A 115,343-nucleotide genomic window follows, 5' to 3' on the forward strand; every position below is an offset into this window, starting at 1 on the left:
GGCCGCGCACCCTCCCCGGGTGGCGCCCGCCGTGAACCGGCCGCGCGGGAAGGCGGCCGCGCGTGGGCCGTGCCCGCCCGGCGCCGAACGCGCCAGGCGGTGAACGGTGGATCAGAACCGGTAGGTCGCCTCCAGCTGATAGCGGCGGCCGAACAACTGGTAGCCGCCGTCGTCCTGGTTGGCCAGGCGGTCGGGCCGGTTGTCGGTGTAGGCGCGCAGCGGTTCGTCGGTGAGGTTGCTGGCCTGGAAACGGAAGCCGAGCTGCTTGCTGTACTGCCAGTTCAAGCTCAGATCCACCGTGCCTTCGCTCTGCAGCCTGGCCAGACGCGCGGCATTCCAGCCGTACACCACGGTGTAGGGGCTGTGGTACTTGTAGCCCACGCGCGCTTCGAAGGTACCGTTGCTGTACCACAGGTCGAAGGTGCCGGTCCTGCGCGCCAGCCCGCTCAGCGGCAGCGGGTTGTCCTGCGGCGAGAATTCCTTGAGGTTGGAATCCACCAGCGAGAAGTTCGAGTAGACGCCGAAATTCTCCAGGTGCGGAATGAAGAAGAACGGGGTCTGGAAGGTGAGCTCCACGCCGTTGATGTGGCCGCCGCCGCCATTGAATGGCGCGCTGACCAGGTAATCCAGGCCGTTGATCACTTCGCGATCGGTGCGGTAACCGATGCTCGAATCCACTTCCTTGCGGTATACCGCCAATGCCGCCAGCGCTTCCTTGTGGAAGTACCACTCGTAGGAAACGTCGAGCTGGGTGGCCTTGAACGGGTCCAGTTGCGGATTGCCGCCGCTGCCGGTGAGCTGGCCGACGGTGACGTTGGGGTCGTCCAGGCGGCGGCCGGTACGCAGTTCGTCCAGCGGCGGGCGTGCGATGACCTTGGCTACCGCAAAGCGCAGGATGCGTTGTTCGTCGATCAGGAAGTTGAGCGTGGCGCTGGGCAGTACATCGGTGTACTCCTTGCTGTCGCTGCTGGGCCGGATGGTGCTGCCCACCGAGTCGAAGCCGTCGCTGTCGGTCCTGGTGTTGACCAGACGCACGCCGATATTGCCGGTGACATCGGTACCGAACAGCTGCGAGCTGAACACCGCCTTGGCGAAGGCTTCGCGCACGTCTTCCTTGACGGCCCAATGGTCGAGCATCTGCTCGGTGATCGCGTTCGGGTCGAAGCCGCCGAAGCCGATCCGGGCGATCTCGCGCATGTTGCCGCCGGTGAGCGTGGGCACGCGCAGGCCCGGCATCGTGACCGGATAGATCAGGTCCTGGTACGCCGAGATGGGTTGGTCGAAATTGGACTGATTGCTGACGAAGGCGCGATTCTGCTTTTCCCGGTGGGCCGCGCGCGCGCCGAACTCCAGCGAGGTGAAGGGGCCCGCATCGACCGAGCGGCTGGCGTTGAGCGCCAGCGCGGCGATCTTGTCGCGCAATCCCTGCGGGTTGGTCTGGCCGTTGATGCCGTACTCGGGCGTGTCCGAGCTGGTGCTGATGGTGGGCTTGATGGTGCGGCGGAAGTCGAAGGAGATCGTGTCCGGATTGCTGCCGAAGCGCACCGCCTGCCACTCGTTGTCGCGCTTGGCCTGCGAGAACGACAGGTCGCCGGCCAGCGTCCACACATCGCCGCTCCACTTGGCATTCAGGCCGCCGGCAGCGAGCGTCTTGACCTCGTTGTAATGGCTGACCACATGGTCGACCTGCAGGTTCGAGTTGGCCAGGGTGGCGGCCACCACGTCGCCGCCGACGATGGTGTAGGACGAACCCGGCGCGGTGTACGGATTGGCGCCGCTGGAGAACACGCTGTAGGCCAGGCCGTTGAACCAGTTCTGCAGCTGGTCTTCTTCGATCGCGATGCGCGAATACAGGCCGTCCAGCTTCACATCCAGGTTGCCCGAACGCCATTGCACGGTGCCCATCGCGCCGGTGCGGGTCTGGTCGATCAGCTTGAGCTGGTCGGCGGCGCCCCATGGCGTGGGATCCGGGGTGCCGTCGCCGTTGATGTCGCGCGCGCTGCTGGCATCGGTATAGCCCCAGCTGCCGATCGAGGAGCCGGCATTCTTCTGCTTCTGGTAGGTGGCGCCCAGCGCAACGGCGAGGTTGTCGTTGATCTTGTGCACCCAGCTGGCGCCGAAGCGGCTTCCCCAGGGGCTGTAGCCGGGAACATCCTTGGCATGGTCGTAGAACACCGGGGCGGCGGTGCCGACGAAGCCGGGGCCGTTGTAGTCCAGCGGGCTGATGGTGGAGATGTCCACGGTGGCGGCAAGGCCGCCCGCCACCAGGTCGGCCGATTGGGTCTTGTAGACCTTGACGGTCGACACCACCTCGGTGGGGAACACTTCCCAGCGTACCGCCCGGTTCGGCTCGGAGGAGGCGATCTCGCGGCCGTTCACGGTGCCCATGGTCATGCGCGGCCCGAGGCCGCGCACGGTGGCCAGACTCTCGTTGCCACGGTCGCGGGTACCGTTGACGCCGGGCAGGCGCACCAGCGCTTCGGCCACGGTGACGTTCGGCATCTGCCCCATGTTGTCGGCGGAGATGACTTCCACGACGTGATCGGACATCTGTTTGGCCTGCACCGCCTGATTCAGGCTGGCGCGCTGGCCGATCACGGTGATGTTGTCCAGGGTGACCGGCGCCTGGCCGCTGCTGGCGGCGGTGTCGGTACTGGCGGCCGGCGGTGCAGGGGCCGGCGCCTGCTGCGCCTGGGCGGCGAACGCGGTGGCCAGCACGCAGGCGATGGTGGTGCAGAGGATGTCGCGGACCGGCGTGCGGCGCAGGCGCCGGCTGTCCGGGCGACCGGTATGGTGAACAGGCATCGGATGATCCCTCCCAGGATGATGTGACCGAAGTGTGGTGTGGCGGTGGCCGTCCCGCGGCGCCGGCGTGGGGCTGGCGCTGTCGCGAGGCATGGTGGTTGGTGTGGTACTGCGTTACTCGCGTTGCGTATTCGTTTGTGCGGCGTTTTTGCAATCGGTTGGATCGCGTGACGCCTCCCCTGTCCTGCACGTGTCCGCTTCAGGGTAGAAGCGTGAGTCATTCCATTCCAATGAAGCATTTTGCGGGAGCTATCCCGGCTTGGAATGCTGCAGTGCAGCGCTAGCGTCTGCTTGATCACGGCGGTGCTGTGCGCTCCATCGCGGAGTGTCGGCGATCCGGTCTGGGATAGCGGGCCGACGCCGCTCCTGCTCCGTGTCCGGACGCAGCGGGTGAAGCGATCCGGGTGACTCGGACGTGTTCGGTGCCATGGGGGCAGCAGTCCGGCGGTGGCCGTATGCGGCCGGCGGCCGCTGGAGCAGCCGCCGGAGCGGGCGCGTCAGCGCGGGTTCGGCCCCAGGCGCGTCAGCGCCGGAAACGCGCGCTGCACGCAATCGTCGCGTTCGCAGGTCAGGCAGCCCGGCCCGATCGGCACCGCATCGTCCACCGCCGCCAGATCCCAGCCGCGTGCATACACCAGTTGCTCGGCATGCCGCAGATCGCAGCCCATCGCCAGTGCGAAGGTCTTGCGCGGGCGGCCATAGCCGGGAGGGCCGCTGCTGACCTGGCGCGCCAGCCAGAAATAGCGGCGTCCATCGGGCATGCGCGCGATCTGGGTCAGGATGCGGTCGGGCTGGTTGAAGGCCTCGTACACGATCCACAGCGGGCAGGCGCCGCCCACGTGAGAGAAATGGAAGTCGGTGGCCGAATGCCGTTTGGACACATTGCCGGCGCGGTCCACCCGCATGAAGAAGATCGGCAGCCCGGCCGCACCGCGGCGCTGCAGGGTGCTCAAGCGATGGCAGACCGCCTCGAACCCCACGCCGAAGCGGTCTGCCAGCCACTCGATGTCGTAGCGCGAAGCCTGCGCACTGTGCAGGAACTCGCCGTAGGGCATCACCAGCGCGCCGGCGAAATAGTTCGACAGCCCGATCCGCGACAAGGCGATGCGCTCGGCATCGGCGAAACCGGCGTCGGCGATGCGCGCGTCCAGCAGCGGTGCGCACTCCAGCAGGGCCAGTTGCGCCGCCATCTGGAAGGCCTGCTGCCCGGGGCGCAGATGCGCGGGCAGCCACAGCACGCGCGCCTGCGCATCCACGCTGCGTTTGTCGCCTTGCAGTTCGCTGGCCTCCTGCACCAGCAGGCCGTGCCGGTCGGCCAGGCGTTGGCGCAACCGCAGCGGCAGGCTGTCGCTGGTCGCACCGAGTTCGGCGTGCAGCGCTTCGGCGCGCTCGTCGAGTTCGGGCAGGTAGTTGTGTGCGCGGTTGAAGTAGTCGCGCACCTGCTCGCCGGGCGACAGCGACGGCATCGCCGCATGCTCCACGCCGATCTGCAGTTGCAGCGCGGCATTGCGTTCGAGCACGTGCTGATGCGCGCGATGCAGGTCCAGCAGGGCCTGGGCCACCTGCGGCAGGTTGCCGGTGAGCGCACGCAGCTCGGCTGGCGACAGCGTATGGCCCAGGCTGCGCAGCGATTGGTCCAGCGGCTCGACCAGCGCGGCCGGATGGTCCGGATCCAGTAGCCCGTCCAGATCGCCCAGCGTGGACTTGAGCCGCTGCTGGATGGCCAGGGTCAGCGGACGCTGGTTGCGCTCGATCTGGTTGAGATAGCTCGGCGACAGGCCGAGCCGGCGCGCCAGCTCGGCCTGAGTCAGGCCGTGGCGCTGGCGCAGCCGCTGTAGGCGCAGGCCGAGCTGGTGACGCAGGGAGGGAAGCGAGTGTGGCATTCGCAAAATTCGCAAAATTCTGCTGGAAGCTTAGCGCGATTAAGCAATCCAGGGCTGGGAAAGCCGGTTTTGGGTGCGAACAATGCGAAGCGGTGGGCCGCGATGGTCCGATGTCCCCTGTGAGCGAACCCTGTGATGAGCGAATCCATTCCCCGCGTCTGCCTGTTGATCGATGGCGAACTGATGGTCTCGGCCAGCGACCGCTGGCAGGACGTGGTCAACCCGGCCGACCAGTCGGTGCTGGCGCAGGTGCCCTTCGCCACCGGCGCCGAAGTCGATGCGGCGGTGGCCGCGGCCAGCCGTGCCTTCGTCAGCTGGCGCAAGACCCCGATCGGCACCCGTGCGCGCATCTTCCTCAAGTATCAGCAATTGATCCGCGAACACCTGCCCGAACTGGCCGCGCTGCTCAGCGCCGAGCAGGGCAAGACCCTGGCCGACGCGGAAGGCGATGTGTTCCGCGGGCTGGAGGTGGTGGAACACGCTGCGGCGATCGGCAACCTGCAACTGGGCGAGCTGGCCAACAACGTCGCCACCGGCGTGGATACCTACAGTCTTTTGCAGCCCTTGGGCGTGTGCGCCGGCATCACCCCGTTCAACTTCCCGGCGATGATTCCGCTGTGGATGTTCCCGATGGCGATTGCGACTGGCAACACCTTCGTGCTCAAGCCCTCCGAGCAGGACCCGATGGTGACCATGCGGCTGGTGGAACTGGCGCAGCAAGCCGGAATTCCCAAGGGCGTACTCAACGTCGTGCACGGCGGCGAAGAGGTGGTCAATGCGCTGTGCGATCACCCGGACGTCAAGGCCCTGTCGTTTGTCGGCTCCACCAAGGTGGGCACGCATGTGTACCGGCGCGCGTCGCTGGCCGGCAAGCGGGTGCAATGCATGATGGGCGCCAAGAACCACGCGGTGGTGCTGCCGGACGCGAACCGCGAACAGACCCTCAATGCGATGGTCGGTGCGGCCTTCGGTGCGGCCGGCCAGCGTTGCATGGCCGCCTCCACGCTGGTACTGGTCGGTGAAGCGCGCGAATGGATTCCGGAGCTGGTGGCCAAGGCCAGGAGTCTGAAGATCGGTGCGGGCAATGCGCCAGGCACCGAGGTCGGCCCGTTGATTTCCTGCGCCGCGCGCGAACGCGTGGAAGGGCTGATCGCCTCGGGTGTGGAGCAGGGCGCCACCCTGGAGCTGGACGGGCGCGGCCCACAGGTGCCTGGTTTCGAGCAGGGCAATTTCGTCGGCCCGACGATCTTTTCCGGGGTCAAACCCGGCATGCGCATCTACGACGAGGAAATCTTCGGGCCGGTCCTGGTGATACTCGACGTTGCCACGCTGGATGAGGCGATCGCGCTGGTCAACGCCAATCCCAATGGCAACGGCACCGCGCTGTTCACCCAATCCGGTGCGGCCGCGCGGCGCTTCCAGGAAGACATCGATGTGGGCCAGGTCGGCATCAATGTGCCGATTCCGGTGCCGGTGCCGCTGTTCTCGTTCACCGGCTCGCGCGCGTCCAAGCTCGGCGACCTCGGTCCCTACGGCAAGCAGGTGGTGATGTTCTACACCCAGACCAAGACCGTGACCGCACGCTGGTTCGACGATCAGACGCTGAGTCATGGCGTCAACACCACCATCTCCCTCAAGTGACCCGATCGCCATGAATGCAGCCATCCAGTTACATCCCAACGCAGCCGATCTGAACGACGAGCAGGAAGCGTTTCGTGCCGCGGCGCGCGACTTCGCCGACAAGGAACTGGCTCCGCATGCGGCGCAATGGGACGCGGAAGGCCACTTCCCGCGCGAGGCCATCGCCAAGGCCGCCGAGCTGGGGTTCTGTGGCATGTACACCGACGAAGGCGTCGGCGGCCTGGGCATGCGCCGGCTCGATGCGGCAGTGGTGTTCGAAGAACTCGCTACGGTCGATCCGTCCACCTCGGCCTTCATCAGCATCCACAACATGGCCACCTGGCTGATTGCCAGCTACGGCAGCGAGGCGGTACGCGCGCAGTGGGGCGAGGCGATGACCAGCGGCGCCAGGTTGGGCTCGTACTGCCTGACCGAACCGGGCAGCGGCTCGGACGCAGCGTCGCTGAAGACGCGCGCGCAGCGCGACGGCGACAGCTATGTGCTCAATGGCAGCAAGGCCTTCATTTCCGGTGCGGGCGCCACCGATGTGCTGGTGGTGATGGCGCGTACCGGCGAGGATGGCGCACGCGGCATCAGTGCATTCGTGGTGCCGGCCGATGCGCCGGGCATCAGCTATGGCCGCAAGGAAGAGAAGATGGGCTGGAACAGCCAGCCCACGCGCGGCGTGACCTTCGCCGATGTGCGCATCCCGGCCGGCAACCTGCTCGGCAAGGAGGGCGAAGGCTTTAAACTGGCGATGAAGGCACTGGACGGCGGCCGTATCAATATCGCCGCCTGCTCGCTGGGCGCGGCGCAGGGCGCGCTGGATGCCGCGCGCCGCTACATGGGCGAGCGCCGCCAGTTCGGCAGGAAGCTGGCCGATTTCCAGGCGCTGCAGTTCAAGCTGGCCGACATGGCCACGCAGCTGGTCGCAGCGCGGCAGATGGTGCACACCGCCGCGCGCAAGCTCGATGCCGGCAGCCACGATGCCACCGTGTGGTGCGCGATGGCCAAGCGTTTCGCCACCGACGCCGGCTTCGCGATCTGCGACGAGGCGTTGCAGATCCACGGCGGCTACGGCTATATCCGCGAGTATCCGATCGAGCGATTGCTGCGCGACAGCCGCGTGCATCGCATCCTGGAAGGCACCAACGAGGTGATGCGCATGATCGTGGCGCGCCATCTGCTCAATAGTGAGGAGCAACTGCGATGAGCGATTGGGAAGGACGCGTCCACACCGGCCTGCAGGTCGAGCGCGATGGTCATGTGGCCATCGTCACCCTGAGCAATCCGCCGGCCAATACCTGGACCGTGCACAGCCTGGCCGCCTTGCGCGAGCTGGTGCGCGCACTGGATGCCGACCGCAGCGTCTACGCGCTGGTGATCACCGGCGAAGGCGAGAAGTTCTTCAGTGCCGGCGCCGACCTCAAACAGTTCGCCGATGGCGACAAGGCCAATGCACGCGAGGCCGCGCGTCGCTTCGGCGAGGCATTCGAGGCCTTGAGCGCCTTTCGCGGGGTGTCGATCGCCGCGATCAACGGCTACGCGATGGGCGGCGGCCTGGAATGCGCGCTGGCCTGCGATCTGCGTATTGCCGAGCAGCACGCGCAGCTGGCCTTGCCGGAAGCCAGCGTCGGACTGCTGCCCTGTGCCGGCGGCACCCAGAACCTGCCGCGGCTGGTCGGCGAGGGCTGGGCCAAGCGCATGATCCTGCTTGGCGAGCGGATCGACGCCGCCACCGCGCAGCGCATCGGATTGGTGGAAGAGGTGGTAGGCCAGGGCGAAGCGCGCGCGCTGGCGATCGCCTGGGCGCACCGTGCCGGCAAGCAGAGTCCGATCAGTGTGGCCGCGTGCAAGCGCCTGGTGCAGGCCACCCGCAGCGGCACGCATGCCGCGGCCCTGGTTGCCGAGCGCGAGGCGTTCGTGGACCTGTTCGAGCAGGCCGACCAGGCCGAAGGCGTGGCCGCCTTCCTGGGCAAGCGCGCACCGCAGTGGAGCAGCCGCTGATGGTTGGGGCGGCCACTGCAGCCGACGATGCTGCGCCGGTGCTGTTCGAGCAGCGCGACTGCGCCGATGGGCACCGCATCGGCATCGCCACCTTGAATGCACCCAGAACCCTCAACGGATTGTCGCTGGAAATGACGCGGCTGCTGGACGCACAGCTGCGGGCATGGGCCGACGATGCGCAGGTGGCCTGCGTGGTATTGCGCGGCGCCGGCGACAAGGCCTTGTGCGCCGGTGGCGATCTGCATGGGCTTTACCAAAGCATGCGTGCGCATCGCGACGCGGTGCCCGACGCCGCGCAGCGCCGCGCCAGACCGCAGGACAATGCGCACGCCGCCGCATTCTTCGAAGAAGAGTATCGGCTGGATTACCGCATCCATACCTACCCCAAACCGGTGCTGTGCTGGGGCCACGGCATCGTGATGGGCGGCGGCATCGGCCTGATGTCCGGCGCCAGCCATCGTGTGGTCACCGAGCGCTCGCGTCTGGCCATGCCCGAGATCACGGTCGGCCTGTTCCCGGACGTGGGCGGCAGCTGGCTGCTGCGTCGCGTGCCGCACGGCGCCGGGCTGTTCCTGGCATTGACCGGCGCGCCACTCAACGCCAGCGATGCCATCCATGCCGGGCTGGCCGATGTACAGCTGGAACACGCGCAGTATCCGGCCGTGCTGGACGCATTGAGCGCGCATGCATGGAGCGGCGATGCGCAAGAAGACCGCGCACAGCTGAGCATGTTCCTGCAGGGGATCGCACAGCCGTTGGAACCGGGTCCGCTGCAGCTGCATGCGGCATTGATCGCGCAACTGGTCGCTGGCGACACCGTGGAACAGGTCGTCGCCGCCATCGATGCCTTGCAAAGCGGAGATGCCTGGTTGCAGGCCGCGCGCACCACCCTGGCCGCGGGTGCGCCAGGCTCGGCACGTCTGGCCTGGGAACTGCAACGTCATCCCGGCACGACCTCGCTGGCCGAGACGTTCCGTACCGAATACGTGGTGGCGCTGCACGCTGCCGCGCACGGCGATTTCGCCGAAGGCATCCGCGCCTTGCTGATCGACAAGGACCGTCAGCCGCACTGGCAGCCGGCATCGCTGGCGGAGGCCGACGCGGCGTGGGCAGCAGGGTTCTTCGAGGCTCCCTGGCCTGCGGATCGGCATCCGCTGGCCGAGCTGGGCGCGCGCTAGGCATGGCGACATACGGCACCGCTCGGGTCGGCACGATCCGGGATGCGCGCGTGTGTCCAGGTAGTCACTGCTTGCCGCGACGGGATCCACTTTTCTTCCGATGAATGCTCCAACCTGGAGATCGACACGATGAGCAAGATCGCCTTTATCGGCCTGGGCAACATGGGTGGCCCGATGGCCGCGAACCTGGGCAAGGCCGGACACCAGTTGCGGGTCTTCGATCTGGTGCCCGCCGCGCTGGACGCCGCCGCGGCCGCTGGCGCGCATGCCGCCAGCTCGGCGCACGACACCCTGGCCGATGCCGAGATCGTCATCTCGATGCTGCCGGCCAGCCGCCATGTGGAAGGCCTGTACCTGCGCGATGGCGGCATCCTGGCGCAGATTCCCGCCGGCGCGCTGGTCATCGATTGCAGCACCATCGCGCCAGTGTCGGCGCGCAGGGTGGCCGAGGCCGCAGGTGCGCGTGGGCTGGCGATGCTGGATGCACCGGTCTCCGGCGGCACTGCGGGCGCCGCCGCCGGTACGCTGACCTTCATCGTCGGTGGCGCGGCCGACGCGCTGGAGCGTGCACGCCCGGTGCTGCAGGCGATGGGCAAAAACATCTTCCACGTCGGCGCCAACGGTGCCGGCCAGGTGGCCAAGCTGTGCAACAACATGGCGCTGGGCGTGATCATGGCCGCCACCGGCGAAGCATTGGCGCTGGGCGTGGCGCAGGGTCTGGATCCGGCGGTGCTGTCGCAGATGATGGCGGTCAGCACCGGCCGTAGCTGGGCCACCGAGGTGTGCAATCCGTGGCCGGGCGTACTGCCCAATGCGCCGGCCTCGCGCGGCTACAGCGGCGGCTTCGGCAACGATCTGATGCTCAAGGATCTGGGCTTGGTGGCCGAATCGGCAGTGCAGGCCGGAGTCTCGATTCCGCTGGGTGAGCTGGCGCGCAACCTGTATGCGATGAACAGTCAGGCCGGCAACGGTGCGCTGGATTTTTCCAGCGTGGTCAAGCTCGTGGCCAAGGTGTAGGGCAGGGCACAAAGCGCGTCTGTCTGCAGACAGGCGCTGCGGCCGACGCTGCAACATCGGTGCGGGTACCGCCGACCTGGCGGCGGCAGCCTTGAATCTGCCGGTGCCCCGCCTGCTGCACGCGGATGCGGTACACCCGGCGCGTCGAAGCATGCACGTGGTCGTGGTATGCGAACGGTGGCCGCTGCGCAGGGTTTGGCGCGCACTCGACGTGCCGGGTGATGTGATCTCATTACGCTTGCGTGTAATAGTCTCCGCAGACGCGCGTGCTTAAGGTGCGCGCATTGCACGAGGCCGCACAGCATGGGACACGACCACAATCACGCCCCCAGCGAGATTCGCCACGAAACACCGCTATGGTGGGCGCTAGGCCTGACGGCGACGTTCCTGGTGGCCGAAGTGATCGGTGCGTTCGTCAGCAACAGCCTGGCGCTGCTGTCCGACGCGGCGCACATGGCGACGGATACGCTCGGGTTGATGATCGCGCTGCTCGCGGTGCGGCTGAGCCGGCGCCCCGCGGACGCGCGCCGCACCTACGGCTATGTGCGGCTGGAAGCGCTGGGGGCGCTGGCCAATGGCGCATTGCTGTTCGCGGTCGGCGCTTACATTCTGTGGGAGGCCGCGCAACGCTTCCGCGCACCGCAGGACATCTCCTCCAACGGCATGCTGCTGATCGCCGGGCTGGGCCTGGTGATCAACCTGATCGCGATGAAGCTGTTGCATGCCGGCAGCGGCGAAAGCCTCAACGTCAAGGGCGCCTACCTGGAAGTGTGGAGCGACATGCTCGGCTCGGTGGCGGTGATCATCGGCGCCCTGCTGATCCGCTGGACCGGCTGGCACTGGATCGACCCGGTGCTTGCGGTGCTGATCGGCCTATGGGTGCTGCCGCGTACCTGGGTGCTGCTGCGCGAGGCGATCAATGTGCTGCTCGAGGGCGTCCCCAAGGGCATCGATCTGGCGCAGGTACGGCAGGCACTGGCCGGCTACCCGGGGGTCGACGACGTGCACGACCTGCATGTCTGGGCACTGGCGTCCAGTACGCCTGCTCTCACCGCGCACGTGGTGGTGGGCGAGTCCGTCGACCGCGACCAGCTGCGCGATGCGCTCGCCGCGCTGCTGCACGAACGCTTCGACATCGACCACGTGACCCTGCAGGTGGAAAGCGGCGACTGCGGTAAGCATCCTTGCGGGAGCCCGGCGTCCGTGCAGGCGGCCGCGCATCACGCCCACCACGATCATGGGCACACCGGGCATCGTCACCGGCATTGATGCACCGATGCGTTTCCGGTGTCGGCACCGACCGCCCGGCGGGTGTCGATCCATCCACGCCACCGCGGCTGCGGCAACGCCCCGTGCCAAGCGCCGCCGAGAGCGGCTGACAGAACGACTGCGCTCACCGCCAGACGGGCGCGGCCGGTGCCCGGAATCGGTACACATCGCTCGCACATTGCGCTTCCTCCGCACCGTCCACACTCGCCCAGCGACGACGCGCTCCGTGCTGTTGGCCGCTCTGAACGGGCTGCTCAGAAGCAGCAAGGCCGCCAGTCGGCGGCCTTGCTGCATTCGATCATTCACAAGATTGGATCGGGTCCGGATTCACGCCACCGGCTCGCGCAACACCGCCGAGTCCCAGCCCGGGCGCGGCGCGAAGCGCTCGCCGTAGCGCGCGTGCAGCGCCTGCAGGCGCGCCAGCAGCGCATCGGCGCCGGCACTGCGGATGTACTGGATCGGGCCGCCGCGGAACGGCGCAAAGCCGGTACCGAAGATGACGCCGGCATCGAGCAGATCGGCATCGGCCACCACGCCGTCGTGCAGGCAGGCGACCGCTTCGTTGAGCAGCGGCAGGATCAGGCGGTCCTCCAGATCGGCCGGCACGGCGTAGCCGCTGGGAACCTCGGGCTTGACCGCACGCCCGTTCTCCCACTTGTACAGCCCCTGGCCATCCTTCTTGCCACGTTTGCCCGCTTCCACCGTCGCCAGCGCCGCCGGAATCGGCAGGTGCAGGAACGGCGCCAGCTCCGCGCCGACACCTGCGGACACGTCCAGGCCCACGGTGTCGATCAGTTCGATCGGCCCCATCGGCATGCCGAACTTGACCGCGGTCTTGTCCAGCACCGGGCCGGGAATGCCTTCGGCGTAGGCGGTGGCCGCTTCCAGCAGGTACGGAAACAGCACGCGGTTGACCAGGAAGCCCGGCGTGCCCGCCACCGGCACCGGAAACTTGTCCAGCGCCTTGCAGAAGGCCGCCAGGCGCGCCACGTTGGCCGGATCCAGCCCGTCGTGCTGCACGATTTCCACCAACGGCATCATCGCCACCGGGTTGAAATAGTGCAGGCCGGCGAACTGCGCCGGGCGCAGCAGATGGCCGCGCAGCTCGGTCAGCGGGATCGACGAGGTATTGGTGGTCAGTACGGCGTCCGGCTTGAGCTGCGGCTCGATCGACTGGTACAGCTCGCGCTTGGCCTGCGGGTTCTCGATGATCGCCTCGATCACCAGATCCGCCTGCGCCACGCCTGCACCGGCCAGGTCACCGCGCAGGCGAGCGGCCACCGCCGGGCGCTTGGCCTCGTCCTTGACTCGCTTGGCGAACAGCTCGCCGCCACGCGTCAGTGCGGTGTCGATGAAGCGCTGCTCGCGATCCTGCAAGGTGACCTCGAAGCCCTTGTAAGCGGCCCATGCCGCGATATCGCCGCCCATCACGCCGGCACCGATCACATGCACATGACGGATCGGCGCCGCCGCGCCGCCGCCGGCGTCCTTGCCGCCCAGCGCCTTCAGCCGCTCGGTGAGGAAGAAGATGCGGATCAGGTTGCGCGCGGCCGGGGTGCTGGCGAGCTTGACCACCGCCTTGCGTTCGGCGGCCAGGCGCGCGTGGATGCCGCTGCCTCCCGCGCGTTCCCACACGTTGATCAGGGCATACGGCGCTGGGTAATGCTCCTTGCGCGCCTTGCGTGCGACCTGCTTGCGCATCTGCGGTGCCAGCAGCTTGCGCGCGAGCAGGGTGTTGGTGGCCCAGGCGGTGGCGCGTTGCTTGAGCGGGCGCGCGGTCCCGGCCAGCGCCAGCGCGGCGGCCACGTCCACCAGCACGGCGGGGGCGGCGACCCTGTCCACCAGGCCCATCGCACGTGCGGCCTTGGCCGACACGCTGCGGCCGGTCAGCATCAGGTCCATCGCCGCCGGTGCGCCGATCAGGCGCGGCAAGCGGGCGCTGCCACCCCAGCCGGGAAAGATGCCGAGCTTGGTCTCTGGCAGGCCGATGCGGGTGCTGCCGTCGTCGGAGGCCACCCGGTAGCGGCACGCCAGCGCGATCTCGGTACCGCCGCCCATGCAGAAGCCATGGATGGCGGCGACCGTGGGGCAGGGCAGTTCTGCCAGCTTCTGGAACACCTGCTGGCCGCGGTGGATGGCGTCGTTGACGGTACCCCTGCGGTCGAATTCCTGGAATTCTTTCAGGTCCGCGCCGGCGATGAAGCCATTGGCCTTGCCCGAGCGCAGCACCACGCCCTTGGGCGGATCCAGCGCCAGGCGCTCGACCAGCGCGCCCAGCTCGAGCAGCACGTCCTGCGAAAATGCGTTGACTGCGGCACCCTGGCGATCGAGGCTGAGCACGAGCACGCCGTCCTCGCGCAGGTCGGCCTGCCAGTGGCTGAATCGGAGCCCGTCGAAACCTGGAAGCATGCGTCTGGCCGTCCGGCGATAGTAAGGAAAGGTCGTTATCATCCAGAGGTTGTTTCCTTCACGTCAAATACCCATACCTGTCGACAGGGGCGGCGCGCGCTTCGGCGAGGCGTCGCCAGCGGCGCATCGGCATCGCTACCCTGATGCGTGACGATCGTACGGATCGGTATGAACTTTCCTCTTCAACGGCGGTCTCATTGCCCGACTTCGGTGGGCTGACAGGAGTGCGGCCCAGCATGGCCGAAGTCGATACACCTCAGGAGCTGGATCTGGAACTGGTCCGGCGCGTGCAGCGCGGCGAGAGCGCGGCGTTCGATGTGCTGGTGCGCAAGTACCAGCATCGCATCGTCGCCCTGATCGGGCGCTACATCGCCGACTGGAGCGAATGCCAGGACGTGGCCCAGGACACCTTTGTGCGCGCGTATCGCGCGATCAACAGTTTCCGCGGCGACGCCCAGTTCTATACATGGCTGCACCGCATTGCCGTCAACACTGCCAAGAACCATCTGGTCGCGCACAACCGCCGGCCGCCCACCGACGATATCGAGATCGGCGATGCCGAGCAGTTCGATGGGGCGACGCGGTTGCGCGATACCGACACCCCGGAGCGCGAATTGATGCGACAGGAGCTGGAACAAACGGTGATGCGTGCGGTCCAAGCCCTGCCGGAAGAACTTCGGGCGGCCATCACCCTGCGCGAGGTGGACGGCCTGAGCTACGAGGACATCGCGCGAAAGATGGATTGCCCGATCGGAACGGTGCGTTCGCGCATCTTCCGGGCGCGCGAGGCCATCGACAACGAGCTGCGGCCTCTGCTGGAGACCGAAAGCGCTACCCGTGAGCGACACCGTGTATGAGCCATAACGCCGACATGTCCACCACTGACAAGTTCGAGCTTCACTATCGCCAGCAGCTGTCTGCGTTGGTCGACGGCGAATTGAGTGCCGACGAATCGCGCTTCCTGCTGCGCAGGCTGGCCCACGACGAGGAACTGGCCGGCTGCCAGGAGCGCTGGCAGCTATGCGGCGACGTGCTGCGCGGCGCCGCCAGTGCGCCGGCGCCGCTGGATTTCGCGGCGCGTGTACGCAGCGCGATTGCCGACGAGCCTGCACCGCAGCCACAGCCGGCGCCGCGCGCGGCCGTACGCTGGCGCTGGGGCGGCGGCGCGGCGATCGCTGCCTCGGTCGCGGCGATTGCGATGTTCATGGCGCGCGAACGCCTGCCCGACCCGGCTCCATCGGTGACCGAGGTGCCGGTGTACGCCACCGCTGCACAGATGCCTGCAGCAGCCCAGCCGTCCATCGCGCCGAAGGCGCCTGCAGCGCCCGCTCCCGCCAATCCCGGCGACGGCGGTGCGCTGGTCGCCGCGGTGCCGGCCGCTGCGCTGGCGTCCACGCGCCGCGGCGCCGCGACCCGTAATCAGCAGGCGGCACGCAGTGCGGCAGCGCGACAGCAGCAGGCGCCGGCCGTGATGGTGGCGTCCGCCGCCGCGACGGCGCCGGCGGCCAGCCCGGTGGCGTCGTCCAACCCGTTCACGCACCCGGATACCACCCTGCAGGCGCGACCCTGGCCACGCGCGGCGCTGTCCGGCGCTGCCGACAGCCCGCTCAATGCCAGCTTCAGCCAGAGTCGTCAGGGCCCGGCGTTCTATCCGTTCGAACCAGCGCCGCAGGCGGTCCGGGCTCCAGCACCGAGCCAGCCATCGCCGGCGCAGGGCCCGCAACGCTGATCCGGCGGCCGATCTTCATCCACTCGGCGCCCTCCCTCCCGTTACCTTGTCGGACCCGCGCGGTTGCACGGGTTCCGGTTCCTGTCGCCCTGCCATCGGAGGCAACTCGATGAATCACCGCATCCGTACCCAGATGTTCGGCCTGCTCGCCATGACCCTGCCGCTGGCCGCTTGCGCCCAGCAAACCGCGCCGGCGCCCGCGTCCAAGGCCAGCGCGCCGATCGCCGCCAACCGCAGCACCACCCCGGCGCCGCAGCTGGTGGCGGGCTTGCCGGATTTCACCAACCTCGTCGAGCAGGTGGGCCCGGGCGTGGTCAATATCGAAACCACCATCACCCGCAAGGACGCGATGGCGCGGCAGCAGCGCAGTGGCCCGGGTGGCCGTGGCGGCGGTGCGATGCCCGACGACGAGCAGATGCCGGAGTTCTTCAGGCGCTTCTTTGGCCCGGATTTCCAGATGCCCGGCGGCCCGCGTCAGGGGCCGGGCGGCGGCGATGACGATGGCGGCATCGCCGGCAAGTCGATGGGCTCGGGCTTCATCATTTCTGCCGATGGCTATGTGCTGACCAATCATCACGTGGTCGATGGCGCCAGCGAGGTCACCGTCAAGCTGACCGATCGCCGCGAGTTCAAGGCCAAGGTGGTGGGCAGCGACGAACAGTTCGACGTGGCGCTGCTGAAGATCGAGGCCAAGGGCCTGCCCACCGTGCGCCTGGGCGATTCCAATACGCTCAAGCCGGGCCAATGGGTGGTGGCGATCGGCTCGCCGTTCGGCCTGGATCACTCGGTGACCGCCGGCATCGTCAGCGCCACCGGCCGCAGCAACCCGTATGCCGATCAGCGCTACGTGCCCTTCATCCAGACCGACGTGGCGATCAATCAGGGCAACTCGGGCGGCCCGCTGCTCAACACCCGTGGCGAGGTGGTCGGCATCAATTCGCAGATCTTCTCCGCCTCCGGTGGCTACATGGGGATCAGTTTTGCGATCCCGATCGACCTGGCCTTCAGTGCGGCCGAGCAGATCAAGGCCACCGGCCGGGTCAGCCGCGGCATGCTGGGCGTGGCGGTCGGCCCGATCGATTCGCTCAAGGCGCAAGGCCTGGGCCTGCCGGACACCCGCGGTGCGCTGGTCAACGATATCCCGGCCGGTAGCCCGGCGGCCAAGGCCGGCATCGAGGTGGGCGATGTGATCCGCTCGGTCAACGGCAAGCCGATCGATGTCGCCAGCGATCTGCCGCCGATGATCGGGCTGATGGCGCCGGGTACCAAGGTCGCCCTGGAGGTGCTGCGTGACGGCAAGCCGCGCCAGATCAGCGTGACCCTGGCGCCGTTGCAGGACGGCAGCGACAGCGCCGCGCCGCGCAGTGCTGCCGCCGACGACAAGCCGGAGGCCCCGGCCAGCGTGGCCTTGCTCGGCCTGCAGGTTGCCGACCTGACCGCCGCCGAGCGCGGCCGCCTGGGCCTGGAGGCAGGCGAGGGCGTGCGCATCGCGGCGGTGACCGGCGCGGCGGCGCGCAGCACCCAGCCGCCGCTGTCGCCGGGCCTGGTCATCGCCCGGGTCGGCCGGACCAAGGTCGGCAGTGTCGCCGAACTCAACCGCGCGCTGTCCAGTTACAAGAAGGGCGACGTGGTCATGCTGCTGGTCACCGACGGCAAGGCCACCAGTTATGTGGCCCTGAAGGCCGGCGGGTGAGGGAGGCCGGGATTCGTCATTGGTGATTCGGGATTGGCAAGGGCAGGCTCCCGCTCGCGGGTGCCTGTCTTTGCTCTGCCGTTTCGAATCCCCAATTCCGACTCCCTAATCCCTGCACCAAAGCATGCGATAATGCCGCGTTACCCTGACGACGGCTGCGCCGGCGCCCACCTCAATGTCCTCTGATTCAATGCGGAACATCCGCAATTTTTCCATCATCGCCCATGTCGACCACGGTAAATCCACCCTGGCCGACCGGATCATCCAGCTGTGTGGCGGCCTGCAGGCACGCGAGATGGAGGCCCAGGTGCTGGACTCCAACCCGATCGAGCGCGAACGCGGCATCACCATCAAGGCGCAGTCGGTGTCCCTGCCGTACACGGCCAAGGACGGGCAGACCTACCACCTGAACTTCATCGACACCCCCGGGCATGTGGACTTCTCCTACGAAGTCAGCCGCTCGCTGGCCGCCTGCGAAGGCGCGTTGCTGGTGGTCGATGCCGCGCAGGGCGTGGAAGCGCAGTCGGTGGCCAACTGCTACACCGCAGTGGAGCAGGGCCTGGAAGTGGTGCCGGTACTCAACAAGATCGACCTGCCCACCGCCGATGTCGACCGCGCCAAGGCCGAGATCGAAGCGGTGATCGGCATCGATGCCGAAGACGCGGTCGCGGTCAGCGCCAAGACCGGTCTGAACATCGATCTGGTGCTGGAGGCGATCGTGCATCGCATCCCGCCACCGACCCCGCGCGATACCGACAAGCTGCAGGCGCTGATCATCGATTCCTGGTTCGACAACTACCTGGGCGTGGTCTCGCTGGTGCGGGTGATGCAGGGCGAGATCAAGCCGGGCAGCAAGATCCTGGTGATGTCCACCGGGCGCACCCACCTGGTCGACAAGGTCGGCGTGTTCACCCCCAAGCGCAAGGAACTGGCTGCACTGGGCGCCGGCGAAGTGGGCTGGATCAACGCCTCGATCAAGGACGTGCACGGTGCGCCGGTCGGCGACACGCTGACCCTGGCCGCCGATCCCGCACCGCATGCGCTGCCCGGCTTCCAGGAGATGCAGCCGCGCGTGTTCGCCGGCCTGTTCCCGGTCGATGCCGAGGATTACCCGGACCTGCGCGAAGCCCTGGACAAGCTGCGGTTGAACGATGCGGCGCTGCGCTTCGAGCCGGAAAGTTCCGAGGCGATGGGCTTCGGCTTCCGCTGCGGCTTCCTGGGCATGCTGCACATGGAGATCGTGCAGGAGCGCCTGGAGCGCGAGTACAACCTGGACCTGATCAGCACCGCACCGACCGTGGTGTACGAAGTGCTCAAGACCGATGGCTCGGTCATCAACATGGACAACCCGGCCAAGCTGCCGCAGTTGAACCTGGTGGATGAGATTCGCGAGCCGATCATCCGTGCCAACGTGCTCACTCCCGAGGAGTACATCGGCAACATCATCAAGCTGTGCGAGGAAAAGCGCGGCACCCAGATCGGCATCAACTACCTGGGTAGCCAGGTGCAGATCAGCTACGAGCTGCCGATGGCCGAGGTGGTGCTGGATTTCTTCGACAAGCTCAAGTCGGTCAGCCGTGGCTATGCCTCGCTGGATTACCACTTCGTGCGTTTCGACGCGGGCCCGTTCGTGCGCGTGGACGTGCTGATCAACGGCGACAAGGTCGATGCCTTGTCGCTGATCGTGCACCGCAGTCATGCCGACCGGCGCGGCCGCGAACTGTGCGAAAAGATGAAGGATCTGATCCCGCGGCAGATGTTCGATGTGGCGATCCAGGCCGCGATCGGATCGCAGATCATCTCGCGTTCCACGGTCAAGGCGATGCGCAAGAACGTGCTGGCCAAGTGCTATGGTGGCGACGTCTCGCGCAAGAAGAAGCTGCTGGAGAAGCAGAAGGAAGGCAAGAAGCGCATGAAGCAGGTCGGCCGCGTGGAGATTCCGCAGGAAGCCTTCCTGGCGGTCCTGCAGATGGATAAGTAGCAGGGATTCGGGATTCGTCATTCGGGATTGGTAACGGCTCGTCCGCCTTCCTGCTATTGCGAATCCCCAATCTCCAATCCCGAATCCCGTTCCGAAGGAACATCAATGAAATGGTTTGAAATCGTCCTGGTTGTGCTGACCCTGGGTACCGGCTTCGTCTGGCTGCTGGACAAGCTGTTCCTGGCCAAGCGCCGCGCCGCGCGCGCCGGCCTGCTGGACAGCGAGCCGGCGATCATCGACTACTCGCGCGCCTTCTTCCCGGTACTGGCGGTGGTGCTGATCCTGCGCAGCTTCGTGGCCGAGCCGTACAAGATTCCGTCCAGCTCGATGATGCCCAATCTGCTGATCGGCGATTTCATCCTGGTCAACAAGTTCGCCTACGGCTTCCGTCTGCCGATCACCAATACCAAGTTCATTTCCACCGGCGAGCCCAAGCGCGGCGACGTGGTGGTGTTCAAGCCGCCGCACGCGCCGGACCAGAACTGGATCAAGCGGGTGGTCGGCCTGCCGGGCGACAAGATCGGCTTCCACGGCGATACGCTGTACATCAACGACAAGCCCATGCGCTATACGGTCAAGGGCGAGTACATCGGCAAGGGCAAGGGTTCCGAAATGACCGGCACCACGCTGCTGGTCGAGGACCTGCCGGGCCGCACCCACACCGTGCTGGAGTGGGTGGACCGCAACATGCCGGCCGGCCAGGGCGACTGGACGGTGCCGGCAGACAGCTATTTCGTGATGGGGGACAATCGCGACAACAGCGAGGACAGCCGGTTCTGGACCCAGACGCATTTCCTGCCGGAAGCCAACCTGCGCGGCAAGGCGTTCCTGATCTGGCTCAATTGCGAAGGGTGGTTCTGCAAGGGGAGTTTCGATCCGTCGCGGATCGGGACCGGAATCCAGTAACTGCACGCACGGCGTGCCGGGGGAAGCACAATGAAGCGCAAGCAAAGCGGTATGACGTTGACGTCGTTCGTGGTGGTGCTGGCGGTGGTGGGGTTCGGCCTGTACATCGGGATGAAGCTGTTTCCGATGTACCAGGAGTACTACTCCGTCCGCACGGCGATGAAGGGCCTGGCCAACGAGCCCGGCAGCGCCAACATGGATCCGTCCAAGTTGCAGGATCTGTTCTTTCGCCGGCTGTACATCAACTACTCGGAAAACGTCAAGAAAGAGGACGTGAAGTTCGAGCGCATCGATGGCGGCTGGCGGATGAAGGTCAACTACGAGGTGCGCCGCGAACTGGTCGGCAATCTCGACGTGGTCGGCAAGTTCGATACGTCGCAGGACATGATCGGACGTGGTGTCGAATAGAACCTTCCAGCGTGGCGATCCGATCGGGCATGCGTTCGCCGATCCGGGTCTGCTCGCCCAGGCGCTGCGCCATCGCAGCGCCGGGACGCCGCATAACGAGCGGTTGGAGTTTCTCGGCGACGGCATCGTCAACCTGTTGATCGCCGAGGCGCTGTACCAGCGCTGGCCCAAGGCCGACGAGGGCGCGCTCACCCGCGCGCGCGCCGAACTGGTGCGCGAGGGTGCGCTGGCGGTGATCGGCCGCACGCTCAATCTGGGCGAACGGCTGACGCTGGGTCCGGGCGAACTCAAATCCGGCGGACACCGCCGCGATTCGATCCTGGCCGATGCGGTGGAGGCGATCGTGGCGGCCATCTATCTCGACTGTGGCTTCGAGCGCTGTCGTGCAGTGGTGCTGCCGTGGTTCGAGTCCTCGCTGGCGGCGTTGCCGGTCGGCAAGGCCGAGAAAGATCCCAAGACCCGGCTGCAGGAATGGCTGCAGGCGCGTCAGCTGCCCCTGCCGACCTATGCGCTGATCAGCGAAAGCGGCGACGAACATGCCAAGCAGTTCCATGTCGCCTGCATGCTGGAACAGCCTCTTGCCCGCGCCGAAGGCCAGGGCACGTCGCGCCGTCTTGCCGAGCAGCAGGCCGCGGCCACCGTCATCGCACAACTGGATGTCAACACGTGAGCGAAACCACCCCCCACCGTAGCGGCAGCGTTGCCGTGATCGGCCGGCCGAATGTCGGCAAATCCACCCTGACCAACGCCCTGGTGGGCGCCAAGGTCAGCATCGTCTCCAACCGGCCGCAGACCACGCGCCACCGGTTGCTGGGCATTGCCACCTTTCCGGAAGGGCAGCTGATGCTGGTCGACACACCCGGACTGCATCGCGAGCAGAAGCGCGCGATGAACCGGGTGATGAACCGTGCGGCGCGTGGCTCGCTCGAAGGCGTGGATGCGGCGGTGCTGGTGATCGAGGCCGGGCGTTGGGACGAGGAAGACACGCTGGCCTTCCGCGTGCTCAGCGATGCCGACGTGCCGGTGGTGCTGGTGGTCAACAAGGTCGACCGGCTCAAGGACAAGTCTGCGTTGTTGCCGTTCCTGGCGCAGATCAGCGAGGGACGCACGTTCGCTGCGGTGCATCCGGTCTCGGCGCTCAAGCGCAAGGGCCTGGAGGCGTTGGTGAGCGATCTGCTCAAGCTGATGCCCGAGGCCGAACCCATGTTCGGCGAGGACGAGATCACCGACCGCAGCCAGCGCTTTCTGGCCGGCGAACTGGTGCGCGAGCAGCTGATGCGCCAGCTCGGCGAAGAACTGCCGTATGCGACCACGGTGGAAATCGAACGGTTTGCCGAGGACGGTGCGCTGCTGCGCATCGGTGCGGTGATCTGGGTCGAGCGCGAAGGCCAGAAGGCGATCGTGATCGGCAAGGGCGGCACCCGTCTGAAGGAGATCGGCGGCAAGGCGCGCCTGCAGATGGAGCGGCTGTTCGGTGCCAAGGTGTTCCTGGAAACCTGGGTGCGCGTACGCGAGGGCTGGTCGGACGACGAGGCGGCGCTGAAGGCGTTCGGCTACGAATGAAGCCGGGAGGGCCGGGACCCGGGACCCGGGACCGGGGACTCGGGAAAAGCTGGGTCAGGCAGTTGGTCGGCATACTGCCGGGAAGACGTTTTTTCGCATTTTTCAGATTCGCATGCTGCGCTGACGGCATTGGCGCGGCCCCCGATCGCCGCGCCGCGTTGCAGGTCGACGGCCGATCCTGCGCTTTTCCCGGGTCCCGGGCCCCGGGTCCCCGGTCCCGGCCATTTCCCCCATGTTGATCGAACATGCGCGCGGTTTCGTCCTGCACGTGCGGGCCTGGCGCGAGACCAGTCTGCTGGTGGAGGTATTGACCGAACAGCATGGGCGGGTCGGGGTGCTGGCGCGCGGAGTGCAAGGTCCGCGCAAGCAGGCCTTGCGAGCGGCGCTGCAGCCGCTGCAGTTGATCCAGTTCAGCGCGGTGCAACGCGGCGAACTCGCGCAACTCCGCCAGGCCGAGGCGTTGGACACTGCGCCGCGCCTGTTCGGCGAACGCATGCTGGCCGGCTTTTACATCTGCGAGCTGCTGCTGCGCCTGGCGCCACGCAACGATGCCGTCCCGGAGCTGTATGCGTGCTATGCGCAGGCGCGCGCGCATCTGGCCTCCGAGCTGCCGCTGGCCTGGGGGCTGCGCCGCTTCGAACGCGATGTCCTGGATGGGCTGGGATTCGGTTTCGATCTGCAACACGATGGCGATGGGCAACCGATCGATCCGGCGGCGCGCTACCGGCTCGATCCGCAGGATGGCGCCATGCGGGTATTGAGCGAACGCATGGCGCAGGACCGGCGCGAGACCGTCACCGGCGCGGCCTTGCTCGCCTTGGGCGAGGACCGCATGCCCAGCACCGAGGATCTGCCCGGCCTGCGTCGCAGCATGCGTCGCGTGCTGCTGCATCATTTGAATGGACGCGCGCTGAAATCCTGGGAAATGCTCGAAGATTTGGCGCGGCACCGCTGATCGGCAGCGCCGCTGCGAGGGTGTTGCGCTACCTATGAGTGACCCGAAGTGCACAGGCCCTTCGCTGGCCATCGGCACGTGGCGAAGCGACAACGACTCCCTCTTCAATGCAGTAACGCGGCCACCGCTGCATGGAACTGGGTCTGTGCGGTGCGCGACTGCGGATCGCCGCGCAGCAGGCGCACTGCGCCGGCCAGCCGTGCGGCACCGACGAAACCGCAGCTGGCCTGCAGCCGGTGCAGCTGGTCGCGCAAGGCCTGGTCGTCGCTGATCTTCAAGGCCGACTCCACCGCATCGCGGGTGCCGGGAAGCTCGGCCAGGAACAGCTCGCGCAGGGCCTTGAGGTGGTGCTGCTGCCCATTGAGGGCGCTCAGCGCGGCCGCCTCGTCCCAGTCGCTGGCGGCGATATCCAATACGCCGACCGGTGCGACGCTGTAACGGCCGCGTGCCAGCCCGCGGCGCACCGCCTGCAGCAGGCGCTCGGTGCCCAGCGGCTTGACCAGCATTTCCAGGAACCCGTCGGACTGCAGGGCATGTTGCATGGCCGCGTTACCGTCGGCGGTATGCGCCAGCGCGGGCACGTCCGGATGCAGCAGGCGCAACGCGCGCAGCAGGCCGCCGCCGGTGCCGTCGGGAAGGTTCACATCGATCAGCCATAGGTCGTGGCGGCGTTCGCGGGCACGGTCCAGCGCCGAAGACAGCGAGTCGGCGCAATCCACCACGGCCGGAAGGCTTTCGAGCGCAGCCTGCAGGAAGCCTCGACTGATCGGGTCGTCTTCCACCAACAGCAGGCGTGGATGGGGTTCCTGACGGGTTGCCATGTTCATGCTGCCTCCTTGCCAGCGATGCCGCGTCCTGAGTCGCCGCGCGCCCGCGAAGTTTGCCTGGGTTTGCGAGGCGCGACAATCGGCGCGTCTCCCGGGGAGGCCTGCACCGATCGCATCTGCGACAATACGCACCCTTTTTGCCCGCAGCCTGTCGCCACGTGGCCAGAACCCGCAATCGCCTCGACCGTACTCCTTTCCAGACCGCCATCACCGACCTCAGCCACGACGGCCGCGGCGTGGCCCGTCGCGACGGCGAGGGCGGCAAGGTCACCTTCATCAGCGGCGCCTTGCCGGGTGAGCTGGTGCGTGCCGAGCCCACCGCGCGCAGCCGCCATTTCGACGAAGCCAGGACCGTGGAAGTGCTGGAGGCTTCGCCGCAGCGGGTGGCGCCGCGCTGCCCGCACTTCGGCGTCTGTGCCGGCTGCGTGCTGCAGCACCTGGAGGAATCGCAGCAGATCGTCGCCAAGCAGCGTGTGCTGATGGACAACCTGGAGCGTATCGGGCACGTGGCCCCGCAGACGGTCCTGCCGGCGCTGGTCGGCGACAGTTGGGGCTACCGCCGCAAGGGACGCTTCTCGGTGCGGCGGGTAGAGAAGAAAGACAAGACACTGGTCGGTTTTCGCGAACTGGATCCGCGCTTCGTCGCCGACCTGTCGGTCTGCTACACGGTGATCCCGCAGATCGGCGAGAAGATCCCGCTGCTGGCGGCGCTGATCGAAGGCATGGACGGCAAGCGCGATATCCCGCAGATCGAGTTCATTGCCGGCGACGAGGCGGTGGCGCTGACCATTCGGCACATGCAGCCGCTCAGCGAGCGCGATCGGCAGGCCTGGGTGGAGTTCGCGCAAGCGCACGGCTTTGCGATCTTCCTGCAGCCCGGTGGCGTGGACAGCGTGCATCCGCTGTGGCCGCGCGAGGTGCCGCTGGCGTTCCGCCTGCCGCAGTGGGATGTCGAACTGGCGTTCCGGCCGCTGGACTTCATCCAGGTCAATGCCTCGCTCAACCAGAAGATGATCGCCCATGCGCTGGCACTGCTCGACGCCGGCCTCGAGGATCGCGTGCTCGACCTGTTCTGCGGTCTGGGCAACTTCACCCTGCCGTTGGCACGCACGGTGCGCGAGGTGGTGGGCGTGGAGGGCGATGCCGGGCTGGTGGCGCGCGCCAGGGAGAACGCCCAGCGCAACGGCCTGGACAATGCGCAGTTCCATGCAGCCGACCTGACCCAGGACCAGCGCAGTGCGCCATGGATGAAGCAGGGCTTCGACAAGCTGCTGCTGGACCCGCCGCGCTCCGGCGCGCTGGAAGTCCTGCAGCAGCTGCCGTTGAAGCGCTTCCAGCGCATCGTCTATGTCAGCTGCCACCCGGGCTCGCTGGCACGCGATGCCGGCTATCTGGTCAACGAGCAGGGTTTTACCCTGGTATCGGCAGGGGCAATGGACATGTTCCCGCACACCGCGCATGTGGAAAGCATTGCGGTGTTCGAGAGGCGGTGATTGGGGATTGGGCATTCGGGATTGGCAACGGCCAGTCGTGATGTCCCTGCGCTACCCGCTTTCACCAAGCGCCAGATCGAAGCTTTGCCAATCGTGTGCCGCAGGCGGTGGCAAGCTCCCAGCGCATGTCGCGCTGCTCTAACCAATCCCCCAATCCCGAATCCCGAATGCCATGCCCTTAGAAATCGAACGCAAGTTTCTCGTCACCGGCGACGGGTGGCGCAGTGCCGCGCATGCGGTGATCCCGATGGCACAGGGCTATATCAACGACCAGGCGGCGTTGCGCAGCGGGACGCAGAACGCGTCGGTGCGCGTGCGCGTGCAGGGCGAGAGCGCGTTCTTGAATCTGAAGTCGCGCGAGGTGGGGCATACCCGGCAGGAATTCGACTATCCGATTCCCGTGACCGATGCACGCGCGTTGCTGGACCTGTGCGTCGGCGGGCTGATCGACAAGCGCCGGCATCTGGTTCAGTACCAGGGGCATGTGTGGGAAGTGGACGAATTCCTCGGCGACAATGCCGGCCTGGTGGTGGCCGAGATCGAGCTCGCCCACGCGGAGGAGGCCTTTGCCAGGCCCGACTGGATCGGTGCGGAAGTCACCGACGACACGCGTTACTACAACCTGGCGCTGGCATCGCATCCGTTCAAGCGGTGGCAGGGAGTCGGGACTGGGGATTCGTAGAAGAGCAAGGGTGATGCGTCGGCCCTGGGCGATGCGTTGCAAATCCCCAATCCCCAATCCGCGTGTCGGGGCTTATGCTCTGCGAATCCCCATCCCCATCCCCAATCCCGCTTATGCGCATCGATATCTGGTCCGACGTGGTCTGTCCCTGGTGCTGGATCGGCAAGCGTCGTTTCGAGCAGGCGGTCGCCATGCTCGGCGACAAGGCGCCTGCGCTGGATGTTCACTATCACGCCTTCGAGCTGGATCCGGATGCCGGTGCAGCACCGGTGCCGTTGCGCGATGCCCTGGCACGCAAGTTCGGCGACGCCGCACGCGTGGATCAGATGCTCGCGCAGACCCAGGCCACCGCGCGTGCAGAAGGCCTGCCGTTCGACTTCGGGCGCGGCCAGGTGCAGGTCAGTACGCTGCGTGCGCATCGGCTGCTGTGGCTGGCCACGCACGAAGGCGACGTGGGTGCGGCCATGGAAGCCCTGTTCCATGCCCACTTCGCCGAAGGACGCAATGTGGCGGCGACCGAGACGCTGGTGCGTGCCGGTGAAGCCGGTGGTCTTGCAGCTGCGCGTGTGCAGGCGATGCTGGACTCGGACGAGGGCACGGTGGAGGTGCAGGCGCAGCTGGCGCAGGCCCGCGCACTGGGCATTGGGGCGGTGCCGAGCTTCGTGATCGACGGGCGCAGCCTGATCCAGGGCGCACAGCCAGCGGAGAGTTTCGCCCAGGCGCTGTTGCAGCTGGCGGCTGCCTCGGTGCCGGTGGGCGGCGCCGATGCCTGCGGGCCGGATGGCTGCGCAGTGTGAGCTGCCGGTTGCCGCATGCCGGTGCATGGGGTTGATCCGGTGACGCAACCGCATTGCCCGCAGACGGTGGCGGTGATCGGCGCCGGCCTGGCCGGGTTGGCCTGTGCCGATGCCTTGCAGAAGGCGGGCAAGGCGGTGACGGTCTACGACAGTGCCGATGCGGTTGGCGGGCGCATGCATACCTGCGCCGGGCAGGGCTGGCAGTGCGACGATGGGGCGCAGTACTTCACCGCGCGCGATCCGGACTTTGCGGCCGTGGTGGAGGCCTGGATGGCTGCCGGCCTGGCCGCGCGCTGGTCCGCACGCGTGGCCAGTTGGGATGGAACAACGCTGCGGCCTACGCAAAGCGCCTTGGCGCGGTATGTCGGAGTGCCCGGGATGAGCGCGCCAGCCAGCGCACTCGCTGCCAGCCTGGATGTCCGCATGCGGGCAGGCGTCCAGGCTCTCGAGCGCAGCGGCACGGGATGGGCGGTGAACATCGGCACTGCGACGGCGGCGACGACCCCCGTGGTCGATGCGGTGCTGCTGGCGGTGCCGGCGCCCGTCGCGGCCGCGCTGCTGGCCGATCATGCGCCTGCGCTGGCACAGCTGGCCCGCAGCGCGCAGATGCATCCGGCCTGGGCCGTCGTGCTGAGGTTCGCAACCGCTGTCGACCCGGGCTACGATGCCTTGTTCGTCAATGCCGGCCCGTTGCGCTGGGTGGCGCGCGACTCCAGCAAGCCCGCGCGCACGGGAGCCGAGACCTGGCTGCTGCATGCCACGGCAAGCTGGAGCCAGGCGCATGCCCACGCCACGCCGGCGCAGCTGATCGCCAGCCTGCTGCCCGCGCTGGCTGTGCTGGGCCTGCCGCTTCCGCAGGCCTGCGATGCACGGCGCTGGGGGGCGGCCAGCACCGATCCGCCGCGACAGACCGGTTGTGTCTGGGACGCCGGCCTCGGGCTCGGCCTGTGCGGCGACTGGCTGGCAGGCGGCAAGGTCGAAGGCGCCTGGCAGAGCGGGACGGCGCTTGCGCGTGCGGTCGGCAGCACTGCGCGGGAGGGCGCTGCGTCGTGAGGCGGGACGTGGCCGGTGGAGCGCACACGGCGTTGCGCCCCGGGCCGCATTCGGCGGTGACGACAGGACGCTCGATGGAGCGGGCGCCCGCCAACGCTCGCACACGCATGACCCTCGCACACATGGGCTCACCTGGCAGGCGCAAGCGTGCCTTGCCGCAGATGCGGTTTCGGTCGCCAGGATGACCCAGGCGCCCGCCCATACCTTGCGGCTGATCCTGGGCGATCAGCTCAATCCGCAGCACAGCTGGTTCGCCACGCACGACCCCGGCGTCGTCTACGTGTTGATGGAGGTGCGCGCGGAAACCGACTATGTGCTTCATCATGCGCAGAAGATCCTGGCGATCTTCGCCGCGATGCGCGCGTTCGCGGCAGCGCTGCGACAAAGCGGCCACCGCGTGCGCTATGTGGCGATCGATACTGCCAGCAACCGGCAGTCGATTCCGGCCAACCTGGATGCGCTGATGGCGCATTACCGCGCCCGGCAGCTTCAGTACCAGGCCCCGGACGAATGGCGGCTGGACCAGGCCCTGCAGCAGTGGGGTGCGGGGCAGGCGTTTGTCGTGCGCATGGTCGACAGCGAGCATTTCCTGACCACGCGCGACGAGGTGGCGGGATGCTTCGGTGCGGGCAGCCAGTGGCGCATGGAAGTCTTCTACCGGCAGATGCGCCGACGCCATCGCGTCCTGCTCGATGCCGCCGGCGCGCCGGAAGGGGGGCGCTGGAATTTCGATCACGACAATCGCGCGCCGTGGCCGGGAGAACCGGCCGCGCCCGCGGATTGGCGCATCGCGCACGATCATGGTGCGCTGTGGCGCAGCATCGAAGCTGCCGGCGTGCGCAGCTTCGGTGCGCCCATGGCCGATGCGCTGCCCTGGCCGCTGGATCGCGCCGAGGCGCTGGCGCATCTGCAGGCCTTCATCGAGAACGGCTTGCCGCACTTCGGCCGCTATGAAGATGCGATGAGCACGCGCAGCCCGCGGTTGTTCCATTCGCTGCTGTCGTTCGCGCTCAACCTCAAGATGCTGCACCCGGCCGAAGTGATCGGCCGTGCCGAGCGGGCATGGCGACAAGGGCAGGCACCGTTGGCATCGGTGGAAGGCTTCATCCGGCAGATCCTGGGTTGGCGCGAATACGTGCGTGGCGTGTACTGGTCGCAGATGCCAGGTTACGCCGCGTCCAACCATCTCGATCAGCATCTGCCGCTGCCGCACTGGTTCTGGGACGGGCAGATCGGCATGCGTTGCCTGGCCGATGCGATCGGCAATTCGCTGGCCAATGCGCACGCCCACCATATCCAGCGGCTGATGGTGATCGGCAACTTCGCGCTGCTGGCGGGGCTGGATCCGCAGGCCTTGCACCGCTGGTATCTGGGCGTCTACATCGACGCCTTCGAATGGGTGGAGCTGCCCAACACGGTCGGCATGAGCCAGTTCGCCGATGGCGGCCTGCTCGGCAGCAAGCCCTACATCAGTGGCGCGGCCTACATCGATCGCATGAGCGATTACTGCCGTGGGTGCCGCTATCAGCGCAAGGCGCGGGTCGGTGCACAGGCCTGCCCGTACAACGCGTTGTACTGGGATTTCCTGCAGCGGCAGCGCGCCGTGCTGGGCGCCAACGAACGCCTGGCAATGCCGTATCGGCAGCTCGACGCAATGTCTGCCGACGTGCTGGAAGGGATTCGGGTGCAGGCCGCACACTGGCGGGCGAATCTGGAGCGGCTTTGAGACACCGGGGAGGAGGTCGCCTGCGGTGGGCAGGGGCCGATCGCAGGCACCGCTCCCGTCGCGGCCGGACAACGCCTTCCAGCAGTGGCGCAGTGGGCAACACCGCAGTGGATGTGCCAGGACAGATTGCCGGATGGCCCGGCGCACAGGAGCCACCACACTGGTCTGCGCAACGCCGGCCCGGGCCGGGGCGTGCGGACCCCGGGGTCGACGTGCCGGCGGCACGCGGGTTCGCCAGCCGCGCGCCGTTTCGCCCACGCCAGCCCAGCCTGAATGCGCGATCTGACGCTGCCGCGCGCATCTGCGACAATGCCGCGCTGCGCCATGGTGGCGCCTGGCCCGGGAGTTCCCCAACATGCTTCTGATCGGCGTTGCCGGTACCGACCTCAGCGCACAGGAACGCGACTGGCTGCAGCACGACGCCGTGGCCGGCGTGGTGCTGTTCACCCGCAACTTCGCTTCGCGCACCCAGGTGGCCGAACTGTGCGCCGCCATCCGCGCTGCGGCTCCGCGCCCGGTACTGATCTGTGTGGACCAGGAAGGCGGCCGCGTGCAGCGCTTTCGCGACGGCTTCAGCGCGCTGGCGCCGTTGCAGAGCTTCGGTGCGCAGTACGCGCAGGATCCGCAGGGCGCACTCGCTGCGGCCCGTGCGCATGCGCAGTTGATGGCCGGCGAAGTCCGCGCCAGCGGCGTGGACCTGAGTTTCGCCCCGGTGGTGGATCTGGGCCGCGGCAACCGCGCCATCGGCGATCGCGCCTTCAGCGACGATCCGCAGGTCGTGGCCGCGTTCACCCGTACTTATGTGCAGGCCCTGCATGGCGCCGGCATGGCGGCCACGCTCAAGCATTTCCCCGGCCACGGCACGGTGCTGGAAGATACCCACGTGGATCACGCCAGCGATCCGCGTCCGCTGGAGGTACTGCAGGCCGAAGACCTGGTGCCGTTCGTGGCCGGCATCGAGGCCGGCGCCGATGCGGTGATGATGGCGCATGTGGTCTACCCGCAGGTCGCGCCGGAGCCCGCCGGCTACTCGCCGCGCTGGATCGAGCAGATCCTGCGCGGGCAACTGGGGTTCCGCGGCGTGGTGTTCTCCGACGATATCGGCATGGCCGCCTCGTTCAGTGCCGGTGGCGTGGCAGCGCGGGTGCATGCGCATCTGGATGCCGGCTGCGATGTGGTGCTGGTCTGCCACCCGGAGCTGGTTCCCGAATCGCTGCAGGCCGTGCAGGGCCGCAGCCTCAACACCGCCGCGCTGATCGGTCTGATCGGACGCGGCGCGCTCGGTTGGGACGGCGTCCTGGCCGGCACCGATGCTTCCTTCAACTCTCCTCTTTCCGCCCCTTTCGGAACACTTGCCTGATGTCCACGCTCACCATTTCCCAGGCCCTGGCCCAAGCCGATCTGCTGGTCGATCGTCCGGCCATCGACGCCGCCGTCGCCACCATCGCCGATGCGATCGCGCGCGACTATGCCGGCGAAGTGCCGGTGTATCTCACCATCATGCACGGCGCGCTGCCGTTCTCCGGGCAACTCGCGCTGGAGCTGGGCACGCGTGGTCAGGATCTGCAGTTCGATTACCTGCATGCGACCCGTTACCGCGGCGAAACCGTCGGCGGCGAGCTGGTGTGGAAGCACCGCCCGGCCACCGCGTTGTTCGGTCGCCGGGTGATCCTGGTGGACGACATCCTCGACGAGGGGTACACCCTGCAGGGTGTGCGCCAGTGGTGCCTGGAGCAGGGGGCGACCGATGTGCGCGTGGCGGTATTGACCGTCAAGCGCCACGACCGCTGCGTGCCCGGCGTGACCGCCGATTACGTGGGCGTGGAAGTGGACGACCGCTACGTGTTCGGTTTCGGTATGGACGTCAACGAGCAGTTGCGCGGTATTCCCGCCATCTATGCGATGAAGCAGTAACTCCATCCGGCCGCAGCCGCGGCTGCGCATGCCGGCTGCGCTGGGGACGCGACAGCGCGCGGGTGAGCTCCGCAGCCGCGCGCACCTGCGCCCTGCAGGAATGCATTGCATCCTGGCGCCGGTAGCCGCGTCTGTGTCATTCGTCGCTGGCCTGGCGCAGCGCGCAACCCGCCGCGCGTTGCGCGCATCCACATCCGTTCGTCACAGAGGTTGCCCATGTCTTCCCATTCCATCGCCCTGGCCGTCATCGGCGGCACCGGTGTCTACAAGCTCGCACAGCTCGACAAGGTGCAGACGCACGAGATCGAGACGCCCTACGGTGCGCCCTCGGGGCCGATCCGTGTCGGCATGTTGCTCGGCCATCGCGTCGCCTTCCTGGCGCGGCATGGCGAGGGGCATTCGCTGCCGCCGCACAAGGTCAATTACCGCGCAAACGTCGCTGCGCTGCAGCAAATCGGCGCGTCGCGTGTGCTGGCGCTCAATACCGTCGGCGGCATCACCGAGTCGTTCGGACCACGCGTGCTGGCATGCCCGGACCAGCTGATCGACTACACCTGGGGCCGCATCTCCACGTTCTGCGAAGAGCCGGGCAGCGAGGTGCAGCATGTGGATTTCGGCCACCCGTATTCGCCGATGTTCCGCAGCAAGGTGATCGCCGCAGCCAAAGTGACCGGCGTCACGCTGGTGGCCGGCGGATGCTATGGCGCAACCCAGGGGCCGCGCCTGGAAACGATTGCAGAGATCGCCCGCATGCGCCGAGACGGCTGCGATCTGGTCGGCATGACCGGCATGCCGGAGGCCGGCCTGGCACGCGAAAAAGGCCTGGAATACGCCTGTCTGGCGATCGTGGCCAACTGGGCGGCAGGCTGCGGCGATGCGCAGGAGATCACCATGGCCGAGGTCCTGGCCAACGTCGAGGCGGCCTCGTCGGGCCTGCCGGAACTGATCGGCGAACTTGCGCGCGGGTGATTGTCATCGAGGCATAAGCTTTGCATACTCGGCGGCGTACGCATCGCCGTACATCACCCATTAATTATTGCAAAGGTCTCGCATCACCATGCCGAACGGTACCGTCAAGTGGTTCAACGACGCCAAGGGATTTGGCTTCATCTCACCGGAGGACGGCAGCGCCGATGTCTTCGCGCACTTCTCCGCGATCAACTCCAAGGGCTTCCGCAGCCTGCAGGAAGGCCAGGCCGTCACGTATGACGTGACCCAGGGCCCCAAGGGTGCCCAGGCTTCGAACATTACGCCGGTCGAGTAATCTGACTTGATTGTGCGGTTGAAGAACCCCGCTACGGCGGGGTTTTTTTTGCGCCGGCCCCTGCGGGCATGGCGAGGGCAGAACAGGGTCGGGGAAGATGCAACGGGCATTGCGGATTGCGGTGGTGGGCTACGGAACGGCCGGTCAGGCCCTGGCGGTCCTGCTGAGCGCCGATGGGCACCAGTTGGATGTCTTCGAACGCGCGGCAGCACCGGGACCGGTGGGCGCCGGGTTTCTGCTGCAGCCCAGCGGCCTGCAGGTGCTTTGGAAGATGGGCTTGTTGTCGCAGGCCCTGGCGCACGGCGCGCCGGTGCGACGCCTGTACGGCGAAACGCCCTGCGGGCGCGCGGTGATGGACATGCGTTACCGCGATCTGGATCCGCGCCTGATGGGTGTGGGCATGCAGCGTGGAGCCTTGTTTGCGTTGCTGCGCGATGCGTGGCCCGACGGTACGCAACTGCAGACCGATACCCGCATCACCGCGATCGACCATGACGGCAGGCGGGTGCAGGACCAGCGTGGGCAGTGGCACGGCCCCTACGATCTGATCGTTGCCGCCGATGGCTCGGCTTCGGCGTTGCGCGCGCAGGTGCAGGGCACGCGGCTGGATCGGGTGTATCCGTGGGGCGCATTGTGGTGCCTGTTGCCACGCGATGACTGGCCGTTCGTGGACGAGCTGCGTCAGCGCTACATCGGCGCACGCAAGATGATCGGGCTGTTGCCGGTCGGCACGCGGCCGGGCGACGACACGCCGCGCCTGAGTTTCTTCTGGAGTCTGCCGTGCAGCGATTTCGCTGCATTGGAACAACGCGGTATCGCGGCCTGGCGCGAGGAAGTGGCGCAGATGTGGCCCGATGCCATCGCCCGCCTGGAGACGGTGCAATTGCACACCGCGCTGGCCCGCGCCAGCTACCGCGATTCGGTGATGACGCGCTGGTACCGTGGCCGCCTGGTGCTGGCCGGCGATGCTGCGCACTCCATGAGTCCACAGCTGGGTCAGGGTGTGAACATGGCGCTGCTGGATGCGCTGGCGCTGCGCGATGCGTTGCGCGCGGGCGCCGACCTGGACGACGCCCTGCTGCGCTACCAGCACGAGCGCCAGGCGCATGTGGCGATCTATCACCGCTGGAGCCGATGGCTGACGCCGTTGTTCCAGTCCGAGCGCGATCTGTGGGCGCATGGCCGCGATCTGTTGCTACGACCGCTGGGCCGGGTGCCGGGCGGGCGCGGGCATATGCTGCGCGTGCTCAGCGGTACCCAGCATGGCTGGTTCGGCAAATTGGCGTTGGCGCCGGAGTTCGTGGAGGCGCTGTCGCAGCCCTGCGCGCAGCCGATCGGCCAAGGCGTCGAGGCAGCGGTGCGCTAGCTGTGTACGCCCACCCATTGCATCTGCCAGCGCACGGCCCACTCGCGCGCGTACGCGCCACGCGCCGCACAAGCGGGTGCAGTGGGTCGTTGTGCAACCCGACCGCACCCAGCTGCCACCGATGCTGCCGCCCGACCCGGACGCCTCCTCCGTAAGGCCCCGGCGCGCTACGTGCACCCCGCCGCGCCAGTGCACCGTCAGCTACACCCATTACCCCGGCGCCCACGACCACCGGCGACCAGCACGTGCCGCACATTCGCCTCAGCGGCCTAGGGCTGGAACAACTGGGCTTTGCCATCGGCATCAGCGCATCACCGCCAGCGCGGGCCAGTTGGTGATGAAGGTGTTGCCGCTGGCGGAGATGCCTGCAAAACAACTTGGGGCGCATCGATGAGCGCCGCCCGCCGCATTCAGATGAATGTTGTTTGCCGCTAGCAGATCTTGCACACGCAGAACCCCGCGAGGTGATTGCTGCCGCCGCCCGATGCGGGGGGCATCGACGTGTTAAATTTCAGCGACGCTCTTAGCGCAGGATCAGAGAGATGGCCCTTCACCCTGGGAAATCCCATGGACGGCAAGTTAACCAGGGACGTGTTGCCTTTCCTCAGGCAACGTCGTTACCAATTGCACTGCTGGCACTCTGCAGCTTTCATGCGGGATGTGCTCCCAGCACTCCACGCGATCAGTCAGCCGTAGCGGCTGCAAAGCCCTCCGTTGAAACCAGGAGCAAAGACGTGACGGAACGCCTCAAGCAAGATGTCGATCGGTTGATCGCTACTGACTTCCAGGATGTCGCAGCACTTAACGCTCAGCTTCAAACGCAGTTCGGCCCCGGCGAGTCGCAAGACGCGATGGTGGTGCGGCGAGGTGAGGGTGGTGCGCTTGCCGGTACCGCCTTGAAGCGCATTGAGCTTCGCAGCACTCGGGATGCGCCCTCGCATGCGACGCTCGTGCTCGACTTTTCGTCGCCTGGCCCGAAGTTCGAGGGTATGCCTTCGCCAGATGCGTCTCTCTATCCACCGCGCCCAGATGCTGCCGGTTCCAGCGCTTATTGGTCGATGCAGACGGAAACGGCAACTGTCATCTTTGGGCTGAGCGAAGATCAGTCCAGCCTGAGCTACGTCACAATCAGCAAGAAGTAGGTTGCTGAGGTGGGTCACCAGCAACGGAGTGCATGATGGAACGTGTCGACGAGTCGAAGTATCCACAGCCGCAGCAACCGGTGTCAGGAGCCGCTTCCGGGAAGCCTTCGTCTCCGCTATCGGATCCTTCGGTCACGCCTTTCTTGCAGAGGTCTCCAACACTTCAGGCAGGCCTTGCGCAGTTGAATCGGGACAACATTGCTGTGGTATGGGGGGCTGCTGGTGCGGGCACCTATCTCGTTCCTCGCACGCAAGTGGTGATTGACGAAAATGCAGTCGGAAACGGTGCGCGCATCGCTCGGTCGCTTTCGCATGAAATTGGGCATCATCGATTTTCCGAGCAATCCGATCAGTCCTCCAAGATTGGTTACGTTACGAGCATGCTCCGTGGCGAAGCTGCAGCAACGCTTAGCAATGCACTCATTCGGCGTGAGATTCTGAATCACAAGGGACCGGACATCGGAATTTCTGGAAGCGGCACCAGGCCACAGCAGTACGAAGCAATTGCCGATCAGCAAATGGCAGGCCACATCACACGCGATGCCGCATTGAACCAGATTGCCCAGGTCTTCAAGACGGAACAACCTTCGGTTGGACCGAGTAAGACGTACGAACAATATTACGGCGACTACTACGATAAACATATTGCACCGCTACAACGCAAGCAGGGTCGACCGGAACCGGAAACCATCAGCGACATCACTTCTCCTGATGTGAAGCAGAGTGCAGTCGGCCATGATTCGCCCTTGCCACCACAGAAAACGCCGTTGTTGCCCTCGCAGCCAGGCCACCCAGACCACGCCATGTACCAGCAGATCAAGGGCGGCGTGCAGAAGCTCGATACCGAACATGGCAGGCAGTGGGACGCATCAAGTGAGCGCATGACCGCCAGCTTGCTTGCGCTGGCAAAAGAGGAAGGGATGTCGCGGGTGGACCATGTCGTCCTCAATAATCCCACGTCCAAGCTGGCCGGCGGCGAAAGGGTCTTTGTCGTGCAGGGCGCTTTGAATGACCCAGCTCACCAGCGTGCCCATATGCCAACCGTGGACGCCGTGCAGACACCAGAGATCCAGTCGTTCGATCGTTTGCAGATGATCAAGCAGACCCAGGCCCAGGCACGCGAACAGCAGCAGGCGCTGGAGCAGTCGCAGCAAGCCGTTACGCAGGCGGCTCCGTCGATGACGCGCTGAGGGGCAACGCAGCATGGCAAGGCTTGGCCTTCCCGAGCGAGACTGCCGACGACGAGGGGCCGGCGGCACGCGTGACCTGCACAGTCGGCGATCGGTCGATCGTGCAACGGTGTAGCCGCCACGGTGTCGGTTCAACGCACCGGCAGGGCCACCGCATCGCCTTCCACGCAGGCGACCAGGCGTTCGCCCTCGATCAGGGTCGGTACCACGCCTGCGGTGAAGTGCGAAAACGCCGGAAGGATGGTGACGCGTTCGCGCAACCAGAACGCCGGCCAGCGCCGCGCCAGCCCGGGCAGTGCCGCCAGCGGATGCAGATGCCCGCACAGCACATGGCCGGTGGGATGCGGCATCGGATCGTGGCGGAGCACGAACGGCCCATCCTGCACCTGCTCGCCGGCCGCTTCGATGTGCAGGTCCGCGCCGGCCAGGGCGCGGTCGTGATTGCCGCGGATCGCGATCACACGCAGGGCGCAGTGCCGCTCGCGCCATGCGCTCCAGCGCCGATGCCAGGCCGCACGCGGTGCCGGGCCATGCAGCAGGTCGCCCAGGATCCACAGCGCCTGGACAGCGCGTTGATCGAGCAATGCATCCAGGCGCTCCAGATCGTGTGCAGTGCCACCCGCGGGCAGCCCGATCCCGGCGCGGCGGAAGACGTCGGCCTTGCCCAGATGCAGGTCGGCGATCAGCAACGCGCGCTGCGCCGGCCGGTACAACGCGCGCTCGCCGAGCAGTTCCACCGTTTCGCCGCCCAGCTGCAACTGCACGCTATCGCCCATGCCTGCGCTCCAGTTGTTCGGCGGCACGCAGCACGCGTGACTTCCAGTCCTCGGTACTCAGCTGGCCACGGACGCGTTCGGCCCACAGCGGAAACGACAACGGGGTGAGGCTGCGCGGCGCGCGCAGGCACAATGCGCGGCGCGCGCAATCCTCCAGCGCGTGCGCCAGGCGCGCCAGTTCCAGCTGGCCTTCGAACACTTCGCGCTCGGCCTGGGCGAGCAGCAGATGCCCCGGATCGAAGCGCTGCAGCACGTCGTAGAGCAATCCGCTGGAGGCCTGCAGCTGGCGCAGGCTGCGCGGCGCACGCCCGGGCAACGATGGCGAGAGCAGGCCGGCGACGCGTGCGATCTCGCGGAACTGCCGGCGTGCGAGCTCGCCCAGGTTGAGGCTGTCGCGCAGATCGTCGAACAGGCCGGCCGGCGACAGCAGCGTTTGCAGCAGGCCGGCATTGATCGCCACGTCCTGTGCCGGCGAGAGCACGAAGCCGTAATCGTTGGCCGCGAAGCTGAAGGTATTGCGCTGGCGGCGGCCCCAGCGCGCGGCCAGCAGCGCTGCCAGGCCCTCGTTGACCTGGCGGCCGGCGAATGGATATACGAACACGTGCCTGCCATCGCGCGCCTTGATGCTTTCCACCAGCAGGTGATGCGGGCCGGGCAAGGCCGATAGCGTGGCCTGCAGCTGCAGGAGCGGCGCCAGCGCCCGCATCTCCGGCGCATCGCCAGGGTCGGCGAACAGCGCTTCCACCTCGCGTCCCAGCGCCGACGACAGCGGCATGCGCCCGCCCATCCATTTGGGCACCACGCCGCTGCCGCCTTTGGCCACGCGCACGTAGGCGGTCATGTCTTCCAGGCGTACCAGCTCCAGCAGGCGGCCAGCGAACTGGAAACGGTCGCCGCGTCGCAGCCGGCCGACGAACTGTTCTTCCACCGCGCCCAGCCGGCCGCCGCGCAGGAACTGCACACGCACGCTGCCATCGCTGGTGATCGTGCCGATCGACAGCCGGTGGCGCAGTGCGACGCGGCGGTCGGTGACGCGGTAGACGCCGGTGTCGTCGCGCACCACCTTGTGGAAATCCGGGTAATGCGCCAGCGCGCTGCCGCCTTGCACGATGAAGTCGAGCACCGCGTTCCAGGTGAGGCTGTCCAGCGCCGCGAAGGCATCGGTGCCGCGCACCTCGGCGAACAGCGCATCGGCATCGAAGCCTCCGCCGAGCGCGAGGGTGACGCAATGCTGCGCCAGCACGTCCAGCGACAGGTGCGGCGGCGGGCGCGCTTCGATATGGCCGTGGTCGATCGCGCGGCGCGCGGCGGCGTATTCCACCAGCTCCAGGGCGTGCGAGGGCACGCACACCACATGGCCGGATTCGCCGGGACGATGACGCGCGCGGCCGGCACGTTGCAGCAACCGCGCAATGCCCTTGGGGCTGCCGACCTGCAACACCTGATCCACCGCCGGAAAATCCACGCCCAGATCCAGGCTGGAGGTGGCCACCACGCAGCGCAGGCTGCCCTCGCGCAGGCCCTGCTCGGCGGCCGCACGCAAGCCGGGGTCCAGCGAGCCATGGTGCAGCGCCAGCGTGGCCGGATCTTCCGGCCACACCGCGCTCAGGGCCTGGTGCCACAATTCCGCCTGTGCGCGCGTATTGGTAAAGACCAGGCTGGTGTTCTGTTGCAGTATCTTCTGCAGCACGCGCGCCAGTTGCGCCAGGCCCAGATGGCCAGCCCACGGGAAACGCTCGCCGCTGTCGGGCAGCAGCGTTTCCAGCGTCATGGCGCGCGGCCTGACGCCGGACACCAGCGCGGCCTGCGGCAGGTGCGGCAGCAGCACATCGCGGGCCTGCGTCAGGTTGCCCAGGGTGGCAGACAGGCCCCAGATGCGAAGTGCCGGCGCCCAGCCGCGCAGGCGCGCCAGGCACAGTTGCAGCAGTACCCCGCGCTTGTTGCCCAACAGCTCGTGCCACTCGTCGACGATCACGCAGCGCAGCGTCGACAGCTGGGGCGCGGTGTCCGGGTACGACAGCAGCAGCGCCAGCGATTCGGGTGTGGTGACCAGGACATCCAGCTTGCCGCTGCGTGCCAGCCGCTTGTCGCGCGCGCTGGCATCGCCGGTGCGCAGGCCCACCTGCCACTCCAGTCCCAGCGCGTCCACCGGCTCGCGCAACGCACGCGCGGTATCGGCTGCCAAGGCGCGCAGCGGCGTGATCCACAGCACCTGCAGATTGCGTTGTTGCTGCCGGCGTGCGCTGGCAGCGGGCCTGACGGCTGTGCTGGAAGGCTTGCGTCCGCGCACGGCCAATGCCTCCAGCAGCGGACCTCCGAAGGCCGCCAGCGTCTTGCCGCTGCCGGTCGGCGTATGCAGCAGCCCGGATTCGCCATCGAGATAGCGTTTCCACACCTCGCGTTGAAAAGGCAACGGCGTCCAGCCGCGTTGCGCGAACCAGGCGCGCCACTGCTGCAGGGGCGTGCCGCGCATCTGCTGCGTCGCCGTCACCGCGCCAGGGCCTGCAGGCTGCTCAGATGGTCGGCCTCGGACATCGGCTTGTCCTGCCGCCAGCGCAGGATGCGCGGAAAACGTACGGCGATGCCCGACTTGTGCCGCGCGCTGCGGTTGACCGCTTCAAAGCCCAGCTCGAACACATGGTGCGCCGTGACCGCGCGCACTGGCCCGAAGCGCTCGGTGGTGTGGGCGCGGATCCAGCGATCCAGCTGCAGGATCTCGGCATCGTCCAATCCCGAATAGGCCTTGGCGACCGGCACCAGCTGGCCTTCGTGCCAGAGCCCGAAGGTGTAGTCGGTGTACAAGGTGCTGCGGCGGCCGTGGCCGGCCTGCGCGTACAGCAACACCGCATCGATGGTGAGCGGGTCGATCTTCCATTTCCACCAGTCGCCGCGGCGGCGGCCGGCCTGGTAGACCGAGTCGGCGCGTTTGAGCATCAGCCCTTCCACACCGCGTTCGCGGGCCTGCACGCGCAGCTGCGCGGCCACCTGCCAATCGCCGGCCTGCACCAACGGCGAGGCGACGATGCGCGGATCGGCCAGCGCGGCAAGCACGCGCTCGAGCAGGGCGCGTCGTTCGTGCAGGGGGCGCTGGCGCAGATCCACGCCATCGAGCTCCAGCAGATCGTAGGCGACCACGCGCGCCGGCGCGGCGGCCAGGGTCTTGGGCCCGGGCTTGAGTCGCTGGATGCGCGTCTGCAGGGCAGTGAAGGCCATCGGCACGACGTGCTCCGCTTGCCAGGCCAGCAGCTCGCCATCGATGACGATTCCATCCGGCAACTGCGCTGCGGCCTGTTCGATTTCCGGGAAGCGTCCGTCCAGGCGTTCCTCGCCGCGCGACCACAGGGCCACCTCGCCGGCGCGCCGGATCAGCTGCAGGCGGATGCCATCCCATTTCCATTCCAGCAGCCAGCCGTCGATGGGGCCCAGCGTGTCCACCTCGGCCTCGAGCGGCGAGGCGAGGAAGAACGGATAGGGTTGCTGCCGATCGCCGGGCAGCTCCTCATTGGTCAGCAGATCGGCCAGGTAGGTGGGATGCGGCCGCCAGCTGCCCAGCATGCGTTGGGCGATGCGGGCGATATCCACGCCAGACAGTTCGGCCAGGGCCTGCTGCACCAGCCGCTGCGACACGCCCACCCGCAGCGCGCCGGTGAGCAGCTTGTTGAACACCAGGCGCTCGTCGAAGGCCAGGCTGCGCCAGGCCTGCACGATGCACGCCTTGCGCAGCTCCACATCCTGGTTGGCGATCGGCAGCAGCCGTTGTTCGATCCATTCGGCCAGCGGCAGATCGGAGGCCTCGCTCACCGGGTCGTCCAGCAGCAAGGCCAGCGTCTCGGCCAGATCGCCGACATGATCGTAACTGTCGGCCACCAACCAATCGGCGATGCCGGCGGTGTCGGTGATCCACTCGCGCAGCTCGCTGCTGCTGGCGATGCGCATGCGACTGCCGGCCACCTTGCCACCGGCCAACAGGTAGAGCGCCCAGGCCGCATCCAGCGGCGCGGCCTCGCGGAAATAGGCGACCAGCGCGGCGCGCTTGTCGAGCGTGCCGGTGCTGCGGTCCAGGGTGCGGTACAGCGCAGCGAACCGTTTCACGGCACTGCCTTTGCCGGCATGCGTTTATCCGCCGCGCGCAATTCCAATGCGCGCCGTGTGAATGCCGTGAGCGGGCGCGGGCGACGCAGCGGGCGCGGTGGGCCAACCACAGCGGCCGGCGCGCTGCGATGCACGCGAAACGCCAATGCGTGCCGGCGGAACGCGAGCGCCCCGCTCAGGCGCAGGCGCGTGCGCGCGCGGCCAACGCGACGTGCGGGCAGCGGGTTCATTCCTCGGCTCCGAAATCGGTGCGGAAGGCTTCGGCTGCGACACCACGCTCGCGCAGGTGCTGGATCAGTGCATCGGTGTTGCCATGGGTGGCGATGACGCGCCGTGCGCCAGTGTCGTCGATGGTACGCAACAGGTCCGGCCAGTCGGCGTGGTCGGACACCACGAAGCCGCGATCGTAGTTGCGCCTGCGGCGGTTGCCGCGAATGCGCATCCAGCCGGAAGCGAATCCCTGCTGCGCGTGCCGGAAGCGACGGATCCAGGTACTGCCGGCGGCCGAAGGCGGTGCCAGCACCAGCTGGCCGGCATAGTCGGCGCCGCGCGCATGCTCGCTGACCGGCTGGGTGTCCAGCATCGGGATGCCGGCCTGTCGATACACCTCTACTCCGGTGGCGATCGCGCCATGCAGCAGCGCGGGCTGCGTGTCCCAGGCGCGCAGCTCGGCCAGCACGCGCTGCGCCTTGCCCAGGGCATAGCAATACAGGATGGCGGCCTCGCCGCGCTCGGCGCATTCGCGGCGCCAGGCAACGATGTCGGCGGCCACCGCCGCAGTCTCCGGCCAGCGATACACCGGCAGGCCGAAGGTCGCCTCGGTGATGAAGGTGTCGCACGGCACCACCTCGAATGGCTTGCAGGTGGGGTCGAGCTGGCGCTTGTAGTCGCCCGATGCCACCCAGACCTCGCCATCCACCTCGATACGGACCTGCGCCGAACCGAGCACGTGTCCGGCCGGATGCAGCGACACGCGCGCATTGCCCAGCGCGAAGGCTTCGCCATCGGCGTGCGTGTGATAGACCTGCGCGCCAAGTCGCCATTGCAGGATCGGCAGGCTTTCGTGCGTGCAGTGGTATTCCCCCATGCCGCCGCGCGCGTGATCGCCGTGACCATGGGTGATCACCGCGCGCGGCACCGGCCGCCAGGGATCGATATGGAAGTCGCCCTGCGGGCAATACAGCCCTTCGGGTCCCAGCACCACCAGATCGCCGCGTGTGTCGTTGCCGTTGCGCATGGCTCAACTCTGGCCAAGCCGGTGTGCAGATCCTGAGAATAGGAACGACGCGCGCCCGCTGTCTGCGAATCCGCAGGGCAGGGCGGAGCATGCAGCAGCGTTACGGGCCGGTGGGATTGCGAGGCGCTGGATCACGTCCCTGTGGCGTCGGCTGTCCGTGTCCGCATCGGTCCGCGCATGCGACGCTGCATGCTGGCACTTCTTCGGTGTCGGACCCTGGCCGCTGAAGCCGCGCGGCCGCGTTCAAGGCATGCGTTGCGATGGCGTGCCACGAACGCACCGACATACGCGCCGGTGAGAATGGTCGCCGGCAGATCGAAGCAGGCTGTGCGATGCAACCGGGCGCGGTCGTTGTGGTGCGCCTGCGCTGCCGAAGCGACCGGCGGCAGTGTCGAGCGGCAGACGCTTGTGTATCTATCGAACACCGAACACCGAACGGCGATAGGCAGGTTGCAGGCAGCGGCTGCGATCCTGTTGCAGGCGTCAGCGGCATGGCGCCTGGGACGTCGGACGCGTGCACGGCGCGCAGAACGCAGCGGCGTGCACCTGGGCCACGCGGCCGCCGCAGGCTCGCGGGCGTTACCGAATCAGCGACGGCAACGTTGCTGCGTGGCAGGCGGCGTCCGTGCGATCAATGCCGTGTGCGCCGCCCCGGTGCACGTACCGCCGTCGCCTCGACCGCCAGGGTGAAGCCGCGTTCCTCCCCGCCCAGCATCGCGCCGACGTCGACGACCTGGCGACGGATCTCCTCGCCCTTGCCGTTGCGCACGATCACCACCACCGTGTATTCCCACGGAGCGTCCGTGGCGGGATGGCGAATGGTGCCGTCCACCTTGAGTGGCACGATCGGTGCCGGCTGCGCGTGTTGCGCAGCCGCCGAGTCGAAACGCAGATGGTGCTTGCAGGCCGGGCAGACGCTGGCACTTTCCAGGATGGTGGCCTTGCAATGCGGGCAGCTGCGCGTGGCGCCGGGCGTGCCCGGGCGGGGTGCACTCATGTGGCGTCGCTGTCGCCGCCACCGTCGCCATCACGACTGCCATTGCCGCTGCCGTTGGTCTTGCCGCCGGCGGGTTTGGCCGCGTCCTCGCCCCAGCCGAAGTCGGCCTGGCCGCGCATGCGCGCGCCCGAGGCCACGGTGAGACTGCCGGCCTTGACGTCGCCGACCAGCACCCCGGAGGTCTGCAACTCCACCTGCGCCGCCGATTCGATATTGCCTTCCAGCTCGCCGGCGATGATGACCTTGCTGGCGCGCACGCCGCCGTTGAGCTTGGCACCGCGTTCGATGGTCAGATCGCCCTTGACGTTGACATCGCCCTTGAAGCGACCGGCCAGGCGCACATGACCGGCGCCTTCGATCTTGCCTTCGATGCTGATGTCGGCGGCGATCAGCGACTCCTTGGCCTCGCCCGGGCGCGGTGACGGGGCGGTCGTGGGCACCGGGCCGGGAGCGGCGGTCGCCGGCACCGGCGGGGCGGGGCTGGCGTCTGCGGTGAACAGCCGTCCATCTGCGGCCGGAATCTCGGGGGCTGCAGGAGTGCCGTCTTTCTTGTTGGGACCTTGATCGCGCCACATCGACATCGGATTGCCTCGCTTCGGGGGTCGAAGCCGACTATCGCCGCGTCAATCGATCTTTTTTGTGACGGCTCGCGCAATCCGGAGCCGACGGTGTGCCGGCTCAGTCCAGCGCAGGCGCAGCGGCGCCATGGCGCTCCACCCGGTTGCGGCCGCCGCGCTTGGCCGCGTACAGCGCAGCGTCGGCCTTCTGGATCAGGCTGGATCCGAGTTCGCCATCGACGGGGAAGCTGGCCACGCCGATGGAGGCGGTCACCCGGGGCAACGCGCGCTGGCCGTCGCTGACCGCCAGCGCCGCGACATGCCCACGGATCTGCTCGGCCACGCGCATGGCTTCCTCGCCATCGGTCTCGGGCAGGATCACGGTGAATTCCTCGCCGCCGTAGCGGCAGGCCACATCCTCGGCGCGCAGCCGGGTCAGCAGCAGCTCGCCGACCGCGGCCAGCAGCAGATCGCCGCCGGCATGCCCCTGGCTGTCGTTGAACTGCTTGAAGTGGTCGACATCCAGCATCAGCACCGACAACGGCAACCCACGGCGCGCGCAGCGGGCCAACTCGTGGCTCAGCGACTCTTCCAGGTAGCGGCGGTTGTACAGACCGGTGAGCGCGTCGCGGATCGACTGCCGGCGCAGCGACTCGCGCAGGCGCAGATTGCTCAATGCCAGGGACAGCTGCTCGGCGGCGGCTTCGGCGATTTCCAGCCGCGGCATCGGTCCGGGGCCTGGCGTTGACAGGAATAGAAAGCCGAGCTGGGTACCTTGCGCAGACATCGGCAGGCATGCCGTCGCGACTGGCATCGCGGTATCCGGCGCCTCGATATGCGCACACGGTGCATCGCGGCGCAGATCGTCGACGGTGTGCGGCTGGCCGCGGCGCAGTGCCCAGCATTGTTCCGGCAGCAGATGCGGCGCGCTCTGCACCAGGGGCTCGCCCCAGTGGCTGATCGCTTCGGCGCGATCCTGCGAGGCGCGCAGCAGATACACGCTTCCTGCGATGCCCGGCAGCAGGCTGGCCAGGGTACGGCTGGTCACGTCCAGGGCCTCTTCGGCACTGACGCAACTCTGCAACAGGCCGGTGTAGCGGCTGAGCAGATTGAGATCGGCGGTACTGCGCTGCAATGCCGCCACGCTGTCGCCGAGCTCGCGGTTGGCCTGGGCGGCCAGCCGCTCGGCCTGGGCGCGGTGCCGCAACTCGCGCATCAACAGCGCGTTGACTGCACCGACGACCAACAGCCCGAACGGAATGCCGGCCAGGGCCAGTACCAACAGCAGCGTTGCGCTCTGTCGGCTGCTCTCGGCGCGCTGGGCCAGCAATTCCTGTTCGCGCTGCACCATCGTCAGCGCCTGTTCGCGGATGGCACTGGTGGTGCGGAAGGCGGTCTGCCGGATGTTCGCGCGGGCCGGCTCCAGGCCGCTCTGCGCATACACGTCCAGCACCCGCTGGATCTGCTGCAGCCGGGTCTGCACCAGTGTCTGCAGCCGATCCAGGTGCTGCTCCTGCGCAGGATTGTCGACGATCAGCCGGCGCAGATTGTCGAGCAGGATCGGCAGGCGCTCGACGCTGGTCTGGTAGTCCAGCAGATAGGCCTCGTTGCCGGTCAGCAGGAAACCGCGCTGCGCGGATTCGGCATCCAGCAGGCGCGCCTGGATCTCGTCGACCCTGCCGATCACTTCATGCGTATGGGAGACCAGCGCGGCATCGGCGAGCGAGCGGCGTGCGCCGACGAAGATGCCGATGCCGATGGCCACGAAGATCAGCGCGGAGAAGATCAGCGCCAGTCGATTGCGGCGATGCGATGCGAAGGAGGAGGCCATGCGCAATGCTAGCGTGCCGGCCTGGACAACACGAGGGCCGGCCCGGACCCAGACGTGCGCGCCGGCACGAATCGGCCGGCGCGCGGGTGCCACGGTGAAGACCGAGCGTGGACGTCAGTGCTCCGGATGCTCGGCGTCGTGCTGATCGGCGTTGCGTTCGGCCTTGTCGGCCATCTCGCGCGTCTTGTCGGCGGTGGCATCGGCGGCATTGGCGGTGGCGCGGCTGGCGTCGGCAGCCAGCTCGCGTGCGGCCACGCGTGCATCGGCGGTGGCTTCCTTCGCCTGCACGGCGGCGCGGTCGGCGGCCTGTTCGGTTGCGGCAGCGGCGTGCTTGGCGGCAGAGGCGGCGTCGCGGCGCGCCTGCTCGGCGTCCGGGCCCTGGCAGGCGGCCAGGGCGAGGGTGGCGATGGCGCTCAACGACAGCATGCGGATCGTCTTCATGGTGGTCCTGTTCCTGTTCCGGTGTTGGAAGGCCGAGCTTAGGCAGGCGCCGATGCAGCCTGCGTCAAGGCGCAGCTCGCCAGGGCCGGGTGGCGCGGCAGACGGAACGGTGATGGATTGGCGGGCAGCGCCGGGGCGCGTGGTTGGGCCGGACAACGCGCTCGAGAAAACGCAGGCAAAGAAAAAGCCGCTGGAAACCAGCGGCTTTCTCCGAACGCGCTTACAGCGAAGAAGTGATTACTTCTTGGCTTCTTCAGCGGTGTCCTTGGCAGCTTCGGCGGTGTCTTCTGCGGTCTTGGCAGCGTCGGCAGCCTGCTCAGCAGCAGCGTCGGTCGCGGCGCCGGAAGCGGCCTGGGCAGCGTCGGCAGCGGTGTCGGCCGAAGCAGCGGCGGTGGTGGCAGCAGCCTGAGCGGCGTCAGCCGACTGCGAGCCCGAGGCAGCAGCCTGGTCGGCAGCGGTCTGAGCTTCGGCAGCAGCTTCGTTGGCCGAAGCAGCAGCGTCCTGAGCCTGTTCCGGCTTCGAGCAAGCGGTCAGGGCCAGGCCCAGAGCCATTGCGATCAGCAGCTTGTTGATGGTCATTGTTTCAATCCTCGTCGTTAGATTAGGCAACGCGCTATTGCGCGCCCCCGACATGATGACGGCCACAAGACGGGTGTCAAGCGCACGCGCATTCATTTTTGCAAAATCGCCGTTAAATCCTGTCAAATCAATTCGATAGCGATGGCGGTCGCTTCGCCGCCACCGATGCAGAGCGTGGCGATCCCGCGCTTGCCTCCGCGGGTGCGCAACGCGTTCACCAATGTCACCACCAGCCGCGCGCCGGATGCGCCGATCGGATGACCCAGTGCGCAGGCCCCGCCATGCACGTTGACCTTGTCGTGCGCGATGCCCAGTTCCTTGATCGGCGTCATTGCCACCACCGCAAAGGCTTCGTTGATTTCGAACAGATCCACCTCGTCCAGTTGCCAGCCGGTCTTGCCGAGCAAGGACTCGATGGCCGATACCGGCGCGGTGGTGAACCACTCCGGCGCCTGCGAGTGGGTGACGTGGCCGGCGATGCGCGCCAGTGGCGTCACGCCGCGGCGTTGGGCATCGTCGGCGCTCATCAGCACGGTGATCGCCGCGCCATCGGAAATGCTCGACGAACTGGCCGCGGTGACCGTGCCGTCCTTCTTGAACGCTGGTTTCAATGCCGGGATCTTGGCCACATCGGACTTGCCGGGCTGTTCGTCGCGATCGACGACGACATCGCCCTTGCGCGTGGTCACGGTGAACGGAACGATCTCATCGGCGAACGCGCCGCTGTCCTGTGCGGCCTGCGCGCGTTGCACCGAGGCGATTGCAAAAGCGTCCTGATCGGCGCGGCTGAAGCCGAACTTTTCGGCGGTGGCTTCGCCGAACACGCCCATGGCCTGGCCGTCGTAGGGATTGGTCAGGCCATCCCAGGCCATGTGATCGACCGCCTGGAAATTGCCGTAGCGATTGCCAGTGCGCGAGTTGGGCAGCAGATGCGGCGCATTGCTCATCGACTCCATGCCGCCGGCGACCACGATGCTGGCCGAACCGGCCTTGATCAGGTCGTGCCCCAGCATGATGGCCTTCATGCCCGAGCCGCAGACCTTGTTGATGGTGGTGGCGCCGGTGGAGGTGGGAATGCCGGCCGCGATCGCGGCCTGACGCGCCGGCGCCTGGCCGAGATTGGCTGGCAGCACGCAGCCGACGATCACCTCGGACACATCGGCCGGCGCGACTCCCGACTGCGCCAGCGCGCCTTCGATGGCGGCGGCGGCCAGCGTCGGTGCGGGCACACCGTTGAATTGACCGAGGAACGAGCCGATGGCAGTACGTTTGGCAGCAACGATGACGATGTCGGACATGAGTGGATACCGTTTAAAGTGAAACGATTATCTGCCGCAGCGCCGCTTCGCGCCAGCAAGGCGCAGCGCACGGAAAGCAATCAGCGTTGCAGTATAAAGTGCACGTTCGGGCCCGACGCCGGGCCCCAGCCATGGAATGGGTTCGGGGGAGAACTTCAATGAACAAGAGAGACGTCGCCAGGTCCGTCCTGGCCTCGGCGTTGGCTGTGGCGTTGAGCGCGTGTGGCGGTGGCGGCGGTGGCGGCGGTGTGCGTCCGACCACGCCGACTGCGCCGCCGCCGAGCTCGCCACCGCCTTCGCCACCGCCAACCTCGCCGCCACCGACGTCACCGACGTCACCGACTCCGCCGCCGGTGGTCGCACCGACGCCGGAGCCGGCCATGGATGCGCATCTGGCACTGACCAATGCGCGCGCGGCGCAGGCGCTGGGCTTCAGTGGCAGCGGCTATCGCATCGGCGTCGTCGACAGCGGCATCAATGCCGACCATCCGGCCTTGCAGGGACGCATCGGCGCCAGCTTCATCTATTTGGACCCGCGCGAAAACGACGTGGCGCGGGGCGATGTGGTTGGGCACGGCACCATCGTGGCCCAGCTGGCCGCCGGACGTGCCGTGGGCCAGTGGCCCGGTGGCATCGCACCAGGTGCGGGGCTGGTGTCTGCGCGCATCATTCGCGACAGAGCGCCGGTCGACGACGGCAGCGGCGAAGGCAACGAGATCGATGGCCCCACCGGCCTGAGTGCGGTGCACGACGATCTGATTCGGTCGGGCGTGCGGATCATGAACAATTCCTGGGGCGGCCTGTACTGGAACGATCCCGCCGTCACCAACCAGGTCGCACAGGAATACCGTGCGTTCGTCGGTGCCAACAATGGCCTGGTGGTATTCGCCTCGGGCAACGAAGCGCGGGCGCAGCCATCGGATACCGCCGCGCTGCCTAGCCAGCCCGGCCCTGGCGGGAGCCTGCCAGCGGCAGATCTGGAGCGCGGCTGGCTGGTCGTTGGTGCGCTCGATACTGCCAATCCCACCCGGTTGGCGTCGTATTCCAATGCGTGTGGCGTGGCGATGCGGTATTGCCTGGTCGCACCGGGCACCTCGCTGTTTCTTGCGCCCGACGCCACCGCCAGCGACGTTCGTTATTTCTACGGAAGCGGTACCTCGTTCGCTGCGCCGCTGGTCTCCGGGGCTGCGGCATTGGTCTGGCAGGCGTTTCCGTATTTCAGCAACGACCTGGTGCGGCAGGCCTTGCTCGGAACGGCCACCGATCTGGGGACCGCGGGCGTCGACCCTGTGTTCGGCTATGGATTGCTCGACGTGGGCCGGGCGGTACGCGGACCGGCGCGGCTGGACTGGGGTACGGTGGATGTCGGGTTCGACGGCCTGCGTTCGACCTGGGCCAATGCCATCGGCGGCGATGGCGGCCTGATCAAGCGCGGAACCGGCACCCTGGTCTTGAGCAACACCGCCAATACCTTCACCGGCGACACGCAGGTGCTGGGCGGCACCTTGCAGACAGCCAGTCTGCAAAGTGCGCGGGTGGGTATCGCCAATGGCGCACGCCTGATCGGAAGTGGCCAGATCGGCGGACGCATCGACAATGCGGGCACGCTGCAGGTCGGCGGTGCTGCGTTGACGGTCAACGGCAACTATATCCAGGCGGCCAATGGGCGTCTGGCGCTGACGGTGGGCGATCGCCTGAACATCGCCGGCAGCGCATCGATCGCCGGCGATCTGCAATTGCTCGGTCGCCGCGACTACGTCGTCAACAACACCACCTACCCGGTGCTGCAGGCCGCCGGCGGTCTGCAAGGCACGTTCTCCACCACCAGCGGCGGGCCGGCGGTGACCTTCCTCGATGCCACCCTGAGCTACGATGCCACGACGGCATTCGTGTCGCTGCAACGCATGGATGTGGCGGCAGTGGCTGCGTCGCTCGGTGCGATCGGCACCGCATCGATGGACTCCGCCATCCGCGTGGAGCAGGCGTTTCAGCAGGTGGATGCGCAGCAATTGCAGGGCGGCGGCGGCATCGGCAGCGGCTTCATGCGTGCTGCGGCGGCATTGCAGCATGCGCCATCGGCCCAGGCGGCCGCCGACGCGTTGCGTACCCTGTCCGGGCGCGCGCATGCAGAATCGGCCGCGCTGAGCTTCGACACCATCGATCTGGGGCGGCGCGCGCTGGCCACGCATATCGACGCACTGTCGCAGCAACCGCGCCTGATCGGAGCCTGGCAACAAGCGCTGGGCGGGCCGGGCACGGGGGATGCGAGCACGCGGGGTTTCGCCAGCTCCGGTTGGATGATGGGCAACGATCTGCGCCTGGCATCGGGTGCCGTCGCTGGTTTCGCGTTCGGCGAAATGCGTTCCAACAGCGTGGGCGATCTCGACGGCGCGCGCGGACGCGATCGGCAGGTGCAGGCGCAGCTGTATTGGGGAACCATGCAGGAGGCGGTGTATGCGCTCGGCCAACTGGGCGTGGGCAACGTCGACCGGCGGATCGAGCGCAGCCTGCTGCTGGGTGCCGATCGCAGCAGCGCCTTCAGCGATTACAGCGCCGGCTATCTGAGCGGCAACCTGGAGGCCGGCTATCGCTGGGGCGACAGGACCGCATTGCTGACGCCGTACCTGGGGCTGGATTACGTCCGCCTGCGCAGCGAAGGTTTCCGCGAACGCGGCGGCGAAGGCTTCGGCCTGCGTGCCGATGCCAATACGTCTGCGCGTACCCAACTGTTGGCCGGCCTGCGATGGGCCTATCGCTGGCGTGGCCTGCAGCTGAGCGGGCATGCCGAGTGGCAGCAGGCGTTGAGCAGCCAGGGCCTGACCCTGGACGCCAGTTTCACCGGCGTGGACGCCTGGGCGCCGCTGCGCGGCATGCAGCCGGCGCGGTCGGGCGGGGTGCTCGGCCTGGCGGCGGCTACGCCGTTGGGCCAGCACAGCCAACTGCACTTCGGTTACGACCAGCGCGCAGGTGCGCGCGGCGACGAACGCGCTGTCAGTCTGAAGTACAGCGCCGATTTCTGATTGGCGTACAGCGCGCCCGGGCACACCGCCTGGGCGGCGCGGTCACCGCTGGGCCAGCGCCTGCGCACACCAGCGGAGCAAAGCGCGCTGGCGCGCGACGACAGGGCGGCTGCGGTGCGTCTCCAGGCGCGCTGGTTGCGGCAGACGGCAGGCGTGCAGTGGCGGCCTCACTCTCCGCGCAGCTTGTGCAGGAAGCGCGGCGCGGTGCGGCCCAACGGAAGTTTGAGTTTGCTGATCGCCTCGATGCGGGCTTCGGCGATCTGGTCGGCGGCTTGTTGCGGCGGGACGTCCTGCTGCGCGGACAGGTCGAAGACCCTTTCCAGATTGTGATAGATGCTGCGGATCAGCCGCATGGCGCGTTCGCGGTTATAGCCGTCGATTTCCAGCGACACGTTCATGACACCGCCGGCATTGACCACGTAGTCGGGCGCACACAGGATGCCGCGCCGATGCAGTTCCTCGCCGATGGCTGCGCTGGCGAGCTGATTGTTGGCGGTGCCGCAGATGATCCGTGCCTTGAGCTGCGGCAGCGTCTGTTCGTTGATGGCACCTTCCAGCGCGCAGGGAGCGAAGACATCGGCCTGCACCTGATGGATCTCGTCCACGCGCACCGCTTCGGCGCCGTATTCGGCCACGGCGCGATCCACCAGCGCCGGATTCAGATCCGCCACGTAGAGTTTTGCGCCGCGTTCCTTGAGCAGTTTCACCAGCTCCATGCCGATATGGCCCAGGCCCTGGATCGCGATGCTGGACTTGCCCACCTCTTCGTGACCGAGCTTGCGATTGAGCGAGGCCATCAGCGCCTGCAGCGCGCCGTAGGCAGTGAATGGCGCAGGATCGCCGGAGCCGCGATGCACCTGGTGCACACCAGTGACGTATTCGCTCTCCAGGTAGATCTGTTCCATGTCGCTGACGTCGGTGCCGACATCCTCGGAGGTGATATAGCGCCCGCCCAAGGTGTCGACGAAGCGGCCGAAGGCGCGAAACAGCGCCTCGCTCTTGTCGGTCTTGGGGTCGCCGATGATCACCGCCTTGCCGCCGCCGACATTCAGGCCGGCCAGTGCGTTCTTGTAGGTCATGGTGCGGCTGAGCCGCAGCGCATCGCCCAGCGCCGCCTCGCTGTTTGGATAGGGTCGCATGCGCACGCCACCCAATGCCGGCCCCAGACGGGTACTGTGCAAGGCGATGATGGCCTTGAGGCCGGCATCGCGGTTGTGACAGAAGATCACCTGCTCGTGGCCGGTGGTATCGAGGGTTTCGAAAAGCATCGAAGGCTCCGCGGGGCTGCATGATGTGCCTCCCCTGTGGCCGGGCCGTGACCGCCGCAGTGGGAAACAAAAAACGCGACGTCTGCAGATCCTGTCCGTGCACGTCGCGCCGCAACATTTTAAACCACGTCTGCAGGGGCTGGTGCATGAATCTGTTCACCCATGTGCGCCGTCGCGGAGCCAGCGCTCGTGCCTGCCTTTCCCGGCCTGCATGCGGCGGCACCCACCGGCTTGCGCGGAAGGCAGGTACAGGCGCGGTGCGCTTGGCTGACGTGGGCGTCGCTGATGTGTTGTGCCGCCTGACCCATGGTCGCGTCCTGGGCAGGCGCCGCGCCGTCGGCATCCCCGCCGGGGTGGCCGATGCGAGGGGATGTGCCGCGTGAGGAAGTTGCCGGGATGCGCTGGGGGCAGGAGGGTCCGTGCGCAAATGCCGCCACCGATCGGCCCGATGCTCAGCTGTGCGTCTCCAGCGCCAGCTGGGTCAGGTACAGACGCAGATCGAACTCGAGCTGGTGATAGTCCGGCGCCATGTGGTTGCACAACTGGTAGAAGGCCTTGTTGTGGTCTGCCTCCTTCAGGTGCGCCAACTCGTGTGCCACGATCATCTGCAGGAACGGCTCGGGCGCATCGCGGAAGACCGAGGCGATGCGGATCTCGCGGCTGGCCTTGAGCCGGCCGCCATGGGCGCGCGAAATGGCGGTATGCGTGCCGAGCGCATGCTTCACCACCTGCAGGTGGTTGTCGTAGATCGCCTTGTGCAACGTCGGCGAGGAGCGCATGTAGCGCTCCTTCATCGCCTTGACGTAATCGTACAGATGACGATCGGTGCGTACCGCGTGGCGATCCGGGTAGCGACGCGCCAGCGCCGCGGCCAGCTTGTCCTGGGCGATCAGTTCGCGCACCTGGTCGAGGACGGTAGGCGGGTAGCCGACGAGATAGCGAAGCGTGTCCATGGCCAACGCATATGGGAGAACCGCCATGATCGCCGATGCAGGCGCCGCTGGCCAATGTGGTCGATACAGCGGCGCTGCACGCCTGCTGCGCACATGCGGCCAGCACGTTGCGGAACGCAAGGAATTGCGGGGCATGTGCGACTGCACGGGACAGCTGCCGCGCCGCGTGGAGGCTGCAGCGGCATCTGCGCTGGATTGCCGAAGCCACGGGTTTTTTGCCAAGCACTGCATCCGCGCCCAAGGCCTGCAGACATGTGGCAACGTGTGTCAGCCGTATTCACGAATGCGGCACGTCCGGCTCGCTAGCGTGCGGCACTGTGTTGCGGCGCTGTCGCAGTCACGCCATCAAGCAACGGCACGCTGCCGGACGAGGAGACGACAACATGATCAAGTGGGCCATCATTTTCGCCATCATCGGGCTGATCGCCGGTGCGCTGGGATTCGGCGGCATGGCGGGCGCCGCGATGGGGATCGCCAAATTCCTGTTCTGGGCCGGCATCATCATTGCCATCGTGCTGTTCGTGCTGGGTATGACGATCGCCAGGAAAGTGACCTGATCAGCACGCTGCGACGAGCCGCCTGCTGCACGCAGCTGCGGCAGCAGTGAGAAGAGCGGCCGCTGGCCGCTCTTCTTGTTTCCAGATCGCCTCGTAGGTCGGCAGCTGCGGCGGGTTTCGCCGCGACGCAGCCAGCCAGTAGCGCTCAGACGCCTGTATCGTCGCCCGTGGTGTGCAGGGCGATGTTGAGCTGGTCGATGGTCACGATCCAGTCGGCGTCGTCGATGCGCTCTTCACGCAGTAGCTGGGCCTGCGCAGGCGTCCAGAACGGGGCTTCCTCCAGTCGCATGTCGCCAGGTAGCGGGGAATGCGTTGCGATGAAGCCACGGATGCTGGCTTCGTCCGATGGCAGGCCCAACTGGGCGAACAGGTCGGAAAACGGGTGAACGGGTTGTTCCATAACGGGGTCCTCGGGTCGGAGCGACTGAATGCTAAAGCACGCAGTTTGAGTGCGCCGTGCACGCGTGGCTTGGATTTTCCTGCGACGATGACCATCTTGACGATCTGGCCAACACAGGTGAGCGATCATGGCGACCGGATGGGCGGGAGACGGAGCAGTACAGGACCAGATCGATGCCACCGTGGAGGACGCGATCCAGCGTGCGCGAAGCCAGCTGCATCGCGGGCCCAGCCTGACCCACTGCGAGGAATGCGATGCGCCGATTCCGGAAGGTCGGCGCAAGGCAGTGCCAGGCGTGCATCTATGTGTGGAGTGCCAGCAGGCGCATGACCTGGAGCAGGGCGCGCAGAGCGGTTACAAGCGGCGCGGCAGCAAGGACAGCCAGCTGCGCTGAGCGCTGCAGGCAGCGCCGAGGTGCGTTCGGCTTACTGGGCGTTGAAACCGCTGGTTTCGCGCCAGCGCCGGGTGGTGCGCTGGAAGAACAGGCTGTTGGGAACCTGCAGGACGCTGCCCGCATGGTCGCCGCTCTCTTCCAATGTGGTGTAGATGACGTTGATATCGATCACGCGGCCCTTCAGGCCCGGCTTGTCGCCACCTTCCAGCAATTCGATGTGGTCGTACAGCCGGAACGGACGCGTGGTGACGATCAGGAACGTGCAGAAGATATTGGACAACACGCTCCACGCGGCGAAGAACGCCACCGCGCCGACGGCGGCGAAGCCGGTGAACGCCGTCCACAAGGTGCTGGCCGATACGCCCAGGATGCGCAATACCAGCAGCAAGGCGGTGACCGAGATGATCAGGCTGCCGACGCGGCGAATGCCGATCATCATTTCCGCGGGGATGTTGTAGCGGGCGCACAGGCGCCGTAGCAGTTGCCGGAGCAACAACCGGACCAGCCCCGCCAGGGCAAGAATCAGGACGATCTTGATCGTGGGCACCGCAATGGCCAACCACTGCGGATTCCAGTGTGGCAACAGGCTACGGATCATTGCGGGCAAAGCGTCGGACGCGGACATCACAGCAGGCAGGAAAAGAGCGAGGACTGCATTGTAACGGCGCTCTCTGGCAGCAATGGGTGCATGGGATGAATGGCCGGCTCCATCGAACGGCCGGACGCTGCATCGCCAGCACGGTGAACTGCCTTGCCTTGCCAATCAGGAGCGGCTGACATGTCGATCAGGAGCGGCTGAGGGAACCCGGCGAGCGATCGTCGGGTCGATATGGATTGCGCGCGGGAGCCGGAGAGTCTGGAGGGGTACATGGATACAGCGCGAAACCGACCGCCTTGTGCGATGGCGAGTCGGTGGAACGCTTCGGCGCGCACGGCATGCGTCCTACTTCGTAGCAGCTGGCAGACCGGGCAAGGCGAGCACGGCTGCAGCGGCCGGCAGCGACGTGCACGGCAGGCGCGCGCCTGTCGTGCACGCGGCCGATCTCAGGCGTTCTTGTCGCCGTCGTTGCGGGCGGGGCCGAAATTGGTGGTGAGCACCTCGATCCGGCCGCCGGTCTTGCGGAATGCGGCAATGTCGGCGGCGATGCGCTCGCGACTGAGCGGCTGCGACTTGCCTTCGCTGCGAGCGATGCTGGGCTGGGATTTCTGCTTGGTCGCGGGACGTGCCATGTGGCCTCCTGTAGCGGGGAATGCGATCACACCGCGTGCGGCAAGGGTGGCGCGCGCGGAAGCGGTGTCGAGAGATGCGACTGCGTCTGGTACGCCGATCGCGAGTGGCACGGCGGGCGTGCCTTGCCGGCAGGACGGCGATGCGTCGGGCGGCAATCGTCATTATAGGCGCGCGGCCTTGATTGGGTGTTAACGCGGCGCTGCGGGTCCTGTATCGCACGCAGCCCAGGCCAGGCCCTGGACCACGCCGAAGGACGGATCGCCCTGTACCAGGCGTGCCTGCGGAAATGCAGCGGCCACGGTGTCGCGCAGATAGCCTGCGCGCGACATGCCGCCGGTCAGAAACACGGTGGCCGGTGGGGTGGCCATTTCGGCGCGAACCTGCGCCAGCAGATCCTCCAGCTCGCGCAGATAGCCGGAAGCGGACGCGACCAGCGCATTCGCCTGTACATCGACTTGCAAGTCGCGTTCGATGAAGGTCAGGGCGGTTAGATGGCGCTCGCGTTCGCTCAAGGCGATCTTGCAGGCTTCCACGTCACGATACAGGCGCGCGGTGTTGCCTGTGTCCTGCAGCGCCTGCAGGCGGGTGTCGAACGGTGCCGGTACGTCCTGGTACTTGTGCAGGCGGAATTCGCGCTGCCGGGTCATGTCCTGCACCATCGCTGCTTCCACGTAATGATGGGCCGGCACCCGCGTGATGCCGCGGCCAAACAACGGCATGTAGGCAGCCAGGCTGAGCGCCAGGTCGATATCGGTGCCTCCGCGCGCAATGCCCCAGGCACGGTGTACCTGCGGGGGCGCGTCCCCGCCGACGCTGGCGTGGGCGATGTCGGTGGTACCGCCGCCGATATCCACCACCACGGTGTCGTGGCGGGTGTCGTGGCTGACGTGGTAATGCATGGCGGCGGCCGCCGGCTCTTCGAGAAATTCCACGGAGTCGAAGCCGGCGGCGATGGCGGCGGTCTGCAGGATGTCCAGCGCCTGTGCGTTGCCGGCGTCGCCGATCGAACTGCGGAACTGCACCGGACGCCCGAGCACCGCACTGCGGATGTTGACATCGAACTGGCGCGAGGCGGTGAGCCGGATATGCTCCAGTACGTGGGTGGCGATTCCGGTGATGGTCTGGCGCGCGCGCGGATGCAGGTTGTAGCCCAGCATCGACTTGGGACTTTGCACCAGACTGCCTTCGCCCTCCAGAAAGTATGCATCCAGCGCTTCGTCGCCATATACCGCGTTCTGCAGCAATGCGGCCGAGCTGCGCGGTTCGCGCACCTGCTCTTCCATCCACTGGCGACGCACGATGCGCAGCGCATCGCGGCGCAGGCTGTCGAGGTTGGCGGTGCGCCCGGCTGCGGTGGCGTCGCGGCGCGCCGAGTCGATCAGTCGCTGGACTTCGTACTCCAGCGCCGGAGTGAGGCTGAAGTTCTCCGGATCGCGCATGGTGTCCGGAAAATACACCGTGGTGCGGAATTGCAGCGCCTGGCCGAAGCGCACCGGCTGCAGCTGTCCATCGACGATCGCCGCAGCGGCGGAGTTGCTGGTACCGAAGTCGATGCCGAGTTTCATGCAGACAGCCTGTGAGCGGGCCGCGCACTTTACTACGGCTGCCGCGTCCGCTGCCTGGGCGGACGCGGCAGCGCTGGATTACGCCGCGATGTCGTCCACGTGGCCCTGATTCAATTCCTCGGTGGTGGCCTGGCGCACCTGCACCACCTCGACCGCGAAATGCAGCGTCTGCCCGGCCAGTGGGTGATTGCCGTCCACGGTGACCTGAGCAGGACCGACCTCGGTCACGGTGACCAGGACCGGGCCCTGCTGGGTGCGGGCTTCGAACTGGACGCCCGGCACGACCTCGACATCGGTCGGAAACGCTTCGCGCGGCACCTGCTGGATCAGGTGCTCGTGCCGCGGGCCATAGCCGTGTTCGGGCGCGATGTCGGCGGTGAGGGTATCGCCTGCCTGTTTGCCGTCCAGCGCGTGTTCCAGGCCAGGCACGATATTGCCGGCACCATGCAGATAGCTCAGCGGCGTGTCCGGCGTGGAACGGTCGAGAACCTGGCCGCTATCGTCGGACAAGGTGTAGTGAATGGTCGCAACGCGACCCTGGCTGATTTCCATTGGAAACCTCCATGACGGGTGATCGAGGGAGTGCATCGGCTGATTCACGATGCGAAGAGATGCCGCACACGCACCGTAGGCAATCGCGCGGGATCATGCAACCGCAGCCGCACCGGCAGTTGGGCGTGGGATCAGCTTGGTGGTGCAGGGCCGCGTACACGGCCTGCAGGTGATCGGTCGGCGCCGCGCTTTCGCCCCGGCGTTGCGCCGCATGCGTGATCGCATGTCCAGCGTCCCCGCCTGCCCGCAATGCGGACAGGACAACACCTATGCCGACGGCGCGTTGTCGATCTGTGCGCTGTGCGGTTTCGAATGGAGCGCGGACGCCGCCGCCGCGCTTGCGGTGGTGGTGCGCGACAGCAACGGCAACGCGCTGCAGGCCGGCGACACGGTCACGGTGATCAAGGACCTCAAGGTCAAGGGATCATCGATTCCGCTCAAGCAAGGCACGCTGATCCGCAATATCCGCCTGGTCGAAGACGACGCCGAGCATATCGAAGGCAATTCGGAAAAGATCAAGGGTTTGGTACTCAAGACCTGCTTCCTGCGCAAGGCCTGACGGCTGCAGCAGGCCTGGGAGGCGTGCGTCGCTCCCCGGGGGCGCCTGCGTTTGGAGCGGCGTGCCCGCGTTATCCGTCTGCATCCGCCGAGCGCGGATCGAGCATGGTCGGCGGCGGCGTCGTTGCGGGGGAATTTGGCCAGATGCGTGAAGATGCCCCTTCGGCGGTGAGGGTCACGGCAACCCTGTGCGGCGCCGGAGTCAGTCGCGTGGATAGACCGCCGCCACCACGCAGCTCTGGCGCATGCGCGAGAGCCTGCCGCCGCGTGTGGTCGTCAGGTCGCCGTCTTGTCCTGCGCCAGCGCTCGCGCCGGCAATGCCGATTTCGTCGAGGATGTCGAGCTTGTCGCCAGGATTGCCGCAGATGGCATTCAAGCCCATGCCGGAAACGAAGCGGATCGGCGGTGCGCCACTGAGTTCCCTGCAGCTGTCCAGCAACTCGACGCGATAGTGCCGGTGCGAACCGGGATGGCGCGGCGAGACCTCCACCACCAGGCCCTGGGCGTCTTCCGACCAGGCGCGCAGCATGCCGGGATGGAAGCAGTAGTTCGCCGAGCCGGTGAAGCTGCGCCGTCGCGCCTCGCGCACGTTGACGCCTTGCAGCGTCGGTATGGCGTCGTGGCTGTGCCGACGGGCGAGCTCGGCATAGCTGCGCGCGTCGAGCGGGGTGACCCGGGCGATCGCGCAATGTTGCTGCCCCACGCGCACATACGCTTGCGCTGCGTCGCAGACCCAGCCGTGCGGTGCCAACAGCTGGGCCCTGTCAGTTGTTGCATGCAGCAGACACTCCTGCGCCAGCTGCAAGCGAAACCGGCGGCCTGCGTGTTCGGCGACGGCCAGCGTGCGCGGGTCGGCCTGGTGCAATTCAGCCACCTGGCGCGCGTCCAGGCAGTGCGCGTCCGGAGCGGCAGGACGGGAAGTGTCCGGCGCCGCGTGGACCCCCGTGCACGCGAGCCATGCCGCGCCGAACAGAACCGCAGGAAACAGACGCATCGGGCACATCCATGGCGATGGGTTGGAAACCATCATGTGCCGACCTCGCTGCGCTGGCAATCGCCGGCCACGCCGCCCGATCTGCCTGGCGTGCGCCAGGCGGCAGGCAGATGCCAATGCAGGGTGGCGGTGCGGCTGGCGCTGTCTGGTGACCGCCTGCATACGCTGACCGGGAATGCGCCGTTAGCGCGGGATAAACCCTTGGCGCCACCGTCATACAGCAGGGTCTGGTCCACCTTGCCCAGTGGCGCGTTTCCCGCGCAGGCGGCGCCAGCTCCGAATCGGCATGGAGTAGCCCCTGTGGGTGGGCATGGGCGGGCGAGGGCGACGCCACATCGGAGGACTGCTGGCGGACTGGAGCGGTGACGGCGGTCTACGGATAGGACACTGCGTCGCCAGGTGGGCGATCGGCGCAGAAAGCGTGACTGGATCGGCGATCACGCGGGAGCTGCCGGCGGCAGCGGTCTTTCATGCGTTGTTGCATTGCACAATAATGTCCGGCTGTCATTCTGGAGTCGGCCATGTCCGATACCGACCGTTCCACGCCGCGCGTTTCGCGGCGCGATTACACGCTGATCCTGCTCGCGCTGGCGATGGGCGGCTTTGCGATCGGCATTAGCGAGTTTTCCACCATGGGCCTGATGGGCCAGATCGCGCAGGGCCTGCAGATCAGCGAACCGCAGGTGGGCCATGTCATCAGCGCCTATGCGCTGGGCGTGGTGGTGGGCGCGCCGTTGCTGGCGATCCTGGGCGCGCGCTGGCCGCGGCGCACCTTGCTGTTGTTGCTGATGGTGTTCTACGCACTGGGAAACCTCGCCAGTGCGCTGGCGCCGAGTTACCACGCGATGCTGGTGTGCCGTTTCATCGCCGGCCTGCCGCATGGCGCGTATTTCGGCGTGGCTTCCCTGGTGGCTGCCTCGATCAGCCCGCCCGATCGGCGAGCCACTGCGGTGGGACGGGTGCTGCTGGGCTTGAGCGTGGCGCTGCTGGTGGGCAACCCGCTGGCGACCTGGTTGGGGCAGATCGTCAGCTGGCGCTGGGCGTTTGCGTCGGTCTGTGTCATCGCGCTGGGGACGGTGGCAGCGGTGGCGGTGTTGTTGCCGCCCGCGCCGGACGAGCCGCGTCAACAGCCGTTACGCGAGCTGCGCGCGTTCAACCGCCCGCAGGTATGGCTGGCGCTGGCGATCGGTGCGGTGGGTTTCTCCGGCATGTTCTGCGTTTTCAGCTATCTCGCGCCGACGCTCACCTCGGTGACCGGTCTGGCGTCGGCACATATCCCGCTGGCGATGGCCGCGTTCGGCGTCGGTGGTGTGCTCGGCAGCATCCTGGGCGGTTGGCTATTCGATCGCCTGCAGTTTCGTGCCGTGCCGGTGTTGTTGGTGTGGTCGATACTGGTGATGCTGAGCTTTCCGCTGGCGGCGCGGTCGGGTGGGTGGGTGTTCCTGTCGATCGTGGCGGTGGGCACGATGGGCGCGCTTGCGCCGGCCTTGCAGACGCGGCTGATGGATGTGGCCGCCGATGCGCAGACCTTGGCCGCCGCATCCAACCACGCGGCGTTCAATACCGCCAATGCGCTGGGCCCGTGGCTGGGCGGCATGGCGATCACTGCCGGGTGGGGCTGGACGTCCACCGGCTATGTCGGCGCGGCCACCGCGCTCGGTGGCCTGCTGGTCTACGCGCTGGCGCTATGGCAGCAGCATCGCCAGGGTCCGGCGCCGATCACGCGTTGAGTGACCCTGCGCGATAGCGCTGCCAATGCGCAGGCGACGCGCTGAGCGCAATCTTGCCGATGTGGCGATTGCGGTGCGATCGTCGCAATGATCCGGTGAGCACGGCTAGTGGGACGATGATCGATGGGCGGCGCATTCGTACGCTGCACCGAACCCGATGCGGTGTCTGTTCTGCTGCAAGCGATGCGCCCCGGGCCGATCACTGCCCGGAGTCGGGGCAGTGGATTGTCTCCTCCAGGCGCTGCGTCCACGACAGGCTCACCCCTCGACGTGGACACTGCTGGCCTCTTCGCAAGCGGGCCGAACAGCGCAATGAGCGACTTCACGCCACCCCCCTGGAAACGCCCGGCTCCCAAGCGCAAAAGCTCGCCGCTGAGTGAGGCGCAAAAGGCCGCCGCGCGACAGCGCGCCGAAGCGGCGGGCCGTCCCTATCCGAACCTGATCGACAACATGTGGGCCAGCCGGCAGCCAAAAGGCTCTTGATCGGCGCTTGGCATCGATGAATCCCGATTCATCGGCTGCATGGCCGCGTGAGGGCAACGCGCCCGATGCTCACATGCCGATTATGAGCGCAGCGCCAGCATGAGCCCGTACACGACGCCAAGCTACTGCAGCCGCACCGGCGGTTGTCTTTCTCCCAGAACGTCTGCGCTGCGACAGCGCAGGCCCTCAACAAGGAGCAACACATGAGCATCCAGAGCAAGACCGAGCACAGCCTCAACGACTTGATCGCCATCTCCCGCGATGGCAAGGATTTCTACGAGGAAGCAGCATCCAAGGTGGGCGATGCGGAGCTGGCAACGCTGTTTCGCCGCATCGCCGGCGTCAAAAGCGACATCGTGAGCAATCTCAGCAGCGTGGTCGCCTCGGTGGGCGGAACCCCGGAGAAGCACGGCACCATGGTCGGGAGCATGCAGCAGTTCTACGGCAAGGTCCGTGCGACGCTGGGCGACACCAAATACGGTTATGTGGCCGAGCTCGAAGAGTCGGAGGATCGCCTGCTGAAGGCGTTCGACGAAACCATTGCGGACAAGGACACGCCAGCCGCCGCGCGCGACGCCGCGCTGCGCTTGTTGCCCGAAGTGCGCGCATGCCACGACGTCATGCGCAACCGCAAGCATGCGATGAAGAATGCGGCCTGATGTTGCCGCAACACTGAAGCGCATCGGTCGCGGTGCAGCTCCAGGATAAATCGATACAGGCGGGAAACGGGCGGCGGCAGTCGCCCGTTTCTTTTTGTACGAGCGAATTTTTTGCAAGAACAAGCGCCGTTGCCGGCATCGAACCGGCTGCATCGGAAACGACGCCTGTGCGCAACCTCGTCGCAGCGCGATGTCTATCCACGTCACGTGGTGCCGGTCGACATGTTCGTCGCGCAGCGCGTCTGCTAGTATCCGCCGCCCCTGTTCTCCCCCGTCCGTGTCGGCGGCTGTGGAATGCCCTCATGAAGCAGCCATTCCTGTACCTGTCGTCGGCCGATGCGCAGCTGTCGCTGGGCCTGGGCGAGGAGAAACCCACCGAGCGCCTGTTTTTCGCGGTGATGGCAGACGTGGAGACCGCCGAGCGGGCAACGTCCATCGCGCAGGGCCTACTGCAGGCAGGTCAGGTCGATGGCAAGCCGTTGAACCGCGAGCGCTTGCATGTGACCTTGCATCATCTGGGCGACTACGCTGGCGGATTGCCGCCATCGCTGGTGAGCCGTGCCAGCCAGGCGGCCGGGCGCGTGGCGATGGAGGCGTTCGCCGTGGAGTTCGATCGTGTCGGTACGTTCGGTGGGCGGCGTTCGCAGTTGCCCTGCGTGCTGCGCGGCGAAGAACGGGTGCGCGGGCTCTACGAGCTGCAGGGCGCGCTGGGGCGGCAGCTCGCACACGCCGGCATCGCCGGCGATGGCCAATACACGCCGCACATGACGTTGCTCTACTGCAGCCAGGCGCTGCCACAGCGGCGCTGCGATGCCCTCGCCTGGACCGTGCGCGAGTTTGCGCTGGTGCGCAGCTTCCTGGGGCAGTCGCGTTACCAGATCGAAGGGCGCTGGCAGCTGCGGTGATTGGCCGAGGCCATGTGCAGCGGCGCGGGGACGCGCTAGCCTGTGCGCATGGATGCGAGCACGCCCCTGCCACTGCATGTCGACGCGCTGGCCGCGCTGGAGCAGGCCTACGCGACGCCCGCGCGTGCCTACCATCACTTCGGCCATGTGCGGGCGGTGCTGCAGCATTACGCCGAGGTCGCTGCAGGACCGGGCTGGCGTCAACCGGTCGAAATCTGGCTGGCGGTGCTGTTCCACGACGCCATCTACCGGGCCGGGCGTAGCGACAACGAAGCGCAATCGGCGCTGTGGGCACTGGAGTGCATTCCGCGCTGGTGGCCGCAGGCCGGCGTCGATCTGCAACGCGTGCAGGCATTGATCCTGCTCACCGCGCGTCACGGGCAACTGCAGCCGCAGGAGGTGGACGAGGATGCAGCGCTGTTCCTGGACTGCGACATGGCGATCCTGGCGGCGCCGGCGGATGTCTTCGACGCCTACGATGGCGCCATTGCCGAGGAGTATCGCGGGCATGTGCCGGGCGTGCTGTTCCGGCATCACCGACGGCGGTTCCTGGCCGGGCTGCTGGAGCGTCCGCGGATCTTCCTGAGCAGCTACTTTCATGCGCGCTGCGACGCTGCGGCACGCGCCAACCTGCGTCGGCGGCTCGGTCGCTGACGGCAGTCGGGGGCAGCGCTGGCCGTCGGCCGCAGATGCGCTCAGGCCTGGTGGGCCCGCACGCTACACTGTCGACATGCCCGACAACGCCGCTTCCGCCGCCGATCCGCGCCCGCAACCACCGCAGGCACCCGCGCCCAACGAATGTTGTGACAGCGGCTGCCCGCTGTGCGTGCACGACCTGTACGCCGAAGAACTGCTGCGCTACCGGCAGGCGTTGGCGGTCTGGGAAGCGCGTCGGCAGACGCGGGCGGAATGAGCCGGGCGCGGCGCTTCGCGGCGACCGGCAGAACGATTATCTTTGGACCACCTTTCCCGATGATGCGACATGCGACGATCTGAAATGTGGAGCGCGCTCTGCGGAGCGGCGATGTTGGCGTTGGCGGGAGCGGCGGCGGCCCAGTCCTCCGAGCCGGTGACGCACGGCCGTTTCGAACAGGTGCCGGTGCTGATGCCCAAGGGCGAACCGCAGCGCGTGGTGATCTGGCTGGCCGGCACCGGCAACGCAGGCAAGCGGCAAGCGCAGGCCGAGGCCTTGCGCGCCGATGGCGCGATGGTGGCGATGGTGGATACCGCGCACCTGTATGCGGTCCTGCGCAAGGCCGGCGGCACCTGCACGTTCTCCGTCGGCGACGTGGAGAACTTCTCGCGCTACGTGCAGGCCTTCTACCACATTCCCACCTACCGCCTGCCGTTGCTGGTGGGCGACGGGGAGGGTGCCGCGCTGGCGTACGCCATCGGTGCCCAGGCCAAGCCGCATGTGTTGGCAGGCGTGCTCACCGATGGCTTGTGCCCGGCAGCGGTGAACGATCAGGCGATCTGTCAGCCCGGTGTGCGGCAAGGCAGCAACGCGCTGGTGCCGGCGCCGCTGCAGATTCCCTGGGTGCTGGCCGGCAGCCAGGACAAGCGCTGCCCGGCAGCTGCAGAGGCCGCGTTTCTCGCGCAGGTACCGCAGGCGCGCACCTTCAGGCGCACCGCCGGTGGCGACCTGCTGCCGGGCTTGCGCGCCGCGGCCCGCTCGCTGGGCGAGCAGAAGGGCGTGGTCTTGCCGCCGCCGCCCGGTGGCCTGGCCGACCTGCCGGTGGTCGAAGCGCCGGCCAAGCCCGATGGCGACGCCGACGACGACACGTTCGTGATCTTCGTCTCCGGCGACGGCGGGTGGGCCGGTCTGGACGAGGAAGTGGCTGACGCGCTGGCCGCGCAAGGCATTCCGGTCGTTGGCCTGGACTCGCTGCGTTACTTCTGGACCGAGCGCACCCCGCAAGGCTTTGCCAACGACCTGGACCGCATCGCGCGCGTCTACGCGCAACGCTGGCAACGCAGGCGCGTGGTGCTGATCGGCTTTTCGCAGGGCGCCGATGTGTTGCCGGCGGCGATCAACCAGCTGCCCGCATCCACCAAGCAGAACATCCGCATGACCGCGCTGTTGTCGGTCGGCAAGCTGGCGGACTACGAGTTCCACGTCAGCAACTGGCTGGGTTCGGATGACGAAGGCTTGCCGATCGCGCCGGAAGTGCAGCGTCTGCCGGCTGGCACCACGGTCTGCATCTACGGCCAGGACGACGACGACGCACTGTGCCCGAGCCTGCCGGCGCAGGCCGCCAAGCGCGTGGCGCTGCCGGGCGATCACCACTTCAAGGGCGACTACGCCACGCTGGCCCGGGTGATCATGCAGCAGTTGCACGCGGTCTCGCCGCCCTGAGGGCGGCACCACGTCCGGTACGCGGCGCGCAAACGCGCCGCGCCCGCCGCTCTTAGTCCTGGCGCCCGGGATCCACCGAGATCAGGCGGGTCACGTCCAGCAGCGCAGCCGGCAGGTGCATGCCGCCGGGCGCAACCAGATAACGCGGGCGCCAGATCGGGGCGAATTTCGACTTGAAGCGGCGCAGCCCGCTGAAGCCATAAAAGCGCTCGCCATGCCGCGCCACCAGACTGGCGAAGCGGTTCCAGCGGCCGGCGAGGCGATGCTCGGCCAGCCCCGACAGCGGCGCCATGCCGAGCGAAAAGCGCTTGTAGCCATTGGCCTGTCCCCACAGGAACAGCTCGATGAACAGGAAGTCCATGGTGCCCTTGGGCGCCTGTGCGCTATGCCGCATCAGGTCCACCGACAGCTCGCCGCCGGCCGGCGCCCACCACACGTTGGCGAACGCCACGATCCGCCCTTCGGCCTCGGCGACCGCCACCGGGAAGCGGCGCAGATAGTCCGCATCGAAGCTGCCGAGCGAGAAGCCTTTCTCCTCGCCGGACTTTTCCTCCAGCCATTGCTCCGATACCTCGGCCAGATGCGGCAGCACCGCGTCCACCTGATCCGGCTGCAGCATGCGGAAGCTCAGCCCGCTGCGCTTGCCGCGGTTCCAGGCCTGGCGCAGGTCGGCGCGGTCGCGGCCCTCCAAGGTGAATCCTTCCAGCGGCACGATCGCCTCTTCGCCGAGCTTGACCAGGGTCAGGCCCATGTCGAGGTAGGTCTGCCAGTATTTCTCGCCAACCTGATAGAAGACCGGACGCAGGCCCATGTGATCGGCCTCTTCGCGGAACCGCCAGATCAGCGCGCGCGCCACCTCGGGCGGGCCGACCGGGTCGCCCATCGAGATCAGCGAGCCGCCATAGCGTTGCATCATCACGAAACCGCTGCCCTGCGCGTCGAGCAGGAAGGCCTTGTCGCCGGTCAGCGCCAGGCAGGCCTGGGTGTCGGTGCTGGTTTCCAGGATCGGTGCCAGCGTCTGCAGGAATTGCGCATCGGCGGCCGGCATCGGACGCCGCCCGCCGCGCAGCAAGCGCGCCATGCCGAAGATGATCACGCCCACGCACAGGATCAACGCCGCGCGCAGCGCCCGCGGCGCGTTGGCGGAGGTGGCGAATTCCCACCACAGGTCGTTGCTGTATTCGACGTGGCTGTAGACGAAGAACAGCAGCCAGAACGTGGCCACCAGCACCAGGCCGAGATTGCTCAGCCAGCGCCACGACCAGGCTTCGTCCAGCAGTGCACCCTGGCGGTAGAACTCGCGGCGCGCGGCCCACAGCGCCACCGCCGCCAGCGCCGCCGACAGCGACACCGAGATATGGCTGCCGCGCAGCAACGACAGCGGCGGCAGCAGCACGCACACGCCCAGCGCCAGTACCCAGGCCGCATGGCTGCGACGCTGCAGCCCCTGACCGATCAGCAGCAGCATCATGCCGCCCAGGCTGACCAGCAGGTGGGAGGTCTCGATCAGCGGCAGCGGTGCCACGTCCTGACGTGCGCGTGGCGTGGGCAGGGTGCCATCGATCACCAGCGCCGCGCCGACCGCGAACACCGCCAACGCCAGGATCTGCGGCAGCCAAGGGCGCAGCGCCTTCCACACCGTGAGCGCAGTGCTGGCGCTGGCACGCACCGGCGCGCCGAGCCCGGAGGCCGCGGCCATGGCCACGGAGATCAGCAGCGGCACGATGTAATAGGTGACCCGGTAGGCCAGCGCCGCCGCCAGCACCGCCGCGGGCGTGACATGCGGCAACAGTTTGAGCAGGCTCCATTCGAACACGCCCAGGCCCGCAGGCACGGTGGAGACCAGCCCGGCGACCACCGCCACCAGCCAGATGCCGATGAAGCCGAAGTAGCCGGTACCCGGATCCGGCGGCAGCAGGACGTAGAACGCCGCCGCGGCCAGGCCCAGCTCCACCACGCTGAGTGCGCTCACGCCCAAGACGGTGCGGCGGTCGGGCAGCCAGAAGCGGTGGCGGCCGATGCCGAATTCGCGGCCCTGTCCGCCCACCAACGCCAGCATGGCCAGGTAACCGGCCAGCAGCGCGATGCCGGCCACACGAATGCCCCCGGCGGCGATCGGCAATGCGCGCGCGGCCGCTTCCGGTTCCAGCAGCAATGCCAGGCCGAGCAGGACCCAGGCGCCGAAGACGAAGCCCAGCGTGCTCATCAGCACCACCTGGCCGATCTCGGCCAGGGTGAGCCCGACGCTGCCGTAGCCACGCAGGCGGACTGCGCCGCCGGTGAGCGCGGCAAAGCCCAGGGTCTGGCCGACCGCATGCGCCATGAAGGCGGTGATGCCCACGCGCGCCGGATGCAGCCGCTTGCCGGTGCGCTTGAGTCCCACCCAGTCGAAGCCCACCAGGCACACGTAGCTGCTCAGTCCCAGCAGCAGCGTGAGCGCGATCTGCCCCGCGCCCAGGGCCCGGAACGCCTGGCGGATCTGCCGATATCCATGGTCGGTGAACTGTCCGGACAGCGCGTGCAGCGCCATTGCCAGGATCGCCAAGCTGATCAGCACGGGTAGCGCGCGTCGCCAGCCACTGGCGGGCGCTTCGGAAGGCATCGAGGTATCCGTCATGAGGGTAACGGGTGCTGTTGAAAGGGAAGAGGGGCCGATGCACGATACGTGCCGCGCCGGCCCGGGATCAGCGAGGGCGAGCGGATGGACGATGCATGCAGGGTGATTGGGTGAGTGCGGAAACCAGGTGAACGCATGCATCGGTTGTGCCGACACCCCGTCGGCACATCACGGCCGCGCGCATCATAGGGCAAAGGCGTGTACAGGTGCCGCATCGTTGACGCGTGCGGCACTCACCGTTGGAAGGCAGACAGGTCGATGACACGCAATCCCCATTCGCAGGTGCCGGTCGTACCGTGCATCCAGGTCGCTACGCCACGCTGGAGCCGGCGGGCCGGTGCGATCGCCGCCGCTGCCGGCATGGTCTTCGTCGGGTTGGTGTTGATGCTGCAGTGGTACCGCAGCGATCTGGGCTGGATCCACGCGCAACTGAGCGCGTATCTGCACGGCCCTTATGGCCTGCTGCTGCGCACCGCCTACTGCCTGCTCGCGGTGGCCATGGCGTGGCTGGCGCTGGGCCTGTACGCGGCGCTGGTGCCGGCGGCCCGCAGCCGTGCCGTGCTCGGCCTGTTCTGGAGCTCGGCGCTGGGCCTGTGCGCAGTGGCGATCGGCGACAGCTGGATGCCGGAGCTGGCGCCGAACGCCGCGGCCATGGTGCATGTGCTGGCGGCCGATGCCACCTTCCTGTGCGTGATCGCGGCGATCTTGCTGCAGTCGTGGTACTTCCGATCCGATCGCGCATGGCGACAACACTTCGCAGCAACGTTCGGCTTGGGGTGGGCGGCGTTCGCAGCGCTGCTGTTCCATGTCAGCGTGCCGGCGGCACCGCCGGGCATCAGCCAGAAGACGGCCATCGTGCTGATCGTGATCTGGATGGTGCGGGTAGGGATGCGCCTGGCGCGCCTGGAGGCTGCAGGCCCGACGCATTCGCGCAACAATGGTCCGGTCAATCAACCGTAGGAAATGCCGAAATGCTGCAGCGATTCGATGCCGGCCCGCGTATGTCGGAAATGACCGTCCATGGCGGTGTGTGCTACCTGGCCGGGCAGATTGCCGAAGACACCAGCCAGGACATCACCGGCCAGACCCGGCAGGTCCTGGGCGAGATCGACAAGCTCCTGGCCCTGGCAGCCAGCGACAAGACCAAGATCCTGCGCGCGGAGATCTACCTGGCCGACATCGCCGATTTCGACGGCATGAATGCCGCCTGGGACGAATGGGTGCCGCATGGTTTCACCCCGGCGCGCGCCACGGTCGAAGCCAAGCTGGCGCGGCCGGAATGGAAGGTGGAGATCGTGATCACCGCAGCCGCAGGCTGATCGTCTGCAGCGGAGCAATCCGCAACGCTGCGATGTCCTTCGTCCGTGCCGGCCGGTGGCAGAGGATCGGCCGGCAGGCGGTGGCGAATCTGCCGCATTCCTGCTGCGGGTCGTTGCGTCACGGGCCCAGGTGCCCGCGCCCGCATCGCGCGATCAGCGCTTGACGAAGCGGTAGTGCGCTACCCCCCATTCGCGGCCCTGGTCGTAGCCGAACAGCTCTGCGCAGGCCAGCCAGAACATGCGCCAGCGCTGCCACCAGCGCTGCGCATCGTCGCCATAGGTCTGCTGCAACAGCGGCATGATCTGGGCGCGGTGGCGGTCCTGGTTGTCCAGCCAGGCATTGGCGGTCTTTTCGTAGTGCTGGCCCGACAGCAGCCAGCGCTGCTCGATGACCACGTCCTGCTGGAAGTGCAGCAAGGTGTCGGCGGCCGGCATCAGCCCACCGGTAAAGAAGTGCCGACCCATCCAGTTGTCTTCGCCGGCCACTTCGAAGGGGTAGGCCAGATCGCGATGGCAGAAGATGTGCACGAACACCTTGCCGCCCGGCGCCAGCCAGTTGCCCACCCGCGCGAGCAGCTCGCGGTAGTTGCGCATGTGCTCGAACATCTCCACCGAGACCACGCGGTCGAAGCTGGCCGCCGGCAGCGTCAGCGCGTTGACGTCGGCGGTGATCACCTGCACGTTGGTCAGCCCACGCAAACGGCATTGCTCCAGGATGTGCGCCCGCTGTGGGCGTGAGTTGGACACCGCGGTGATGCTGGCAGTGGGGTAGCGCTCGGCCATCCACAAGGTCAGCGAACCCCAGCCGCAGCCCAGCTCCAGGATGCGCTGGCCATCGGCAAGCTCGGCGCGCTGCCCGTACAGCGCCAGCATGCGTTCTTCGGCGGCGTCCAGGTCCGGCGTGCCCGCGTCCCAGTAGCAGCTGCTGTACTTCAACCGCTTGCCCAGGCAGAGGGTGAAGAACTGCGGCGGCAATTCGTAGTGCTGGCGGTTGGCGGCATCGGTTTCGATCGCGATCGCGCTGGCACGCAGGCTGTCGATGAAGGCGCGCTGTCGCGCGCCGTTGGCATCGGCGTCGTGACCACGCTCATCGCGCAGGCGCTGGACGCACAGGCGGCGGATGCCGTAACGAAGCACGGCATCGGGCAGCGCGCCGGATTCGGCCAGGCGGGTGGCGAAGGCTTCTTCGGGCAGCGAGGAGGGCGGGGCGGTGACGGTGGACATGCGACTCTCCAGGCAGCTCAGGACGAAGGGGGAAGCGGGAAGAACGCGCTGGTGGTGCGTTGGTACTGCGCGTAGTCCTCCCCGCGCGAGCGCAGGGCCTGCTGCTCGGTATAGGGAATGCCGGTGAAGCGATACAGGAACACGAACATCACGACCGGCCCGAGCGCGCACAGCGCCACCGGCCACGGCCCGGCGCCGACGGCCAACGCCAGATAGGCGAACCAGTGCACGAACTCGAAGAAATAATTGGGATGACGCGAATATCGCCACAGACCCTTGCGACAGGTCTTGCCGCGATTGGCCGGGTCGGCCTTGTGCGCAGACAGTTGCCGGTCTGCCAGCGCCTCGCCACCGACGGCGACCAGCCACACCACGATCGCCAGGCTGGTCCACGGGCTCCATTCCGGATTGGGATTGCTGGCAGCTGCCAGGAACGGCACCGCGAACAGCACCACCACCACCGCCTGGGCCAGGAAAAAGCCGAGAAACTTGCTCTGGCTACCATTCCAATGCTCGCGCAGTGCGCGATAGCGGCCGTCCTCGTGCGGGTCGCCGAACACGCGCACGCCCAGATGCCAGGCCAGGCGCGCACCCCACACGCCGCCCAGCACCGCGACCAGCACCCGCGGCAACACCGCGCCATCGGACACCCACGCGCAATACGGCGCAGCCACTGCCAGGCAAGCCGCCCACAGCACATCGACCGGGCCGGCGTTGCCGCTACGGCGTTGCCACAGCCAGCCGATCACCATCACCACGCTTGCGAACACGCCCACATGCAGCAGCGGCCAGGCAGTCATTGCAGTTCTCCGGTGATGTGTTCGGGCAATGGTGGTCCCAGACGGCGTGCATACAGCGACAACACGCCGCAGGCCGCTCCCCAGCCGATGCCCACAGCGAGCACGGCGTGCAGAGAGGGCGATTGAAATTCCACTGCGCGCCAACCGCGTTGCGCCAGCCAGTAGGAAAGCGGCCCGAAGATGGCGCCGAGCAGCACCGCCAGCCATGGCCGCTGCATCACCGCGGCCAGCGAATGATTGAGGGTGAGCGCAAAGCCCAGCCACAACGCGAGGATCCAGGGCGGCGCCAGCAGGCTGCCCGGCCACGGCGCTGCATAACGCACCCAGTTGCCTGCGGCGAGCGTGGTGTCCAGCAGCAATCCCAGCGACAAACCCGCGACCATCAGCTGCACATCGCCCGGCGCGCGCCGCGACGGCCAGAGCTGGTACAGCGCGAACGCCGCCAGCACCGACAGCGTGGGCCAGATGCGTGCATGCACAGCGCTGCTGACGGCGACCAGCCACAGCACCTGCAGGCCGAGATAGTTGCCCAGCTGCTTCATGCGTTGGCAAGGCCGGGCACGAACTGCGGCGGGCGTGCGCCCGGCTTGCTCAGCCACAGATGCACGTCGCCGATCGAGCGCTCCAGAAAGCCCGCCTCGCAATAGGCCAGGTAGAACTCCCACATGCGGATGAAGCGCTCGTCGTAGCCCAGTGCGCGTACCTGCGGCAGCTGCGCCATGAAGCGCTGCCGCCATGCGCGCAGGGTCAAGGCATAGCTCGGGCCGATGTCTTCCAGGTGGAACAGGCGCAGATCGCTGGCATTGGCGATCGCGCCGGTCATCGCGGCCACCGAGGGGATGAAGCTGCCGGGAAAGATATGCCGCTTGATGAAGTCCACCGAGTGCAGCGCCTGCGTATAGCGGTGGTCTTCGATGGTGATGGCCTGGATCAGCGCTTCGCCATCGTCGGTGAGCAGGCTGCCGACCTTGGCGAAGTAGGTATCCAGATACTGGTGGCCGATCGCTTCGATCATCTCGATCGACACCACGCGGTCGAAGCGACCCTGCAGATCGCGGTAGTCGCACAGCAACAATGTGACCCGATCGCTCAGCCCGGCAGCGGCGATGCGCTGCGAGGCCAGCTCGAACTGCTCGCGCGAGATGGTGGTGGTGGTGACGCGGCAGCCGTGTTCGCGGGCGGCATGCAGGGCGAAGCCACCCCAGCCGGTGCCGATCTCCAGCACGTGGTGCTGCGGGCCCAGGCGCAGTTTCTGGCAGATGCGTTCGAGCTTGCGCGTGGCCGCGCGCTCCAGCGCCGCTTCGCCCTGCGCTTCTTCGCCATCGACGAAGATCGCCGAGGAATACATCAGGTTCTCGTCCAGGAACAGTTCGAACAGCGGGTTGCCCAGATCGTAATGCGCGGCGATGTTGCGCCGGCTGCCGCTGCGGGTGTTGCGGGCCAGCGCATGCAGGCCGCGCATGGCCCAGCCGCCGAGGCGCGCGGTGCCGGTTTCCATCGCGTCCAGGCGGTCGCGGTTGCGCAGCAGCACGCGCATCAGCCCGACCAGATCGTCGCACTGCCATTGCCCGTCCATGTACGACTCGCCGGCCCCCACGCTGCCGTTGAGCGCGGCCTGGCGATAGAAGCCCGGGTCGGTCACGCGCAGCTGCACCTGCAGCGCCTGCGCGCCGGCGGCCGTGCCCAGCGTGGTGATGCCGTCGGCGTCGTGCAGCAGCAGTTGCCCATCGCGCAGCTCGCCGAGCGTGGCCAGCAGGCGTTTGCGCAACAGTCGATCCATCCAGGACGCCGTGCGTGAGGGAGCGGTGTCGGGCAGGGACGTGGCATTCATCGGCGATCTCGCACAGGCGGGTGGGGATGGTCGTGGACCGGGTTGCCGCGCAGCCACAGGCGCAACGCCTGCCAGTGGATGGCGATCACGACCTGCACGGTCATCAGGGGGTAGGCGAGCAAGGTCCGCGCCAGCGTGCGTGCGCACAGCGGCTGGCGTTGCAGCACCAGGGTGGCATCGAAGCGGCGTGCGCCGCCGGTCTCGACAGCGGCATCGTGCGGCGCATCCAGCACGTCCATATGTACGCGCAGTTGCGCGGCCGGCACGCTGAAGCGCCAATCGTACTGCTGCTGCATGCCCATGAACGGCGACACGTGGAAGCGCTTGTCGAAGCGCCATGCATGCACGTCGCGGTGGCTGCGCGCCTGCGCCACCGGCAGCACGTAGGCATGGCGTTGCTGCCACGGCGTGTTGGTGATTTCCGCCACGATCCAGCGCAATCCGTCATGGCGGTCGAAGCAGTAATAGAAGCTCACCGGGTTGAACACATGGCCGAAGTAGCGCAGATGCGTCAACAGGCGGATCGCGCCATCGGGGCGCTCGCCGGTGTGCGCCTGCACGCAATCGCGCACGGCCTGATCCAGTGGAATGGTCGGGTCGCCCAGGTAATCGCTGCGGCGGAACTGCGCCAGGTTGGCGCGCCCCACCGACCACAGCCAGCGGCCTGCGAACACCCGATCCAGCTCGGACAGGTCCAGGTACAGCAGGAACAGCCGGTAACGGAACTGCAGCGGCTTGGGCGCGAATCGCCGGTGCCGCACCCAGCCGGTGTAGAGCGCACTGCGCAATCCGTAGGCCGCGCTGCCGGCGCCGCTGTCCTCGCCGGGGGGCAGCGGCACGGCATCGGTGCTGGCTTCGCGCAGCAACTGCATCACCAGTCCACTCCCAATGCATGCGCCACGTCCACGCCGCTGCGCAGCCCGTCTTCGTGGAAGCCAAAGCCCCAGGCCGCGCCGGCGAACCAGGTGTGCTGCCTGCCCTGGATCTCGGCCTTGCGGCCCTGCGCACTGAGCGCAGCGGCATTCTGCACCGGGTGCCGGTAGCGCATGCGCCGCAGCACCTTGGCCGGGTCGATGTCGTGATCGCGATTGAGGCTGACGATGAACGGCTGCGGCGAAGCGATCGACTGCAATGCGTTCATCCAGTAACTCACCGTGCACGGCGCCTGCGGGTCGGCCGGCACATGCGCATTCCAGGCTGCCCATGCGCGCCGATCGCGCGGCAGCACGCGCGCGTCGGTATGCAATACGGTGTCGTTGTCCTGGTAGGTGATGCCACCCAGGATCTGTCGTTCGGCCTCGGTCGCATCGCCGAGCAATGCCAGCGCATCGTCGGCGTGGCAGGCCAGCACCACCTCGTCGAACTGCTCCTGCCCGCACAGCGAGTTGACCACCACGCCATCGGGGGTTCGGTGGATGTCATGCACCGGCGTGGACAGGCGCTCGAACACCTGCCAGCGCCGCTGCAGCGCACGCACGTAGCTGTTGGAGCCGCCGCGTACCACCTGCCACTGCGGCCGTCCGCTGAGTTGCAGCATGTGATGGTTGGCCATGAAGCCGATCAGCTGGCCCATCGGAAACTGGAGAATGGTCTGCGAGGGCGAGGACCACAGTGCCGAGGCCATCGGCACCAGATGCTGGTCGCGGAATGCGTCCGAATAGCCATGCCGCTGCAGGTACGCGCCCAGGGTGCTGAAACGCTCGTCGCTGTGCAGCACCGCCGGTGCCTGCCGATAGAAGCGGCGCAAATCGGCCAGCATGCCCCAGAAGCGTGGACTGAGCAGGTTGCGGCGTTGGCAGAACAACCCGTTCAAGCTGCCTGCGTTGTATTCGAGCCCGCTGCGCGCGTCGTGCACGGAAAAGCTCATCGTGGTCGGCTGCGCGGCCACGTCGAGTTCGGCGAACATGCGCGTGAGCAGCGGATAGTGCTGCGGATTGAACACGATGAAGCCGCTGTCCACTGCGTAGTGCTGGCCGTCGAGCTGGATCTGGTGCGTGTGCGTGTGGCCGCCGAGGTAATCGGCGGCCTCGAACACGGTGACCTCGTAGCGGCGCGATAGCAGCCACGCGGCACCGAGGCCGGCAATGCCGGCACCGACCACTGCAATTCTGCGTTTGCTCATCGTGCCACCCGCCGGCCACGTTTGATCAGCGACGCCGGCATCGGCTTGAGGTCCCACACCAGCCCCACCCACGACATCGCGGTAAGCCCGTACCAGGTCAGGTCGTACTCCCACCAACGCAGGCCCTGGCGCGCCGAGCCGGGAAAGAAGTGGTGATTGTTGTGCCAGCCTTCGCCAAAGGTGAGCAGCGCCAGCAGCCAGTTGTTGCGGCTGTCGTCGCGGGTATCGAAGCGCCGGCTGCCGAAACGGTGCGCCAGCGAATTGATGGTGAAGGTGGCATGGAACAGCGCGACGGTGGAGATCGCAAATCCCCACACCAGCAATTGCGCGCCACTGGTCTTCAGGGCGGGTGCCGCATCGGCCAGCCAGTCGCCCAGCAGATACAGGCCAACGGCCAGCAGCATCGGCATCACGATGTCGAACCGGTCCAGGAAGCGCAGTTCGGCGAAGCGGCGCAGATCGGGGATGACCTCCCAGTCGGTGCGGAAGTTGCGCGGGGTGAGGAACCAGCCGGTATGGCTCCACCAGAAGCCGTGCCGGGCCGGCGAATGCGGATCGCGGCCGGTATCGGTGTGCCGGTGATGATTACGATGGTGCGCGGCCCACCACAGCGGCCCACGCTGCACGCAGGTGGCGCCGATGGCGGCGAACACGAACTGCAGCACGCGCGAGGTCTTGAACGCACGGTGCGAGAAGTACCGGTGGTAGAAACCGGTGAGTGCGAACATGCGTAGCGCGTACAGTGCCAGCGCCATCCCCACTGCAAACCACGACGCGCCGACCCAGAACACCGCCAGGCAGGCCAGGTGCAGCGCGACATAGGGCAGGGCGCGCAGCCAGTCGATACGGTCGGCGCTTGCCTCGTCCAAGGGAATGTCGGCCTGCGTATCCACCCAGCGACGCAGGCTGCCGATCCGCGAATGGATCCGGCTGCGGCGATCCGCTGGTGAGGACTGGGGCGGTGGCGCGGCAACGCGAGGGTCGAGTCCAGTACTCGGCACGCAGCAATCTCCAGGGGGCATCATGTCGGTCTACGGAAACCGCCGGCCGATGGATGCACCAGCCTGCTTGATCGTCACATGCGTGTAGACAGCGCGCCCGTTATGCGGACCGCGCGTGCAGCTGCCTACACGGATGTGCGCGCAGTATCGCTGGCAAGCATGAGGTTGCTTGTGAAAATGCGGCCTGCCTGGAAATGGCGGGCCGTGCCGCCAGCGTTGGTGCCTGTCGGCAACGTGGCGCCGGTGGCAGTTGCGGTTGCAGCCAGCATCGCCCGCTGCCGCCGACGCGCGGCCCGCCGCCAGTGCGCGGGCCGCGCCGGATCAGGGCGCCATTGCCAGTGTGCTGATGCCGCCCTTGGCCACCACAGTGCCGGTGGCCACGCCGCCTGGCGCACCACCGGGTGGCTCCAGCGTCACCGCCAGGATCGCCTCGTTGCTCAGCATCGGCATCAACCGATCGGGGATCTGCGCACGATGCGCACGTTGATCGTCGAAGATGCCCATCGAATGCGCCTTGCCGTCGGGCGTGATCAGCCACAGCTCGGGCACCTTGTCGGCGGTGGCGGTGCGGTCCAGCGGCGTCACCGTGATGGTGTGCTGGTCGGCATCCATCAGCGCCACGTAGCCGGGACGCCCGTCTTCGGTGGCCAGCGTCGATGTCATCGCAATGCCGGTAGCCGGTGGCGTGGTCGGCGCAGGCGGGGTGGCCGGCGTCTGCACGACCGGCGTCTGGCGCGGTTGCTCGGGAGTGGGCGCGGTGCGCAGATTCAGCAGCGCCAGCACGCAGACCGCCGCAGTGGCCAGGCCCGCAGCGGTGGTCCAGCGCCACAGGCGCACGTTGTTCCACAGCGGCCTGGCCGGCGTGCCGGTGACCGCAGGCGTTGCCACCGGCACTGCACGCAGCGGCGTATCGAAGCCCAAGGTCTGGCGCACGCGCACCCAGATCTGATCCGGTGGTGTCACTGCGGCGATGTCTTCCAGCAGCGGAGCCAGATGCTCCTGCCATTGCAATACCGCCTGTGCAAATGCGGCATCGGTGGCGATCCGCTGCTCGATCGCCAGGCGCTCGTCGGCGCTCAGCAGCCCCAGCACGTACTCGCCCGCCAACACGTCGCGCGGTGGTTCCTGGTCGATGGGAAAGGGCGTACTCATCGTTCCAGACATGCCTTGAGTTTGGCCAGGCCACGGCGGATCCAGCTCTTGACCGTGCCGATGGGTGTGTCGGTGCGCGCGGCCAGTTCTTCGTAGGTGATGCCTTCGAAGAACGCAGTGCGGATCAACTCGCTACGCGGTGGTTCCAGTTCGGCCAGGCAGTGGTCGATGCGCCGGCGGGTGCTGGCGCGCTCGGTGCGCTCCAGCGGCGAGACATCGCCATCGCGCAGCTCGCCAGCATCGTCCAACGCTACGTTGCGGCGCTGCGGTGCGTTGGCGCGCAGATGGTCGATGGCCTTGTTGCGCGCGATCATCGCCAGCCAGGTCAGTCCGCGCGCACGGCTGGGGTCGAACTGGCCGGCCTTGTGCCAGATCAGCGTGAACACGTCCTGCAGCACTTCCTCGGCCTCGGCGCGCTGCGGAATCAGACGCAGACACACCCCGAACAGCTTGGGCGAGGTCTGCCGATACAGCGCTTCGAAGGCATGCCGGTCGCCGCCCGCAGTTGCGGTCAGCAGGCGTCCGGTTTCATCGTCGTCGTGGCCGGGAATGGCACTCATGCGGTCGGGCGGTGGGAGAGGTGAGCGCGATGCTACCGGACTGGGCCGACGCTGTCCTTCACTTGCGCCACCACAGCAGCGCGGCGGCGAGCAACAACACGATCTCCACCCCTGCCAGCGCCACCGTGGGTGTGGAAACCGGCCACAACTTCGCCAGCGACACGCTGCGGAACAGCACGATGGGCACATAGAACGCCAGTGCGACCAGCAGGCCGGTACGCGGTTGATCGACCCAGGCGAAGTAGCCGAACAGGAACGCCATGCCCAACTGCAGGCCGCCATAGATGACCAGGTATTCGGATTGGCCGGCCGGCGAGAGCTGTGTATAGCCCACCGCGTTCGCGGTCTTGACCGGGGAGAGCGTGCACCATACCGCCAGGGCGAGATAGAGCACTGCGTTGATCCAGAGGTAGGTCTTTGCCATGCGGGTAGTCCTGTGCGCGGGATGGATGCCCGGGCCGTTGTACGCAACGGCGCGTGGCCGGGCGTGAAGATGGCGCATGCCGACATCACGCAGCAGCGCAACTGCGGGTCAACGGTTGCTCACGCGCCTGCTGCAGCTCGGCGTCGGTGCCGGCACGCGGCGCCGTATCCGGAAACACGATGCGCACGCGCGGGTAGCGCCCCTGCGCATCGCGCAGATTGCCCACGCCACGGAATTCCAGCAGGCGCTTGCCGGCGATGGAGTAACGCACTTCCAGCGACGGCACGGCTGCGCCATACCAGGTGTCCAGCGCGATGCGGAAGCGCCGCTGGCCTGCAACATCGTCGATGCGTTCCACGCGAAAGGCCAGTTGCCGCTGCAGGCTGGGCAGCACGAAGTCCACCCGTCGTGGCGCGGTGGCCAAGGCATCCCAGTGCGCGCGCAGGTAGGCATCGAAGCCGGCATCGATGACACGTTCGTCTTCGCCCGCCGGCAGTGGGGTGCGGCGTTCGGGCTTGCCGGGCGGTTGCTGGAACATCTCGCGCACCTCACCGCGCCGCCGCACGCCTTCGCGGTAGCCGTCGCGTGCATCGCTTAAACTGAAGTCGGGCGCGCTGCCGCCACCATCGACCTGCTTGCGCGCGAATGCCTGTCCGTTGGGACAGCGGTATAGCACCAGCCGTCCACCGTCGTCGAGCAGCCAGTGCGATTCGCGATAGCGCAGGGCGCCGCTGTCGGCGTCGAAGGCATCGGCGTCGATGCGTGTCACCGCCGCCGCGCCTGACGGCAGGCTGCCGAGCACCACCAGCAACAACGGCGGAATCGGTCGGCAGCGGACGGCAATCGCGTTCAGGGCGGCGGCAAGCAGGCGCATCGGCGGGTCCTCGACGGGAGTGCCTATGCATACGGACGCTACCGTCGCATGGATGCGCCACCAGGCGTCGGGACGTTCCCGACGGCGCTGAGGTGTCACCGGATGCCGGAGATCACTGTCGCTGGAATGATCGGCGATGCGTCCGGCCCAGCGCCGACGTCAGCCGAGCCGATGCAGCTCGATGCAATCGACCGGGCAGGCCGGCAGGCACAGCTCGCAGCCGGTACACAGTGGCGCGATCACCGTGTGCATGTGCTTGGCGCCGCCGACGATGGCATCCACCGGACAGGCTTGGATGCATTTGGTGCAGCCGATGCAGTCGGCCTCCACGATCCAGGCCACCTGCGGTGGGAGATGCGTGCCGCGACTGCGGTCGTAGGGGCGTGCGGGCACGCCGAGCACATGCGCCAGTGCGCGGGCGCCGGCATCGCCGCCGGGCGGGCAGTGGTCGACGTCGGCCAAGCCGTCCGCCATCGCCTGTGCGTAGGGGCGGCAGCCGTCATAACCGCACTGGCCGCACTGGGTCTGCGGCAGCAGGCGATCGAGGCGTTCGACCAGATCGGGCGTGGGCACGTGCATTGCGGTCTCAATGCACCAGATGGCCGCGATACCAGCGCTGCTGCGCCAGCGCCAGCATCGGCCTGTCTTCGCGGCTGTCGCCATAGGCGTGCACGCAGGCGTACTGCGCCAGGTCGTAATGCGCGCGGACATGCGCGGCTTTGCGCGGCCCGCAATCGCCATCGGCATAGCGGCCGGTCAGCATGCCGCCGATGTGGTCGAGCCGGTTGCAGATCAGCGACAGCCCATGCTGCAGGCACCAGGGCTGCAGATACAGGTCCAGCGAGGCCGACACCAATAAGACTTCGTGTCCCTGCGCCTGGTGCCAGTCGATGCGTTGCATCATCTCTGCACGCAGCACGCCCGGCAGGGTGGTGCGCGCGTAATCAATGCCATGCGCTGCCATCTCGTCCAGCGAGCGACCGGTGAACACGATGCGCGTCACCCGCGCGCGCAGCGCCGCAGCCGAGACCATGCCCAACCGATAGCCCAGCACCCACGGACCCACCTGCCACCTTGCCGCCGCCAGCTGCGCCGGCGTCGCCACCTTGCGCAGGAAGCGCGCATAGGTGTCGCAGGTGGTGATGGTGTGGTCGAAGTCGAACAGGGCCAGGTGCATGAGGGGCGGGGATTGGGGATTGGGGATTGGCTGGAGGCGCAGTGTCTTCCCTTCTCCCTGCGGGAGAAGATGCCCCGCAGGGGCGGATGAGGGTACGGGCGGAGCCACGTGCAGTTCGTAAAGACATCCGGGCTTCGCTCCGTACCCTCACCCCAACCCCTTTCCCAATGGGAGAGGGGCTCTGAAATCTTTCCTTCTCCCTGCGGGAGAAGGTGCCCCGCAGGGGCGGATGAGGGGGGCGCGCCAGGCACTCGAGTCAGGTCTCCCTCAACAATGCGTTCTGGCTTTTACGAATCCCGAATCCCGACTCCCCAATCCCGCTTCACCGCACAGGCATGCCCGGCTGCGCACCGGCATCGGCATCCAGCAGTGCCAGCGCACCGCCGTCGAAGCCGGCCGACAGGATCATGCCTTCGCTGATGCCGAAGCGCATCTTGCGCGGGGCCAGGTTGGCGATGAACACCACGCTGCGGCCCACTAATGTCTCCGGTTCGCCGTAGCTGCCACGGATGCCCGAGAAGATCTGTCGCTTGCCCAGCTCGCCGGCATCGAGCTCGAAGCGCAGCAGCTTGTCCGAGCCTTCCACGAATTCGCACACCAGCACCTTGCCGATGCGCAGGTCGAGCTTGGCGAAATCGTCGATGGCGATGTAGTCGGGACCCGGGACCGGGGACCCGGTTCCCGGGACAGCGGGAGCGGGAGCGGGTTTGGCGGCGTCGGGTGCGGGGGCGAGGGTGTCCTTGGAAGCGTCGGTCATGGCGTCGATCAGTTTGGGGTCGATACGGGTGAACAGGGCGGTGTAGGGCTGGATGGTGTGCGCGGTCAGTGGACGGCTCACGTCTTCCCAACTGGTCACCGGTGCCGACAGGAAGGCTTCGGCCTCGGCGCAGGTGCGCGGCAGGATCGGCTTGAGCGCGGCCACCAGGATGCGGAACAGGTTCAGGCCCTGCGTGCATACCGACTGCAGCAGCGCATCGGCGCCGTCCTGCTTGGCGATCACCCACGGCTTGGTGTCGTCGATGTACTTGTTGGCTTCGTCGGCCAGGGCCATGGTCTGGCGGATCGCGCTGGCCGCGTCGTTGCGTTCGTAGGCCTCGCGGATCGGCGCCAGTGCGGCGACGAAGCGGTCGTACTGCGCCGGGTCGGGCAGTGCCTCGGCGAGCCTGCCGTCGAAGCGCTTGCCGATGAAGCCGGCGCAGCGGCTGGCCAGGTTGACGAACTTGCCGACCAGGTCCGCATTCACCCGCGCGACGAAATCGCCCAGGTTCAGATCCAGATCGTCCACGCCGCCGGAGGACTTGGCCGCGAAGTAGTAACGCAGTGCTTCCGGCTCCAGGCCCACGTCCAGGAAGGTCCGCGCCATCACGAAGGTGCCGCGCGACTTGGACATCTTGGCGCCGTCCACGGTCAGATAACCGTTGACGTGCAGGCGTGTCGGCGCGCGGTGGCCGGTGCCGTGCAGCACCGCGGGCCAGAACAGGCCGTGGAAATTGACGATGTCCTTGCCGATGAAGTGATGCAGCTCGGTCTGGGTGCCGGCGACCAGATGCGCTTGGAAGTCTTCGCCCATCTGCGCGCACAGGGTCTTGAAGCTGCACAGGTAGCCGATCGGCGCATCCAGCCACACGTAGAAGTACTTGCCCGGCTGGCCGGGGATCTGGAAACCGAAATACGGCGCATCGCGCGAGATGTCCCAGGCGCGCAGGCCGCCCTCGGCGTCCAGCCATTCCTTGAGCTTGGCCTTGACGCCCGGCAGTGCCACATCGCCGGCCAGCCAGTCGCGCAGGAAACCATCGAAATGGCCCACTTCGAAGAAGAAATGCTCCGAGTCGCGCAGCTCCGGCGTGGCACCGGAAATCACCGACCGGGGGTCCTTCAGTTCGGTGGGCGCATAGGTCGCACCGCAGACTTCGCAGTTGTCGCCGTACTGGTCGGCGCTGCCGCAGTTGGGGCAGATGCCCTTGATGTAGCGATCGGGCAGGAACATGCCCTTGGCCGGGTCGTAGAACTGCGCCACCGAGCGCCGGCTGATGTGTCCAGCGGCCTCGAGCCTGGCGTAGAAGGCCTCGGTGAGCTCGCGATTGACCGGCGAATTGGTCGAATCGTAATGATCGAAGGTCACCCCGAAGGCGGCGAAATCGCGCTCGTGACTGGCCTGGATGCTGGCGATGAAGGCTTCCGGAGTGACCCCGGCCTTTTCGGCGGCCAGCATGATCGGTGTGCCGTGGGTGTCGTCGGCGCAGACGAACCAGGTCTTGTCGCCGCGCAGGCGGCGCGCGCGCACCCAGATGTCGGCCTGGATATAGCCGACCAGGTGGCCCAGATGCAGTGGGCCGTTGGCATAGGGCAGGGCGGTGGTGACGAGTGCGGTGCGGGTCATGGCGGGCGTGATGCGGGGGACGGCCGATTATCGCATGCCCGTGCACGCTGCCATGCGCGCAGCGTCTGAATCGTCGTTGCCATCGAGCACGGCGACCGGAGCCAGACGGATCCGGTCGCCGGCCGAGGGCTAGAAACGGTAGTTCAAGGTCAGCATGTAGCGGCGGCCCAGCCCGTCGAACAGGGACGGAAATGCGACCAGCTTGTCGGTCACGTTCAGCGCAGCCAGATTGATGCTGGCGTGCGCATCGAACGCATAGCCGATGTTGGCGTCGTAGCTGGTGTAGCTGGGGATGCTCAGGAAGTCGCGGGTCTCGACGGTATTCAACAGGTCGTACACCGCGCCGCTGACGTAGTTGGCACTCAGGCCGAGGTCCCAGTGATTGCTCCTGTATCGCGCATTCCACTGGAACTGCCGTTTGGATGCACCGAGCTCGCCCACCGATTCGTCCGGCGGCACGCCCGGGGCGGCCGCGCTTTCCAGCGTCTTGGGGAAGTAGCCGTAGAAGCCCAGGTCCAGCACGCCGCTGCCCCATTGCATGGCCGCCAGATCGAATCGATACGTTACCTCGGCGGTCCAGCCGCGGAAGTTGGTGTACGGGCCATTGGTATAGCTGGTGCGGATCCCGTTGGCGACACCGGTCTGCGGATTGCGCGAGATCAGGCTGCAGAAGCTGTTGGCATTGGGTACATCGTTGGCGTTGAACGTGTCGCTGTCGAAGCAGCCGGAGGCGATGTCGTCTGCGCTCAGGGTCGTCACGGAGTTGGTGATCTGGATGTCGTACCAGTCTGCGGCAACGCGCAGGCCCTTGATCCACTCCGGTTGCAGCACGATGCCCGCCGTCCACGATTCGGCCTGCTCGTTCTGCAGGCGCGCGTTGCCGCTGACCGAGCCGAGCTGGCTGCTGGGCGCCTCTTCGAAGGAGGCCGGGTCGACGTTGCCGTAAGCGGCGAAGAATGCCTGGCAATTGCGCGCACGCACGGCCGGGCGCGGTCCACTGCCGATCTGTGCGGCGCTGCAGGGCTCGGGAATGAAGTAGAACGCCGGCTGCTGGCTGGTGTAGAGCTCGGCGATGGAGGGCGCGCGGAACGAGCGGGTCTTGTTGCCGCGCAGTTGCATGCCGGCGATGGGCTCGTACTGCAGGCCGTAGGTATACGCGCTGAACCAGCCGTTGACAGTGTTTTCCACCCGACGCAGCTTGCCGGTCAGATCCAGGCGGTGCAGCCCTGGAATATCTGCATCGGTCTTGACCAGCGGCGCGAGGATTTCGCCAAAGTATTCGTTGGTGGTGAACTGGCCGGATGCAGGGGCGATGGGAACCGAGCGCCCGCGGCCCAGGCGTTCGAACTCGCTCGGCGTGAAGCTGCCTTCCTCCCTGCGCCGCTCGTAGCCGGCGTTGAAGCGCAGTTCGCCGCCGGGCAGATCCATCAGCGCACCGGTGATGTTGGCGTTGAAGACCGTCTGCTTCATCTGCGCCTGGGCATGGGTGGGCGTGGTGACATAGCTGCGTGCAGCCGGGGAGGCCACCCCTTCGCCGAACAGATTCAACGGGACACAGGCCGGATCGGCCGTGGTGCCGGCAGCGGTGCTGTCGCAAACGATCTGCCCGGCGCTGTTGCGGGTGACGTTGAGCGCGTTGATGAAGTTCTGCTGGATCAGGCCAAAGTTGTAATAGTCGAAATTGCCTTCGCCGTGGTTGACGCTCGCTTCCCAGGTGAAATTGCGCCCGGCTGCATCGAAGGCGCCTTGCAGGCCGAACACCGCGCGCCACAGGTTGGTATCGGTGCCGGAGTTGTTCATGGCCAGATCGCGCGAGGACCGCGAGAGCAGAAAGTCTTCCGTGCCCAGGCTGCGCAATACCTGCCGATTCTGCTCGGACAGGAACGGGTTGTTGATATTGAAGTTCAAGGCGCCACTCTGGTCGCCGCTGCCATCTACCGAGCCGATGCCGAAGCCGGCGGCGTTGTAGACGTTCTGGTCCACCAGTTCGCGCGCAGTAGCGCTGTAGAACGAGGCTTCGAAGAAGCCGGTCAGCTGATCGGTGAAGTCGTAATTGCCGAGCGCGAACACCGACTTGCGGTCCAGGTCGGAAATGATCTGGCTGGTTTCGGTCAGGTCCACGCCATCGCCCCCGGAGGCGTCGCTGGTCCCGAAGTTGGTCCCGGGGTTGTAGCTCACCAGATTGCCGTTGCGATCGAATTGGACGAACTGATCCTCGTTGCCGCCGAAGCCACGCAACTGCCCGCTGGCATCGCGTGTGGTGTCGCCATCGGCGGGAAACAGCAGGCCGCCCCAGGTCATGTCGGCGATGCGACGGTTACGGATCAGCACGCGGCCAGGAATGCCGTCGTTGGGCCCGGTGTTGAAGCCGACTTGCGGATTGACCCGTCCATCGTTGGCCGGGGTCCGGCCTGGTTGGAAGGCGGCGATCGCGCGCGCCGACGGATTGGGACGGACCGAATAGCTCTGGCGCAGGAATCGACGTGCCGTGCCGAGTACGCCCTGGCTGTTGTCGGCGTCCAGGGCGATGGTCACGTTGCCGCGACCATCGCCGAAATTGCTGCCGAGCAATGCGGAGTAATTGAACCGTTCGTTGTCGCCGCGGTCGGTCAGGCCATAGCCCATGCGCACCTCGGCTCCCTCGAAATTCTTTACCAGGATGATGTTGCTGACCCCGGAGATCGCGTCCGATCCGTAGGTCGGGGCGCCGCCGACGCCGATGGTTTCGACCTGATCGATCAGGATCGTGGGGATGACATTGAGATCGACCTGGGTGCCGCCGCCTGCCGGGCCGAACACCGTCGGCGGGTTGGAGGTGACGAAGCGACGGCCATCGACCAGGGTCAGCTGACGATTGGAGCCCAGTCCGAAGCGGCCCAGGAAGTTGACGCCCGCGCCGAAGCCCGCCTGGTCGCCGCGGGAAGATGCGCCGGCATCGAAACCCGGTTGCTGGAAAAGCGCATCGGCAACATTGGTGAAACCGAAGCCCTGGATGTATTCGCGGCCGACCACGTTGGCAGGTTCGAGCGTATCGAAGCCGGCGCGCGCGATCCGCGAGCCCGTCACCTTGACCGAATCCAATTGTTTTGCATTCGCTGCGGATGTGGCTGGGGCAGAGGCGGCGACGTCCTGGGGCGCGTTGGTCTGCGACTGCGCTGCGGCATTGGAGGCGGTCAGCACCGCCATCAGGGCAAGACTCAGGGAACTGGCACGGGGCCGGGTGCGAAACGACATGGGTGGTGTCTCCGGGATGGCGCGGCGCTGGATGACAAGGCGATGACTGGTAGATGAACCGAACACTGCAGTTCACCATCCGTTAACTTCTCTCACCGTTGGGTTCGCTTTGCAACGGACTTCGATCGCCTGATTCGCGCAGGGCGACAACAGTTCACATGGGCGCAGCATTCTGCGAATGCCGAATGCCGAATGCCGAATGCCGAATGCCGGGCACGCTGCGATAAGCCCGCAGCCGTCCGGCCATGGCATCGCGGTGGCGCAGCGTGTCTTGCCGATCGAATCGGCCAGCAAACCGCATGATGGCGTTGCCACCCTGATCGGGGCGGTGGCCTGGCTGGCAGACCTGGCCGGAGTGACAGTGACCCGATGGCGTATCACCGATGGGGCGCGGGTTCGCAGGTCGAGCCGTCGACGGCTGCCAACACGGGGAGTGCGGTACGGTCGACCCGCTCGACAATGCTGGCGCGACCATGGACCGCGGAACGCCGCAGCGATCGGTCACGCTGGAGAATGCATGGGCCAAGAGCGCTCCCATGCCGGGAGCGCTCGGCGGACGGCGGCGCCTTGCGCACCACCGCCGTGTTGCGTGGCGTCGGCGTTACTCGCGCACCCAGGTCTGCGTGCGGCCGAGTGCTTCGATGCCGACATAGCCGCGCATCTGCAGTTTCTTACCGCCTTCGGTCAAGGTGATCTTGGCTTTGTAGGTCTTGCCCTTGGCAGGATCCAGTACCGAGCCGCCGCCCCACACGGCGGTGCCGTCGGGCTTGAGGCCCCACAGGATGGTCATGCCCTTGATCGGCTTGTTCTTGCGCTCGCCATCGCATTTGTCGCACAGCGGGTTCGGGCCCTTGGCCGATTGCAGGATTTCCACCACCTTGCCGCTGAGGGTGCCGTTGGCAGCCTGTTCGATCTGCACCACCGACTTGGGCTTGCCGGTCTCGTCATCGATGGTCTTCCAGCGGCCTACCGGCGAATCGGAGGCTTGGGCCAGCAGCGAGGCGGCGGCCAGCGGCAGGGCCACGATCAGGGTCTTGAAGGTCTTGCGCATGTTTCCCCTCCCAGGGATTGCTAGGGCCGCCGTCGGCGGCCTGCCCGCGAATGTATACCGCGGGGTATGGTGGCGGAAAGATGTCGCGCGGGAGGCGTTCATGCGGCACGCGTGCGCAAGCCGGCACACCGCCGTGCCACGGCGGCGCCGGGCGGCATGAGCAGCCGCAGCGCGCGGCAAGCGGCGAGCCGGCACTGCCGGGCAGAGCCTGGCTTGCCACGCCGTCGGGCGACACCACGCTGAGCGGCAAGTCGAGGCGCGGCGCCGGGCAGGCCATCGGCGCCCGTCATCACCCCGCTGCCGCAAGCCTGCGCTGCGTGAGGGCCGTCTCGACACCCGGCCCCCTGCTCCCGCCGGTCGGCGATGGGTATCGATGCCGTCCGCGTTGCCCGGCACACCGCTGCCGCGAACGCGGTGTCCCGATTGCCGCTGGCTTCAGCCCGTAGGCTCGACGCCGTTCATTTCGCTACCAGGCTCACCCGTTTGCGATTGTCGTCGGGCACCCGGTCGATCAGCTTGTTGTCTGGGTCGAAGCCGACTTCGAACGGCAGGCGATCGACGGTGAAGGTAAAGCTGGGGGCGCTGCTGGTGACATGCTGGCGTTGCAGCGCCAGCGTCGGAGGATCGGCATGTTCGCCGTCGGGCAGGCCGTAGACCGCCACCTCGATCCAGTCGTCCATCGCCACCGGCTTTTCCTTGCCACGCCCATCGGCCTGCAACTTGGTGGCCTGCGCCTGCACGGTCACATCGAAGCGTCCATCCGGGCGCTTGCGGGCCTGCGCGCTCAGCACCCGGTTGTCGTAGAAGATGATCCGTTCGAACAGATCGGTGATCATTGCCTGCTGATCCGGGCGTGCCTCGGCACGAATGGCCTCAAGCAGCTCGGCGGAGGTGGTGTATGGCGGCTGCTGGAACGCCTTGGCCTGCAGAAAGCGCTGCAAGGCGCGATTGAGCGCTGCTTCGCCGATCTCCTCGCGCAGGCGATAGAACACCAGCGAGCCCTTGCGATAGTGGATGTACTGCTGATTCTCGACCCGGTACAACGGCAGTTCGTCGATGGTTTCGCCACCGCGTCCTTCCAGATAGCGGTCCAGTTCGTACTTGAGGAAGCGGCGCATATGCGCGCGCCCGTACTCGCGCTCCATCACCATCAGCGCCGAGTACTGCGCCAGCGACTCGGACAGCATCGTGGCGCCTTGCACATTTGCACCGATGACCTGATGCGCCCACCACTGGTGCGCCACTTCATGCGCGGTGACGTAGAACACGTAGTCGATCGCGTCCTTGTCGCGCAGGTCGGCGATGAAACCGATCGATTCGGAGTAGGGGATGGTGTTGGCGAACGACTGTGCGAACCGCGAATAGCCGGGGAACTCGATGATGCGTACCTGGTGGTGCTGGTATGGGGTGAAATTGGCCTCGTAATAGGCCAGTGACTTCTGCACGCCCTCGATCATGCGTTGTACGTTGTACGGGTGCTTGGGGTCGTAATAGATTTCGATCGGAATCTTCTTGTAGTAGGCCTTGCGCACCTGCCAGCGTGCCGACAGGTAGGCATAGAAGTTGAGCATCGGGCGATCCATCACGTAGCGGAAGCAGCGCCTGCCCTGTTGGCGGTACTCCTTCTGCAGATAGCCAGGGGCCAGTGCGATCTGGTCTGGCGCGGTGCAGACGGTGCTGGCGAAGTCAAGCCAGTCGGCGTCGTTGCTGATGTAGGTGTTGGCGCGTGCGGCCTGGTCTTCCAGTTTGGGCATGCGCGTGGGCTCGCCCAGCCCGCGCTTGCGGCGGTCGTTGCGGTCGGTGAGCTCGGTTTGGGTGTTGTAGCCGAACCAGGGCAACATCTGGCTATTGAAGAAGCTGCCGTTGGCAACCAGTTCGGTCTGCGCCTGCGAGGCCGTCAGGCCGTGCGGATGCAGATCGACGCGGAAGCGAAACACGTGTTGCTCGCCCGGCTGCAGCGGACGTTGCAAACGGTAGATGCGGTAGCCGGCCGGGACGTCATGGGTGAGCAGGGTCTGCCCGCCAAGATCCACGTGCACCAGGCTGCGGTCGCCATCGCGACCCTGCATGCCGATATGGATCTGCCCGATGGGCACGGCATGGGTATTGCGCACGGTCCAGGTGGCGTCGATGACCGCCGACTGCGTTTCCGGATGCAGGTCGACACGGTTGTCCACGGCGATGATGCGCGGCTGCGGCAGGTCCTTGTACTTGCGGTAGTCGCGCTCGTAGCGTGCCTGCAGATCCAGCTGCTGTTCCGGCGACAGGAAGGTGTTGTAGATGTTGGTGTTCCAGTACAGCCAGCCACCGATCGCGGCGAAGGCCAGCATGCTGGCTGCCAACGCCGCCCCGGTCGGGCCGCGCAGTCGCTGCAGCGCCAGGCGCGTGCGTTGACGCAGGCGGTGGCCGACCCCGCGCGGCCAGAACGCCGAGGACAGCAGTAACAGGGCCAGCAGGAATACGCCCCAGTAGCCCTGGAACCACAATTGCCCGGGCAGGAAGTGGCCGAAGCCGTTCATGTCCGAATACGGCGCGTTGGGCCAGCCACCGAAGGTGTAGAGGTTCTGGGTGTAATCCAGCATCGACAGCACCGACTGTGCGATCAGTACCAGCACCAGCAAGGCGTAGCCGACGAACTTGTTGTTGCTCAGCACCTGCAGCACCAATGCCATGCCGCCCATCAGCACGTACAGCACCGACCCCAGCGCCAGCGTCTTGAGGTAGAGCAGCGGCTCGATGCTGGTGTAGCCGCGGCCGAGCTGCAACATGATCGCGGTCAGCCCACCAGCGAGCTGGAAGCTGACGATCACGACCAGCAATGCAACGAACTTGCCGAGCAGCGGCACCCAGTTGGGGATCGGCATGGCATCGGTGATGCCGTCGATACGATTGCTGCGCTCCTTCCATACCAGCTCGCCGGCATAGAACAGCACCACGATGATCAGCAGGAAGCTGTAGCTGTTCTGCAAGGCTTCCAGCATGACCGAGGTCACCGGCAGTATCGCAGTGCCGAACATGCGCTGGTTGAACAATGCGGTGGGAATGAAATTTGCCAGGCCCAGGGCCAGCAATACCAGGAATGGCGCACTGCGTATCACGCCCAGCGTATCGAAGCGGACCTGCTGCAGCAGTTGCTTCCATGCCGTGCCTGCGTCGAAGCGCGGCGTCACTGTCAGGCGATGCACCGCAGCAGCGCGGGTGTTCGCTGGCGCGGCAACTGGCGTCTGCGGTGCTGCGCCACGGCGCCGGCGCGTACCGCTGCGCTCGGTGCGGAACAGAGCGAACACGGCGGCGAACAACAGCGCGCTCATGCCCAGCCACAGGGCCCGGTTGGCAAGCAGATAGCCCTCCAACGGCGGCAGTCCCTGATTGCGTTGTTCCACCGACCAGTAACGCAGCGTCTGCGACAGGGCGCGGATACCCAGCGGATCGGCCAGGGTGGCGACCCACACATTGTCCAGATCGGCCAGCAGCGCGCGGCTCACGCCGTAGAGCACGAAGAACACGATCACGCCGATGTAGACCCACAGGATGCTGCGTGTGGTCACCGCCAGCACCGCCAGCAAGGCGGTGGTGAACAGCAGGTTGGGCAGCACCAGCACCAGCAACGACCAGAGATAGGGCAGCACGGCCACCGGCCCGAGACGGGCCTGATCGATCCAGGGCATGAATTGCGCAACGAACATGCCCGCCGCGATCACCACATACATGATCATGCCGGCGATCAGCGCCGCCCCCAGGCGGCCGATCAAATAATCGCGGCGCCGCACCGGGGTGGAAAACACCAGTTCGGCGGTACCGAGGTCGAAATCGCGCAGCAGCGCATTGCTGACGAACAAGGTCGTCACCAGCAGACCGAGCAAGGTGAACAGGCCCAGCAGGGTGGCGATCACGGTGGGCGCGTTGCGCAGCACATTGCCGATGCCGCCACCGATCTGCACCGCATCGCTGGCCAGCGCAGCGAAGGCAAGCAGCGCATACAGCACGGCAAGCAACCACAGGAAGGGCGAGCGCAGTTGTTCGCGCAGCTCGAAGCGCAGAAACGCCATGATCATCGCCGCGCTCCGTCAGGCAGCCAGCGCTTGCTTGCGCAGGCGCTGGAAATAGACATCCTCAAGATCGGGAGCGACCTGTTCGAAGCCCGGTTCCGGGCAATCGGCGCTGAACACATGGATGACCGGATGGCCGGCGATCAAGCGCGTCGACAGCACGGTGAAGCGTGCCTCGTAGTCGGGCAGGCTGGGCTTGCTGACCTGCTTGCGCCAGACCTGCTGATCGAGCATGGCGATCGCATCGGCGGGCCGGCCGCTCAGCAGCACCTGGCCCTTGTTCATGATGGCCATCGATGGGCACAGGTCGGTGACGTCCTCGACGATGTGGGTGGACAGGATCACCACCACGTTCTCGCCGATTTCGGCCAGCAGGTTCAAGAATCGATTGCGTTCTTCCGGGTCCAGCCCGGCCGTGGGTTCGTCGACGATGACCAGTTGCGGGTCGCCCAGCAGTGCCTGCGCGATGCCGAAGCGCTGGCGCATGCCGCCGGAATACGTGCCGAGCTTGCGCTTGCGCGCGTCCCACAGATTGACCTGTTGCAGCAACCGTTCGACCACCTCCTTGCGCTGGCCGCGGCTGGTCAGCCCCTTGAGCACGGCGAAGTGGTCGAGCATGTCCAGCGCGCTGACCTTCGGGTAGACCCCGAAATCCTGCGGCAGATACCCCAGCCGGCGGCGCAGGCCATCCTTGTCCTTCAACACGTCCAGACTGCTGCCATCGGCGCTACGCAACGTGACGCTACCCGCGTCGGCTTCCTGCAGCGTCGCCAGTGTGCGCATCAACGAAGATTTGCCGGCACCGTTTGGCCCCAGCAACCCGAACATGCCGCGCGGAATGTCGAGCGTGACACCTTGCAGCGCATGCACGCCATTGGCGTAGGTCTTGGACAACGCACGAATCTGCAGCATCGACGGTTCCTGTGTCCCTGGGGTATCGGAATCTTCTGCGTGCATGCCAGGTCGCTGCATCCGCCGGAAGTCATGCCGCCAAGACGTGCAGGCGTAGCCGATGTGACTGCCTTTGATCGCCGAAAGCGGGATTCAAGAGGTCTCGTACAGCTCCAGCGGCAGATCGTCCGGATCGGCGAAGAAGGTGAAACGTCGCCCGGTGTACTCATCGATGCGAATGTCCTCGGTCACTACGCCATGCGCGTTGAGATGCGCCACGACACGGTCGAGGTCCGCCACGCGAAAGGCCAGGTGGCGCAGTCCCTGCGCTTCCGGGCGACTGGGACGGGTGGGGGCATTGGGGAATGAGAACAGTTCGATCTGGCCGCCATCGGGCAACGCCAGATCCAGCTTCCAGGAATCGCGTGCCTGGCGGTAATGCTCATCGAGCACGCGCAAGCCCAGAATCTGGCAGTAGAACTGTTTGGAGCGCGCATAGTCGCCGGCGATGATCGCCACGTGGTGAATTCCGGCGAGCATCATGCCGCGCTCCACGTCAGGGCTGTCGGCAAGCGGGTCGATGTCCACGTGTTCGAGCACGTGTTGCGCGCAGGGCGCGTGCGCGCCTTGCATGGCGCGGCAGGATCGACGGCGCCCGCGCACATTGCACGGTGTGGAGCGGGCAAGCGCCCAGGCAAGCACCAGGTGGCGAGACTGCGCGGGGATGTGTGCAGAGCGGTACGGCGATGGCGTGGCATGGGAAGGGCCAGTAGAAACCGATCGGCAGCATAACCGCCGGCCAGTGAGCGGCAGGCCCTGCGTCACAGCTCCACCGCGCATGGCTGTGCTCGCCCGCGCGCGCATGGCACGATGCGGGGAACGCCGACCAGATTCATTCATGCCCGAGCCGTCCTCCACCACCGCCATGCAGTTCCAGCGCAGCATGCAGGTGCGCCATCTGGTGATGCTGTCGCTGGGTGGGGTGATCGGCACCGGGCTGTTCTTCAATTCCGGTTACATCATCGCCAGCACCGGCGCGCTGGGCACGGTGATCGCGTACAGCATCGGTGCACTGGTGGTGTACCTGGTGATGCAATGCCTGGGCGAACTGGCCGTGGCGATGCCGCAGACCGGCGCCTTCCATGTGTATGCCGCGCGCTATCTGGGGCCGGCCACCGGTTACGTGGTGGCGTGGCTGTACTGGCTGAGCTGGACCGTGGCGCTGGGCTCCAGCCTCACGGCCGCGGCGTTCTGCATGCAGTACTGGTTTCCGCACAGCCCGGCATGGTCATGGTGCCTGCTGTTCTGCGCGCTGATCTTCGGCTTGAACACGGTGTCGGCGCGCTGGTTCGCCGAAGGCGAATTCTGGTTTGCGCTGATCAAGGTGATCACCCTGCTGGTCTTCATCGTGCTGGGCGGTGCAGCGGTGGTGGGCGTGCTGCCGCTGGCCGATGGCACGCCACCGCCAGGCCTGCGCCATCTGCGTAGTGATGGCTGGTTCGCGCAGGGCACCCTGCCGATCCTGATGACGATGGTGGCGGTCAACTTCGCGTTCTCCGGGACCGAGTTGATCGGCGTGGCTGCCGGCGAAACCGCGCAGCCTGCGCGTGCGATTCCGTTGGCGATCCGGACGACCCTGGTGCGGCTGGTGGTGCTGTTCGTCGGCACGGTGCTGGTGCTGGCGGCGTTGCTGCCGGCCGGGCAGGCGGCGGTGGACACCAGTCCCTTCGTACGCGGCTTCGAGCTGTTGGGTATTCCGTATGCGGCCGACGTGTTGAACGCGGTGATCCTGACCGCGATCCTGTCGGCCGCCAATTCCGGGCTGTATGCCGCTTCGCGCATGCTGTGGTCGCTGGCCAACGAAGGTACCTTGCCGGCGGGCCTGGCGCGGCTGACCCGCCGCGGCATTCCACTACATGCGGTGGCGTTCAGCATGCTGGGTGGTCTGCTTGCGCTGCTGACCGCCGTCTATGCGGCCGACACCGTGTTCGTTGCGATCTCGGCGGTCTCGGGGTTTGCGGTGGTGGTGGTATGGCTGAGCATTTGCGCTGCGCATTACCGTTTTCGCCGCCAGCTGCTTGACGACGGTATCGCCGTGGAAACGCTGGCCTATCGGGCGCCGTGGTATCCGTGGACGCCGATTCTGGGATTGACGCTGTGCCTGCTGGCCTGCATCGGGCTGGCGTTCGATCCGCAGCAGCGCATTGCACTGTACTGCGGGATTCCCTTCGTGGCGCTGTGTTACGGCGCCTACGCACTGACCCAGTGGCTGGCAGCCCGGAGACTGCACGCATGACGATTGCTTCCCGCCGGCCGCGTGCCAACGCGCCCTTCAGCCAGGCCTTGCAGCACGACGGGGTTGTCTTGCTGGATGGCGCCCTGGCCACCGAACTGGAGCAACGCGGCTGCGATCTCAACGATGCGCTGTGGTCGGCACGGGTGCTGATGGAGCAGCCGGAGCTGATCTACCAGGTGCACCGCGACTACTTCGCCGCCGGTGCGCAATGCGCGATCACCGCCAGCTATCAGGCGACCCCGCTGGGGTTCGCCGCGCGCGGACTGGATCTGGCGCAGTCGCAGGCACTGGTCGCGCGCAGCGTGCAGCTGGCCGTGCAGGCACGCGCCGATCACCTGCAGCTGCAGCCGGATGCTGCGCCGTTGTGGGTGGCAGGCTCGGTGGGTCCGTATGGCGCGTATCTGGCCGACGGCTCGGAGTATCGCGGTGACTACGTGGTGCCGCTGGAGCAGATGATGGACTTCCACCGTCCGCGCATCGCCGCGTTGGCGGCGGCCGGGGTGGATGTACTGGCCTGCGAGACCTTGCCATCGGCCGGTGAGATCACCGCCTTGCGCTTGCTGCTGGAAGAATTTCCGCAACTGCATGCGTGGTTCTCGTTCACCCTGCGCGATGCGGTGCATCTGAGCGATGGCACTCCGCTGGCACAGGTGGTGCCAGCGCTGGATGCCTGTGCCCAGGTGATCGCAGTTGGCATCAACTGCATTGCGCTGGATCAAGTGACCGCTGCATTGCACAGCCTGTCGGCGCTGACCGCATTACCGCTGGTGGTGTACCCCAACTCCGGCGAGCACTACGACGCGGCCGACAAGCGCTGGCACGCCGGCCATGGGGCTGTGCTCACCCTGGCCGACCAGCACGCGCAATGGCGGGCGGCCGGCGCGCGCCTGATCGGTGGTTGCTGCCGCACCAGCCCGCGCGATATCGCCGCGCTGGCGGCGGCGTGTGCGCAAGGCTGATCCAGTGTGCGGCGCATGCAGTCCCGCAGGTGCGCGCATCCGGATGCAGCGTGGATGCGGGGCGGGGGCATTGCGTCGAACCGATGGCGCGCGGGTCGACCGGCCGGCGTGTGGATGCCTCAGAAGCACTCGTCCAGACACAGGTGGAACGTGAGCCTGTCGCTGTCCATTGCGGTTCCGTACGCCGGCAGCAGCGCCTGCTGGAGGTCTTCGCCGAACTCCGACAGGCCGTTCCAGAGGATCGCCAGGTCCTGGTACGGATCGGCGATTCCGGCACGGCCCACGTCGATGATGCCGGTCACCTGGCCCTGCGCATCGAGCAGGATGTTGTCCAGCGAGTAGTCGCCATGAGTGACCACACGCTCCATCCGCAGCGGCAGCAGCGCGTGCATCGCGTCCCAGACGTCCTCGGGCGTCCAGCCGGCGCGGGCGTCGTCGAAATCGTCCGCGTCGATCAGTCCGGCATCGAGGCGTTGGCGGGCCTGGGCAAGCCGCAGCGTGTGATCGGCGTTGAACGGGCAGTGTTGCACCGGCAGCGCATGCCAGCGGCGCAGCGCCGTCGCCAGCGATTGCACGATGGCGAGGCCGCGTCCAGGCGCCTCCTGCAGCCATTCGTTCGCTGTCCGGCCCGGCATCGCGCGTGTCAGCAGCCAGCTGTGGCCTGCCGCGCACTCGAAGTGCTCGACGCTTGGCACCGGCGGCAGCTCGCCCGCCAAACTGGACAACCACTCCAGGCGGGCCATCTCCTCGGTCAGCGCATGCGCGGTCGCGCCACTTGCCTGCTTGAGGAACACCTCCGGCCCGGTGGGGAGTCGCACGCGAAATACCTCCGCTCCCGCCTCTCCAACCAGATTGCGCTGCCATTGGCCATCCTGCAGGCGTGCAGCAAGGCTGGGCGAAAGAAACGGCGCTTGCGCTGCGATCTCGCGCGGCAATGCGTGGTCGCTGTGGTCGTCGTGCGGCTGCATCGTTACTGCCCCCAATGGAGCGGGTAGTGTAGCGGCCGGCGCAGCGGGCAACGGCTGCACCGGCCTGCCGTGCGCGCTCCCTGGTCGGACGCGCGCCTTGGGCCGAGCCGGCTCAGCCCTTCTGCGCTGCGATCCAGCGCTGGATCTTGTCCTGCAGGATTTCCAGCGGCACCGAGCCGTCCTTGAGCACTTCGGTGTGGAAGGCGCGCACGTCGAAGCGCGGCCCCAGCTCGCGCTGGGCCTGTTCGCGCAACTGCGCGATCTTCATCTCGCCCACCTTGTAGGCCAGCGCCTGGCCGGGGATGGCCATGTAGCGGTCGACTTCGGCCTCGGCATCGGTGCGGCTCATCGCCGAGTTGTCCAGCATGTAGTCGATGGCCTGGTTGCGGGTCCAACCCTTGCTGTGCAAGCCGGTATCGGCCACCAGCCGGATCGAGCGCCACAGCGCGTTCTGCAGGTAGCCGTAGTAGTTGTACGGGTCCTGATACAGCCCCAGCTCGCGGCCCAGCGATTCGGCGTACAGGCCCCAGCCTTCGATGTAGGCCGTCTCGCCGCCCAGGCGGCGGAACTTGGGCAGGTCGGTCAGTTGCTGCTGCAGCCCGAGCTGGTAGTGATGGCCGGGGATGGCTTCGTGCAGGTACAGGCTCTCCGCTTCCCAGGTCCGGCGCGAGGGCAGGTCGGAGGTATTGACGTAGAAGATGCCCGGTGTGCTGCCCGCGCTGCCATTCGCGCTGGGGCGCATGTACGAACCGCTGGCCGCCGACTGCGCGCGTTGCGGTTCCACCGCACGCACTTCCAGCTCGGGAATGCCCTGCAGCGCGAACAGGCGCGGCACCGCGGCCTGCACGCGTCCCTGCAGGCCGCGGTAATAGCCCAGCAGCTCGGTGTCGCTGCGGAAGCTGAAACGCTTGTCGGTCTGCATGAACTTGTAGAACTTGGGCAGGTTGCCGCGGAACTTCACCTGCCTGGTCAGCGTCTGGATCTCGCCCTGCAGGCGCGCCACCTCGTCCAGCCCGATCTGGTGGATCTGCTCGGGGGACAGCTCGGAGGTGGTGCTCTGGCGCACGTCATAGGCGTACCAGGCCGCGCCGTTGGGCAGCGCGGCCAGGCCGTCGGTATCGCGGCAGGCCGGCAGGTACTCGGTGGCGATGAAGCCGCGCAGCGCGCGATAGGCGGGCAGGATGCGCACTTCGATCAGCCGCTTGTACTCGGCGGTGAGGCGCTGCTTGTCGGCCTCGGGCATATCCGCCGGCAGGTTGCGGATCGGTCCCCAGAACAGGCTGTCCTCGGCGGTGCGCGCAATGATCGCATCCAGTTGCGGCAGCACCTTCTGCATCAGCACCTTGGGCTGCACCACGCCGGCCTGCATGCCGGCGCGCATATTGGCGATGGCCTGGTCGAACAGGTCGGGAATGCCGAGCGCACGCCGCGACCAGTTGTCGTAGTCCTTGACCGTCTTGAACGGTTGCGCGCCGGTGCCCGAGCCGAGCACCACCGCGATGCTGGCGATGTTGTAGAACTGGTTGATCGGCAGCATCCAGCTGGGGAACTGCTCGGCCGCCAGCGCGCTGCGCGCATCGCGCACGAAGATCTGGTAGCTGAGCAGGTCCTGGCCGCTCAGTCCGTCGGGGCCCAGCGCTTCGGCCTTGCCCAGCCACAGGACGGTGAAGTCGTGCGACTGCTGGCGGAACGCCGGCGACAGGAAATTGGGCAACTGGTCGTTGTAACGGCTCTCGCCCTGGAAGGTGGCCTGCAACGGGTTGAGCTTGAGCGAGGCGTCCCAGTACTGGTCGTAGAGCAGGTTGAGTTGCTGCGCCTTGCTCAGCACCACCGGTGCGGCCACGGCGCGCGGCCTGGCCTTGGCGGCTCTGCTGCCCTTGGCCGGCTTGGCGCTCCTGGCCGGCTTGGCAGTCTTCTTGGCCTTGCTCGCCTTCGCGCGCGTCTGCGTGGTCTGTGCCTTGGCGGTCTTCTTCTTGGCGGCATCGGCGGGCGGCGCCACCGACAGGCTCAGCACGGTGGCGAGGACCAGCGACAACAGGCGGGAAAAGCTCGGGGGCATTACCGGCTCCGGAAACAAGCGAGCGGGGAGCTTGCCCGATCCGCACCGCGACGGCCACCCATGGCGGGCATACCGCCCATACGCAATTCATGCATGGCACGGTCCTGGACCCGCCCGGCCATGCCCGGTGCGCTGCGCTGACCGAACCGGGCCTTGCGGCGCCTGGCTCTGCGGGTGACAGGGGCGCCGCGGCCAGGCTCAATCGGCGGCGGCTTCCTCGCGCAACTGCTCGGCACGCGCGGCGCCCAGATACAGGCCGATGCCGCGCCGCGCCAGATACAGCAGCGGGATCAGCGCCACCGCGAAGCCCATCTTGTAGACATAGTTGAGCGTGCTCACCGCCAGGAACTGGTCCATCGACCAATGCTGCGGGCCGAGCACGAAGGCGATGTAGATCACCACGAAGCTGTCCACCAGCTGGGAAACCGCGGTGGAACCGGTGGCGCGCAGCCACACGTGCTTTTCGCCGGTGACGCGGCGGATGCGGTGGAACACCGACACATCGATCAGCTGGCCGACCAGGAATGCCACCAGCGAGCCACCGATGGTCCACAAACCCTGCCCGAACACCGCCGCGAACGCCGCCTGGTAGTCCGGCACGCCCTGGCTCTGCGCTGCGGTGATCCACCAGCCAGCCGGTGCCAGTGCGATCGCAGCGAAGGCGAACACGAAGCCATAACCGATCAGCGCCACCGCCACCCACGAGATGAAACGCACCCCGCGGCTGCCGAAGAACTCGTTGATGGTGTCGGTCATGATGAACACCACCGGCCACAACAAGGTGCCGGCGGTGAAGCTCAGCGAGCCGGTCTGGCCGAACAGGTTCCAGTTCAGCGGCGCGATGCCCAGGGTGTCTTCCAGCGCGAAGATCTTGACCCCGATGAACTCGGCCAGCGCGGCGTTGACGCAGAAGAACGCAGCCAGCGCGATGAACAGGCGCACCGCGCGATCGTCCAGGGTCCGCGTGTGCGCCATGGTCTCAGCGATCCGCTGTGCGGGTGAAGGGCACCGATTCGGGTGCCACTGCGCCACCGGAGATGATGAAGCTCATCGCCTGGTCCACGCTCCAGTCGGTGGGCGTGAGCAGCTCCACCGGCACGATTTCCAGATAGCCGGAGGTGGGGTTGGGCGTGGTGGGCACATACACTGCCGCCAGCTCGCGGCCGGTGCCCTGTTCCTTGATCACGCGGGTGACCAGGCCCACCGATTTCATGTCGCGATGCGGGAAGTCGATCAGCACCACGCGCTGGGTGCTGCCGGGCTGCGTCTGCAGGATGTCCAGCAGCTTGCGCGCGCTGTCGTAGACCACGCTGGCCAGCGGAATGCGCCGCATGACCGCCTCGAACCAGCGCAGCAAGCGCTGGCCGATCACGCGCCGGCTCAGGATGCCGACGAACAGGATCACCGCCACCGTTGCGATCAGGGCGATGGTGTTCTGCACCCAGAGCGCCTTGATCCAGCCCAGGTAGTCCGGAAACGACGCGGCGATGCGCTCGGACAGGGGCACCACCCAGGGGCTGCTGATGCCCGAGAGCAGCGCGAAGACGAACTTCACCACCACCCAGGTCAGCCAGACCGGTAGCAAGGTGAGCAACCCGGTCAGGAAGACGCGTTGCAGGGAAGGGCGTGCGTGCGGAGTGGGGGATTCGGACATCGGCATAGTGTAGGCATTCGGCCGCGTCCGGTGGAGGTGGGGCGGGGATTGGAGATTGGGCATTCGGGATTGGTCAAAGCGCTTCGCTGTGCGTCGACCGCCACAACCCGGTCATTGGTTCAAACGCTTCCCTTCTCCCCCTGAAAGAAGATGGCGCGTAGCGCCGGATGAGGGCACCGCCGCCGCTGGTGTGCGGGACGATCGTTCTTGCAACGAATCTGCCGGGGAACAAGGTGGGAAGCAGTCGTCAGCGTCTGACGTCCTTGGACGGAAGAGACGCGGGTTCGCCGCCCCATCGGCCGCCCCTGCTTTGCCCGCTGAAACAGCGCGACATCGATAAGATGTGCGGCTTCCCAGGGAAGAACGTGAACATGCTCGCCAAGTTCCTCAAGACCGCCTTGCTCGGTGTCTGCATTCTGCTCGCGGTATTGGTGGCGCTGTATGCCGTTTCCCAACGCTGGCCGATCCCCGACGCAGAGCGGCAGGCGCTGGCGCAACTGCGTCAGCCGCTGCAGCCGTTGCGTGGGCCCAACATGTTCGCGGCGCTGTGGTCGTTGTCCTATGCGGTTCCGGAAGCGCAGCGCGAGACCGTGCTGGCCCAGGACATGGAACGTCTGAATCGACTGCCGAGGCAGGCGCCGTTTCGCAGCGCCGCCGCGGACTATCCGCGCCTGCCTGGCTGGCCAGCCACCGCGCCAGCCCTGTGCCGTGCCGGCGCCGGCGGATGTCTGCAGCGCGTGCGCGAACAACCGCAGGCCTATGCCGATGCGCTGGCCGCACAGGCGCCGATGTTGGCCAGGATGCGGACGTTGGCGCACTACACCGACTACCGCAACCCGCTCCCGCCGCACGCCGAGACGCTGTTGCCGGAGCTGCCGCGGATAACGCTGGCGATGACGGCCAGCGCATTGGCCTTCGCACAGGGGCATACCACCCAGGCCTTGAGCGATGTCTGCACCGATGCGCGGGTTGCCCGCGTCCTGCTGCGTAGCGGCGACAACCTGGCGATCACGTTGATTGGCGCTGCGATGCTGCGTGGCGATGCGCAGCTGTTCGCCGACATGCTGGCCGAGCTGCCTGCGCAGCTGCCGTTGCCAGCGCACTGTGCCGCGGCGTTCGCACCCGCAGGGATGGAGGAGCGTTCGCTCTGCAATGCGTTGCACGGCGAATCGCGGAGGGTGTTTTCGATGCTGCAGGACGCGTCCGTCCAGCAGGGCGATGGCGACTGGCTGGATCGCATCTCGCCACAGCTGCTGGATCGCGAGCGCACCCAGGCGCTGCTGGCGCCGACCTTTGCCTGGGCCTGCAGCGCGCCGGTGCAGGCATTGCTGGCGCAGGATCAGGCGCTGCCGCCCGGCATGGTGGCAACGCCCGACACGGCCACGGTGGCCTGCGTGGCCAATGCCATCGGCTGCCTGCTGGCCAACGTGGCGCGTCCGGACCATGCCAATCACCAGCACACGCTGCAGTACACCGCTGCGGCGGTACGGACGGTGACGGCCCTGCTGTGGCTGCGCGATCGTCCGGCCGATGCAAGGCCGCTTGCGCAGCGACTCGCCGACCTGCCGCCAGCGCTACGCGGAACCACGCGCCCGCTGCAGGCCCAGGACGACGGCAAGCATCTGACCATCGTTCAGTACGCCCGACGCAACGACGGCGCCGGAGAGTATCGCTGGCCAGTACCTGCCAGCCGGCGTGCCGCCGAGCGCGCGACCACTTCGACCCAGTCGCGTCGCGATGGGCGCAGTCTTCCGATGACGAGGGAGCGGGCAGCCACGGCCCAGTCCGCCAAACGTGGTCCTGGAGATTGAGGGCCGAATCGGTGCGGTCGCCACTGCAGCAGACGGTGTGCGGCCCGCGCTCCTGGCATCGACTGTCGTACAGACGGTGAAAAGCAACATGCCGCGCCCCGGACAGGGCGCGGCATGCGCATGCATCGCTGCTGCAGGTGAACGGCTGCACCGGCAAAACGCGTCGGTGCGCACGCGCACCGATCCGCCGCAGGCACTCAGAAGCGGAAGTTCAACCAGCCCATCACGAAGGTCGAATCGCCGTAACCGGCCTTGGTCAGCGCCGGGCCGGCCATCAGGTGTTCGGCGCGGAAGGTCACCGACCAGTTCGGGTCGATGTTCCAGGTGGCGTTGATGCGCGGCATGGTGCCGATGCGCCGTTCGCCGGTGTTCTGGGTCCGTGCATAGGCACGCGCCTGGTTGTTGTAGATCGCGTCGCTGGTGGTCTGGCGCCACAGGGTTTCCCATTCCAGATTGACGGTGATCTTGGAGGTGGGCGAGAAGGTGAACGTCGGCGCGGCGGTGACCAGATTGACCGGGCCGAAGAACGTGGCCCAGCTGAAGTAGATCGTGTTGCCGTACAGGAAATTGTTGTTGCGGAGCGTGCCGGTGCCGGACGTGCCGCCGCCGCCGGACGCGATTTCGCTATGGAAGCCCAGACGCGGCTTCCAGCCCGCATCGCTCAGGGTCCAGGCGTTGGAGGTGCTGGCCATATAGGCGCGCAGGTCACGCCCGCCGAAGCTGCCACGCTGCACGGCCACGAACGAATCGGTGCGCAGCTTGCCCACGTTGCCCCACAGGCGCAGGCCGTAGTAGTTGCGGTGTTCCTCGGCGGTCTGTCGGCCCCAGACCTGGTTGTCGTTGCGGAACTGGTAGAAGAACGGCTCCAGGTACATCGGCTTGGCGGTGGGCAACCGATAGCCGCCCACCACGCCGCGGAAATGCCGCGAACGGTCGATGCGGTCGTCGCCCAGGCCTTCGGTCCCGTCCAGGTTGAAGTTGAAGTCGAACACGTCCACGCGGGTCTTCTCGCCGATCGCCCAGGCGCGCGCACCGTTGAAGGTGACGAAGATGTCGGTGTTGTCGCGCAGTGCCATCAAGGTGGTGGGGCCGTCGACAAACACCTGGCGGCCAACCCGCAGGCCGGTGTCGGCGCCGCCGATGTTGCCCTTCACGTCGAAGAAGACCTGCTGCAGGATGGCGTTGTTTTCCTGCGTACCGGTCTTGGTGCCTTCGTTGCGCCCGTCCAGGCTGCCGTGCGCCAGTTCGGTGTAGAGGCGGAAGTGCTCGCCCACGTGCCAGTCCGCGCCGAAGAACGCGCGGAACAGGTATTGCTGCTGCGAGTGGCTGCCGGGAATCAGGCCAGGATTGGTGATCGTATTGCTGCGCACGCGCAGCTCGTTGCTGAGCGAAACGTAGACATCGCCGTCCTCGCTGAGCGGAATGTATTTGAGCGGATCGAACGGACTCTTGCGCTTGGAGCGATCCTTCAGATACGACCAGTCCTCGGCCCAGCGCACCTGCCACATGTTGCCGCCCTGCTTGGAACCCCAGCCCTGGGCTTCGAGCGGGTAGCCCTTGGCCGTCGCCGGTGCCGTCGTGTCCGGGCGCTTGGCCGGCTCGGCGACCGCCTGTTCGGCGTTGGCAGGCGCAGGAGCGACCTGGGCCATGCCGAGTCCCGGCAGCGCCAGTCCGATCGCCAGGCACAGACGCCGGGTGGCGCCAAAGGAAGTGTCAGCCATGGCCGGCCGCGCCAAGCGTGTCAGTTGCATCGTATCGCCCTATCGAAAAGTGAAACCCACCTGGCCAGAGGTATCGGCACAGGGGACATCGACTGTAGATGAGCGCTGCCGGAATGGCTGTAACCCAAAGGTTTTAAGCTCATTCCCTGACACTGGGTCACGGGCGCTACTGACACGACGGGCAGGGAACATCGCCGGAGCGCTCTGCCACGCCCATAAACAACCATCCCCGGCCATTCCTGCCGGGGATGGTTGTCTGCCTGGATCAGGCGCGCTTGCCGCGCTTGCGGATCGGCGTGACGATGGCCGGGTCGCGGCTGCCGACCGGATCGGCATCGTAGCGGGCGATGAATTCGCGCACCTGCGGGTACACCACTTCGCGCCAGCGGCGGCCGCTGAAGATGCCGTAGTGGCCGGCGCCTTCCACCACCAGGTGGCGGCGGTGCGCGGCATCGATGCCGGTGCACAGGTCGTGGACGGCCTCGGTCTGGCCCAGGCCGGCGATGTCGTCCAGCTCGCCTTCGATGCTGAGCAGGGCGGTGTTGCGGATCGCCGAGGGTTTGACCAACTGGCCATCCACGGTCCACTTGCCCTGCGGCAACAGGAACTCCTGGAACACCACGCGAATCGTGTCCAGGTAGTACTCGGCCGGCATGTCGAGCACGGCGTTGTATTCGTCGTAGAACTGCCGGTGTGCCTGTGCGTCCTGCAGGTCGCCCTTGACCAGATCGGTATAGAAATCCCAATGCGACATCACGTGCCGGTTGGGATTCATCGACAGGAAGCCGGCGTGCTGCAGAAAGCCTGGATACACCTGGCGGCCATGGCCCGGGTAGGGGAATGGCACGGTGTGGATCAGGTTGTTCTGGAACCACTCGATGCCGTTTTCGGTCGCCAGGTTGTTGACCTGGGTCGGGCTGCGCCGCGCATCGATCGGGCCGCCCATCATCACCAACGAACGCGGCGTGGGTTCGTCGTTGGACGCCATCAGCGACACCGCCGCCAGCACCGGCACGGTGGGCTGGCACACGCTCACCACATGCAGGCGTTCGGCGCCGATATGACGGATGAAGTCCTGGATGTAGCTGATGTAATCCTCGAGTCGGAACGCGCCGGCTTCCAGCGGCACCATGCGTGCGTCCACCCAGTCGGTCACGTACACCTTGTGGTTGCGCAACAGGGTGCGCACGGTATCGCGCAGCAGGGTGGCGTGATGGCCGGACAGCGGCGCCACCACCAGAACGGCGGGCTGCTGCTTCATCGTGCCGATCAGCTCGACATGGTCGCTGAAACGCTTGAAGCGCAGCAGGCGGCAGAACGGCTTGCTCAGCACTTCACGTTCGATGATGGGCAGCGAATGGCCGTCCACTTCGACATCGTCCAGCGCCCAGGCAGGCTTTTCGTATTCCTTGCCCAGACGATGGAACAGCTCGTTGCTGGCGGCCATGCGCTCGGCCCCCGGAAGCGAAGCCCACAGGCTGTCGGGATCGGAGAACATCTTGGCGTTGGCCTGGGCCTGATGCACCCAGGGGGCAAGCAGATTGCGGGTCAGCTCATGCAGTTGATAAAGCATTCCACCCATCCGTGCGGTTTTGCTGCCGCGCAGCATACCGGTTTTGGCGCATTTGCACCTTAATGGGGCTGCTGGCGGTTGAGGTTGTCAGGGCAGAGGAAACGGGGCGAAGGCCGCGCCTCCGGTGCTCAGCCGTGCTCCAGGGCCGAGGCCTCGCTTGCCAGCGCCGGCGACAGCCAGCAATGCGACCCCAGCGCGGCAAAGCCGACGCTACCGAAGCGCTTGCGATACCAGCGCGCCGGGCGGGGCTGGAAACCGTCGTGGTCGCCTTCGAACGCGTCCTCCTGCGCAAAGGTTTCCAGGAACGCGACACCTGCACACAATTCGGCCAGCCCTGGCAGTCCCTGGTTGAGTTCGCGCGTGGGCACGTAATGCAGCACGTCCGAGCAGATCAGCAGGTCCACCGGCGCACAGGGGCGTAGCCAGGCGAAGTCGCCGAAACGGGCCGGATGGATCTGGCGGCTGCGGCCGTAGCGCTGCACGGCGTAGGCGCTGCTGTCGAAGCCCAGGTAGCTGAGCTTGGGGCGCAACGCCAACAGCGGCGCTCGCCATGCGCCTTCGCCGCAGCCGACGTCGAGCACGCTGCGGATCGGCCGCTCCAGGTAGTACTCGGCTTGGGCCACGGCCAATGCGACCTTGCGTCGCAGGCGCGCCGGGTCGGCCAGGCCGGCCTTGCCGTACCAGCGGGCGAAATAGGCGGCGTCGTACTGTTTGTCGTTGTGCATGTGCATGCCCGATGCGCTTTCGTAGCGGCGGATAGGTGAAAATGCGGGCCATCCTACGCGAGCCAGCGGAGCCAGCGCATGACCTTGTATCTGTGGATCAAGACCTTCCACCTGTTGTTCGTCATCGCCTGGATGGCTGCGGTGTTTTATCTACCCCGCATCCTGGTCAATATCGCCGAAGCCGGCAGCGACACCGCCGTGCGCGCGCGCCTGGTGCTGATGGGCCGGCGGTTGTACAGGTTCGGCCACAGCATGCTCGGTCTGGCGCTGCTGCTGGGTGCGGTGCTGTGGCAGGGCTACCGCGTGATTCCCGATTTCCCGACGATGGTGGCCGGCGGCTGGTTGCATGCCAAGCTGTTCGCGGTGGCCTTGATCCTTGCGCACTACATCGTGGCCGGGCGCTGGTTGAAGGGCGTGGACCAACGCCGCGCGCTGCCCGGCGGCCGCGCGCTGCGGCTGTTCAACGAGGTGCCGGTGCTGCTGCTGGTGGGCGTGATCTGGCTGGTGCTGGCCAAGCCGTTCTGAGTGCAGGTCCAGGACGCATGCGGCAGCTCGTCACCGAAGCGGCGTGCGTAGCAGCGCGATCCGGTCGTCAACCGCGCGTCGTGACGGAGTGCGCCGATGAAAAGTGCGGCCGCCGCCGTGCCTGCAACGGCAATGATCGAAGCAGCACATCGACATGCGCGAGGGCCCGCCGTCGATGGTACGCCGAAGGGGCGCAGCACCGGGGCGGAGCGGCTTCATTCGCACTTGCGTGCCTGGTCCAGATACAACTCCAGATAGCGTTTCTGGTGCGCTGAAAATCCCTTCCTGCCGTACAGCGCGTAAATTCTGCCGAAGACTGCGCAGGCGCGTGCGTCATCTCCGAGCTGGAGCATCGCTTCGCCTTCGGTCATCAGCACGAGATGGTCGGTGCGTTCCGGGTCGTCGTACATCCGCGCCATCACCTCGATCCACTTGCGCACGTTGTCCGCATCGTGCAGGTCGGCGTAGTCCTTCACGAAGCTCGCCGACAGGCTTTGCGGGTAGTAGTCCCAGCTTTCCTTGGGCTCGGGAATCAGCGCCCAGGCCTGCAGGCCGAGGGCGAGCGATTCGGCCAGGGTGCCGCTGCGAAACGCCTGCGCCGACAACGCCAGCAAGTGATCGATCTCGGCTTTCAGGCCTGGCTCGATGTCGGGCTTTCTGGGCATGGTGGTCGCCTCGATCGCGGAGGGGCTATCCAAGGTGGGGCGCGCGTGGCGGTGCCTGGCGCGAGGTGATGCCTGAGCCAGCGTGCGATTACGCGCCCGTGTCCAGTTCGCGCAGGCCCTTGCGTGCCAGATCGACCCAGGCGCGTTGCTCGCGTTGGTAATGCTTGGGCGAGGCAGCGGCATGCCGCAGCACCTGTTCGTACACCGCCCTGGCCTGATCGCCACGGCCCATGCGGTGCAGCAGCTGTGCATAACGCACACGTGCTTCTTCGCCCGGGTAGCCCTGCGCCAACGTCTCATACTCGTGCAGGGCGGCATCGGTATCGCCGCAGTCTTCGACCGCACGCGCGTATAGCAGGTGACCGTCGTGCGAGCGGAAGCCGGGGTTGGCCGCAATCAGGGCATCCAGGGTCTGCCGTGCCTGCTGCGCCTGCCCGAGTCCGAACTGCGCCCGGGCCAGGCCGAGCATCAGGTGGGGATCGTCGCGATACAGCCCGCGCAAGGCGCCCTGGTAATGCTCGGCCGCCTGCGCGTAGTCGCCGCGAGCAAGCAGGCTCTCGGCGAGCTGGCGGCGATTCTCCGGGGTGTCGGCCACGTCCAGCCGGCGCGAGGCATCGCGCTGTTCGCGCTGCGGATCCAGGGTGTTGCGCACGCGCTTGAGGCTGCGGCGTGCGCCGGGGTCGTTGCGCAGATCGGGGATCACCGCCACGAACACGTAGACCAGCACCGCCAGCAGCGAAAACGCCAGCAGCAGAAAGATCCAGTACAGCGGGCGGCCGCTGCGCACCACATGGACGCAGCAGGCGGCTTGCAGCAACAGCGAGATCAGCAGGAGTGGGGTCATGCGAAGGAATCCTTTCCGAGGCCGCGCAGATGGCGCGGCCGGTCATCGTGCACGCGGATCAGTGCCCTTCGTAGGCGCCATAACTGCGCAGGCGCTCGTAGCGCTGCTGCAGCAGCGTTTCCATCGGGATCTTTTCCAGCGCGTCCAGTTCGTTGAGCAAGACCGCCTTCAGGCGCTTGCCCATCTGCGCCGGGTTGCGATGTGCGCCACCAGTGGGTTCGCGGATCACCTTGTCGACCAGCCCCAGGCCCTTGAGCCGCTTGGCGGTCAGGCCGAGCTGTTCGGCCGCATCCTTGGCCTTGGCCGCGTCCTTCCACAGGATGGACGCGCAGCCTTCCGGCGAAATCACCGAATAGGTGCCGTATTCCAGCATCAGGGTGCGGTCGCCGACGCCGATGGCCAGCGCGCCGCCGGAGCCGCCTTCGCCGATCACGGTGCAGATCACCGGAATCTTCAGCTCGGCCATTTCCAGCAGGTTGCGCGCGATCGCCTCGGACTGGCCGCGTTCTTCGGCGCCGATGCCCGGGTAGGCACCGGGGGTGTCGATGAAGGTCAGCAGCGGCAGGCGGAAACGCTCGGCCAGCTTCATCAGGCGCAGCGCCTTGCGGTAACCCTCCGGGCGCGGCATGCCGAAGTTGCGTGCCACCTTGGTCTTGGTGTCACGGCCCTTCTGGTGGCCGATGATGACCACCGGGCGCCCGTCGATGCGGCCCAGGCCACCGACGATCGCCTTGTCGTCGGCATAGGCGCGGTCGCCGGCCAGCTCCTGGAATTCGTCGCAGATGGTGCCGATGTAGTCCAGCGTGTACGGGCGCTGCGGGTGCCGCGCCAGCTGCGACACCTGCCAGGCCGACAGGTCGCGGAAGATCTGCGCGGTGCGCACGCGCAGCTTGTCGCGCAGCGCTCGCACCTCGGTGTCCACGTTGACCGCAGGTCCGGTACTGGCCTTGCGCAGTTCCTGGATCTTGGCTTCCAGATCGGCGATGGGTTGCTCGAAGTCGAGGTAGTTGGGATTCATGCAGTGGCGTCGTCAACGTAAGGCGGGGAGTGTAGCTGAAGCGCTGCCTTCGGCCCGTACGGGGGCGTTGGGATGGAGCCGGGACTTGAAAGCCGGGAGTCGGGACCCGGGACCCGGGACCCGGGACCCGGCAAGGCAAAGGCAAAGGCAAAGGCAAAGATGCAAGACAGAAGCAGAATCTGAGCGTGGAGGGTTTGGGACCGCGTAAGCTCTTGCGGGTCCCGGGTCCCGGGTCCCGGGTCCCGGCTTCTGGGTCCCGGCCTCACTGCGCCCACGGTGGGCTGTACTTGACCTTCACCGTGCGCACCGCCGGGTCGGCGCGCAGGCTGTCCATGAGGTGCTGGTCGATGCGTACCGAGTGGTTGCCGTTGAGGTCGAGCATGCCGGCCACGCCGCCGCTGGGCGCGCGTAGCAGCAGGTCCAGGCGCAGGGGGGTCTTGCCGGGACGGTGCTTGGCCAGCAAGGCGTCGATACGCGTGAAGGCCTGTTTCTCGCGCAGGTCCAGGCGCAGCGACAGCCGCTGGGCGTGGTCGGCGCAGATCTGCTCGTAGTCCCAGCACTGGCGGATGCGCAGGCTGTAGCCGCCGTTGAATTCGTCCTCGCGCAGGCCGCCCTTGACGATCAGGATGCGGTCGCGGGTGAGCAGGTGGCCGAACTCGGCCATCGCATCGGAAAACGCGCTGCATTCCACCCGCCCGCGGCCGTCTTCCAGTTGCACGAACACCTGGCTGTCGCCCTTGCGGCGCACGCCGACCACCTGGCCGGCCAGGATGGCGCTGACCTCCGGGCGCCAGGCGCGTTTTTCGCCATCGCCGCCGCCTCCACCGCCGCCACGTTGTTGCGAGGCCAGGATCTTTTCCAGCGCACCCAGGTCGCAACCGACCAGCTCGCGCACGTCGTCGCGATGCGGGTCGAACGGATGCCCGCTGAGATAGAAGCCCAGCGTCTCGCGTTCGCCGCTCAGCAGCTGGCCCAGCGGCCATTCCTTGCTCTCGGGCAGGTCCAGTCGCATCGCCGGTGCGCCCGGATCCGGACCGCCGAACAGCGAGTTCTGGCCAGAAGCGCGCTCGCGCGCCATCTGCTCGGTGGCCTTCATCACCTCGGGCAGTTGCAGCATCAGCGAGGCGCGGTTCTTGCCCAGGCCATCCATCGCACCGGCATTGATCATCGCCTCCAGCGTGCGCCGGTTGAGCTTTGCGGTGCCCACGCGCGTGCAGAAATCCAGCAGCGTGGTGTACGGGCCGCCGCGCTGGCGTTCTTCGACGATCGCCTCGCAGGCGCCCTGGCCGACGCCCTTGATCGCGCCCAGGCCATATTGAATGGTGTCCGGGCTGGCCGCCTCGAACATATAGGCCGACTCGTTGACGCGCGGCGGCCTGACGCTGAGGCCGAGGTTGCGCACCTCATCCAGGAAGCCCACCACCTTATCGGTGTTGTCCATGTCCGAAGACAGCGTGGCGGCCATGAATTCGGCCGGGTAATGCCGTTTCAACCAGGCCGTCTGGTAGCTGACCAGCGCGTACGCGGCGGCGTGCGACTTGTTGAAGCCGTAGCCGGCGAACTTCTCCATCAGGTCGAAGATTTCGTCGGCCTTGGCCGCGCCGACGCCGCCCTTGGCCGCGCCCTCGCGGAAGATCTCGCGGTGCTTGGCCATTTCGGCCGGCACCTTCTTGCCCATCGCGCGACGCAGCAGGTCGGCGCCGCCCAGCGAGTAATCGCCGACGATCTGCGCCATCTGCATCACCTGCTCCTGATACACCATGATGCCGTAGGTGTCTTTCAGGATGACTTCGGTGCGCGGGTCGGGGTAGACGATCTCCTGCTGGCCGTGCTTACGCGCGTTGAAGTCCGGGATCAGGTCCATCGGGCCCGGGCGGTACAGCGACACCAGCGCGATCAGGTCTTCGAAGCGATCCGGGCGCGCGTCCTTGAGCAGGCGGCGCATGCCCGAGGATTCGAACTGGAACACCGCGCCGGTGGCGCCGGAGGCGAACACGCCCTTGTAGGTCGGTGCGTCGTCGAGCGGGATGGCGGTGATGTCCACCGGATCGATGCCGGCGCGCGCATGGCGCACGTTGATCGCCTTGACCGCCCAATCGATGATGGTCAGCGTGCGCAGGCCGAGGAAGTCGAACTTCACCAGGCCCACTGCTTCGACGTCGTCCTTGTCGAACTGGGTGACCGGATTCTTGCCGCGGCCGTCCTCGTCGTGTTCGGCGAACAGCGGGCAGAACTCGGAAAGCGGATCGGGCGCGATCACCACGCCACCGGCGTGCTTGCCGGCGTTGCGGGTGAGGTCTTCGAGCTGGCGCGCCAGATCCATCAGGTCGCGCACGTCGTCTTCGACCTGGTAGCGCTGGATCAGATCCGGCGAGGCCATCTCCGAATCCTTGCCTTCGCCCATCGCGTCCTTGAGCGTGATGCCCAGGATGTTGGGGATCAGCTTGGCGACGCTATCCACCAGACCGTACGAGAAGCCCAGCACGCGGCCGGCATCGCGCACCACCGCCTTGGCGGCCATGGTGCCGTAGGTGATGATCTGGCTGACCCGCTCGCGGCCGTACTTGCGCGCCACGTAGTCGATGACTTCGTCGCGCCGGTCCATGCAGAAGTCGATGTCGAAGTCGGGCATCGACACGCGCTCTGGATTCAGGAAGCGCTCGAACAGCAGGTTGTACGGCAGCGGGTCCAGGTCGGTGATCTGCAGCGCCCAGGCCACCAGCGAGCCGGCACCGGAACCGCGGCCCGGGCCGATCGGGATGCCCTGGTTCTTGCCCCACTGGATGAAGTCGGCCACGATCAGGAAGTAGCCGGGAAAGCCCATCTTGATGATGGTGTCCAGCTCGAATTCGAGCCGGTCCACGTAGTCCTGGCGGGTCTTGCCCGGGGCGATCGGGTTCTTTTCAAGGCGTGCGGCCAGACCCTGCCGCGACTGGCTGCGGATCCAGGTGTCCAGGGTCTCGTCTTCCGGCACCGGGTAGGCGGGCAGGAAGTAGGTGCCCAGGCGCATCTCGATATTGCAACGCTGCGCCAGCGCGTGGGTATTGTCGATCGCGTCGGGGATGTCGGCGAACAGTGCCGCCATCTCCTCGCTGGATTTCATGTACTGCTGATCGCTGTACTCACGCGGGCGCTTGGGGTCGTCCAGCACGCGGCCGGAGGAAATGCACACGCGTGCCTCGTGCGCATTGAAGTCGCTGGCATACAGGAAGCGCACGTCGTTGCTGGCCACCACCGGCAGCCCGCGCACGCCGGCGGCATGCAGGGCGAACTGGTTGAAGCGTTCTTCGCCCTCGCGCCCGGTGCGTGTCAGCTCCAGATGCAGGCCATCGCCGAATACGCGCTGCCAGTCGGCCAGTTGCTGCTCGGCCAGGTCGGCACGACCTTCGGCGAACAGGCGCCCAGCCAGGCTGTCGCGGCCGGCCAGGGCGAACAGGTTGGCGTGGCCGGCCTGCAGCCATTCGGGATGGATCGCCACGCCCCCTTCGGGGCGATGGCCTTCCATCCAGGCGCGCGTGAGCAGCCGCGACAGGCTCAGGTAGCCCTCACGGTCGCGGCACAGCAGGGTCATGCGCCAGGGCGTCATGTCCGGCGTGGCGATCATCACGTCGGCGCCGGCAATCGGCTTGATGCCGACGCCTTCGGCGGCTTTGTAGAACTTGACCAGCGCAAACAGGTTGTTGAGGTCGGTGACCGCCAGCGCAGGCATGTCGAGTTCGACCGCGCGGCTCAGCAGATTGGCCTGTTTGGCCTTCTTCGGGTCGGCCTGATCCGGTTTCTCGGGCACACGGATGGTCGAATCCGCCAGCGAGAACTCGGTGTGGACGTGCAGATGGACGAAGCGGGAAGTGGACATGCGGAACCAGAACGATGCCCGGGCAGGGTAGCGGCGGGGGCGGGACGGAACAAGGCTTGACAGGTGGGCGGCGGGACCCGGGACCCGGGACCGGGGACCCGGAAAAGCAAAAGCTTGAGGAGCCGGGATCCGGGACCGGGGAACCGGAAAAGCAAAAGCGGGAATACGTGGCGGGACGCCACCCGCTGTTGCTGCTGCTGTGCTGTTGCTCTTCCGGGTCCCGAGTCCCGAGTCCCGATTCCCGGGTCCCGGGTCCCGGGTCCCGACCTCTAAAGCGGCGCCACCAGCTGCCCCACTTGCAGCTGTTCCGGGTCCCGGGTCCCGGGTCCCGACCTCTAAAGCGGCGCCACCAGCTGCCCCACTTGCAGATGTTCCGGGTCCCGGGTCCCGGGTCCCGGGTCCCGGCCTTCCCGGCTCTCCCGGCTTTCCAACGCCAACCGCACGGGCGCAAAACTGCGCCGGTGTTGCGGGCATGGCCCGTGGATCTGCAGCGCGGCCAGGTGTACCGGGGTGCTGTAGCCCTTGTGCTGATCGAAGCGATATTCCGGGTGCCGCGTATGCAGTTCGTGCATCAGCCGGTCGCGCGTCACCTTTGCCACGATCGAGGCGGCCATGATGGCGCGGTCCAGCGCGTCGCCACCGATCAATGCCTCGGCCGGGCAGGGCAGGCCCTTGGGCACGCGGTTGCCGTCGATGCGTGCGAAGCCGGCCACGTGTGCCACCCCTTCCACTGCGCGGCGCATCCCGAGCATGGTGGCCTGGTAGATATTGATGCGGTCGATCTCTTCGCTGTCGATCAGCACCACCGACCAGGCCAGTGCGCGGTCGACGATGCGTGCATATAGCTGCTCGCGCCGCTCGGCCGTGAGCTGCTTGGAGTCGTCCAGCCCGTTGATGCGGGGCTTGCGCGGGTCGAACACCACCGCCGCCACCGCCACCGGCCCGGCCAGCGGGCCACGGCCGGCTTCGTCGACGCCAGCGTAGAGCCGGGACCCGGGACCCGGGACCGGGGACCCGGGGAACAGCGTCAGCGCTGCCTCTACCGCTTTCATAGGGGACTTTCTGCCTCCCGGGTCCCGGGTCCCGGGTCCCGGGTCCCGACCAGCTCTGCGACCGCATCCGCTGCCCGTGCCGACGCATCGCGGCGCAACTCGGCATGCAGGGCCAGGTAGCGCGGCTGCAGGGCGGCGACTTTCTCCGGGTGCTTGAACCAGTCCAGCAGGGCCACGCACAGCCGTTCGGGGATGCAGTCGTCCTGCATCAGTTCCGGGGCGAGGTCGTCGTTGGCCAGGATGTTGGGCAGCGCATAGCGGTTGACCTTGAGCAGGCCCAGCGTCTTGACGATGCGATAGGTCAGCGGCGCGACCTTGTAGCCCACCACCATCGGGCGTTTGACCAGCATCGCTTCCAGCGTGGCGGTGCCCGACGCCAGCAGCACCACGTCGGCGGCCAGCATCGCGGTGCGCGCCTGACCGTCGAGCAGGTGCGAGCGCATCACCGGCAACGACGAGCGCGACAGCTGCTCGGCCAGCAGCTGCTTGCAGCCCGGGTTGGCGGCCGGCACCAGCACATGCAGGTTCGGCAGGTGTTCGGAGACCAGCCAGGCGGCCTGGAAGAAGGTATCGCCGAGGCGGCTGATTTCGCCATGCCGGC

99 protein-coding genes and 2 pseudogenes (1 of these 101 running past the window's edge) are annotated in these 115,343 nt (G+C 67.0%); 45 read left to right on the plus strand and 56 right to left on the minus strand.

The window, feature by feature from the left end; all coding sequences use genetic code 11:
• Positions 1-111: 111 nt before the first annotated feature.
• Both LL962_RS06560 and LL962_RS06565 read right to left on the minus strand, forming a co-directional pair.
• Positions 112-2,805: a TonB-dependent receptor gene (locus tag LL962_RS06560; RefSeq protein ID WP_228316361.1), complete on the minus strand. Its 2,694-nt coding sequence runs from the start codon at positions 2,803-2,805 to the stop codon at positions 112-114.
• 497 nt (positions 2,806-3,302) lie between these two features.
• Entirely contained in the window at positions 3,303-4,688 is a 1,386-nt protein-coding gene (locus tag LL962_RS06565) for a helix-turn-helix domain-containing protein (RefSeq protein WP_228316362.1), read from the minus strand.
• A gap of 135 nt (positions 4,689-4,823) precedes the next feature.
• Here LL962_RS06565 and LL962_RS06570 point away from each other — a divergent pair, with 135 nt between their 5' ends.
• The 6 genes from LL962_RS06570 (at position 4,824) to LL962_RS06595 (ending at position 11,779) form a co-directional block, all read left to right on the plus strand.
• On the plus strand, positions 4,824-6,329 hold the full coding sequence (locus LL962_RS06570; protein ID WP_228316363.1) for a CoA-acylating methylmalonate-semialdehyde dehydrogenase: 1,506 nt from the start codon (positions 4,824-4,826) through the stop codon (positions 6,327-6,329).
• 10 nt (positions 6,330-6,339) lie between these two features.
• Positions 6,340-7,521 (plus strand): acyl-CoA dehydrogenase family protein, encoded by a 1,182-nt coding sequence (locus tag LL962_RS06575; protein WP_228316364.1) that lies wholly within the window; start codon positions 6,340-6,342, stop codon positions 7,519-7,521.
• Positions 7,518-8,315 carry an enoyl-CoA hydratase gene (locus LL962_RS06580; RefSeq protein ID WP_228316365.1) on the plus strand — a complete coding sequence of 266 codons (798 nt, stop codon included), beginning with the start codon at positions 7,518-7,520 and terminating at the stop codon, positions 8,313-8,315. Before LL962_RS06575 ends, LL962_RS06580 begins: the two co-directional genes overlap by 4 nt.
• Complete coding sequence (locus LL962_RS06585; protein ID WP_228316366.1) at positions 8,300-9,493, plus strand: enoyl-CoA hydratase/isomerase family protein; 1,194 nt, start codon at positions 8,300-8,302, stop codon at positions 9,491-9,493. Before LL962_RS06580 ends, LL962_RS06585 begins: the two co-directional genes overlap by 16 nt.
• 114 nt (positions 9,494-9,607) lie before the next feature.
• Complete coding sequence (gene mmsB / locus LL962_RS06590; RefSeq protein ID WP_228316462.1) at positions 9,608-10,510, plus strand: 3-hydroxyisobutyrate dehydrogenase; 903 nt, start codon at positions 9,608-9,610, stop codon at positions 10,508-10,510.
• A 303-nt stretch (positions 10,511-10,813) separates the two neighbouring features.
• A complete protein-coding gene (locus tag LL962_RS06595) occupies positions 10,814-11,779 on the plus strand; it encodes a cation diffusion facilitator family transporter (RefSeq protein WP_228316367.1) in 966 nt (321 codons plus the stop codon).
• 327 nt (positions 11,780-12,106) lie between these two features.
• Here LL962_RS06595 and LL962_RS06600 read toward each other — a convergent pair whose 3' ends face one another.
• Positions 12,107-14,188: a 3-hydroxyacyl-CoA dehydrogenase NAD-binding domain-containing protein gene (locus LL962_RS06600; protein ID WP_228316368.1), complete on the minus strand. Its 2,082-nt coding sequence runs from the start codon at positions 14,186-14,188 to the stop codon at positions 12,107-12,109.
• A 236-nt stretch (positions 14,189-14,424) separates the two neighbouring features.
• On the opposite strand from LL962_RS06600, the gene rpoE reads away from it, so the two are divergent.
• The 9 genes from rpoE to recO all read left to right on the plus strand — a co-directional run bounded on the left by rpoE (position 14,425) and on the right by recO (position 23,423).
• Positions 14,425-15,045: an RNA polymerase sigma factor RpoE gene (gene rpoE, locus LL962_RS06605; protein WP_104584193.1), complete on the plus strand. Its 621-nt coding sequence runs from the start codon at positions 14,425-14,427 to the stop codon at positions 15,043-15,045.
• Positions 15,042-15,917, plus strand: coding sequence for a sigma-E factor negative regulatory protein (locus LL962_RS06610; protein WP_228316369.1), 876 nt, complete (start codon positions 15,042-15,044; stop codon positions 15,915-15,917). The genes rpoE and LL962_RS06610 overlap by 4 nt, the downstream gene beginning before the upstream one ends.
• Before the next feature lie 109 nt (positions 15,918-16,026).
• Positions 16,027-17,610, plus strand: a complete 1,584-nt coding sequence (locus LL962_RS06615) for a DegQ family serine endoprotease (protein ID WP_104584189.1) — start codon at positions 16,027-16,029, stop codon at positions 17,608-17,610.
• Between the two features lie 190 nt (positions 17,611-17,800).
• A complete protein-coding gene (lepA, locus tag LL962_RS06620; protein ID WP_167395157.1) occupies positions 17,801-19,591 on the plus strand; it encodes a translation elongation factor 4 in 1,791 nt (596 codons plus the stop codon).
• A 105-nt stretch (positions 19,592-19,696) separates the two neighbouring features.
• Positions 19,697-20,497, plus strand: coding sequence for a signal peptidase I (lepB, locus tag LL962_RS06625; protein WP_104584185.1), 801 nt, complete (start codon positions 19,697-19,699; stop codon positions 20,495-20,497).
• Positions 20,498-20,905 carry a DUF4845 domain-containing protein gene (locus LL962_RS06630; protein ID WP_228316463.1) on the plus strand — a complete coding sequence of 136 codons (408 nt, stop codon included), beginning with the start codon at positions 20,498-20,500 and terminating at the stop codon, positions 20,903-20,905.
• Positions 20,895-21,575 (plus strand): ribonuclease III, encoded by a 681-nt coding sequence (rnc, locus tag LL962_RS06635; RefSeq protein WP_228316370.1) that lies wholly within the window; start codon positions 20,895-20,897, stop codon positions 21,573-21,575. The genes LL962_RS06630 and rnc overlap by 11 nt, the downstream gene beginning before the upstream one ends.
• Positions 21,572-22,468 carry a GTPase Era gene (gene era, locus LL962_RS06640; RefSeq protein ID WP_228316371.1) on the plus strand — a complete coding sequence of 299 codons (897 nt, stop codon included), beginning with the start codon at positions 21,572-21,574 and terminating at the stop codon, positions 22,466-22,468. Before rnc ends, era begins: the two co-directional genes overlap by 4 nt.
• Before the next feature lie 232 nt (positions 22,469-22,700).
• Positions 22,701-23,423 (plus strand): DNA repair protein RecO, encoded by a 723-nt coding sequence (recO, locus tag LL962_RS06645; RefSeq protein WP_228316372.1) that lies wholly within the window; start codon positions 22,701-22,703, stop codon positions 23,421-23,423.
• 104 nt (positions 23,424-23,527) lie between these two features.
• Here recO and LL962_RS06650 read toward each other — a convergent pair whose 3' ends face one another.
• Positions 23,528-24,250 carry an Hpt domain-containing response regulator gene (locus tag LL962_RS06650; protein ID WP_104584177.1) on the minus strand — a complete coding sequence of 241 codons (723 nt, stop codon included), beginning with the start codon at positions 24,248-24,250 and terminating at the stop codon, positions 23,528-23,530.
• A gap of 158 nt (positions 24,251-24,408) precedes the next feature.
• Here LL962_RS06650 and rlmD point away from each other — a divergent pair, with 158 nt between their 5' ends.
• From rlmD to LL962_RS06715, 13 genes and pseudogenes are all read left to right on the plus strand, one after another.
• Positions 24,409-25,743: a 23S rRNA (uracil(1939)-C(5))-methyltransferase RlmD gene (gene rlmD / locus LL962_RS06655; protein ID WP_228316373.1), complete on the plus strand. Its 1,335-nt coding sequence runs from the start codon at positions 24,409-24,411 to the stop codon at positions 25,741-25,743.
• A gap of 172 nt (positions 25,744-25,915) precedes the next feature.
• Positions 25,916-26,425: a CYTH domain-containing protein gene (locus LL962_RS06660; protein ID WP_228316374.1), complete on the plus strand. Its 510-nt coding sequence runs from the start codon at positions 25,916-25,918 to the stop codon at positions 26,423-26,425.
• Positions 26,426-26,538: 113 nt separating this feature from the next.
• Positions 26,539-27,222 (plus strand): DsbA family oxidoreductase, encoded by a 684-nt coding sequence (locus LL962_RS06665; protein WP_104584172.1) that lies wholly within the window; start codon positions 26,539-26,541, stop codon positions 27,220-27,222.
• A gap of 15 nt (positions 27,223-27,237) precedes the next feature.
• Entirely contained in the window at positions 27,238-28,275 is a 1,038-nt protein-coding gene (locus LL962_RS06670; RefSeq protein WP_228316375.1) for an NAD(P)/FAD-dependent oxidoreductase, read from the plus strand.
• 181 nt (positions 28,276-28,456) lie between these two features.
• Entirely contained in the window at positions 28,457-30,001 is a 1,545-nt protein-coding gene (locus LL962_RS06675) for a cryptochrome/photolyase family protein (RefSeq protein ID WP_228316376.1), read from the plus strand.
• A 355-nt stretch (positions 30,002-30,356) separates the two neighbouring features.
• The gene (nagZ, locus tag LL962_RS06680) at positions 30,357-31,361 is read left to right on the plus strand and encodes a beta-N-acetylhexosaminidase (RefSeq protein ID WP_104584166.1); all 1,005 of its coding nucleotides are present in this window, start codon (positions 30,357-30,359) and stop codon (positions 31,359-31,361) included.
• A complete protein-coding gene (locus tag LL962_RS06685) occupies positions 31,361-31,915 on the plus strand; it encodes a hypoxanthine-guanine phosphoribosyltransferase (protein ID WP_104584164.1) in 555 nt (184 codons plus the stop codon). The genes nagZ and LL962_RS06685 overlap by 1 nt, the downstream gene beginning before the upstream one ends.
• Positions 31,916-32,131: 216 nt before the next feature.
• Entirely contained in the window at positions 32,132-32,884 is a 753-nt protein-coding gene (locus LL962_RS06690) for an S-methyl-5'-thioinosine phosphorylase (protein WP_228316377.1), read from the plus strand.
• A gap of 88 nt (positions 32,885-32,972) precedes the next feature.
• On the plus strand, positions 32,973-33,179 hold the full coding sequence (locus LL962_RS06695) for a cold-shock protein (RefSeq protein WP_104584161.1): 207 nt from the start codon (positions 32,973-32,975) through the stop codon (positions 33,177-33,179).
• Between the two features lie 97 nt (positions 33,180-33,276).
• On the plus strand, positions 33,277-34,545 hold the full coding sequence (locus LL962_RS06700) for an FAD-dependent oxidoreductase (protein WP_228316378.1): 1,269 nt from the start codon (positions 33,277-33,279) through the stop codon (positions 34,543-34,545).
• 76 nt (positions 34,546-34,621) lie between these two features.
• Positions 34,622-34,939 (plus strand): annotated as a pseudogene (locus LL962_RS06705) (SymE family type I addiction module toxin).
• A 340-nt stretch (positions 34,940-35,279) separates the two neighbouring features.
• On the plus strand, positions 35,280-35,687 hold the full coding sequence (locus LL962_RS06710; protein WP_228316379.1) for a hypothetical protein: 408 nt from the start codon (positions 35,280-35,282) through the stop codon (positions 35,685-35,687).
• Between the two features lie 35 nt (positions 35,688-35,722).
• The gene (locus tag LL962_RS06715) at positions 35,723-36,877 is read left to right on the plus strand and encodes an XVIPCD domain-containing protein (protein ID WP_228316380.1); all 1,155 of its coding nucleotides are present in this window, start codon (positions 35,723-35,725) and stop codon (positions 36,875-36,877) included.
• 131 nt (positions 36,878-37,008) lie between these two features.
• Here LL962_RS06715 and pdeM read toward each other — a convergent pair whose 3' ends face one another.
• The 11 genes from pdeM to LL962_RS06770 form a co-directional block, all read right to left on the minus strand.
• Complete coding sequence (gene pdeM / locus LL962_RS06720) at positions 37,009-37,653, minus strand: ligase-associated DNA damage response endonuclease PdeM (RefSeq protein WP_104588118.1); 645 nt, start codon at positions 37,651-37,653, stop codon at positions 37,009-37,011.
• The gene (locus tag LL962_RS06725) at positions 37,643-40,126 is read right to left on the minus strand and encodes a ligase-associated DNA damage response DEXH box helicase (protein ID WP_255626223.1); all 2,484 of its coding nucleotides are present in this window, start codon (positions 40,124-40,126) and stop codon (positions 37,643-37,645) included. The genes pdeM and LL962_RS06725 overlap by 11 nt, the downstream gene beginning before the upstream one ends.
• A gap of 14 nt (positions 40,127-40,140) precedes the next feature.
• Complete coding sequence (locus tag LL962_RS06730) at positions 40,141-41,745, minus strand: ATP-dependent DNA ligase (RefSeq protein ID WP_228316382.1); 1,605 nt, start codon at positions 41,743-41,745, stop codon at positions 40,141-40,143.
• Positions 41,742-41,975, minus strand: coding sequence for a hypothetical protein (locus LL962_RS06735; RefSeq protein ID WP_104588116.1), 234 nt, complete (start codon positions 41,973-41,975; stop codon positions 41,742-41,744). Before LL962_RS06735 ends, LL962_RS06730 begins: the two co-directional genes overlap by 4 nt.
• A complete protein-coding gene (locus LL962_RS06740; protein WP_228316383.1) occupies positions 41,972-42,982 on the minus strand; it encodes a ligase-associated DNA damage response exonuclease in 1,011 nt (336 codons plus the stop codon). The genes LL962_RS06735 and LL962_RS06740 overlap by 4 nt, the downstream gene beginning before the upstream one ends.
• 631 nt (positions 42,983-43,613) lie before the next feature.
• Positions 43,614-43,979: a hypothetical protein gene (locus tag LL962_RS06745; RefSeq protein WP_104588114.1), complete on the minus strand. Its 366-nt coding sequence runs from the start codon at positions 43,977-43,979 to the stop codon at positions 43,614-43,616.
• A complete protein-coding gene (locus LL962_RS06750) occupies positions 43,976-44,560 on the minus strand; it encodes a bactofilin family protein (RefSeq protein WP_228316384.1) in 585 nt (194 codons plus the stop codon). Before LL962_RS06750 ends, LL962_RS06745 begins: the two co-directional genes overlap by 4 nt.
• Before the next feature lie 97 nt (positions 44,561-44,657).
• The gene (locus tag LL962_RS06755; RefSeq protein ID WP_228316385.1) at positions 44,658-46,367 is read right to left on the minus strand and encodes a diguanylate cyclase; all 1,710 of its coding nucleotides are present in this window, start codon (positions 46,365-46,367) and stop codon (positions 44,658-44,660) included.
• A gap of 114 nt (positions 46,368-46,481) precedes the next feature.
• On the minus strand, positions 46,482-46,808 hold the full coding sequence (locus LL962_RS06760; protein WP_104588111.1) for a hypothetical protein: 327 nt from the start codon (positions 46,806-46,808) through the stop codon (positions 46,482-46,484).
• Positions 46,809-47,045: 237 nt separating this feature from the next.
• Positions 47,046-47,387 carry a hypothetical protein gene (locus tag LL962_RS06765; protein ID WP_104588110.1) on the minus strand — a complete coding sequence of 114 codons (342 nt, stop codon included), beginning with the start codon at positions 47,385-47,387 and terminating at the stop codon, positions 47,046-47,048.
• Positions 47,388-47,509: 122 nt separating this feature from the next.
• The gene (locus LL962_RS06770) at positions 47,510-48,685 is read right to left on the minus strand and encodes a thiolase family protein (RefSeq protein WP_104588109.1); all 1,176 of its coding nucleotides are present in this window, start codon (positions 48,683-48,685) and stop codon (positions 47,510-47,512) included.
• A gap of 158 nt (positions 48,686-48,843) precedes the next feature.
• Between LL962_RS06770 and LL962_RS06775 the strand changes: the two genes are divergently transcribed.
• Positions 48,844-51,705: an autotransporter serine protease gene (locus LL962_RS06775; protein ID WP_228316386.1), complete on the plus strand. Its 2,862-nt coding sequence runs from the start codon at positions 48,844-48,846 to the stop codon at positions 51,703-51,705.
• Between the two features lie 167 nt (positions 51,706-51,872).
• Here LL962_RS06775 and LL962_RS06780 read toward each other — a convergent pair whose 3' ends face one another.
• Positions 51,873-52,973, minus strand: a complete 1,101-nt coding sequence (locus tag LL962_RS06780) for a Glu/Leu/Phe/Val dehydrogenase dimerization domain-containing protein (RefSeq protein WP_228316387.1) — start codon at positions 52,971-52,973, stop codon at positions 51,873-51,875.
• 452 nt (positions 52,974-53,425) lie between these two features.
• Positions 53,426-53,953 (minus strand): M48 family metallopeptidase, encoded by a 528-nt coding sequence (locus LL962_RS06785; RefSeq protein WP_228316388.1) that lies wholly within the window; start codon positions 53,951-53,953, stop codon positions 53,426-53,428.
• Between the two features lie 356 nt (positions 53,954-54,309).
• Between LL962_RS06785 and LL962_RS06790 the strand changes: the two genes are divergently transcribed.
• Positions 54,310-54,483 (plus strand): DUF1328 domain-containing protein, encoded by a 174-nt coding sequence (locus LL962_RS06790; protein ID WP_104539646.1) that lies wholly within the window; start codon positions 54,310-54,312, stop codon positions 54,481-54,483.
• A gap of 145 nt (positions 54,484-54,628) precedes the next feature.
• Here LL962_RS06790 and LL962_RS06795 read toward each other — a convergent pair whose 3' ends face one another.
• Positions 54,629-54,883, minus strand: coding sequence for a DUF2789 domain-containing protein (locus tag LL962_RS06795; protein ID WP_104588105.1), 255 nt, complete (start codon positions 54,881-54,883; stop codon positions 54,629-54,631).
• Between the two features lie 127 nt (positions 54,884-55,010).
• Here LL962_RS06795 and LL962_RS06800 point away from each other — a divergent pair, with 127 nt between their 5' ends.
• A complete protein-coding gene (locus LL962_RS06800) occupies positions 55,011-55,277 on the plus strand; it encodes a DksA/TraR family C4-type zinc finger protein (RefSeq protein ID WP_228316389.1) in 267 nt (88 codons plus the stop codon).
• A gap of 31 nt (positions 55,278-55,308) precedes the next feature.
• Here LL962_RS06800 and LL962_RS06805 read toward each other — a convergent pair whose 3' ends face one another.
• The 4 genes from LL962_RS06805 to LL962_RS06820 all read right to left on the minus strand — a co-directional run bounded on the left by LL962_RS06805 (position 55,309) and on the right by LL962_RS06820 (position 58,625).
• Positions 55,309-55,902, minus strand: a complete 594-nt coding sequence (locus LL962_RS06805; RefSeq protein WP_146092398.1) for a mechanosensitive ion channel family protein — start codon at positions 55,900-55,902, stop codon at positions 55,309-55,311.
• Positions 55,903-56,321: 419 nt separating this feature from the next.
• On the minus strand, positions 56,322-56,507 hold the full coding sequence (locus LL962_RS06810; RefSeq protein ID WP_104588102.1) for a hypothetical protein: 186 nt from the start codon (positions 56,505-56,507) through the stop codon (positions 56,322-56,324).
• Between the two features lie 189 nt (positions 56,508-56,696).
• The gene (locus tag LL962_RS06815) at positions 56,697-58,073 is read right to left on the minus strand and encodes an Hsp70 family protein (RefSeq protein ID WP_228316390.1); all 1,377 of its coding nucleotides are present in this window, start codon (positions 58,071-58,073) and stop codon (positions 56,697-56,699) included.
• Positions 58,074-58,151: 78 nt separating this feature from the next.
• Complete coding sequence (locus LL962_RS06820; protein ID WP_228316391.1) at positions 58,152-58,625, minus strand: FKBP-type peptidyl-prolyl cis-trans isomerase; 474 nt, start codon at positions 58,623-58,625, stop codon at positions 58,152-58,154.
• A 223-nt stretch (positions 58,626-58,848) separates the two neighbouring features.
• On the opposite strand from LL962_RS06820, the gene LL962_RS06825 reads away from it, so the two are divergent.
• Positions 58,849-59,184 carry a zinc ribbon domain-containing protein YjdM gene (locus tag LL962_RS06825; RefSeq protein WP_104588099.1) on the plus strand — a complete coding sequence of 112 codons (336 nt, stop codon included), beginning with the start codon at positions 58,849-58,851 and terminating at the stop codon, positions 59,182-59,184.
• A gap of 201 nt (positions 59,185-59,385) precedes the next feature.
• On the opposite strand, the gene LL962_RS06830 is transcribed toward LL962_RS06825, so the two are convergent.
• Positions 59,386-60,177 (minus strand): hypothetical protein, encoded by a 792-nt coding sequence (locus tag LL962_RS06830; RefSeq protein ID WP_343237483.1) that lies wholly within the window; start codon positions 60,175-60,177, stop codon positions 59,386-59,388.
• A 521-nt stretch (positions 60,178-60,698) separates the two neighbouring features.
• Here LL962_RS06830 and LL962_RS06835 point away from each other — a divergent pair.
• From LL962_RS06835 to LL962_RS06865, 7 genes are all read left to right on the plus strand, one after another.
• Entirely contained in the window at positions 60,699-61,907 is a 1,209-nt protein-coding gene (locus tag LL962_RS06835; protein WP_104588098.1) for an MFS transporter, read from the plus strand.
• Between the two features lie 312 nt (positions 61,908-62,219).
• Complete coding sequence (locus LL962_RS06840) at positions 62,220-62,390, plus strand: hypothetical protein (RefSeq protein ID WP_167395382.1); 171 nt, start codon at positions 62,220-62,222, stop codon at positions 62,388-62,390.
• Between the two features lie 203 nt (positions 62,391-62,593).
• Positions 62,594-63,049 carry a PA2169 family four-helix-bundle protein gene (locus tag LL962_RS06845; protein WP_104588097.1) on the plus strand — a complete coding sequence of 152 codons (456 nt, stop codon included), beginning with the start codon at positions 62,594-62,596 and terminating at the stop codon, positions 63,047-63,049.
• A 302-nt stretch (positions 63,050-63,351) separates the two neighbouring features.
• Positions 63,352-63,954 (plus strand): RNA 2',3'-cyclic phosphodiesterase, encoded by a 603-nt coding sequence (thpR, locus tag LL962_RS06850; protein WP_228316392.1) that lies wholly within the window; start codon positions 63,352-63,354, stop codon positions 63,952-63,954.
• A gap of 48 nt (positions 63,955-64,002) precedes the next feature.
• A complete protein-coding gene (locus LL962_RS06855) occupies positions 64,003-64,608 on the plus strand; it encodes an HD domain-containing protein (RefSeq protein WP_104588095.1) in 606 nt (201 codons plus the stop codon).
• Between the two features lie 76 nt (positions 64,609-64,684).
• Complete coding sequence (locus LL962_RS06860) at positions 64,685-64,867, plus strand: oxidoreductase-like domain-containing protein (protein ID WP_228316393.1); 183 nt, start codon at positions 64,685-64,687, stop codon at positions 64,865-64,867.
• 69 nt (positions 64,868-64,936) lie between these two features.
• Positions 64,937-66,310 carry a virulence factor gene (locus LL962_RS06865; RefSeq protein WP_228316394.1) on the plus strand — a complete coding sequence of 458 codons (1,374 nt, stop codon included), beginning with the start codon at positions 64,937-64,939 and terminating at the stop codon, positions 66,308-66,310.
• 52 nt (positions 66,311-66,362) lie between these two features.
• On the opposite strand, the gene mprF is transcribed toward LL962_RS06865, so the two are convergent.
• Positions 66,363-68,927, minus strand: a complete 2,565-nt coding sequence (mprF, locus tag LL962_RS06870; protein WP_228316395.1) for a bifunctional lysylphosphatidylglycerol flippase/synthetase MprF — start codon at positions 68,925-68,927, stop codon at positions 66,363-66,365.
• A gap of 258 nt (positions 68,928-69,185) precedes the next feature.
• Between mprF and LL962_RS06875 the strand changes: the two genes are divergently transcribed.
• Positions 69,186-69,887 (plus strand): DUF998 domain-containing protein, encoded by a 702-nt coding sequence (locus tag LL962_RS06875; protein WP_228316396.1) that lies wholly within the window; start codon positions 69,186-69,188, stop codon positions 69,885-69,887.
• A gap of 11 nt (positions 69,888-69,898) precedes the next feature.
• On the plus strand, positions 69,899-70,246 hold the full coding sequence (locus tag LL962_RS06880) for a RidA family protein (protein ID WP_104588090.1): 348 nt from the start codon (positions 69,899-69,901) through the stop codon (positions 70,244-70,246).
• Between the two features lie 153 nt (positions 70,247-70,399).
• Here LL962_RS06880 and LL962_RS06885 read toward each other — a convergent pair whose 3' ends face one another.
• From LL962_RS06885 to gloA2, 19 genes are all read right to left on the minus strand, one after another.
• Entirely contained in the window at positions 70,400-71,470 is a 1,071-nt protein-coding gene (locus LL962_RS06885; protein WP_228316397.1) for an SAM-dependent methyltransferase, read from the minus strand.
• A 17-nt stretch (positions 71,471-71,487) separates the two neighbouring features.
• Complete coding sequence (locus LL962_RS06890) at positions 71,488-72,270, minus strand: DUF1295 domain-containing protein (RefSeq protein WP_228316398.1); 783 nt, start codon at positions 72,268-72,270, stop codon at positions 71,488-71,490.
• Positions 72,267-72,812: a DUF2878 domain-containing protein gene (locus tag LL962_RS06895; protein ID WP_228316399.1), complete on the minus strand. Its 546-nt coding sequence runs from the start codon at positions 72,810-72,812 to the stop codon at positions 72,267-72,269. The genes LL962_RS06890 and LL962_RS06895 overlap by 4 nt, the downstream gene beginning before the upstream one ends.
• Positions 72,809-74,101, minus strand: a complete 1,293-nt coding sequence (locus LL962_RS06900) for an SAM-dependent methyltransferase (RefSeq protein ID WP_228316400.1) — start codon at positions 74,099-74,101, stop codon at positions 72,809-72,811. The genes LL962_RS06895 and LL962_RS06900 overlap by 4 nt, the downstream gene beginning before the upstream one ends.
• Entirely contained in the window at positions 74,098-74,973 is an 876-nt protein-coding gene (locus LL962_RS06905; protein ID WP_228316465.1) for a DUF1365 domain-containing protein, read from the minus strand. Before LL962_RS06905 ends, LL962_RS06900 begins: the two co-directional genes overlap by 4 nt.
• Positions 74,973-76,223, minus strand: coding sequence for an NAD(P)/FAD-dependent oxidoreductase (locus tag LL962_RS06910; protein ID WP_228316401.1), 1,251 nt, complete (start codon positions 76,221-76,223; stop codon positions 74,973-74,975). Before LL962_RS06910 ends, LL962_RS06905 begins: the two co-directional genes overlap by 1 nt.
• Positions 76,220-77,224 carry an acyl-CoA desaturase gene (locus LL962_RS06915; RefSeq protein ID WP_228316402.1) on the minus strand — a complete coding sequence of 335 codons (1,005 nt, stop codon included), beginning with the start codon at positions 77,222-77,224 and terminating at the stop codon, positions 76,220-76,222. Before LL962_RS06915 ends, LL962_RS06910 begins: the two co-directional genes overlap by 4 nt.
• Before the next feature lie 321 nt (positions 77,225-77,545).
• A complete protein-coding gene (locus LL962_RS06920) occupies positions 77,546-78,376 on the minus strand; it encodes an anti-sigma factor (RefSeq protein WP_228316403.1) in 831 nt (276 codons plus the stop codon).
• A complete protein-coding gene (locus LL962_RS06925) occupies positions 78,373-78,936 on the minus strand; it encodes a sigma-70 family RNA polymerase sigma factor (RefSeq protein WP_104588082.1) in 564 nt (187 codons plus the stop codon). The genes LL962_RS06920 and LL962_RS06925 overlap by 4 nt, the downstream gene beginning before the upstream one ends.
• Before the next feature lie 58 nt (positions 78,937-78,994).
• The gene (locus LL962_RS06930) at positions 78,995-79,360 is read right to left on the minus strand and encodes a DUF4345 family protein (RefSeq protein ID WP_104588081.1); all 366 of its coding nucleotides are present in this window, start codon (positions 79,358-79,360) and stop codon (positions 78,995-78,997) included.
• An 85-nt stretch (positions 79,361-79,445) separates the two neighbouring features.
• Positions 79,446-80,234 carry a hypothetical protein gene (locus LL962_RS06935; RefSeq protein WP_228316404.1) on the minus strand — a complete coding sequence of 263 codons (789 nt, stop codon included), beginning with the start codon at positions 80,232-80,234 and terminating at the stop codon, positions 79,446-79,448.
• Between the two features lie 159 nt (positions 80,235-80,393).
• A complete protein-coding gene (rnfB, locus tag LL962_RS06940; protein ID WP_228316405.1) occupies positions 80,394-80,813 on the minus strand; it encodes an Rnf electron transport complex subunit RnfB in 420 nt (139 codons plus the stop codon).
• 7 nt (positions 80,814-80,820) lie between these two features.
• The gene (locus LL962_RS06945) at positions 80,821-81,411 is read right to left on the minus strand and encodes an HAD family hydrolase (protein WP_228316406.1); all 591 of its coding nucleotides are present in this window, start codon (positions 81,409-81,411) and stop codon (positions 80,821-80,823) included.
• A gap of 322 nt (positions 81,412-81,733) precedes the next feature.
• Positions 81,734-83,791 carry a methionine--tRNA ligase gene (gene metG, locus LL962_RS06950; protein ID WP_104588078.1) on the minus strand — a complete coding sequence of 686 codons (2,058 nt, stop codon included), beginning with the start codon at positions 83,789-83,791 and terminating at the stop codon, positions 81,734-81,736.
• 129 nt (positions 83,792-83,920) lie between these two features.
• Positions 83,921-87,025, minus strand: a complete 3,105-nt coding sequence (locus LL962_RS06955; protein WP_228316407.1) for a TonB-dependent receptor domain-containing protein — start codon at positions 87,023-87,025, stop codon at positions 83,921-83,923.
• Between the two features lie 601 nt (positions 87,026-87,626).
• Positions 87,627-88,076, minus strand: a complete 450-nt coding sequence (locus tag LL962_RS06960) for a DUF2147 domain-containing protein (protein WP_104588076.1) — start codon at positions 88,074-88,076, stop codon at positions 87,627-87,629.
• A 458-nt stretch (positions 88,077-88,534) separates the two neighbouring features.
• Entirely contained in the window at positions 88,535-92,131 is a 3,597-nt protein-coding gene (locus LL962_RS06965) for a M1 family aminopeptidase (protein WP_228316408.1), read from the minus strand.
• A 12-nt stretch (positions 92,132-92,143) separates the two neighbouring features.
• A complete protein-coding gene (locus tag LL962_RS06970) occupies positions 92,144-93,037 on the minus strand; it encodes an ABC transporter ATP-binding protein (protein ID WP_104588074.1) in 894 nt (297 codons plus the stop codon).
• 132 nt (positions 93,038-93,169) lie between these two features.
• Entirely contained in the window at positions 93,170-93,559 is a 390-nt protein-coding gene (gene gloA2, locus LL962_RS06975; RefSeq protein ID WP_104588128.1) for an SMU1112c/YaeR family gloxylase I-like metalloprotein, read from the minus strand.
• A 355-nt stretch (positions 93,560-93,914) separates the two neighbouring features.
• On the opposite strand from gloA2, the gene mmuP reads away from it, so the two are divergent.
• On the plus strand, positions 93,915-95,312 hold the full coding sequence (gene mmuP / locus LL962_RS06980) for an S-methylmethionine permease (RefSeq protein WP_228316409.1): 1,398 nt from the start codon (positions 93,915-93,917) through the stop codon (positions 95,310-95,312).
• Positions 95,309-96,271 (plus strand): homocysteine S-methyltransferase, encoded by a 963-nt coding sequence (mmuM, locus tag LL962_RS06985; RefSeq protein ID WP_228316410.1) that lies wholly within the window; start codon positions 95,309-95,311, stop codon positions 96,269-96,271. Before mmuP ends, mmuM begins: the two co-directional genes overlap by 4 nt.
• A 119-nt stretch (positions 96,272-96,390) precedes the next feature.
• Here the strand turns inward: mmuM and LL962_RS06990 are convergent, their stop codons facing one another.
• The 4 genes from LL962_RS06990 to LL962_RS07005 all read right to left on the minus strand — a co-directional run bounded on the left by LL962_RS06990 (position 96,391) and on the right by LL962_RS07005 (position 100,952).
• Positions 96,391-97,206: an APH(3') family aminoglycoside O-phosphotransferase gene (locus tag LL962_RS06990; protein ID WP_425478175.1), complete on the minus strand. Its 816-nt coding sequence runs from the start codon at positions 97,204-97,206 to the stop codon at positions 96,391-96,393.
• Positions 97,207-97,351: 145 nt separating this feature from the next.
• Entirely contained in the window at positions 97,352-99,298 is a 1,947-nt protein-coding gene (locus LL962_RS06995; protein WP_228316411.1) for a DUF885 domain-containing protein, read from the minus strand.
• Between the two features lie 198 nt (positions 99,299-99,496).
• Positions 99,497-100,273 (minus strand): queuosine precursor transporter, encoded by a 777-nt coding sequence (locus LL962_RS07000; RefSeq protein ID WP_104588069.1) that lies wholly within the window; start codon positions 100,271-100,273, stop codon positions 99,497-99,499.
• 4 nt (positions 100,274-100,277) lie between these two features.
• Positions 100,278-100,952, minus strand: a complete 675-nt coding sequence (locus LL962_RS07005; RefSeq protein WP_104588068.1) for a DUF502 domain-containing protein — start codon at positions 100,950-100,952, stop codon at positions 100,278-100,280.
• 371 nt (positions 100,953-101,323) lie between these two features.
• Between LL962_RS07005 and LL962_RS07010 the strand changes: the two are divergent.
• Positions 101,324-102,679: pseudogene (locus tag LL962_RS07010) on the plus strand (hypothetical protein); the annotation flags it as partial.
• A 281-nt stretch (positions 102,680-102,960) separates the two neighbouring features.
• Here LL962_RS07010 and LL962_RS07015 read toward each other — a convergent pair.
• From LL962_RS07015 to LL962_RS07025, 3 genes are all read right to left on the minus strand, one after another.
• Positions 102,961-104,514, minus strand: coding sequence for an alginate export family protein (locus LL962_RS07015; protein ID WP_228316413.1), 1,554 nt, complete (start codon positions 104,512-104,514; stop codon positions 102,961-102,963).
• A gap of 235 nt (positions 104,515-104,749) precedes the next feature.
• The gene (locus LL962_RS07020) at positions 104,750-106,093 is read right to left on the minus strand and encodes a polyhydroxyalkanoate depolymerase (RefSeq protein WP_228316414.1); all 1,344 of its coding nucleotides are present in this window, start codon (positions 106,091-106,093) and stop codon (positions 104,750-104,752) included.
• Between the two features lie 92 nt (positions 106,094-106,185).
• Positions 106,186-106,788 (minus strand): methyltransferase, encoded by a 603-nt coding sequence (locus LL962_RS07025; RefSeq protein WP_104588066.1) that lies wholly within the window; start codon positions 106,786-106,788, stop codon positions 106,186-106,188.
• A gap of 72 nt (positions 106,789-106,860) precedes the next feature.
• On the opposite strand from LL962_RS07025, the gene LL962_RS07030 reads away from it, so the two are divergent.
• Entirely contained in the window at positions 106,861-107,307 is a 447-nt protein-coding gene (locus LL962_RS07030; protein WP_104588065.1) for a CopD family protein, read from the plus strand.
• A 215-nt stretch (positions 107,308-107,522) separates the two neighbouring features.
• On the opposite strand, the gene LL962_RS07035 is transcribed toward LL962_RS07030, so the two are convergent.
• The 6 genes from LL962_RS07035 to lpxB all read right to left on the minus strand — a co-directional run.
• On the minus strand, positions 107,523-107,972 hold the full coding sequence (locus tag LL962_RS07035; RefSeq protein ID WP_104588126.1) for a hypothetical protein: 450 nt from the start codon (positions 107,970-107,972) through the stop codon (positions 107,523-107,525).
• An 88-nt stretch (positions 107,973-108,060) separates the two neighbouring features.
• A complete protein-coding gene (locus LL962_RS07040) occupies positions 108,061-108,816 on the minus strand; it encodes a tetratricopeptide repeat protein (RefSeq protein ID WP_104588064.1) in 756 nt (251 codons plus the stop codon).
• 58 nt (positions 108,817-108,874) lie between these two features.
• Positions 108,875-109,834, minus strand: a complete 960-nt coding sequence (locus LL962_RS07045; protein ID WP_228316415.1) for an acetyl-CoA carboxylase carboxyltransferase subunit alpha — start codon at positions 109,832-109,834, stop codon at positions 108,875-108,877.
• A gap of 262 nt (positions 109,835-110,096) precedes the next feature.
• The gene (gene dnaE / locus LL962_RS07050) at positions 110,097-113,690 is read right to left on the minus strand and encodes a DNA polymerase III subunit alpha (RefSeq protein ID WP_104588061.1); all 3,594 of its coding nucleotides are present in this window, start codon (positions 113,688-113,690) and stop codon (positions 110,097-110,099) included.
• 335 nt (positions 113,691-114,025) lie between these two features.
• Positions 114,026-114,742 (minus strand): ribonuclease HII, encoded by a 717-nt coding sequence (locus tag LL962_RS07055; protein ID WP_228316416.1) that lies wholly within the window; start codon positions 114,740-114,742, stop codon positions 114,026-114,028.
• Positions 114,739-115,343, minus strand: the 3' portion of a protein-coding gene (lpxB, locus tag LL962_RS07060; RefSeq protein WP_228316417.1) for a lipid-A-disaccharide synthase. It continues 676 nt past the right edge of the window; the window shows 605 of its 1,281 coding nt (coding positions 677-1,281); its start codon lies off the right edge, out of view; its stop codon occupies positions 114,739-114,741. The genes LL962_RS07055 and lpxB overlap by 4 nt, the downstream gene beginning before the upstream one ends.

Origin of the sequence: Xanthomonas sp. NCPPB 1067, from assembly GCF_020783795.1 — a bacterium.
In the GTDB taxonomy this organism is placed as follows: Bacteria; Pseudomonadota; Gammaproteobacteria; order Xanthomonadales; family Xanthomonadaceae; genus Xanthomonas; species Xanthomonas melonis.

Coding starts and splice junctions, on each gene's coding strand:
- LL962_RS06995 (WP_228316411.1), bottom strand. CDS start 99,298: ATGCCCCCGAGCTTTTCCCGCCTGTTGTCGCTGGTCCTCGCCACCGTG.
- LL962_RS06765 (WP_104588110.1), bottom strand. CDS start 47,387: ATGACCATCAACAAGCTGCTGATCGCAATGGCTCTGGGCCTGGCCCTG.
- LL962_RS06845 (WP_104588097.1), top strand. CDS start 62,594: ATGAGCATCCAGAGCAAGACCGAGCACAGCCTCAACGACTTGATCGCC.
- LL962_RS06925 (WP_104588082.1), bottom strand. CDS start 78,936: ATGAGTGCCATTCCCGGCCACGACGACGATGAAACCGGACGCCTGCTG.
- LL962_RS06595 (WP_228316367.1), top strand. CDS start 10,814: ATGGGACACGACCACAATCACGCCCCCAGCGAGATTCGCCACGAAACA.
- LL962_RS07020 (WP_228316414.1), bottom strand. CDS start 106,093: ATGCTGCGCGGCAGCAAAACCGCACGGATGGGTGGAATGCTTTATCAA.
- LL962_RS06675 (WP_228316376.1), top strand. CDS start 28,457: ATGACCCAGGCGCCCGCCCATACCTTGCGGCTGATCCTGGGCGATCAG.
- LL962_RS07005 (WP_104588068.1), bottom strand. CDS start 100,952: ATGTCCGAATCCCCCACTCCGCACGCACGCCCTTCCCTGCAACGCGTC.
- LL962_RS06910 (WP_228316401.1), bottom strand. CDS start 76,223: ATGAGCAAACGCAGAATTGCAGTGGTCGGTGCCGGCATTGCCGGCCTC.
- metG (WP_104588078.1), bottom strand. CDS start 83,791: ATGACCCGCACCGCACTCGTCACCACCGCCCTGCCCTATGCCAACGGC.
- LL962_RS07015 (WP_228316413.1), bottom strand. CDS start 104,514: ATGCAACTGACACGCTTGGCGCGGCCGGCCATGGCTGACACTTCCTTT.
- LL962_RS07000 (WP_104588069.1), bottom strand. CDS start 100,273: ATGGCGCACACGCGGACCCTGGACGATCGCGCGGTGCGCCTGTTCATC.
- LL962_RS06665 (WP_104584172.1), top strand. CDS start 26,539: ATGCGCATCGATATCTGGTCCGACGTGGTCTGTCCCTGGTGCTGGATC.
- LL962_RS06815 (WP_228316390.1), bottom strand. CDS start 58,073: ATGAAACTCGGCATCGACTTCGGTACCAGCAACTCCGCCGCTGCGGCG.
- LL962_RS06780 (WP_228316387.1), bottom strand. CDS start 52,973: ATGCTTTTCGAAACCCTCGATACCACCGGCCACGAGCAGGTGATCTTC.
- LL962_RS06855 (WP_104588095.1), top strand. CDS start 64,003: ATGGATGCGAGCACGCCCCTGCCACTGCATGTCGACGCGCTGGCCGCG.
- LL962_RS06960 (WP_104588076.1), bottom strand. CDS start 88,076: ATGCGCAAGACCTTCAAGACCCTGATCGTGGCCCTGCCGCTGGCCGCC.
- LL962_RS06575 (WP_228316364.1), top strand. CDS start 6,340: ATGAATGCAGCCATCCAGTTACATCCCAACGCAGCCGATCTGAACGAC.
- LL962_RS06560 (WP_228316361.1), bottom strand. CDS start 2,805: ATGCCTGTTCACCATACCGGTCGCCCGGACAGCCGGCGCCTGCGCCGC.
- LL962_RS06570 (WP_228316363.1), top strand. CDS start 4,824: ATGAGCGAATCCATTCCCCGCGTCTGCCTGTTGATCGATGGCGAACTG.
- LL962_RS06745 (WP_104588114.1), bottom strand. CDS start 43,979: ATGAGTGCACCCCGCCCGGGCACGCCCGGCGCCACGCGCAGCTGCCCG.
- mprF (WP_228316395.1), bottom strand. CDS start 68,927: ATGACGGATACCTCGATGCCTTCCGAAGCGCCCGCCAGTGGCTGGCGA.
- LL962_RS06760 (WP_104588111.1), bottom strand. CDS start 46,808: ATGAAGACGATCCGCATGCTGTCGTTGAGCGCCATCGCCACCCTCGCC.
- LL962_RS06795 (WP_104588105.1), bottom strand. CDS start 54,883: ATGGAACAACCCGTTCACCCGTTTTCCGACCTGTTCGCCCAGTTGGGC.
- mmuM (WP_228316410.1), top strand. CDS start 95,309: ATGACGATTGCTTCCCGCCGGCCGCGTGCCAACGCGCCCTTCAGCCAG.
- LL962_RS06955 (WP_228316407.1), bottom strand. CDS start 87,025: ATGTCGTTTCGCACCCGGCCCCGTGCCAGTTCCCTGAGTCTTGCCCTG.
- LL962_RS07035 (WP_104588126.1), bottom strand. CDS start 107,972: ATGCCCAGAAAGCCCGACATCGAGCCAGGCCTGAAAGCCGAGATCGAT.
- LL962_RS06935 (WP_228316404.1), bottom strand. CDS start 80,234: ATGCGCCTGCTTGCCGCCGCCCTGAACGCGATTGCCGTCCGCTGCCGA.
- LL962_RS06785 (WP_228316388.1), bottom strand. CDS start 53,953: ATGGCGGTTCTCCCATATGCGTTGGCCATGGACACGCTTCGCTATCTC.
- mmuP (WP_228316409.1), top strand. CDS start 93,915: ATGCCCGAGCCGTCCTCCACCACCGCCATGCAGTTCCAGCGCAGCATG.
- LL962_RS06770 (WP_104588109.1), bottom strand. CDS start 48,685: ATGTCCGACATCGTCATCGTTGCTGCCAAACGTACTGCCATCGGCTCG.
- LL962_RS07025 (WP_104588066.1), bottom strand. CDS start 106,788: ATGCACATGCACAACGACAAACAGTACGACGCCGCCTATTTCGCCCGC.
- LL962_RS06600 (WP_228316368.1), bottom strand. CDS start 14,188: ATGCTTCCAGGTTTCGACGGGCTCCGATTCAGCCACTGGCAGGCCGAC.
- LL962_RS07045 (WP_228316415.1), bottom strand. CDS start 109,834: ATGAATCCCAACTACCTCGACTTCGAGCAACCCATCGCCGATCTGGAA.
- LL962_RS07040 (WP_104588064.1), bottom strand. CDS start 108,816: ATGACCCCACTCCTGCTGATCTCGCTGTTGCTGCAAGCCGCCTGCTGC.
- LL962_RS06860 (WP_228316393.1), top strand. CDS start 64,685: ATGCCCGACAACGCCGCTTCCGCCGCCGATCCGCGCCCGCAACCACCG.
- LL962_RS06580 (WP_228316365.1), top strand. CDS start 7,518: ATGAGCGATTGGGAAGGACGCGTCCACACCGGCCTGCAGGTCGAGCGC.
- LL962_RS06670 (WP_228316375.1), top strand. CDS start 27,238: ATGCCGGTGCATGGGGTTGATCCGGTGACGCAACCGCATTGCCCGCAG.
- LL962_RS06615 (WP_104584189.1), top strand. CDS start 16,027: ATGAATCACCGCATCCGTACCCAGATGTTCGGCCTGCTCGCCATGACC.
- pdeM (WP_104588118.1), bottom strand. CDS start 37,653: ATGGGCGATAGCGTGCAGTTGCAGCTGGGCGGCGAAACGGTGGAACTG.
- gloA2 (WP_104588128.1), bottom strand. CDS start 93,559: ATGATGCTCGCCGGAATTCACCACGTGGCGATCATCGCCGGCGACTAT.
- LL962_RS06920 (WP_228316403.1), bottom strand. CDS start 78,376: ATGAGTACGCCCTTTCCCATCGACCAGGAACCACCGCGCGACGTGTTG.
- LL962_RS06835 (WP_104588098.1), top strand. CDS start 60,699: ATGTCCGATACCGACCGTTCCACGCCGCGCGTTTCGCGGCGCGATTAC.
- LL962_RS06660 (WP_228316374.1), top strand. CDS start 25,916: ATGCCCTTAGAAATCGAACGCAAGTTTCTCGTCACCGGCGACGGGTGG.
- LL962_RS06880 (WP_104588090.1), top strand. CDS start 69,899: ATGCTGCAGCGATTCGATGCCGGCCCGCGTATGTCGGAAATGACCGTC.
- LL962_RS06725 (WP_255626223.1), bottom strand. CDS start 40,126: ATGCGCGGCACGCCCCTGCAGCAGTGGCGCGCCTGGTTCGCGCAACGC.
- LL962_RS06900 (WP_228316400.1), bottom strand. CDS start 74,101: ATGAATGCCACGTCCCTGCCCGACACCGCTCCCTCACGCACGGCGTCC.
- LL962_RS06685 (WP_104584164.1), top strand. CDS start 31,361: ATGTCCACGCTCACCATTTCCCAGGCCCTGGCCCAAGCCGATCTGCTG.
- LL962_RS06965 (WP_228316408.1), bottom strand. CDS start 92,131: ATGATCATGGCGTTTCTGCGCTTCGAGCTGCGCGAACAACTGCGCTCG.
- LL962_RS06610 (WP_228316369.1), top strand. CDS start 15,042: ATGAGCCATAACGCCGACATGTCCACCACTGACAAGTTCGAGCTTCAC.
- LL962_RS06800 (WP_228316389.1), top strand. CDS start 55,011: ATGGCGACCGGATGGGCGGGAGACGGAGCAGTACAGGACCAGATCGAT.
- LL962_RS06690 (WP_228316377.1), top strand. CDS start 32,132: ATGTCTTCCCATTCCATCGCCCTGGCCGTCATCGGCGGCACCGGTGTC.
- LL962_RS06875 (WP_228316396.1), top strand. CDS start 69,186: ATGACACGCAATCCCCATTCGCAGGTGCCGGTCGTACCGTGCATCCAG.
- recO (WP_228316372.1), top strand. CDS start 22,701: ATGTTGATCGAACATGCGCGCGGTTTCGTCCTGCACGTGCGGGCCTGG.
- LL962_RS06775 (WP_228316386.1), top strand. CDS start 48,844: ATGAACAAGAGAGACGTCGCCAGGTCCGTCCTGGCCTCGGCGTTGGCT.
- LL962_RS06830 (WP_343237483.1), bottom strand. CDS start 60,177: ATGCGTCTGTTTCCTGCGGTTCTGTTCGGCGCGGCATGGCTCGCGTGC.
- LL962_RS06885 (WP_228316397.1), bottom strand. CDS start 71,470: ATGTCCACCGTCACCGCCCCGCCCTCCTCGCTGCCCGAAGAAGCCTTC.
- LL962_RS06735 (WP_104588116.1), bottom strand. CDS start 41,975: ATGAACCCGCTGCCCGCACGTCGCGTTGGCCGCGCGCGCACGCGCCTG.
- nagZ (WP_104584166.1), top strand. CDS start 30,357: ATGCTTCTGATCGGCGTTGCCGGTACCGACCTCAGCGCACAGGAACGC.
- rnfB (WP_228316405.1), bottom strand. CDS start 80,813: ATGCACGTGCCCACGCCCGATCTGGTCGAACGCCTCGATCGCCTGCTG.
- LL962_RS06810 (WP_104588102.1), bottom strand. CDS start 56,507: ATGGCACGTCCCGCGACCAAGCAGAAATCCCAGCCCAGCATCGCTCGC.
- LL962_RS06740 (WP_228316383.1), bottom strand. CDS start 42,982: ATGCGCAACGGCAACGACACACGCGGCGATCTGGTGGTGCTGGGACCC.
- LL962_RS06700 (WP_228316378.1), top strand. CDS start 33,277: ATGCAACGGGCATTGCGGATTGCGGTGGTGGGCTACGGAACGGCCGGT.
- LL962_RS06930 (WP_104588081.1), bottom strand. CDS start 79,360: ATGGCAAAGACCTACCTCTGGATCAACGCAGTGCTCTATCTCGCCCTG.
- thpR (WP_228316392.1), top strand. CDS start 63,352: ATGAAGCAGCCATTCCTGTACCTGTCGTCGGCCGATGCGCAGCTGTCG.
- LL962_RS06695 (WP_104584161.1), top strand. CDS start 32,973: ATGCCGAACGGTACCGTCAAGTGGTTCAACGACGCCAAGGGATTTGGC.
- LL962_RS06825 (WP_104588099.1), top strand. CDS start 58,849: ATGTCCAGCGTCCCCGCCTGCCCGCAATGCGGACAGGACAACACCTAT.
- LL962_RS06755 (WP_228316385.1), bottom strand. CDS start 46,367: ATGGCCTCCTCCTTCGCATCGCATCGCCGCAATCGACTGGCGCTGATC.
- lepB (WP_104584185.1), top strand. CDS start 19,697: ATGAAATGGTTTGAAATCGTCCTGGTTGTGCTGACCCTGGGTACCGGC.
- rpoE (WP_104584193.1), top strand. CDS start 14,425: ATGGCCGAAGTCGATACACCTCAGGAGCTGGATCTGGAACTGGTCCGG.
- lepA (WP_167395157.1), top strand. CDS start 17,801: ATGCGGAACATCCGCAATTTTTCCATCATCGCCCATGTCGACCACGGT.
- dnaE (WP_104588061.1), bottom strand. CDS start 113,690: ATGTCCACTTCCCGCTTCGTCCATCTGCACGTCCACACCGAGTTCTCG.
- LL962_RS06805 (WP_146092398.1), bottom strand. CDS start 55,902: ATGTCCGCGTCCGACGCTTTGCCCGCAATGATCCGTAGCCTGTTGCCA.
- LL962_RS07055 (WP_228316416.1), bottom strand. CDS start 114,742: ATGAAAGCGGTAGAGGCAGCGCTGACGCTGTTCCCCGGGTCCCCGGTC.
- LL962_RS06565 (WP_228316362.1), bottom strand. CDS start 4,688: ATGCCACACTCGCTTCCCTCCCTGCGTCACCAGCTCGGCCTGCGCCTA.
- LL962_RS06790 (WP_104539646.1), top strand. CDS start 54,310: ATGATCAAGTGGGCCATCATTTTCGCCATCATCGGGCTGATCGCCGGT.
- LL962_RS06715 (WP_228316380.1), top strand. CDS start 35,723: ATGGAACGTGTCGACGAGTCGAAGTATCCACAGCCGCAGCAACCGGTG.
- LL962_RS06650 (WP_104584177.1), bottom strand. CDS start 24,250: ATGAACATGGCAACCCGTCAGGAACCCCATCCACGCCTGCTGTTGGTG.
- LL962_RS07030 (WP_104588065.1), top strand. CDS start 106,861: ATGACCTTGTATCTGTGGATCAAGACCTTCCACCTGTTGTTCGTCATC.
- LL962_RS06820 (WP_228316391.1), bottom strand. CDS start 58,625: ATGGAAATCAGCCAGGGTCGCGTTGCGACCATTCACTACACCTTGTCC.
- LL962_RS06895 (WP_228316399.1), bottom strand. CDS start 72,812: ATGAAGCAGCTGGGCAACTATCTCGGCCTGCAGGTGCTGTGGCTGGTC.
- LL962_RS06840 (WP_167395382.1), top strand. CDS start 62,220: ATGAGCGACTTCACGCCACCCCCCTGGAAACGCCCGGCTCCCAAGCGC.
- LL962_RS06865 (WP_228316394.1), top strand. CDS start 64,937: ATGCGACGATCTGAAATGTGGAGCGCGCTCTGCGGAGCGGCGATGTTG.
- LL962_RS06970 (WP_104588074.1), bottom strand. CDS start 93,037: ATGCTGCAGATTCGTGCGTTGTCCAAGACCTACGCCAATGGCGTGCAT.
- LL962_RS06945 (WP_228316406.1), bottom strand. CDS start 81,411: ATGCACCTGGCCCTGTTCGACTTCGACCACACCATCACCACCTGCGAC.
- LL962_RS06905 (WP_228316465.1), bottom strand. CDS start 74,973: ATGCAGTTGCTGCGCGAAGCCAGCACCGATGCCGTGCCGCTGCCCCCC.
- LL962_RS06750 (WP_228316384.1), bottom strand. CDS start 44,560: ATGTCGATGTGGCGCGATCAAGGTCCCAACAAGAAAGACGGCACTCCT.
- LL962_RS06890 (WP_228316398.1), bottom strand. CDS start 72,270: ATGACTGCCTGGCCGCTGCTGCATGTGGGCGTGTTCGCAAGCGTGGTG.